Here is a 111,757-nt window from a genome sequence, read left to right as displayed (position 1 = left end):
ACGTCCAGGGCGTCGTGCAGGTGCGCCTTGGTGTTGCGATGGTGCAGCGTGGCTTCGCGGCCTTCCAGGGCGAGCTGGCGGAACGGGTTGGTGGGGTCGGCGCCCAGCTTGGTCAGGCCTGCGGCAAAGTCTTCGCTGTGCCAGAAATCTTCAGAGGCGCGGGCGATCTTTTTGTACTTGATGAGGTCCAGCGTTTTGATGATGATGACCATCCATGACGCGAGCGACATGACCAGTAGCAGCACGGCCACCGATTTGGTAACGATATCGCCCTGGCTCCAGACGTTGGCAAGGCCGAATTGGGAATTCATGAATCAATACTCCACGGGTTTCAAAAAGATTACTCCAGGACGAAGTTGATGGGTACGTTGAACCACATCTCTTCGGCCACGCCGCCACGCTTGCCGGGCACGTAGCGCCAGCGCATGACGGTGGTGACCGCTGCCTGGTCAAGCCGGTCAAAACCGCTTGACTGGCGGATTTCGGTTTTCTTCGCCTGGCCGTCTGCGCCGATCAGCACACGCACGATCACTTTGCCCTGCTCGCCAAGGCGCCGGCTGATGGGCGGATAGGCGGGCTTGGGGTTTTGCAGGTAGTCGGCATCGCTCGACGGCAGCTGTACTGCCGGTGGCGCGGGCGGCGTAACGGGTGCCACGGCCACAGGTGCGGGCGGCAGCGGCGGCGTGACAACGCCTGTCGGGGCATTGGGCGAAGGTGTCGGATCCGGGATGGCCAGCGGCTGGGGCGCGGGTTTGTCGGGTGCCTTGGCAACCGCTTTTTTCTGCACGGTCGGCGTGGGTGGGGTAGGGGGGACGGGCTCCACCTTGGGGGCGGGCGGGTCCACGAATTGCGTGAGGATTTCTGCAGGAATCACGATTTCGGCGGCGCGCATCAACAAGCCGCTTTGCAGCGCCCAGATGAACCCCACGTGCAGGCCCACTACCACGAGCGCGATAACAGCATTGCGGCTGAGGGGCTGGCGCGGCGGGGCGGGGCGTGGTGCGGTGGAGAAAGTGGCGTTCATCGAGAGGGAGATAGGTGGGCGAATGGCCACATGAGGCGCGGTTTCGGTCAAAAGGGCAACCAGGAAACTAGCGGCGGAAGATCCACCACGCGGAACCTATCACCAGCACAAGGCTGACAGGAAGGGCCGAAATCAGTATTGGGGAGAAGGTTGCAAGGTGTTCCATGGGCTGCCTTCCAGCGTGTGGGCGGCGAGCTTGATGTTGGCCGTCGGGCAGCTGGCGCTGCACTGCGCCACCACGTCGCGGGCGCAGCCTTCACACTGGCCGCACTGGGTGGCCACGCCGAGTTCGAACTGGATCTCGTCAAAGCCCAAGCCTGCTCGGGCATGGCGGGCAATTTCGCGGTCGGAGATTCGGCGGCAGACGCAAACGATCATGGATGGGCTTGGCTGGTGATTGATTCAATCGGTGCGTTGATTATAAATGCGAATCTATCGCATTTGCAATCATGAGATGCGGATTTCAGGAAGTGCGAGCTATTTGCAGAGGATTTTTGGCCTTGTTTTCGAAGCCAAATTCAGCAGTAAGCCTTTCTGGGCGGGCGCAAGCAGCTATGAATTAGATAGCGAAAAGGCTGTTTCTGGGGGTGAGCGAGGCACCATCGGGGTGATGGGTTGCTAAAACCCTTCACGATGCAGGACAAACGCGCTCCAACCGCCTAAACCTCAGCCCACATCCGCAGCAGGTTGTGATAGCAGCCTGTAAGCCGTACCACCTCGGCACCTTCGGCCGCACCTGGGGTTGAGCGTTCCAGGTCCTTTTGGCGCAGCGAGGTAATGGCCATATCCATTTCATACAAAAGCCGGCGCTGGGCATCGGAACGCACCATGCTTTCGATCCAGAAGAAGCAGGCCAGCCGTTCACCGCGCGTGACAGGCTCCACGCGGTGCACCGATGTGCCCGGGTACATGACCAGGTCGCCCGCCTCGAACTTGATGCGTTGCTCGCCGTAGGTGTCTTGCACGACCAGTTCGCCGCCGTCATAGCTGGCCGGATCGCTCAGGAACAGTGTGCAGGAAATATCGGTGCGCACGTGCCGTGCTGTGGCGGCATGCGTGCGTACCGCGTTGTCAATGTGGTTGCCGAAGTTGTTGGCGTCGCCGCCGTAGCGGTTAAAGAGGGGCGGATAGACCGATTTGGGCAGCGCCCCGGTCACGAACATCGGATTACGGGCCAGCGCCACCGACACGATGTGGCGCGCCTGCTGGGCGGCGGGCAGCTCTTCTGGCAGCTGCAGGTTGTTCTTGACGGTGCCGCTCTGGCTGCCGGCGGTGATGCGGCCGTCGGCCCAATCGGCGCCCAGGATCAGCTGGCGGACCTGCGCGAGTTCGTCCGGCTTGAGGGCTTGTTGAATGCGAAGCAGCATGGTGGGGCTTCCCGAAAGGCGACTGAAAAAAAATGGGCACCCGGAGTATCCCCCAGGTGCCCAACCTTGAAAACGTTCTTTTGAATCAGAACTTGCTGGTGAGCGTTACGCGCACGCTGCGTGCGTCGCCGGGCGCCACAAAGCCGCGGTACAACGTGTTGTAGTACACCTTGTCAAACAGGTTGTCGATGTTCAGCTTGACGGTGTTTTTTTCATTGATGCGGTATTCCACCAGCGCGTCGGCCTTCACGTAGCCCGGCACCCGGTTGGTGGCCGTGACGGCATTGGCCGGCTTGTTGGTGCTGACGGCGGTGAAGCCGCCGCCGATACGCCACTTGTCGCCGATGCGGTAGGTGGTGAACAGGTTGGCCTGGCGGCTTGGGCTCAGCCCCGGGTTTTGTCCGATCTCGGCGGTGGCGCCGGTCTTGTCGATTCTCGCCGTCAGGAAACCGATGCCTGCAAAGACATCCCACTGGGGCGTGATGCGGCCGGCGACCTCAAATTCCAGCGCATCGGTGTGCCGCTTGCCGGACAACAGGTAAGAGTTGGTGCTCGTGTCGATGTCGGTGTTGCGCTCGTTGTACTTCTCTGTGCGGGCCAGGGCTGCGCGCAGTGACAGGTCACCGCCGTAGAGCTCCCACTTGGCGCCAATTTCCATGTTGCGGCTGCTCTCGGGCGGCGTGTTGGCAGAGTTCGGGTCGAACTGATACAGGTCGCCGGAGGTATTGAACGACGTGCCATAGGCGGCGTAGTAGCTGACCTCATCGGTCGGCTGATATATCACGCCCAGCCGTTTGCTCAGCAGGCTGTCGGATCTGGCGAGCGTCCCGTTGTTGGGTGGTATGCCGGTGGGCCGTTGGTAGTCGGCCTTGAAGTTGTCCACGCGCAGGCCGGCAACCAGTTTCCAGTACTGCGTGAGGTCAATCGTGTCCTGCATGTACAGGCCCAGCGTAGTGGCCTTGAATGCCGTTTCCAGCCTCTGCGTGTAATTGCCCCCGATGCCGGTGCTGATGGGATTGCCCACAGTGGTGGTCGGCTTGGCCCCCGTCAGGAGGGGGTAGCTGAGGCGGTCAGAATTTTCCACGGCGTACTCGGCGCCGATCAGCAGGCTGTTCTTGCGGCCAAACCACTGAGTGGTCGTGAGGTAGTCGGTTTGCAGGAATGTGTGGTGTTCGTTGCCCGCCTTGGCATTGCCGGCGCTGGTGGCGCCGCGGCTCACCACCGTGTTGGCGTTCAGGTTGGCCAGGGTTGTGCCGGCGGCAAAGCTGGCCTGCGTGGCGCGAAGCGTGCGTGAGTAGTAGCCGTCGCGCACCGTGGTTTTCAGGCTGCTGCCGTCGGTCCATCGGTGGGTATGGCTCAGTGTGACAGCGTCGGCCTTGTCGTTCTGGAAGTCGGTGTTGAGGCCATACCAATATTTGTCGGTGCCTGGTGCAGGGCGGCTGTTAAACCACGCAAAGCCCCAGTCGGGCTTGTCGTTGTAGTGCAGGTGGTAGTAGCTGATTTCAAATTCGTTCGCTGTGCCGATGCCGAAGCGGTAGTCCAGGGCCAGGCCGCGGCGATGGGTGGAGGCGCTGGCATTTTCGCCGCGGCCATCGCCATCGGTGGCCATGGCGTTGATGCGCAAAGCTGCGTCGTCGTCGAGTTTGAAATTGAAGTCGCCCTGGTAGCGCTGATAGCCTTTGGTGCCGACGGTGGCGTTCACTTCGTGCTCGGTGATCAGGCGGGCTTGCTTGCTGACCTGGTTGATCACGCCGCCGGTGGAACCGCGGCCAAACAGCATGGAGGCCGCGCCGCGAAGCACTTCCACGCGCTCGGTGTTGAAGTTGTCGCGGTTGTACTGCGCAATGTCGCGCATGCCGTCGGTGTAGATGTCGCCCGCCGCGCTGAAGCCGCGAATGCGGATGTTGTCGCCGACCCGGCCGCCTTCGCCGGCTTCAAAGGTGATGCCGACGACGTTTTCGAGTGCGCTCTTGAAGCTGTCCTTGCCCTGGTCATGCATCAGCTTTTCGTTGACGACCGTCAGCGACTGGGGAACGTCCTTGGCCGGCACGGGCATCTTGCCGACACTGGTAATGCCGCTCTGGTAGGTCTGGCTGGCGCGATCGCGTGTGCCTGTCACCGTGACGGGGGCCAGGCTTCTGCCTTCAACAGGTGTTGCAGAGGTGGACGACGTAGCGGTCGTGGTGCCGGTGCTGGGCGTCGGGGTGATGCTCTGGGCCCAGCCCGACACCGAAACAGCCAGCATGAGCGCGCCAAGCGGGAGCAGTGTTTTGTCGGAAGATGCGGCAGGATTGGCAACCGGGCCGGCAAACGGCGTGAAGTTGTCGGCGCCCATGGTGCGGTTTTTTTTGTTGCGCGCAGGGCGTGCGGCGCGAGCGGAAGGGTATGCCAAGATGGCCTCCAAGCAGGGTCCTGCCTTGCAGGCGGTGGACCGGGTTCAGGAAAAAGCTTGGCTGGCTCGGAATGCCCAGGGGCGCGAGTTGGCTGGCTCGTAAAGTTCGCTCGAAGTGTATATCAAATGATAATGATTCGTAATCTGATGTGTCTGAATGTTGCGGGAATAGGGACGAAAACGGTGGTTGTGTGGCAAAAAGGCCAAATTTAGGGGGCGACAAAAAGGGCTTTGAAAACCAGGAGCGGTCAGCGTTGGCGCAAACAAAAAAACGGGGCCTGTGCCCCGTCTGTTTTGTGCCAGGTATGTCACCGGGCTATTTCAAGACCACATTCAGCTCAGCTCGCCCATCTGGCTTTGCAGGTAGTTTTGCAGGCCAACCTTGCCAAGCAGTTCAATCTGTGTTTCCAGGAAGTCGATGTGCTCTTCGGTGTCATCGAGGATCTCCTGCAGCAGGTCGCGCGAGACATAGTCGCGTACGCTTTCGCAGTGGGCAATGCCATCCTTGATCGTGGCCTGTGCACCGGTTTCGGCTTTCAGGTCGCAGTTCAGGGCTTCTGGAACATCCTCGCCGATCATCAGCTTGCCCAGGTCCTGCAGGTTGGGCAGGCCATCGAGCATGAAGATGCGGTCCATCAACTTGTCGGCGTGCTTCATTTCGCCGATGGACTCTTCGTATTCCTTCTTGGCCAGCTTGTCCAGGCCCCAGTGCTTGTACATGCGGTAGTGCAAAAAGTACTGGTTGATGGCCGTCAGCTCGTTCTTCAGCTGCGCCTGCAGGTGAGCGATGACTTTTGCGTCGCCTTTCATGGGAATTCCTTATCGTTGTGTAGTGCGGATCGCCCATTGTCACTGGCCGCACGCCGTAACTCAAGCATTCCCCTGCGCGGGCGGTCTGGTTGCGTTTGATTGTGAGAAACGTTCGCATTGCAAACGTTTCCCGTTGTCAGTCAGCGCTCGGCAAATGCGCGTTCCACCACGAAGTGGCCGGCTCGCTGCATGTTGCCTTCCTCAAAGCCGCGCTCTTCCAGCATGGCCTTGATGTCGCGCAGCATGTCGGGGCTGCCGCACAGCATCAGGCGGTCGTTCCCGATAGAGATCGCGGGCAAGCCCAGGTCGCTGTACAGCTTGCCCGACTGCATGAGCTCGGTGATGCGGCCTTCGTTGCGAAAGCGCTCGCGCGTCACGGTGGGGTAATACATCAGGCGTCCGCGCACCAGCTCGCCGAGGAACTCATGCTCGTGCAGCTCGTGCTCGATCAGCTCACGGTAGGCCAGCTCGGCGCTGGTACGGCAACCGTGCACCACCACCACGCGCTCAAACCGCTCGTAAGTGTCGGGATCCTTGATCAGAGAGAGAAAGGGCGCCAGACCGGTGCCGGTGGCCAACAGCCACAGCGTGCCGCCGGGCAGCAGGTTTTGCAACAACAGCGTGCCGGTGGGCTTGCGGCCGACCAGAATGTCGTCGCCCGGCTTCAAGTGCTGCAGCCGCGAAGTCAGCGGGCCGTCCGGCACCTTGATGCTGAAAAACTCCAGCTGATCTTCATGGTTGGCGCTGGCCACGCTGTAGGCGCGCAGCAGCGGTTTGCCGTCCACGGGCAGGCCGATCATGGTGAACTGGCCGTTGACGAAGCGAAAGCCCGAATCGCGCGTGGCGGTGAAGCTAAATAGTGAGTCGGTCCAGTGGTGGACGGAAATAATGCGTTCTGTGTTGAAGGCGCTCATGAGAGAAAAAGAAGAGAAGAGGAAAGAAATGGGCGACGAGAAAGGGCTTTGGGTGATGCAAGGGACTCACTACGCATCCCTTCAGGTCGCGCCCTCAGATCGTGCGTGAGCAAGGCTGAATTTTATAGCCTGGGCGCGCCCGCCGCCGGTGATGGCTATAGACGCCACACCGGCGCCAAGGTCAGGCACACCACCATCGCACTTCGAGCGGCGACAGAACTCAAGCGCCAGGCAGCCACACCTGGGCAAGCGTGGCCAGTGAGGGTTCTTTTGGGTTGCTATTAAATCAGGAGCTGCTTGCGCCCGTTTTATAAGGGTTTCTGGCACTTTTAGCATGAAATTTTGGTGTTCTTGTGCTTCGCTTCAAAGTGCTGCCAGATTAACTGTACATATCGCGCCAGAACAAAAAAACCAATCACCCGCCCATTCAGCGTTTGCGCGGCCCTCCGGGCACCCACGAGAACCAGGCCATCACAGCCACGGGCACGCCCAACCCCAGCCAGCACCACCAGTCGCCCCAGCCGTCAGACACCAGCGCGGTCAGCAGGCCGGTGGTGCTGAGCATGCCCAGCACGAGGGGCCAGCGCCACAGGCGCCAGAAAGCGGAGCCCTTCGCGGGATCGGCCTTTGCGCTCACGCGGCACCGCCAGTCGTTTCATGGCGTGCGGCATGCGGCGCTGGTGCTTGCCCTGCCGGTGCTGTTTTTTCCGGCTTCGCGGCTTTGGCCGGATTGCGCCGTCCAAGCCACAGGTAAAGGCCGCTGCCCAGCACGATGATGGTCGCGATGTCCAGCAGGGCCCAGAGGATTTGCATCGGCATGCCGCCGTAGTCGCCGAAGTGCAGCGGCTGCGATACGAGCAGCGCGGTCAGGTACCAGGGAAGCGGCGGGCTGGCTGTGAGTTTGTTGGTGCCTGCGTCCACCAGCACGGGCTTGAGCAGCCGCGAGTTGAAGGGCTCATTGCCGCGCAGGAACACCGTGTAGTGGTGCGGGCTTGAAAACGACGTACCCGGAAAAGCGATAAAGGCCATCTTCATTTCAGGCGCCAGCGCGGTCGCTGATGAAGCTGCCTGCTGCACCGAGGCCAGGCGTGCCGGCGGTTTTTGCCCTTGGTAAGGCGCCAGCAGCGAACTCAACTGGTCGTACTGCCAGTACTTGATCAACAGGTCGGCCCAGGTGTTGATCATGCCCGTGGCGCCCACGGTGAAGGCCCACACCAGCGTCACGATGCCCAGCAGGTTGTGCAGGTCCAGCCAGCGGGCGCGTGGGCGGGTTTGCCGCACCGTGCCGAAGTCCAGCTTGCGCATGAAGGGCGCATACAGCACCACACCCGAGACAATCGCCACCAGCAGCAAGAGCCCCATAAAGCCCAGAAAGAGCTTGCCCGCGAGTCCGGCAAAGAGGTCAACGTGCAGCTTGAGCATCACGTACATAAAGCCTTCGTCGAACCTGGGCTGGGCCAGCACAGCTGCGGTGCGTGCATCGACAGCGACGGTCTTGTTACCCACCTCGGACAGTGGCGTGTCGCCCAGCGTGACGTACCAGAAGCGGTCGTCGTCGATCTCGTGTGAGGCGAACATCGGCACCTTGCCCGGGTGCAGTGCCTGCGCCACTTCCATGACCTTGTCCAGGCTGGCGCGCGGCGTGCCCTTCGGCAAATCGGGCGCTTCAACTTCAGTGCCCAGCAGGTGGCCGATTTCGTGGTGAAAGATCAGCGGCAGCCCGGTCAGGCACAGCAGCAGCATGAAGACCGTGCAAACCAGGCTGCTCCATTTGTGCACCCAGGTCCAGGTCTTGATGCGCCGGCTGTCCATCGCCGTCTTCTTGCCCGTGGGGCTGGTCGTGGTCATCGTGGCTCTCCTTCTTGTCGTCTAGAAGCGGTAGGTAGCGCTGGCCACCACCGTGCGCCGCGCGCCATACCAGCAGTCGCCGCGGGCCAGGCAGGTGCTGAAGTAGGTCTTGTCGGTCGCGTTGTTGATGTTGACGGCGTAGCGCCAGTTCGCGGTGTCGTAGGCGAACATCAAATCCAGCAGCGCGGCTGCGGGGATTTCGGGGCCGCTGCCGCCGCCTTGCTGGTCCCGGAAAGCGCCCATCCAGCGCACACCGGCGCCCGCCGAAAAGCCATTCATGCCGGCGATGGAGAAGCGGTACCTGGCCCAGGCGCTGGCCTGGTGCTGGGGCAAGCCTTCGAGCTGCTTGTCCAGCTCGGTGTAGTTGTAGTGCGCGACCAGCTCCAGATTGGACGTGACGGAGCCCTTGACTTCCAGCTCCAGCCCTTTGGTGCGCGTGGCGCCAACCTGGGTGTAGACATTGGGCAGCGGCGAGGCAATCTGGTTTTTCTCGCGCAGGTCGTAGAGCGCGGCACTATAAGCCAGTGCGCGGCCCGCCGGCTCGTATTTCAGGCCCAGTTCCCATTGCTCACCGCGCAGCGGCGTGAAGAGTTGACCCTTGATGGCGGCCTGCGGGGTGAAGGATTCGCTGTAGCTCACATAGGGCGACCAGCCCGAGGGGTGGGCATACATCAGGCCCAGGCGCCTGGTGGTGGCCGAGGTTTCTTCATCAGGGCGGCCTTCGGCGCCCGACACGGACTTGTCATGGCGAAGGCCCGTCGTCACGATCCAGTTGTCCAGCTTCATCTGGTCCTGCAGATACAGGCCTGTTTGCCGTTGCGTGGTGCCCGGCAGGGCCGCGCGTACGGGGATGAGCAGGTTGCCGTAGATGGGCGCGTAGGCGTCGATATCACTGACCGTGGCGCCCGCCCAGGTGTTCTCGCTGTGGCGCGCAAAGTCCGCGCCCACCAGCAGCGTGTGCTTGAGCGCGCCGGTGGTGAAATGGCCCTCGGCGTGGTTGTCCAGCGCGGTGATGCGGTTGCGTGTGAGCGAGCTGTCGTTGATGCGGCCCAAGCGCCGCTTGGTCACCGGGTCAGACCCCCAACTGCCGGGGCTGGTGAAGAAGTCGCCGTAGTGGTAGCGGTTGTCGTTCTCGTTGGTGGCGTGGCGAAAGTTCTGGCGCACCGTCCAGGTGTCGTTGAACTTGTGCTCAAACAGCCAGCCGATGGATTTGCGCTCGGAGTCGTAGTAGTCGCCCGGTTCACCGATGAAGCGGTTGGTCGGCAACTGGCCGTTCGGGTTGGGCAGCAGCGTGCCTTCCCAGGGAAAGAACTGCGAGGTTGAGCCGCTCTTGTCTTTTTGCCACAGTGCCTGCAACGTGAGCGAGGTGGCAGCATTGGGCCGCCAGGTGAGCGACGGCGCGATCAGGCTGCGGTCGTCGGGTACGAAGTCAACCTGCGTGTTGGAGCTGCGTTTGAGTGCGACCAGCCGGTACAGCCATTCACCATCTTCCGTCAGCGGGCCGGTCAGGTCAAGCTGGAGCTGCTTGCGGCCGTTGCTGCCGAACTGCACGCCCACTTCGCGCTGGGTTTCGGTTTGCGGCCTTTTGCTGACCATGTTGATGACGCCGGCCGCCGTGCCCGCGCCGAACAGCATGCCCGACGGGCCGCGCAGTACCTCCAGGCGCTCCAGGGTGTAAGGGTCTGCGCGTGTGCGGCTGGTGTAGTAGCCGTAGGCTTCACGCAGGCCGTCCAGGTAGTTGTCCGGGCTGGCGCCGCGCACACGCACCGAGTCGGTTCGTGAATCCAGTCCATAGGCATCGGAGCGCACGCCGGCGGCGTAGCCCAGGGCGTCCTGCAGGTTGTTGGCACCCTGGTCGGTAATCTGCTGGCTGGTGATGACGGTCACGGCCTGCGGCGTTTCGGACAGCAGCGTGTCGGTCTTGGTCGCGGTAGAAGCCCTTTTGGCGCGGTAGCCGATCACCGGGCCGGTGGCGGTCTCTTTCTCCTGGTCGGAGCGCACCTGCACTTCGCGAAGGGTTGTCTCGGCCGCTGTCTGGGCATATGCGCCTTGAAGCGCGGCGATCAGAGAAAGGATGGCGAACGGTGCAAGGTGGCGCGCGGCGTGCGGCGGATGCGAGGTGAGCAAGTCAAAACTCCTGGGGAGGATCGCCAGGGAACTGGCGTGCGCACAGCAGCCCCTGACGCCACGATAGGTGACGAAATTTCAGGGGGCCTGTGGGCGGGTTGTTGGCTTGCTACGCCTGGCAGCACGAGAAGGCTGCCGGGTTGTTTGGCTAGCGAGTAGGGCGCTGCGAACTATACCACTAGATGAGAGTAATTCTCATCTTGGTCCCTGCAAGCCCCAGGGGAATTCCGGTGAAAAACCGCGCAAAAAAAGGCCGCCCGGAGAGGACGGCCTTTTCGGGTATCCCATCACTGCATCACTGCACAGTGATGGGGCTGCGGATCAGGTAGTCAAACGCACTGAGCGCCGCCTTCGCGCCTTCACCGGCCGCGATGATGATCTGCTTGAAGGGCACGGTCGTCACGTCACCCGCCGCGAACACGCCCGGCACAGAGGTCTGGCCCTTGGCGTCGACGATGATCTCGCCGTGTTTGGACAGGTCCACCACGCCCTTGAGCCAGTCGGTGTTGGGCACCAGGCCGATCTGGATGAACACACCTTCAAGCTCAACGGTTTTCAGCTCGCCGCTGGCGCGGTCTTTGTAGACCAGGCCATTGACCTTCTGGTCGCCGGTGATTTCGGTCGTTTGCGCGTTGGTGAACACCGTCACGTTCTGCAGGCTGTTCAGCTTGCGCTGCAGCACGGCGTCGGCGCGCAGCGCAGTGTCGAACTCGATCAGCGTCACGTGGCCAACGATGCCGGCCAGGTCAATCGCCGCCTCGACGCCCGAGTTGCCGCCGCCGATCACCGCCACGCGCTTGCCCTTGAAGAGCGGGCCGTCGCAGTGCGGGCAGTAGGCCACGCCCTTGTTCTTGAACTCATGCTCGCCGGGAACATTGATGTTGCGCCAGCGTGCACCGGTCGAGATCACGATGGACTTGCTCCTGAGCGAGGCGCCGCTTTCGAGCTGCACTTCGATCAGGTTTTTGTCCGGCCCGCTGTTCGGTACCAGCGCCTTGGCGCGCTGCAGGTTCATGATGTCCACGTCGTAGTTGCGCACGTGCTCTTCCAGCGCGTGGGCAAATTTGGGGCCTTCGGTTTCCTTGATGGAGATGAAATTCTCGATGCCCAGGGTGTCCAGTACCTGGCCGCCGAAACGCTCGGACGCCACACCGGTGCGGATGCCCTTGCGCGCGGCATACACGGCCGCTGCCGCGCCGGCCGGGCCGCCGCCGACGATCAGCACGTCGAAGGCTTCCTTTTTGTCGATGATCTTGGCTTCACGTTCGACGCCGCTGGTGTCGATCTTGGCCAGGATTTCCTCCAGGCTCATGCGGCCGTTTCCGAACATGGTTCCGTTGAGGAAGACCGTGGGCACGCCCATGATCTCGCGCTCTTTCACTTCGTCCTGGAAGGTGCCGCCTTCGATCATCGTGGTCTTGATGCGGGGGTTCTGCACCGTCATCAGGTTCAGCGCCTGGACCACGTCGGGGCAGTTGTGGCAGGTCAGCGAGACATAGACCTCGAAGTCGAAATCGCCGTCGAGCGCGCGGACCTGCTCGAGCACGGGTTGCTCTACTTTGGGCGGGTAGCCGCCAATCTGCAGCAGCGCCAGGATCAGCGAGGTGAATTCATGACCCATGGGCAGGCCGGCAAAACGCGGGCCGTGGTTTTCACCGGGGCGGTTGATCGAAAACGAGGGCTTGCGGTGCGGGTCGTCGCGGCTTTCGGTCAGTTTGACCAGGGGCGAAGACTCGGCCACATCTTTCAGCAGCGACAGTACTTCACCCGAAGCCTCGCTGCCGTCGAGCGAAGCGACGATTTCGATGGGCGCAGTGGCGCGTTCGAGATAGCTTTTCAGTTGGGCTTTGGTGGCGTCGTCGAGCATGGCAGTGTCACTTTCAATTTCAATGAGGAACAAAAAAGCCCGGGACGGCACACACGCGTGTGCCGGGGCCCGGGCCTTCGTCAGGAAGGCTGCAGGGCGTTAGACCTGTTCTTAGATCTTGCCGACGAGGTCGATGGACGGGGCGATCGTCTTGGCGCCTTCGTTCCACTTGGCAGGGCAGACCTGGCCGGGGTGAGCGGCGGTGTACTGGGCTGCCTTCAGCTTGCGCAGGGTTTCCTTGACGTCACGTGCGATCTCGTTGGAGTGCACTTCAGCAGTCTTGATGACGCCTTCGGGGTTGATCACAAAGGTGCCGCGCAGCGCCAGGCCTTCTTCAGGGATGAACACGTCAAAGGCTTTGGTCAGCGTGTGGGTCGGGTCGCCCACCAGCGGGAACCTGGCCTTGCCGACAGCAGGGGAGGTTTCGTGCCACACCTTGTGCGAGAAATGCGTGTCGGTGGTCACGATGTAGACCTCAGCACCGGCTTTCTGGAATTCGGCGTAGTTGTCGGCAGCATCTTCGACCTCGGTAGGGCAGTTGAAGGTGAACGCAGCCGGCATGAAGATCAGGACCGACCATTTGCCCTTCAGCGATTCGTCTGAAACGTCGATGAACTTGCCATTGAGGAAGGCTTGGGTTTTGAAAGGCTGGACTTGGGTATTGATCAGGGACATCTGGATGGCTTCCTATGCTGGGTTAAAGAACGGGTAAAAATGCTTTTGAGACGATAGTATAACTCTTTTAAATATAGTATATCGATAGATATTAACTATTTATCGAATAGGCGCGATGCGGCGGATTTTGACTGTCCATTCTTGTTATTCGCCGCTACGACCGACGTGCTGACGCCTTTGTGCATCCGGAACGTGTGGGGTGTGACGGCTCACGCGGTAGAGCAGCAGGACGGTATGGCATTGCAGCGCCAATACCTTTTTGAAGCGCCGGCCTGACGATCAGGCCGAAAGGGCAATTACGAGGGCTGATTCGTCGACTAGGGCCTGTACCGGGGAGCGAACTTTGAGGCTGCTGCCGGCAGGCGCAAAGCCGACCAGCTGCAGGCCTCCGTCTAGTTGCATCGACACTTCGTCGCCCGTGGCGCCGCGGCTGATCCGAACCGCACGGCCGCTCAATACGCAAACCTCTGGTCGTGCGGGAACCGCCGGCTCACGCACGGCCACCGCCGTAGCCTTGCACAGGGCCAGTACCGTTTGCCCTTTCTGCAAGCCCAGCAGTTCCGCGCTGGCTTTGGTGATGCGCGAAACCAGCAGTGCCTCACCAGCCAGCCTCAGGTGCACACGCGCCATCTGGCCGTGCACCTCGATCTTCTCAACCTGGCAGGGCAACTGGTTGCGCATGCTGGTGCGTACGCTCATGTTGGACAGTACCGGTAGCGCGCGTGGCAGCAGCAGTTCATCGGACTTGAAGGCGGACAGCACCTTGCTGCGGGAGTCGTTCAAAAGACCTGCCACTGCCAGCAGCTTATGGCCCGCCGGCGTCAGGGTGGCGCCGCCGCCGCCCGACCCGCCCACAGCGCGCTCCACCAGCGCCACACCGGCCAGGTTGGTCAAGGTGTCGATGGCTTGCCAGGCGGCCTTGTAGCTGACCTTGGCTTGCCGCGCTGCCTGCGAGATCGAGCCGCTTTCGCCGACCAGGCGCAGGATCTCGATGCGCTTGTCGGCCGGTTCATGGCTGAAGGCGCTTGCGAAGGAGGATGCGGCGGGCGAGGAATTGGCGGCTTTTTTCATGGGAGCCTCGAGACAGATACCGCTATTCTAAAATAGAATAGCGAATCGACAGGAGTGACTTTCTTTCAAAACGCATCTTCGCCTTCGTCCCTGTCATCTCCCCAGCTTTCATCACCAGAGTTTCATCATGTTCAAAACTGCGTTGCGCTGGCTGCCGGCTCTGTGCCTCGTGCTGGCATCGGCTGCTGCATTGGCGGAGGAAGTCCAGGTCGCTGTGGCAGCCAATTTCACCGCGCCCATGAAACTGATCGCCGCGGACTTTGAAAAAGATACGGGCCACAAAGCGGTGCTGACCTTTGGCGCCACCGGCAAGTTTTATGCGCAGATCACCCATGGCGCGCCGTTTGAGGTCTTCCTCGCGGCCGACGACGAGACTCCCGCAAAGCTGGAGAAGGAGGGCGCGGCCGTGAACGGTAGCCGCTTTACCTATGCCACGGGCAAGCTGGTGCTTTGGTCGGCCCAGCCTGGCGTGGTTGATGCGCAGGGCGAGGTCCTGAAAAAGGGCGACTTCAAAAAGATCGCCATCGCTGCGCCCAAGCTCGCGCCCTACGGTGCTGCCGCCGTCGAGACCATGAATAAGCTGGGCCTGCAAGCCGCCCTGGAGCCCAAACTGGTGCAAGGCGAAAGCATCGGCCAGGCCTTCAGCTTTGTCTCGACCGGCAATGCGGAGCTGGGTTTTATCGCGCTCTCGCAGGTCTACGAAGGCGGCAAGATCAGGTCGGGCTCGGCGTGGATTGTTCCCGGTAGCTTGCACAGCCCGATTCGCCAGGATGCGGTGCTGCTGGCCAAGGCCAAAGACAGCAAGGCCGCGGTGCAGCTGATGGCTTTTTTGAAAACAGAGAAGGCCAGGGCGGTGATCCGCTCCTTCGGCTACGAGCCCTGAACGCGGCACAGAAGCGGCATAGAGGCGACACTGAATCATGCTCGACGATGCAAGCCTTCAGGCACTGGTGCTGACCTTTCGGCTGGCGGCCACCACCACCGTGGTGTTGCTGCTGGCCGGCACGCCGCTGGCGTGGTGGCTGGCGCGTACGCGTTCATGGCTCAAAGGGCCGGTGGGTGCGCTGGTGGCCTTGCCGCTGGTTTTGCCTCCAGTGGTGCTGGGTTTTTATCTGCTGGTACTGATGGGGCCGAACGGCCCGGTGGGCCAGCTCACGCAGTCGCTGGGTTGGGGCGTGCTGCCGTTTACCTTTGCCGGGCTCGTGGTGGGATCGGTGCTGTATTCCATGCCTTTCGTGGTGCAGCCGCTGCAAAACGCCTTTGAGGCAATTGGCGAACGGCCGCTGGAAGCCGCTGCCACCTTGCGAGCCTCGCCGCTGGATACCTTTTTCAGCGTGGTGCTGCCGCTGGCCCGGCCCGCCTACCTGACCGCCACCGTCATGGGCTTTGCGCACACAGTGGGCGAGTTCGGCATTGTGCTCATGATGGGGGGCAACATTCCCGGCAAGACACGCGTGATGTCTGTGCAGATCTACGACCATGTGGAAGCGCTCGAATACAGCCAGGCGCACTGGCTGGCCGGCGGCCTGCTGGCGTTTTCCTTTCTGGTGCTGCTGGCGCTCTATACCTTCAATGCCTTGCAGCCGGGCCGGCGCAAAGGGCAGGGCGCATGAGGCCGGCCAGCGTTCTCGGAGGCGGCATCTCCGCCTCGTTTCATCGTGTCTTCACCGATTTCTCGCTCGACGTGTCGCTGGACTTGCCTGGGCGCGGCGTCACGGCCGTCTTTGGTCCTTCGGGGTCGGGCAAAACCAGCCTGCTGCGCAGCATTGCCGGTCTGGAGCGTGCAGCAACCGGCCATCTCTCGGTCAATGGCGAGGTCTGGCAAGACGACAAGGCCGGTGTCTTCTTGCCGGTGCATCAGCGGCCGCTGGGCTATGTATTCCAGGAAGCAAGTCTGTTCGCCCACCTGGACGTGCACAGCAACCTCGATTTCGGCCAGCGCCGCGTGCCGGCTGCCCAGCGCCGCATCTCGCTGGAACACGCCATTGAATTGCTGGGCTTGCAAAAACTGATGCGGCGCATGCCCGGCACGCTTTCGGGCGGCGAGCGCCAGCGCGTGGCCATCGCGCGGGCGCTGGCCACCAGTCCGCAGCTTTTGTTGATGGACGAGCCCCTGGCCTCGCTGGACATCGCCCGCAAGGCCGAAATCCTGCCTTACCTGGAGCGCCTGCATGACGAACTCGACATGCCCGTGCTCTACGTCAGCCACGCGCCGGATGAGGTCGCCCGGCTGGCCGACCACCTGGTGCTGCTGGACGCCGGCCGCGTCACGGCCTCAGGCCCGACGCGCGAGCTGATGACGCGGCTGGACCTGCCGCTGGCGCACGGCGACGCCGCAGCCGCGGTGATAGATGCCGTGATCAGCGCCGTTGAACCCGAATGGCACATGAGCCATGCCGAGTTTCCCGGCGGACGCATCAGCCTGCTCAACCCTTCGCTGCAGGTCGGCCAGCGCGTGCGCGTGCGCATCCAGGCGCGTGACGTGAGCCTGACGCTTGAGCGCCAGGAGGGCACCAGTGTGCAGAACATCTTTGCGGTTACCGTCACCGGCCTTTCCGCCGACAGCCCGGGACAGGTGATGGTCGGCCTGGACGCCGGCGGCAGCACACTGCTGGCGCGGCTCACCCAGAAGTCGGCGGAAGCCTTGCAATTGCAGCCCGGCAGCCGTGTGTACGCGCAGGTCAAGGGGGTGGCGGTGCTGGGCTGACCTGGCGTTGCTATAAAAAAGATAGCTGCTCGCGCATGTCGGGATTGGGTCAACGGCTGATTTCATGCGAAATTTTTAGCCAGGCCCAAGGCTCTATTTTTCGCTAAAAAATGCTTTCTGGCCAATAGGGACGGGCGCAAGCAGCTATCAAATCAGTAGCAACTCACCCGATCCCCGGGAAAAAACGGCTTCAGCCGCCATGCATCGGGAAATCTGTGTCGACGCTGACCCCTGCTTCGATGAATGCTCACCTTGTGCATCCGTGCGGAGGCATGGGATGTGCATGGCCCCGCCTCAGTACTCCAGCCGCTCCGGCCGGATTTCCTGCAGGATGGTGGTGGCGATCTCTTCAATCGACTTGGTGGTGGTTGACAGCCAACGTATGCCTTCGCGCCGCATCATGGCTTCGGCCTCGTGGATTTCGTCGCGGCAGTTCTCCAGGCTGGCGTATTTGGAGTTGGGCCGGCGCTCATTGCGGATCTGCGCCAGTCGCTCGGGCGCGATGGTCAGCCCGAAGATCTTCTTGCGGTGTGGCACCAGCGCCGGCGGCAGCTGGCGGCGCTCGAAATCTTCGGGGATCAATGGGTAGTTGGAAGCCTTCAGGCCGTACTGCATGGCCAGGTAAAGCGAGGTCGGCGTCTTGCCGCTGCGGCTCACGCCCACCAGAATGACGTCCGAACCGGCCAGGTCGCGGTTGCTCTGGCCGTCGTCATGCGCCAGCGAGAAATTGATCGCCTCGATGCGGTCGTCGTATTCCTTGCTTTTGGACGCGTCTGAAAACCGGCCTACCCGGTGGTTGGACTTGATGCCCAGCTCACCCTCCAGCGGCGCCACAAACATGCCGAACATGTCCAGCAGCATGCCGTTGCAGTGGGCCTTGATGACCGCGAGGATCTCCATGTTCACCAGCGTCGTGAAGACGATGGGGCGTTTGCCCTCGACTTCGGCCGTGTGATTGATCTGCCGGATCGCCTGGTGGGCCTTGTCCACGCTGTCGATAAAAGGCAGGCGCACGTGGCGCGGCTTGAATTCAAACTGCGCCAGGATGGCGTTACCAAAGGTTTCAGCGGTGATGCCGGTACCGTCAGAGATGAAAAATACGGTGCGTTGGGACATGGGAAGGGGATAAATGAGGGACAGGGAGGGGAAATAAGGGTTTCGCTGGTTGAAAGCCGGGTGAAAGCCTGACACGGCACGCCGGGCCCGAGGCCCCTACAATCGTGGCAATTATCCAGTTTGTCACATCATGCCCCGCCACAACCCCTTCCAACAACAACAAGGTTGCTTGCCGCGCATGGTGAATTCCCCGGTTTTTAAACCTCCCGGAGTATTTTCATGTCCAAGCTGTTTGAGGCGACCGCCCTGGTCGTACCGTTTGAAAACCTGAGGATGACAGACGTCGAGTCTGTCGGCGGCAAGAACGCCAGCCTCGGCGAAATGATTTCGCAACTGCCGACCGGCCCGAACGGGGTTCGTGTTCCCACCGGATTTGCCACTACGGCCCACGCCTTTCGCGTGTTCCTGGCGCATGACGGCCTCGACAAAAAAATCAACGGCGTGCTGGACACGCTCAACACCGATGACGTGCGTGCGCTGGCCGAAGCCGGCGCCAAAATCCGCAAGCTGGTGGAAGCCCAGCCTTTCCCGGCCGATCTGGAAAAAGCCGTTCGCGACAGTTTTGCCGCCCTCAGCGCCGGCAATGCCCAGGCCAGCTTTGCGGTGCGCTCATCCGCCACGGCAGAGGACTTGCCGGACGCGTCGTTTGCCGGCCAGCAGGAAACCTTCCTGAACGTCGTCGGCATCGAGGACGTGCTGCACAAGATGAAAGAGGTGTTCGCCTCGCTGTACAACGACCGCGCCATCAGCTACCGGGTTCACCAGGGCTTTGCCCATTCCGACGTGGCGCTTTCAGCCGGTATCCAGCGCATGGTGCGCAGCGACAAGGGTGCTGCCGGCGTGATGTTCACCATCGACACCGAAAGCGGCTTTGAAGACGTGGTGTTCATCACCTCCAGCTACGGCCTGGGCGAGACGGTGGTGCAGGGCGCCGTCAACCCTGACGAGTTTTACGTGCATAAACCCATGCTCAAAGCGGGCAAACGCGCCGTCATTCGCCGCAACCTGGGCAGCAAGTTGCTGCAGATGGAGTTCACCAGCGCCGACGAGAAAAAAGCCGGCGGCAAGCTGGTCAAGACCACTGATGTGCCGACCGAGCTGCGCAACCGCTATTCGCTGAACGACACCGACGTCGAGCAACTCGCCCGCTATGCATTGATCATCGAGGCCCACTATGGCCGCCCGATGGACATCGAGTGGGGCAAAGACGGCATCGACGGCGAACTCTACATCCTGCAGGCGCGCCCCGAGACTGTGAAGAGCCAGTCCAAGGGCAAGGCAGAGCAGCGCTACAAGCTCAAGGGCACCGGCACCGTGCTGGCAGAAGGCCGCGCGATCGGCCAGAAGATCGGCACGGGCGCGGTCCGCATCGTGCACGACATCAAGGACATGGACCAGGTGCAGGCCGGCGACATCCTGGTGACCGACATGACCGACCCGAACTGGGAACCGGTGATGAAGCGCGCCAGCGCCATCGTGACCAACCGCGGCGGGCGCACCTGCCACGCCGCCATCATCGCGCGCGAGCTGGGTATCCCGGCCGTGGTCGGCTGCGGCGACGCCACCGAAACGCTGAAAGATGGCATGCTCGTCACCGTGAGCTGCGCTGAGGGCGATACCGGTAACATTTATGACGGTCTGCTGGAAACCGAAGTGACGGAAGTGCAGCGTGGTGAGATGCCGCCTATCGACCTGAAGATCACGATGAATGTCGGCAACCCGCAGCTGGCGTTTGATTTCTGCCAGATCCCCAATCACGGCGTTGGCCTGGCACGGCTGGAATTTGTCATCAACAACAACATCGGTGTGCACCCCAAGGCGATTCTTGATTACCCCAATGTGGATGCCGACCTGAAAAAAGCAGTGGAAAGCGTGGCGCGCGGCCATGCCTCGCCACGTGCCTTTTATGTCGACAAGGTGACCGAAGGCGTGGCCACGATCGCGGCAGCCTTTTGGCCCAAGCCGGTGATCGTGCGTCTGTCGGACTTCAAGTCCAACGAATACCGCAAGCTGATCGGCGGCTCACGCTACGAGCCCGAGGAAGAAAACCCGATGCTGGGCTTTCGCGGCGCATCGCGCTACCTTAGCCCCGATTTTGGCGAGGCCTTTGCCATGGAGTGCGAGGCGCTCAAACGCGTGCGCAACGACATGGGTCTGGTCAACGTCGAGGTCATGGTGCCATTTGTACGCACCCTGGGCCAGGCCAAAAAGGTCACGGACCTGCTGGCCCAGCACGGCCTCAAGCGCGGCGAGCAGGGCCTGCGCGTGATCATGATGTGCGAGGTGCCCAGCAACGCCATACTGGCCGACGAGTTCCTCGAGTTCTTCGACGGTTTCTCGATTGGTTCGAACGATTTGACCCAGCTCACGCTGGGCCTGGACCGCGACTCCGGTCTGGACATCCTGGCCCAGGATTTTGACGAACGCGACCCCGCCGTCAAGGCCATGCTGAGCCGGGCTATCCAGGCCTGCCGGCGCGCGGGGAAATACGTCGGCATCTGCGGCCAGGGCCCCAGCGACCACCCGGACTTTGCGCAGTGGCTGAAGGACGAAGGCATCGGCTCCATCTCGCTGAATCCCGACACGGTGATCGCCACCTGGAAGCAACTGGCCAACTGAAGACGGTTGACATGAATTGAAACGGTGCGCTGCGGAGAGATTCGCAGCGCATTTTTTTTGCGTCGGAACCGCGCGACCGAGGGAAAACCCGCGATGGCAGGAGGTTTCCCGGTAAACAATTGGCAATACCTCCGATGACAATCGGAATCGTTGCCTTCATCCCTTCATCTGTTTGTCGTGAGCCATGCTTGCCGTCACCACTACCATCAAACTGCTCACTGAAATTGCTCTGCTTGCGTTGGCCGGGCAATGGGCAGTAGGCCTGCTGGCAGGCGCGGCGAAGGACAGCAATCCGTTTTATCGCGTGCTTCAGCTGGTGGGCTTGCCTTGGGTCAAGGCAGCACGCTGGATATCTCCGCAGGTCGTGATGGACCGTCACTTGCCGCTGGTGGCCTTTTTGGTGCTGCTGCTGGTGTGGGCCATTGCGGCCATCGCCAAAATCCGCATCTGCCTGGAGATCGGGGTGGCACTGTGCAAATAGACGCTGCCCTTCAATACGGTTTTCTGAAAATACGCGCACTGCTTTTGCTCGCCTGCGCCAAACGGCCTGCCGCGCTGGCCGTCTTTGACCAGATGCTGCAACTGCGCCCGGCAGACCCTTATGCGCTAGCCAGCCGCGGCCATGTGGCGGCGCAGCTCCAGCTCACACAAGAGTCCGTTGCCAGCCTGCAGCAATTGACCGCCGTCAGGCCCGGCCATGCCGCGGGCTGGTTCAACCTGGGTTATGTGTTGCAGCAGGCGGGACGCCATGATGAGGCCGGGCCGGCCTTTGAGCGCGCGGTGGCACTGGACGCGCGCCTGGACCAGGCCTGGTATGGCCTGGCGCTGGTGCACATTCAGGCGCACCGGTTTGAGGAAGCCGCCGAGGCCCTGCAAAAGAACACAGTCCTGCAGCCCTTGAGCCCTTACGGCTGGTACCGGCTCGCGCAGGTGTGGCTGGCGCTGGGCCAGCCCGCCAAGGCGCGCAAGGTGATTGCGCACTTGAGTCGCTTTGAGCCGCGTGTGGCGGCCCAGTTCGAGCGCGAAAACGAGGCCCTTTTTGCGGCCACCGGCCAGGCAGCCCATGCAGCCCACTGACAGCCACCGTCGTTACTGGCGCAAGAACCTCGCCGTAACGGCGGTGCTCCTCATGATCTGGTTCAGCGTTACGTTCGGCGTGAGTTACTTTGCGCGCGCGCTGAGCTTCACTTTTTTTGGCTGGCCTTTCAGCTTCTGGATGGGTGCGCAGGGCGCCCTGGTGGTGTATTGCCTCATCGTCGGCTTTTATGCCTGGTACATGAACCGGCTCGACATCGAGCATGACGTGGCGGACGAGGACTGAATGGGCGGCTTTTTTGGTTCGCGCGACGGCGTCATGCTCTCGAGCCAGCAGTTCAAAAAGCAGCTGGACCGCGTCTACCGCTGGTACACGCTGGGCCTGGTGGTGTTTGTGGTCGTCCTGGCGCTTCTGGAACGTGCGGGCCTGCCGCGCCTCTGGATAGGTACGGCCTTTTTGCTGGCCACCATCGGCCTCTATGCGGGCATAGGCGTCATGAGCCGCACCACCGACGCCTCCGAATACTATGTGGCAGGCAGGCGCGTGCCGGCGGTCTACAACGGCATGGCCACCGGCGCCGACTGGATGTCGGCCGCCTCCTTCATTGGCCTGGCGGGAACGCTTTACCTCACGGGCTACAGCGGGCTGGCTTTCATCATGGGCTGGACAGGCGGCTACTGCCTGGTGGCGCTGGTGCTGGCGCCTTACCTGCGCAAGTTCGGCCAGTTCACCATTCCGGATTTTCTGGGAGAGCGCTACGGTGGGCGACTGCCGCGGCTCATCGGCGTGGCGGCGGCCATTTTGTGCTCCTTCACCTATCTGGTTGCGCAGATTTACGGCGTCGGCCTGATCACCTCCTACCTCACCGGCATCGCGTTCGAGCTGGGTATCTTCCTGGGGCTGGGTGGCATCCTGGTATGTTCTTTCCTGGGTGGCATGCGCGCGGTGACCTGGACGCAGGTGGCCCAGTACATCATCCTGGTGGTGGCCTACCTCATTCCGGTGGTCTGGCTGTCGGTCAAGCAGACGGGGATTCCGGTACCGCAGCTGGTTTATGGCTTTCAACTTGAAAAGGTCACGGCCAAGGAGAAAGAGCTGACGGCCGACCCCAAAGAGCTGCAGGTGCGTGAGCTGTTCAAGCAGCGCTCGGCAGCGCTGTCGGGCAGGCTGGAGCACCCCGCCGAGTCGCTGGCCGCCGACAAGCTGGCCGCCGCCAAACGAATGGAGCAGCTCAAAAGCGGCAATGCATCCGTGGCTGAAATTTCATCGGCCGCCAGGGCGATGGCCGCCATGCCCCGGGACGAGGCCGCCGCCGTCAAGGCCTGGACGGCGGCCAGGGCCGCTGCGGACGTCAAAACCCAGCCGCTTAACGGCATGCCCGCCCACGCGGCCCAGTTCTCGGGCAACCCGGACGGAACCCCGAAAGAGCAGGAGACCTACGACACTTCGCGCCGCAATTTCCTGGCGCTGGTTTTTTGCCTCATGGTGGGCACCGCGGCCTTGCCGCACATCCTCATGCGCTATTACACCGTGCCCAGTGTGCGGGAAGCGCGGCAGTCGGTCACCTGGTCGCTGGTGTGTATCTTCCTGCTTTATTTCACCGCACCGGCACTGGCTGTGCTGGTGAAGTACGAGATATTCACCGTGCTGGTGGGCATGCCGTTTGACCAGCTGCCCGCCTGGGTGCATTCCTGGACGCGGGTGGACCCTTCGCTGCTGTCGGTCACAGACATCAACAAGGACAACATCCTGCAGCTCAATGAGATGAACATAGGCGGCGACATCATCGTGCTGCTGACGCCCGAGCTGGCAGGCTTGCCCTACGTGATTTCAGGCCTGGTGGCGGCGGGTGGGCTGGCTGCAGCGCTTTCCACCGCCGACGGCCTGCTGCTGACGATTGCCAATGCGCTGGGCCACGACCTTTATTACAAGATGATCGATCCCAATGCATCAACGGTGAGCCGGGTGACGGTGTCCAAGATATTGCTGCTGATCGTGGCCTTGCTGGCGGCCTATGTGGCGGCGCAAAAGCCGGCGGACATCCTGTTTCTGGTGTCGGCCGCGTTCTCGTTTGCCGCCGCCTCGTTCTTCCCGGCGCTCAGCCTGGGGATCTTCTGGAAACGCGCCAACGGCATCGGGGCCGTGCTGGGCATGGTGTCGGGCCTGGGCGTAACCTCGTATTACATGTTCACCAACCAGGCCTGGCTGCGCACCACCTTCGGCATTACCTCGCCGGTGCAGCTGTGGTGGGGCATAGACCCGATTTCGGCCGGGCTTTTCGGTGTTCCGGTCGGTTTTGCGGTGATTGTGCTGGTGAGCCTGCTCACCCCGCCGCCCAGCCAGAAAGTCCAGGAACTGGTGGAATACATTCGCTATCCGGACCTGAAACGTCTCTGAAAAAGCTCAAGCCACGTGGTTTGGCTGCCTGGATTGTCGGGGCGCCGTGCGCCAACGCCAAAGCGTGGCAGCCAGCCAGCCCAGCATGAGCAGCCCAAACGAGACCCAGGCGATATACGACAGCCGGTTGGCCATTTCCTGGCGTGCCGAGAAATTGAAAGCAAATGGCTTGTAGCTTGCGAATTTCTGGGCTTCCTCGCGTTGATCTGCACGGAAAAGATCGCCTGGTTTGCAGTTGTTTTCTTTTGGGTAAACGTAGCAGGCCGGGTTTTTCAGGTTCAGGAACCCGTTGTGCTCGGCAAGAACTGGCCCGGGACTTAATCCGTCGGCTGAAAAATACTCTCTGCGGTATCCAAACGCCGGGTTGTAGCACTCCAGTTGCGACATGCCGGCAACCAGTGTGTTATTGATAATGGCCCTCAACAGCCGCGGTCCAGACTGTATCTTTGAGACGGTTCCCAGTTCCCTGATCTCAGGCGTAAAGCTCTTTTCTTTCAATTGCTGGTGAGCTATGGCGATGGCGCCGGAATAGTAAATCGGCTGGAAATAGAACTTTCTCGGATCGGATGATGACTGAATGACTAGACCTGTGAGGCATGCGATAACTGCGACGACTTTCAGGTGTGGCCACCCGGAACGCTCGAACAGCAAGCCTGTGCCGACGGCGATCATTGGGATGTACACAATGATCCAACGCAGTGGCGTACTGGTTGAGTTGATGACGGGAATGCTTTTAAGGATGGCATTCCAGTGCGGCTCAAAGTAGTTGAATGCAATGGGCCATACCAAGCCAACGACTAAGGCCAGCAGCATGAACAGTTTTTGTGGCGCGGGCCATTTAAGTGCCCGGGATGTCAGCGTCCATCGCATCATGCGCTCGGAAAGTAGAAGGACAAGCAGTACTGCGCATGCAGTGCCAAAGCTGTACGCCCATTCCTCCGGGTTAAGCCCCCACTGCTGGTTGACGAGCAACTTCACCCCGATGTCGTGTGCCTGCTGCGAATCCATGAACAGGGCGGCCATGATCATGGTCACCGTGTCTGTCAAAGTACCTGCGCCTGGAAGCAGGTAGGCAGTGCGCGGAAAAAAGGCCATGAAGGAAAACGTGGCGACCAGTTTGGAAGCTGAAAGCGCTGCACCAATGGTGGCCGCCAGCACGCCCCGGATCATGAACTGGCGGAAGGCCCCCCCCAGCAAGCCATGAAGCAAACCCAGCAGCAGCACGGACAGCGCTGCTGGCAGGAGCAGTGTGCTGAAGCCTGAATGAACCCAGTACGCAGGGATGAGGCCTGCCAGTGCTATCGCGACAGCCGTGTCGGCTCGGGACCGAAGCGGCAGGAGCAGCAGCAGCGCCAGCCACGGGACCAGCGCATAACCGTGAAAGACCACATGCCCGATGATCATCCGCTGAGGCAGAAATCCGTTGAGCATCAGCATTCCGCCTACAAGCAGGCCCGTTAGCGGCCCTGCCATGAAGCCTCTGCGCATCAGAAGATAACCCCCCCAAAACAGCAAGCTGGCTGCGATGCAGAGCGTCACCCAGGCGGCTTTGACGGGCTCCATGGCAATGGCCAAGAACTGGGGCAGCGAGTAGTACGCCGATACCGGGTCTGGAAAAAAAGGCTGCCCGGCGCAAAACGACGGGGTGAACCAGGGCACGCTCAGGCCGTTTTGGGTGAACCAGATATAACCATCCAGCCAGCCTGGCAGTGCAAGTTTGAAGTCGGGGCCCAGCCAGCCATCCTGAATCGGAAAAAATGGTTCAAACGTCTGAGCTGTAATAGCCAGTAATACCAAAAAAATCAGCCAAATCCATGCTGATTGCTGGCGCGGTGAGGGGGCGTTCCATTTTGAAAAAAGCTGCATGTATGCCTGGGGAGTATTGGGTGTGTCAGGGCGCCTTGCGCCGGCGCCAAAGCGTGGCAGCCAGCCAGCCCAGCATGAGCAGCCCAAACGAGACCCAGGCGATATACGACAGCCGGTTGGCCATTTCCTGGCGTGCCGAGAAATTGAAAGCAAATGGCTTGTAGTTTGCGAATTTCTGGGCTTCCTCGCGTTGATCTGCACGGAAAAGATCGCCTGGTTTGCAGTTGTTTTCTTTTGGGTAAACGTAGCAGGCCGGGTTTTTCAGGTTCAGGAACCCGTTGTGCTCGGCAAGAACTGGCCCTGTTGTCAGGCCTTCTGCTGAGAATCTCTCCAGGCTGTAACCGAAAACGGGGTTATAGCAAAAGAGCGCCGATTTGCCTGCAGCCAGAAGGTTGTTGGATGTCACTCGCAGAATGCCCGTCTCGGTCTGCATGTCTGCACGGCTTCCGAGTTCCCGGATTCCTGCGGCAAATGTACCGTCCCGTAATTTTTTTTCAGCGATTACCACGCTGCGGGGGTCATATCCCTGCCACGAATAGAACTCCCGGCCTTCAAGCGCTGACTGCGCCACTGTTGCTGTGAGGCAGACCGCCACGGCCAGGCCTTTCCAGCGTTTCCAGGTCGCGCGTTGCAGCAGCAAGCCCATACCGACGGCAAAAATGGTGATGTACACCACCAGCCAGCGTACCAGCGTGCTGGCTGAGTTGACGATGGGCAGCGTTTTCAGGAAGGCATTCCACCGCGGATCAAAGTAGTTAAGTGCCAGCGGCACGGCCAGGCTCAGCAGCAAGGCAGAGCCCAACAGAAATTGACGCCAGCCCGGAAGCCGAAATGCCGTTGTTGCTCGGCGAATCCTGTCAACCATAAGGCAAACCAGCAAAACGGCGCTCGCCATCCCGAAGTTGAAGGCCCACTCGTGCGGCGATTGCGTGGCCTGCAGGTTGGTCATGGAAGCCTTGCCGATCTGGTAGGCCTGCTGGGACTCCAGAAAAAGTGCTGCGACGGTCATTCCTGCCGCTTCATGCCATGAAGGTGCGCCCGGCAGCGGATAAAAAGTACGAGGAAAAAGGGCAAGAAAGGAAAAGGTTGCCATCAGCTTGGACGCCGAAAGCGCCAAGCCGACGATGCAGGCGATCAATCCCCTCGCCATGAACTGCCGGAGGTCGCCGCCGGCCATGCAATGCAGCAGACCGATCACGAAAACAGCGAGGCCCCCTGCGAGCATCAGAGTGCTGAGGCCGGAATGCACCCAATAGGCAAGCACAACCCCCGCCAGCACTGATATCCCGGCCTGATCGAGTCGCGAGCGGATAGGCAGCAGGAGCAGTAAAGCCAGCCAGGGCACCAGGGCAAGCCCATGGAAGCCGACATGCCCGATGATGATCCGATGTGGAAGAAACCCGTTGAACATCAGCAAGCCGCCCACCAATACTGCCGCCAGGGGGCCGGTTAAAAAGACCTTGCGCGCCAGCAGATAACCGCCCCAGAACATCAGGCTCGCGCTCAGGCACAGCAACAGATATGCGGCGTTGATCGGCCCGGCCAATATGGCCAGTAACTGTGGAAACGAATAAAAAGCGGACTGTGGATCAGGAAAAAAGGGCTGACCGGCACAGAATGACGGTGTAAACCATGGGGTGCTCAATCCGTTCGTGGAAAACCAGATGTGCCCATCCAGCCAGTTGGGCAACATCAGCGAGTAGTCATGACCCAGCCATCCTCTTTCCAGAGGGAAAAAGGGCTTGAAAATCAGGCCAAGGCAGAGCAGCAGGAGGCCGTATACCAGCCAGACCGCATAGGTCGCATGCCGCCCTGAAAGGCTTGCTGGCGCGTGAAGCAGTTGCATGTCGACGGCGTAGGTAGGCGGGTGCGGGAGGGTTGTAGTCCAGCGCATCCGGATCTGGCGGGAGATTAACACGCAGTAACAATCAGCCAAAGAGCTTCATTGCATGGATCATCGCGTGGGTTCTACCCGGCTGTGTCCGGCGCTGGTGCCAGCGCTTTGAAGCAGGGGGAAACTACCCCAAAAGCTGCGATTTCCTGGGTTTCTAGATGGATGGCCAGGCCAAACTGGCATCCGAACAAGTCTTCAGGCTATAATCATGGGCTTCGCCTTGCTGCACCCTTAACGACGCTGGGGCAGCTTCAATCAACCACAAGGAGAGTTTATGCGTCACTATGAGATCGTCTTGCTGATCCACCCGGATCAAAGCGAGCAAGTCCCAGCCATGCTGGAACGTTACAAGGGCATGATCACCGCCGGCGGTGGCAAAGTGCACCGTGTCGAAGATTGGGGCCGCCGCCAGCTGGTGTACCTGATCCAGAAACTGGCCAAAGCCCACTACCTCTGCATCAACATCGAAGCCAGCCAGGCCGTGATGGAAGAAATCGAACACGCGTTCAAGTTCAACGATGCCGTGCTGCGCCACCTGACCGTGGTGAAGAAGAAAGCCGAAACCGGCCCGTCCCTCATGATGCGCAACGTCGAGAGGGAAGAAGCCCGTAAGGCCCAACAGCAGGAGTATGCGGCTTAATAGCCACCATGCTGTTGAACGCCTCGCTGCTGCGCATCTGCTTTTGAGCAAGAGCCCGCAGTGAACCACGTTGAACTGACCGCCTGTATCGCCGAGGCAAGTCCTCTTCGCTACACGCCCGCTGGAATCCCCGCCGCCAATTTCGTCCTCGAACACGAGTCCGAAATCGTCGAAGCCGGAGTCACCAGACAGGTCAAGTTGACGGTAAGGGCGGTTGCTTTCGGAGCGCTGGCTGAGCAATCAGCCAAATCCCCGCTAGGCAAACCCTTCAGGTTCACCGGTTTTCTGATCAATGCGCGCACCAGCAAAGGTGTTGTTTTTCATATCCAGGCTCTGCACAAGGTAGAGCAAGTACCGAACCCCATTTAAGGAGTCCATCATGCCCGGACCAAAACGTTTCAACAAAGACAAGCGCCCCAAGCGCAATACCCAATCCCTGCTGTTCAAGCGCAAGCGTTTTTGCCGCTTCACAGCCGCTGGCGTTGAAGAAATCGACTACAAAGACATCGACACCCTGCGCGATTTCGTAGCCGAAAACGGAAAAATCATCCCCGCACGCCTGACCGGCACGCGCGCGATTTTCCAGCGCCAGATCAACACCGCCGTCAAGCGCGCTCGCTTCCTCGCGATGCTGCCTTACAGCGACCAGCACCGTAGCCTGTAAGGAGCACGACCATGCAAATTATTCTGCTCGACAAAGTCGTGAACCTCGGTAACCTCGGCGAAATCGTCAAGGTCAAAGACGGCTATGCACGCAACTTCCTGATCCCTTCGGGCCGCGCACGCCGCGCCACGGAAGCCAACAAGGCCGAATTCGAAGCCAAGCGCGCCGAACTCGAAAAAGCTGCAGCTGCCAAGCTGGCCGAAATGCAGGCCCAGGGCGCAAAGCTCGGCGGCACCACCGTCAAGCTCACGCAAAAAGCCGGTGTTGACGGCCGCCTGTTCGGCTCCGTCACCAACCATGACATCTCGGCCGAGCTGACCAAGCAGGGCTTCCCTGTGCTGAAGTCGCAAATCCGCATGCCTAACGGTCCGCTGAAGATTGTTGGCGACCACGCCGTGACCGTTGCCCTGCACACCGACGTGGCAGTGGACATCACCGTCACCGTGTACGGCGAAACCGCTTAAGCGTTTTCTCCCTTCCCGAAAAAAAGCCGCTCGCCGAGCGGCTTTTTTCATGGCCGGCCGGATCAAGCGGCTGTACACAAGCTCACGGTGTATTTCCACCCGATTTCCCCCGGTTATCCACAACCTTATCCCGTGAGGTTTTACGCTCCCGGCGTACCATTCACCCTCTCCCAAGGAAACCCATGTCCGCCGTACTTTCCACCTATGACGATCCCGGCTACAGCCCTGACCGCCAGATCGCCCAGCTGCGCATTCCGCCGCACTCCATCGAGGGTGAATCCAGCGTGCTGGGCGGCCTGCTGCTCGACAACGGCGCGTGGGACCGTGTGGGCGACCTGCTGACCGACCAGGACTTCTACCGCTCCGAACACAAGCTGATCTATGCCGCCGTAGGCGCCCTGATCAACGCCTCCAAACCGGCCGACATCATCACGGTCTACGAGCACCTGCAGAACCAGGGCAAGGCCGACGAAGTAGGGGGCCTGAGCTACCTCAATTCCCTTGCGCAATACGTTCCCAGCGCGTCCAACATCCGCCGCTACGCGGAGATCGTGCGCGAGCGCTCCATCCTGCGCAAACTGGTGTCCGCCTCGGACGAGATTTCCACCAATGCCTTCAACCCGCAGGGGAAAGACGTCGCCACCATCCTCGACGAGGCCGAACAGAAGATCTTCAAGATCGGCGAGCAGGGCTCGCGCATGAAAGAAGGCTTCCAGAGCATGGACACGCTGGTCGTGAGCCTGCTCGATCGCGTCACCGAGATGGCCGAGAATCCGCAGGACGTCACCGGCGTGCCCACGGGCTTCTACGACCTGGACCGCATGACGTCCGGCTTCCAGGCCGGTGACCTGGTGATCCTGGCGGCGCGCCCCTCCATGGGCAAAACCGCACTGGCCATCAACATTGCCGAAAACGTCGCCTTGCTCGAAGGTCTGCCCGTTGCCGTGTTCTCCATGGAAATGGGCGCCTCGCAGCTTGCCGTGCGTATCGTGGGCTCCATTGGCCGCATCGACCAGACCCATCTGCGCACCGGCGCCCTGACGGACGAAGAATGGCCGCGCCTGACCGAAGCCATTGAAAAGCTGCGCACGGTTTCGTTGCACATCGACGAAACCCCCGGCCTCACTGTGAGTGAGCTGCGTGCCAACGCCCGCCGCCTGGCACGCCAGTGCGGCAAGCTCGGCCTGATTGTGGTCGACTATTTGCAGCTCATGAGCGTATCCGGCGGCATGGCAGACGAGAACCGCGCCACCGCCGTCGGCGAAATCTCACGCGGCCTGAAGATGCTGGCCAAAGAGCTGCAGTGCCCCGTGATCGCGCTGTCGCAGCTCAGCCGCGGCGTGGAATCCCGCACCGACAAACGCCCCATGATGAGCGACCTGCGCGAGTCCGGCGCCATCGAGCAGGACGCCGACATCATCATGTTCATCTACCGTGACGAGTACTACACCAAAGAGGCCTGCAAGGAGCCGGGCGTCGCCGAGGTCATCATCAGCAAGCAGCGTAACGGCCCCACCGGCACAGTCAAACTGGCGTTCCTGAACCGCATCACCAAGTTCGAAAGCCTGGCCAGCGGCGGCAGCGGGGACTTTTGAGGCCTGAAGAAGCTCGCAGGTCTTCCTGTCGTATCGAGTGGCCACGGCGCAGTGGCCTCCTAGGGTTTTCCGGCGGCCGTTTTCGGGAAAACGGTGATTTAATGGCAGAAAACAGCTGCAGGCCAATCAAGCCGGGCGCAAGCAGCTATCAATACAATAGCTAAAGGAGGAGGTTCCATGCCGACGCCCCTGCGGATTCTTACCGTCACCTCACTGTAGGTCCGGGAATCCATGCCTGTTTCCTCCGTCATTCCTGGTGTCATCCCCGACGCCGACATCCTGGCGCTTTTGCGTGGCGACGCGCTTTTCACCGACCTTTCCGGTAGCCAGCTTGCACGCCTGCTCGGCAGCCTGCACACGCTGGAATTCGCCGCCGGCGACACGCTGTACGAAAAAGGCGCGCCGGCCGAATTTCTGTACGTGATCGAAACCGGTGAGCTGCAGCTGACCACGCCTGGCGGCCGTACCGTCGCGCTGCCGGGCATGCGCTGCGGTGAAGAGGCCGCCTGCGATACGGCCAGCTACCTGTGCAGCGTCACGGCAGCCACGCCGGTCAGGGCGGTGCAGGTCCCCCGCGACGCCCTGGCCGAGCTGGCTGCGAAATCGCCCGCCTTGCGCAACAAGGCCTGGCTGACGCTGATGGGTTATGTGGGCGGCGAATCCTTTCTTGCGCCGGCCCCCGGCAAGCCTGCCGCCAAAAAACCGGCCAAACCCATTTCCCGGCGCGAGCTGGTGGGCTGGCTGGGCGTGGTGCTGGTGCCGCCCGCGATTTATTTCCTCTCCGGCTCGGCTGGGCTGGTGGTGGAGGCCTCGTTGTTCCTGGCCATCCTGTCGGCCACGGTGCTGATGTGGCTGTTCAACCTGGCCGACGAGTTCGTGCCGCCACTGGTGGCCATCGCCGCGGTGCTGATCGTCGGTCTTGTGCCCTACGAAGTCGCGCTGGCCGGTTTCTCGTCAAGAACGCTCACCACGCTAGTGGGCGTGTATGCGCTGGCCGCGGTGATTTCCGCTTCGGGCCTGAGCTACCGCTTCATGTTGTGGTTGCTGATACGCCTGCCCGACACGCCGTTCTGGCACCAGGCGGCGCTGCTGCTGTCGGGTTACCTGCTGTCGCCCATCATGCCCTCGGGCAATGCGCGGTTGTCGCTGGTGCTTCCGTTTTACCGCGACATGATCGAAGGCCTCAACCTGCCGGCGCACAGCAAGTCCGCCACGGCCCTGATGGCCGCCACGTTTTCCGGTGCCATGCTGTTCTCGCCGATGCTGCTGACCAGCAAGTCGTCCAACCTGACGGCTTTCGGCATGCTGCCCGTGCAACTGCAGGACCAGTTCCAGGGCCTGTTCTGGTTTGTCGCGGCCGGCGTGGCTGCGCTCACCGTCACGGCCGCGCACCTGGTGGTGGTGCGCCTGTGTTTTGGGCGCACGGCCCAGGCCGCTTTGCCCAAGGAAAGGCTCGAGCGACAGCTGGCCCTGCTGGGCGACGTCACCCGGCCCGAAAAAGCCGCACTCACCGGTTTCCTGTTCTTCCTGGTGGGCGCCGGCACCGCCGGCTGGCACCAGATTTCTCCCGCCTGGCTGGCGGCCTTTTTGCTGGTGGGCCTGCTGCTCATGGGCTTGCTGAGCAAGAAAGACTTCCAGCAGAAGATCGACTGGCCGATGATTTTCTTTCTGCTCAGCCTCGACGGCCTGAGCCGCGCCATCAGCTACCTGGGGCTGGACACCGCACTGGCCCATTCCGCGGGCAACATGTTTGATTTCGTCGGCGGAAAAATGGTCTGGTTCATCCCGGTCGCGCTGGTGGTCACGCTGCTGCTGCGCCTGGTGCTGCCCATCACCGCCGGCATGATCGTGGCTGCGGTCATCCTTCTGCCGATCGGGCAGGCGCAGTTCATCAACCCCTGGGTCGTGGTCTTCCTGACCGCCATGTTCAGCGACATCTGGTTCATACCCTACCAAAGCTCACAGTACCTGCAGGTCATGGGAAGCGGGCTGGACCGCTACTACAAACACACCGATTTCCTGCGCTATAACCACTGGATGAACCTGGCGCGCCTGCTGGCGGCCTATCTCTCGATCCCTTACTGGGAATGGCTGGGCCTGGTATGAAAAACGGAACCCTCGCTGTCCTGACGGGCGCGGCCCTTCTCGTCGCGCTGCTGCTGCTGGGCATGTTCAACCTGTCCAAGCCGCGGGTGCTGGTGCTGCACAGCTCGGACCGCAACTCCACCACCGTCGGCAAGATGGACGAAGGCATACGCCATGTCCTGGACAAAAACAGGCAGCCCTTGACTGTTCGCTGGCATTACCTGGGCATAGACCGCCTTCCCGATGAAGACCACCGCCAGGACGCCGCAAAGGAAGGCCTGCGCGCCATTGAGCAGTTCAACCCCGACCTGGTGATTGCGGTAGACGACGAAGCCCAGCAATACGTGATGCGCCGCTTCGCCGGGCAGGGCCGTCCCAGGGTGGTGTTCGCCGCCATAGACCATGAGCCCGCAGAGTACGGGTACGTGGGCGCAGCCAACGTCACCGGTGTCGCCGAGCGCCTGCCGCTCGCCGCCATGCGAGACTTGCTGCAGCACGTCAAAAAGGGCCAGCCCGTACGCGTGGCGGTGCTGGGCGATGCCGGCCCCACCAGCCAGGGTCAACTCAGGCAGGTCGAGGCTTTCAACTGGGCGCCGCACAGTGTGGCGGTCACCCACACGCTGGGCGATTTCCCCGCCTGGCAGGCCGCCATCAAGGTCATGGACGGCAAGGCCGATGTGGTGTTGGTGCTCTCGCACGGCAGTTTGCGTGCCGGGCCCGCGGCGGCCGGCGTGGTGCCCGATGCCGAGGTGATCAAGTGGCTCGAAGCCAATGCCGCGCCCTTGCCGCTGGGGGTCGACATTGAATACGTTCAGCAGGGCGGGGGGCTCAGTGTGGCGCCGTCCGCCAAGTCGATGGGGGAAATCGCCGCCGCCGACGCGCTGGCCTGGCTGAAGGCAAAACCCGCCAGTGCGCCGCCGCTTCCGGGCCAGGACGCGCGCTACAGCGTGGGTTTGCGCGCTGCCGCCCTGGTTGCCCGCAACATCACGCTGCCGTCGATCTACACCGAAGCCGCGCGGCTGGAGCAACTCTACTACCCCTGATGCCCGCAGGGCCCGCCATCATGGGGCGGTGACAGGTTCCAGCCCGGTTTTCCGGATGACGGGCGCGGCCGCCGCAGTGGTAAAGAAACGAATCAATGCACGTGCGGCATCCTGCTCGACAGCATCGGCGGCAATGCCTGCTGAAAACACGGTGACGCGCTGCACTTCATCCGGCAGCGGCCCCACATAGTCGATGCCCGGAACCGGAAGCAGTTCGCTGACCTGCTGGAAGCCCAGTTCGGCATCGCCGCGGGCCACCACGCTGCCCACCCGCTCGCTGAGTATTTTGGTGCTTTTGCCTGCCACCTGCGCGGAAATTCCCAGGCGCTGGAACAGCTCGGTCGAAATATAGACACCGCTCGCGCTGGCCGAGTAGGCAATGGACCGCGCGTCCAGCAGCGTGCGCCTGAGCGCGTCGACCGTGCTGATGTCCGGCTTGGGCGCACCTGCGCGTACCACCATGCCGATCAGTGAGCGCACCAGGTCCACCCGGCTGCCGGCTTGCACCTTGCCCTGGCTCACGAGCGCATCCAGCGCCGGCGCCGCCAGGATCACGATGTCGGCCCGCTCCTTGCGCGCCAGCCTGTTCGGGATGGCGTCCGGCGCGTCGCCCATGGACGCGCCATAAGCGGCAATGACCTTGTGCCCGGTTGCACGCTCAAAGGCCGGCACCAGTTCGTTGTAGGCGGCGGTAAAACCACCCGAGGTCATCACATGTATATCGGCCGCCCAAGCGCCGCCGCCGGGCCACACCAGCACGGGCAGCAGCAGCCAGAAGATCCTGCAGAACTTCAGAAGTTGTTGCATGCCATCTCCTCGCTTTCTTCGACTTCTTCGACTTCTTCGACTTCTTCGACTTCTTCGACTTGCTGCGTGGATGCGTGACTCAGCGCACGCACTCAAACCCGTACTGCTCGGGGGTCGGCTTTGTCACCAGCCGGGCATGCAGGCCGCGCTTCTGGCATTCCATTTCAGCGATGTCGGTGGCTTCGCCCAATTTCGACGGGCGGGCTTTGACCACAATCTGCTTTTCATTGACGCTGACCAGTTCGGCGGCGCAACCGGAGATCAGGACGCAGGCGAGCAGGGGGAACAGTGTTTTCATGGTTGTTTCCTTCTAAAGATAAAGATAAAAATCAAGATAATTTTTGCCGTCAGGATTTTTAAGTAAAAATCGGTTGAAACCCTTTGTGGATAAGCGCGACCAGCTATCAATTTGGTAGCGTATTGCGGCCGCGCCTACCCCAGCCCCAGCGCTTTGTACACCCGCAGCGCGCCATAGGCATCGTTGGCCGCGTAAATGATCTGCGCTTCCGTCAGCCGTTCATTGGCCCAGTTGGAGGTGGCGGCTTTCTTGGATTTGAGGAAGCGCTTGTTGAACATCACGGCCACGGCGCCGCGCACGCCCATGTCCTTGCGGTAGCCGCGCTCGCGGAACACCACGTTCAGGTCCAGCACGCCCTGCAGGTCTGTGCCCAGCTTGCGGATGATGCGGCGCTGGTCGTCCCCCAGGCCGAAGCCGGCCTTGATGATGGCAGGCGAGCTCAGCAGCAACCCGACCACGCGGCGGCATTCGGCATCTTCGAGCTGGAAGATCCAGGCCTTGTCGAGCGTCGAAAGCTGCACGATGTGCGGCCCTTCAGACGCCTCGTTTTTGGCAAAGGTCGGTTTCGACTCGGTGTCAAAGCCCAGCACCGTGGCGCCGGCCAGGGCCTGCAGCGCTGCGGCGGCCTGGGCCGGTGTCGCCACCACCTGGATCTGTCCCAGGCTCAGCCGGTCGAACGGCTCCAGCAGGGCAATTTCTTCTTTTCCGGGGGTCGGGTGACGCTCTGTCATGGGTATTGGGGCATAAGTGGGCAAAAAACAGGGCTGCGGCAAGGTCTGTGCAAGGCTAGAGCTTACAGTCAGGGTTGGCGCATTACATCGGACGCCCCCGACCGCCCTCACTCACCCACATCATGGCAGCAGCACAAAGCATCACCACCGAGCAATACAAGCTCTTTCCGTCGCCGCGCAACCGGCACCGCACGATTTTTCTGCACCAGGTGTTTGTGCCGCACTCCTTCATGCTGATCGACATGGAAAGCTACGGGCTCAAGGGCAAATACAGCCTGTTCGGCGCCTGCCGCCTCGCCGACATGCGCATGGGGCAACTGGTGACGATGGAGCTGCCCGAGGACGAAGCGACCTTCAATGCGAAGTTTGTGCCGGACTGACACGAGCCGCGCATTCAGCCCGATTTACCGCATGCCGCTGACGCCGCGCAGCATTTCATGCACATCGTGTGTCATCACCGCCAGAAACGCCGCCAGGGCCAGGTAATAAAAGCCGTACTCAAACCGCGTGGCGGCGCTGGTGGCGTAATAGGTTTTCGCTTCTTCGCTGTCTGATTTGTAGCGTATGGCCTTCAGCAGCTGCGGCCCGGCCAGCAGCGCCATCAGGATCAGCATGGGGCTGGGCCGCCAGAAGAACAGGCCCACCAGCACCGGCACCCCCAGAAACCAGATGCGCGGCGACAGCACCGCGGTGATGCGGCCTCCGTCAAACGGAGACAGCGGAATCAGGTTGAAGAGGTTCAGGAAAAAGCCGGAATAGGCAATCGCCAGCAGCAGGTTGCTGTCCTGGTCGCGCGCCAGAAAATAGCAGGCCAGCGCGCCTATCGTGCCCAGCAGCGGGCCGCCCAGGCCCACATAGGCTTCGGTTTCGGCGTCATGCGGCATGTCCTTGAGCTCTACCCACGCGCCCACAAACGGAATGAAGGTGGGCGCGCCCACGTTGAGGCCGCGCTGCCGCGCGGCGATGTAGTGGCCCATTTCATGCACAAACAGCAGGGCCACAAAACCCACTGCGTAGCGCCAGCCGAACAGCAGCGCGTAGGCAAACACCGAAATCAGCATGCTGCCGCCCGTGAGCAGCAGCTTGCCGAACTTGGCGCCGGTGAAAAGCAGCAGCAGGAGTTTCGTCACGCGAAGGTGCTTTTCAGGCGGTAGGCGGCGCTGGGGGTTTTGCCGGGGTGGTTGACGCGTTTGCTGCACTGCCGAATGCGGCAGGAACCGTCTCCTGCTCGGCGGCCGCGACCGGCATGGGCGCTGCAGCCGGTTTGCGCTTGAAGTATTTCAGGAACACCGCGCCAAACCCCGCCACGGCCAGAAAGATCACCTTGGCAAACTTGGCAAAAAAGAGTGCGGCGACGGCGAAGAAGCCGAGTTTTTTCGCGGCCACGCCCAGCACCAGCGCGGCCAGGCCGTATTCGGCCACCTTGTCGGTTTTGGAATTGAAATCGGCATAACGTTTGCCGTCGTTGTATTGCAGGGCCGACAGCAGCTCCGCGGCGACGGGTTTGTCCTTCGGCAAATCATTCAGCGCCGTCACCAGGTTCAGGCTGAAGTAGCCCTCACGCCCCAGCGCGTAAGTGTTGTAGTTCACGCCCTGTGCGGCATCGGGCGCTGCGCCGCGGTCCTTGCTGGACATGGCCCACACCAGCCGGTGGGTGGCGGCGTTATAGGCCGGCTTTTCGGCCCAGCCGACAATTTCCATTTCAGGAAAACCCATCTTCTTGCGTTCGCTGTTCGAGGCTTCCGTGCCTTCGCGGTAGCTTTTGAGAAGGTCGTCGGCGTTCCAGTCCTTGGCGTCGTCGTCTTTCACGTAGCCTGCGGACTCAAAGCGCACCGTGACAAACCAGGAATCGTTGGCCGCGGGAAACACCAGGCCCTGCAGCCGCGAATCCTTGCCGGGGTTGCCCATGGCATTGAGAAGCCTGGCGGCCTGCGGCTGCGGCACAAAAATGCGGCCGGCCGGCAGCTTCAGCACGGCCTGGTCGGCCAGGGGAATATCCTGCGGGCCTTCCTTGGCTGCGGCGCGGGCTTCCGCCCAGATTTTTTCGGCTTCGTCTTTTGACATCGGCTGCGCCAGGGCAGCACCGCAAGACAGTACAACCGCCAGCGCACAGATGCGCGTCCACAAATGGTTCATCAAGTCCTCCCTGTTGGAATAAATTTCCGGATATTCTGACACGGGCTTTGGTGGAACCGGCGGCTTGTTTGATCTGGATCAACAGCGCCCCTGATCGCCTCCCTATAGTCAAACTGGCTGCACGGTGTCCGGTTGGCTGTTGCCGGGTTGGCTGGCCGGCAGGGTGCATCCGTTAACCAGGGGAATATCCATGAGCATCCATCACGTCAGCTACCACAGTGGGGAATTGCCCGCGCCTCCCGCCGCTGCGGGCATGGTTGACTTCACCATGCCGTTGGCCGGCTTCTCGCAATGCCACTTCGGTATCGTGTCCCAGCTGCAGGCTTTCGCTGAACTGCCGGCCTTGCTGGCCGCGGCGGCGCAAGCGCGCAACGTCGCTTCGCACACGCTCAGCCTCTTCAAGTACGCGGTGGCAGGCCACCATGCCGACGAAGAAAATGAATTGTTCCCGGCGGTGCTGCGCAGCGCCGCCAAGGGGGAAGAGGCCGAGAAGGTCAGCGCGATGATCAAGCGCCTGGTGGCCGAGCACCGCAAGATCGAATCGATCTGGAAAGACCTCGAACCCGCAGTGAAAGCGGCGGCAAAAAACCAGCCGGCAGAGCTGGACCTGCAAGCGGCGGAGGCTCTGGTGCAGGCCTACCTGAAACACGCGCGCTTTGAAGAGGAAGAATTCCTTCCGCTGGCCGAAACCATTCTCGGGCGCAACGGCAACCACATGGCTGCCCTTGGCCTGTCGCTTCACCTCAGGCATGCGCCCATGGTGGTGGGGCATGTCTAGGCGCTTGCGTGGCTGATGTGCGTTGCACCGGAATATTCAAGCAAAAACAGGCTGTAGCCCAATAAGGGAAAGCGCAAGCAGCTATTAAAAGTATAGCGTTCGGGCTCTGAAAACATGCCGCGTGGCGGCCGCCCTCAGCCCCGCAGCTGCTGCGCCAGCAGTACCGCGACGTGAATCGCCTCGCGCTGCGCGCCGTCCCTGATCTGGTGGCGGCAGCTGGTGCCGTCGGCCACCACAATGGCGTCGGGCTGCTTGCGCACCGCTGGCAGCAGGCTGAGTTCGGCCATCTGCATCGACACCTCGTAGTGGTTGGCCTCATAGCCAAAGCTGCCTGCCATGCCGCAGCAGCTTGACTCGATCAGCTCAGGTTTTGCGCCGGGAATCAGCTTGAGCACATCCATGATGGGGCTCACCGCCCCAAAGGCCTTCTGGTGGCAGTGGCCGTGCAGCAAGATGGGTTGGGCTGTCGCTTTCAGCCGGCCCTTGAGCTTGTCGAGTTTGCCGTCGGCCGCTTCTCGCGCCAGGAATTCTTCCAGCAGCAATGCGTGGCGGCTGATGGTGTGCGCCGCTTCGCCCAGGCCCATCACCAGCATCTCGTCGCGCAGTGTCAGCAGGCAGGAGGGCTCCAGGCCGACGATGGCGATGCCCTTTTCGGCAAAGGGCAGCAGGGCTTCCACCACCTCGCGTGCCTTGGCCCTGGCCCTGGATACCATGCCGCTGGCCAGGTAAGTGCGGCCGCAGCACAGGCTTTTGCCGTCCGCCACGGTTTTCGCGGCCACATGTACCGTGTAGCCGGCGGCCTGCAGCACCTTGAGCGCGGCCAGTGCGTTTTCTGACTCAAAGTAGCCGTTGAAGGTGTCCACAAACAGCACGACCGGCCGTGCGGCGGCCAGCACCTCTTCGCGGCTGGCGGTCGTGATGCTTCCTTTCGACGCCGCGCCGGGCTTGTTCAGGCGCTTCCAGAAGGTCTGGCGCGTCCATTGCGGCAGTGTGCGGCGGGCCGACAGGCCCATCAGTTTTTCGCTCCAGGCCGCCAGCACCGGCACCTTGTCGCGCAGGTTCAGCAGCGGCGCCAGGCGGCTGGCCCATTGGGCATAGTCGGGCAGGTACGCGACCATCTTGTCTTTGAGCGTGTAGCCGTGCTTGTGCTTGTAGTGGTGCAAAAACTCCACCTTCATTTTGGCCATGTCCACACCCGTGGGGCAGTCGCGCTTGCAACCCTTGCAGCCCACGCACAGGTCCATGGCCTCCTTCACAGCTTCGCTGGTGAAGGCGTCTTCGGCCTTCATCCCGTCCAGCTGCCCGCTCAATGCCAGGCGCAGTGTGTTGGCGCGTCCGCGCGTGAGGTGCTGCTCGTCGCGTGTCACGCGGTAGCTCGGGCACATGGTGCCGGCGTCAAACTTGCGGCAGTGGCCGTTGTTGTTGCACATCTCCACGGCCTTGGCAAAGCCACGGGCCGGGTCGCCGCCGCTGCCGGGTGCGCTGGTCCTTTCGGTGGCCGGGTCGTTCTGCACATCCCAGGCGCGCCAGTCCAGCGCGGTCTTCAGGGGAATGACACGGTAGCCCGGCGGAAACCGCATCAGCCGCGTGTCGTCCATCTTGGGCGGGTTGATCATGCGTCCGGGGCTCAGCAAGCCCGCCGGGTCCATGTATTGCTTGATGTCGGCGAAGGCCTGGCTGATCTCCGGGCCGAACTGCCACTTGATCCATTCACCGCGGCACAGGCCGTCGCCGTGTTCGCCGCTGTAGGCACCCTTGAACTTGCGCACCAGCACGGAGGCTTCTTCGGCAATCGCGCGCATCTTGGGCGCGCCTTCGCGCCGCATGTCCAGGATGGGCCGCACATGCAGCGTGCCGACGGAGGCATGGGCATACCAGGTGCCCTTGCTGCCGTATTTCCTGAAGATCTCGGTCAAGGCGTCGGTGTAGGCGGCCAGATGCTCCAGCGGCACGGCGCAGTCTTCGATAAAACTCACCGGCTTGCCGTCGCCCTTGAGGCTCATCATGATGTTGAGGCCGGCCTTGCGCACCTCCCACAGGTTTTTTTGCGGTGCGTCCTCGGTCATCTCCACCACCGAATCGGGCAGCAGCAGGTCGCCCATCAACTCGCCCAGGCGCTTGAGCTTGGGCAACAGCTCGGCCTTGCTGGCACCCGAAAACTCCACCAGCAAAATGGCCGCCGGATCGCCGATCAGCGCGCTGCGGATCGTCGGCGCAAAGGCCGGGTTTTGCAGCGACAGGTCGATCATCGTGCGGTCGACCAGCTCTACCGCAGTGAGCGTGCCTTCGCCGATCTTGACGATGAATTGCGCCGCATCCATGGCGCGGTAAAAGGTCGGGAAATTCACCACACCCAGCACCTTGGCCCGGGGCAGCTCGCTCAGTTGCAGCGTCAGCGACCGGGTCAGCGCCAGCGTGCCTTCGCTGCCTATCAGCAGGTGCGCCAGGTTGACCGAGCCGTCGCTGGTGTAGGGCCGCTCGCTCTGCGGGTCAAAGATGTCCAGGTTGTAGCCGCCCACGCGCCGCATGACTTTCGGCCAGCGCCGCTTGATGAGGGGGTGCAGCTCCTCGGCCAGCGCACGCACGTGGCTGCCCAGCTCGCGTGCCTTGCCGCTGCTGCCGGCGTAAGCGCCCAGCTGTAGCAGGCTGCCGTCGGATGTCCAGGCTTTGGCACCCAGCACGTTGTGCACCATGTTGCCGTAGGCAATGCTGCGGCTGCCGCAAGAGTTGTTGCCCGCCATGCCGCCCAGCGTGGCCTGCGCACTGGTCGAAACATCCACCGGGTACCACAGGCCGTGTTTTTTCAGCGCGGCGTTCAGGTGGTCCAGCACAATGCCGGGCTCTACCTCCGCCGTGCGTTCTTCCGGGTTCACCGCCAGGATGTTGCGCACATGCTTGGCGTAGTCGATGACAAGGCCGGTGCCCACGGTTTGCCCGCACTGGCTGGTGCCGCCGCCGCGCGGCACGATGGGCACCTGCATGTCGCGGCAGATGTCCAGCGCGGCCTTCACATCGTCTGCCGTGCGCGGCACAAACACGCCCACAGGCATGACCTGGTAGATCGAGGCGTCGGTAGCGTAGCGGCCCCGGTCGGCCGGTGAAAACAGCACTTCGCCCTGTGTTTCGGCGGCCAGCCGCGCCGCCAGCCGGCCGGCAACTTCATTGCTGATGCGGGCCACGTTGTCGTAGGCGTGGGCCGCGGCCTGCCGGGAGATCTTGAGTGGAAGAGGGGCGTTCATCGCGGGCGATCCGGGTTTTGTGTGGGTGTTGAGGCCCGGCCCTGAAGCCAGGCAAAGGTCACGTTGCAGGTCACGCCCTGGAAGGCGTGCTGGAGGGCGCCGCTGCGGCGCGCAGTTGCTGGACCACGACTTCGCGCTTGCTGGCCAGGTGGCCCAGCAGCACCTTGCGCATGGCGGCGGTGTCGCGCGCAGCCAGTGCGTCAATCATCAGCTCGTGTTCATTCACGGCTGACTTCCATTTTTCTTCGTCCTGGTTGGAGCGAAAGCGCAGCGCCTGCAGGCGCGCATTGACCTGCCGGTAGGTGGTGGTGAGCACCGGGTTCTTCGCGGCCGCGTTGATGGCGCTGTGAATGGCGGAGTTGAGCCGGTAGTAGTTGGGCAGGTCGCGGCGTGTGTAGGCGGCCAGCATTTCAAAGTGCATGGCCTTGATTTCGGCCAGCTCGTCGTCGGTGATGCGCTGCGCGGCCAGTTCGCCCGATTGCGCCTCCAGCCCGGCCATGACCTCAAAGGTATTCAGCACGTCGGCTTCGGTGAGTTCCACCGCTATCGCACCGCGGTTGGGCAAGAGCTCGACCAGGCCTTCAGCGGCCAGCATCTTGATGGCCTCGCGCAGCGGCGTGCGCGAGACATTCAAAACTTCGCTGAGTTCGCGTTCATTGAGCTTGGCGCCCGGCTGGATGCGGTTTTCAACCAGCATCTGGCGCAGGCGGTGCGCCACCTGTTCGTGAAGGGCAGCGCGGGGGATGGGAATGATTTCGGCAGCCATGAGCAAATTTTGTATGCAAAAAACAGGGGTGTCAAATCAATTTGTAACCCTTTGCTCTATTGACAAATGAATTTTGTATGCAAAAAATAGCGTCCTACTTCTGGAGTTTTTCGCCATGTTGACGCTTGACTTTCACCCCACCGGACGTCATTTTCTACAAATTCCCGGCCCTTCGCCGGTGCCTGACCGTGTCCTGCGGGCCATGAGCCTGCCCACCATCGACCACCGCGGCCCTGAATTCGCGGCGCTGGGCCTCAAGGTGCTGGCCGACATCAAGAAGATCTTCCAGACCCAACAACCCGTCATCATTTACCCGGCCTCCGGTACCGGCGCCTGGGAAGCTGCACTTTCCAATACGCTGAATGCGGGTGACCATGTGCTGATGTACGAAACCGGCCACTTTGCTGCGCTGTGGCAAAAGCTGGCCGCGCGCCTGGGCCTCAAAACCGAAGTCATCGGCTATCCCGGCGCCGACGTCTGGCGCCACGGCGTGCAGGCCCACCTGATTGAAGAGCGCCTGAAGGCCGACACCCAGCACAGCATCAAGGCCGTCTGCGTGGTGCACAACGAAACTTCCACCGGCGTGACCAGCAACATTGCCGCCGTGCGCAAGGCGATTGACGCCGCCAGGCATCCGGCCCTGCTGCTGGTCGACACCATTTCGGGCCTGGCCTCGGCCGACTACCGCCACGACGAGTGGGGCGTCGACGTCAGCATCAGCGGCTCGCAAAAAGGCCTGATGCTGCCGCCCGGCATCAGCTTTAACGCCGTGTCGGCCAAAGCCATCGAAGCCAGCAAAAAGGCCACGCTTCCCAAAGCCTTCTGGGCCTGGGACGAAATCATCGAAATGAACAAGACCGGTTACTGGCCGTCTACCCCCAACACCAACCTGCTGTACGCCCTCAGCGAAGCCTGCGACATGCTGCTCGAGCACGGCCTGGAAACCGTGTTTGCGCGCCACCAGCGCTGGGCTGTCGGCGTGCGCGCTGCGGTCAAGGCCTGGGGCCTGCAAATCCAGTGCGCCGACGCGGCCGTGTATTCGCCGGTGCTGACCGGCGTGATGACACCGGAGGGCATCGATGCCGATGCGGTGCGCAAGATCATTTACGAACGCTTTGACTGCTCGCTCGGCACCGGCCTGGGCAAGGTCAAAGGCAAGATGTTCCGCATCGGCCACCTGGGCGACTGCAACGACCTCACACTGATGGCGGCGCTGAGCGGCTGTGAAATGGGCCTCAAACTTGCAGGCGTCAAGCTCGCGGGCTCGGGCGTGCAGGCCGCCATGGATCATTTCTCCAGCCATGCGGCTGTGGTGCCGCAGCGCAAGGCAGCCTGATCACCCGCTGCGCACGAGCGCAGGGGGTGTTACGTCAAACGGTCATCAAAATTCCATAAATTACTGAATCAAAAAGGGAAACCATGCAACGCAGAACCTTTATCAGCGCGGCGGCGGCCACAGCCGCCATGGTGGCGTCACCCATGCTCAGGGCGCAAACGCTGCCCAGCGGGCCGGTGCGCATTGTGGTGGGTTTCCCGCCCGGCGGCGGCACCGACGCGCTGGCGCGCGTGGTCGGCCAGAAGCTGTCCACCATGTGGAACACCTCGGTCATCATTGAAAACAAGGGCGGCGCCGCCGGTGTGATTGCGGCCGATTACGTGGCCAAGCAGGCCGGTGACGGCAACACCTTGCTGATGGCCCACATCAACAGCCACGCGCTGGCACCGGCGCTCGGCATCAAGCTCGGCTACGACGCAGACCGCGACTTCGTGCCCATCAGCATGGTCGGCGTCACGCCTAACATGCTCATCTGCAATGCCGACCAGCCCGCCAAAACCGTGAAGGACCTGGTGGCCTTGTGCAAGGCCAAGCCCGGCCAGATCAGCTTTGCTTCCGCGGGCGGTGGTTCGGCCCAGCACTTTGCACTGGAAATGTTCAAGCTCCAGGCAAAGATTTTTGCGCTGCACATTCCTTACCGTGGCTCAGGCCCGGCGCTGGTCGATCTGATCGGCGGGCAGGTCAACTACTGCTTTGAAACCATGACCTCGGCCACGCCGCATGTCAAAAGCGGCAAGGCCATCGCGCTGGCGCAAACGCGTCTCAAGCGCGCCAAAGGCCATTCCAATGTGCCCACCATGGCCGAGTCCGGTTTCCCGGGCTTCGAAGCCACCGTGTGGTACGGCCTCATGGGCCCTTCCAAAATGCCGCGGGCCATGGTTCAGCGCATGAATGAAGACGTCAACAAGGTGCTGGCCATGCCGGACGTGCAGGAAAAGATGGACCAGTACGGCGCCGAAGACGGCGGCGGCAGCACCGAAAAATTTGCGGCCTTCATCAAGATGGAGCAAAAGAAGTGGGCGCAGGTGGCCCAGCAGGCCAAGGTCAGGGTCGACGCCTGACATACACCGCGCACCGGAAGCACAAGCCGGCCTTGGGCCGGCTTTTTTATTGACACCAATTTTTTCACAAGAGGGTAGGGATTCGTTTCATGAAAGTTGTTAATTTTCCAAAGGGCGGCAGTTTGCTGGCCGCTCTTTTTCTGGGCCTGGCCTGCTCGGCCGCTTCGGCCGACATCGTGCTCGGCCACTCGGGTGACCTCTCTGGCAACAGCGCCGCACTGACGACCGACTATGTGCGCGGCATGAACGCCTACTTTGACGACATCAACAAAAAAGGCGGCGTTCGCGGCGAGAAAATCAAACTCGTCAGCCTGGACGACGGCTTCAACCCCGACAAGACGGCCGAGAACACCAAGGCCCTGATCGAAACCCAAAACGCCGTGGCGCTGGTGGGCTATCGCGGCACGGCCAACATGCTGAAGATCGTGCCCCTGGTGCAGGCGGCCGGCATTGCGGAGATCGGCAACACCAGCGGCGCAAAGTCGCTGCGCGACCCGTATGTGTCCAACCTGTTCCATGTGCGCGCAAGCACCACCGACGAGATCGAAGCGGCGGTCAACCACGCGTGGACCATCGGCATCAAAAAAATCGGCGTGATGTACCAGGATGACGCTTTCGGCAAGGAAGGCCTGGAAGCCCTGAACGCCGCCATGCAAAAGCGCGGCGCAACGGCTGCTGCCGTGGCCCCGGTGCCGCGCGGCACGGTAGACGTGGCCAAGGCCGCCGAGGTGATTGCCGCGGCGCAGCCGCAGGCCGTGATCCTGATCGGGCAGGCCAAGCCCAATGCGGCGTTCATCCAGGCTTTTCGCGCCAAGGGCGTGACCGCCCAGTTCATGGTGCTCAGTGTGTCGTCCGGCCTGCATGCCGAACTCAAGGATGCGGCAGCCGGCGTGATTGCCTCGCAGGTCGTGCCTTACCCGTTTACCGAACTGGGCAATGCCGTCGTGCGTGAATACCAGACCATCATCTCGGCCAACGGCGACAAGAAGTTCAGCTACAACAGCATGGAAGGTTTCCTGAACGCCAAGCTGGTGGTGCGCGCGCTGCAAAAAACGCCGGCGCCGGTTACGCGCGCCAAACTCATCAGCACGCTGGAAACATTTACCAATGAAGACCTGGGCGGCTTTGCGTTGACTTACAGCAAGCAAAGCAATCTGGGTTCGCGCTTCGTGAATCTGACGATGATTCGCGCCGACGGCACCTTCGCCCGCTAAGCGCTTCTTTACGCCGCCGGCGGCGGCGCTTGCGTTTGACCCCGCGCTATTAAATCAGTAGCTGCTGGCGCTTAAGCGGCAAAGGCTGAGAGGCCATTTTCTTGCAGCATTTTCGAGGCTGCAGAGGCCACAGCAGCGGCGCGCCTCAATTGCGCAGCTTGCCGTCGCGCGTCACCATGCCCAGCTCCACGTACTTGCTGCCGTGGTTCTGGCCTGGTGAATAGGACACGACGAAGCCGCCGGTGTCATAACTGCCCATCGCGCTCATCGCAGCCAGCAGGGCTTTGGCATCGCCTGGCTTTTTGCTGCGGCGCATGGCTTCGGTCAGCACCTTTGCGCCAATACAAGCTTCCAGATGGGCGCTGTTCATGGCCTGCTTGACGCCGGCGTCCTGCAGCGCCTTGGCGCATTCCTTGACCACCGGCAACGGGGATGCGGCATTGGGCACGACCTGAGAGATGGACACTCCGGCGCCGGCTTCGCCAGCTGCGTCGATGTATTGCTGCGCGCCCACAAAAGACAGGCTGGACATCGGAATGAATTTGCCCTGTGCTACCACCTGCTTGCTGATGTCAGCCGCGGCGCCGGACAGCACGGTGTTGATGAGGACGTCGGGCTTGAGCGCGAGCAGCTGCGCGACCTGGGCCTCACTCACCTTGGCATTGCGCTGCAGGGAGAAAGCCTCGGGTTTCTTGCCCTGTTTGGCCAGATAGGCAACCACCACGGCCAGATTCTGCTTGCCGACCTCGTCGTCGTAATGCACCACCACCACCTGCTTGAGGCCCAGGCCCGTCCAGAAGGACAGCATTTTTTCAAGCTCGTCGCCGTAGGATGCGCGCAGCGTGTACACCACCGGGCTGGGCTTGCGCACCGGGTTGGCACCGGAAAACGGTGCAAAAAACAGCACACCGGCTTTTTCCGCCTGGGGCATGGCGTCCAGGCTCAGCGTGGCCGACGCATAACCAAACAGGGCCACCGCGTCATTTTCGGCCAGCAGTTTCGTGGTGTTGGCGCCGGCCAGCTTGCGGTCGTTTTTATCGTCGAGCGTCACCAGCTGGATTGGCAGGCCGGCCACCCCGCCTTTGGCGTTGACTGACTTGAAGTAGGCCTGAGCGCCGTCCTGAATGTCGCGTCCGAAACTGGCGTTGCTGCCACTCAGGGGGGCGGACTGGCCGATGACCCAGGCTTTTTGCGCGTGGCTGGCACCCGCAAAAAATACGAGATACAGGCTCAGGGCGCGAAGAACGGTACGTGAAGCCGAAATGTTAAACATGACTCATCCATCAAAAAAATCTGGCTGAGCCAGCGGGAGCTTTCAATGATAGGTTGCCCGAAGAGGAAAAATCCCCCAAGTTCGCACGCTTCGCGAGATGGATACCCACCATGCGCGACGGGGCGGCACTGCGGCGTTGACCGTGCGCAACACAGGGCAACTTCCCGTAAGCTGCAAGTACTACACCCCTGTTCGGACGGGGCTTCTTTTTCAACCCGGGCCGACACGCTGCATGGTGACGCGCGACGGCAAGCTGCGCAATTGAGGCGCGCCGCTACTGTAGCCTCTGCAGGCTCGCCAGCAGCTACTGATTTCATAGCGTGGGGTCAAACGCAAGCGCGGCTGCCTGTGGCCTACGCAGGCACCGGCGTCTTTGGCTTGAAGTCGCACCACGGCGCCACCGCGCACTGCCAGCACTGGGGCTTGCGCGCAATGCACACATAGCGCCCGTGCAATATCAGCCAGTGGTGCGCGTCCACCAGGTATTCGGCGGGCACGCGCTTGAGCAGGCCCAGCTCGACTTCCAGCGGGTTCTTGCCGGGCGCCAGGCCCGTGCGGTTGCTCACGCGAAAGATGTGCGTGTCCACCGCCATCGTCGCCTCGCCAAATGCCGAGTTCAGCACCACGTTGGCTGTCTTGCGGCCTACGCCGGGCAGGGCCTGCAGTGCCTCGCGGCTGCGCGGCACTTTGCCGCCATGCTGCTCCACCAGAATCTGGCACGCCGCCAGCAGGTTTTTGGCCTTGGTGCGGTACAGCCCGATGGTGCGGATGTAAGACTCCAGGCGCTCCAGCCCTAGGTCGATGATGGCCTGCGGCGTGTTGGCCACCGGAAAAAGCTTGCGCGTCGCCTTGTTCACGCCCACGTCGGTGGCCTGCGCACTCAGCAGCACGGCGGCCAGCAGCTCAAATACGCTGGTGTATTCCAGCTCGGTCACCGGCATTGGGTTGGCCGCCTTCAGCGTGGCAAAGAATGGGGCGATGTCTTCTTTTTTCATGCCTCGCAGTGTATCGGCGTGCGCAGGCCGGCGCGCGAAGACCCGTCGGCGTAGCTAGATGCCGACAAACAAAAACGGGGACGCAGGGAAGCGGGGAAGCAGGGAAATGGGGCAGGGCGCTCAGGCCGCCATGCGCGGCACGTCCCATACCGAGCTGGACGGCGCACCGGCCCGATCCAGCTGGTCGCGCATCGTCTGCCATATGGCGCTGCAGTTGTCGGGCGTGGCAACGCCCCCGACGACATACTCCAGCTGCGCCGCCTGTGCCATGTCCTGCATGCGCTGGTGGGTCGTGGTGTCGCGGGCAACCCCCACCAGCACCGGCTTCGCAGGCAGGCCGTCGCAAGCGGCGATCATGCGGGCCATCAGCGCGTCGTCAAATTTGGCCGAGCCGCAAAAAAGCATCACAAAATGCGGCCACTCCGGAAGGAAAGCCCGGCGCAGCCCGTGCGTGAGGCCGTTGCGCGCCACGGCAATCAGCCGGCATGGGTAGCCGCCTTCCATGAAGTCGACATACTCGCTGCTGCCGTCAAAGTCTGTCTCGCCGGCAAAGCGCCGTTTGGCGACCACCCCGCCGGTTTTTTGGGCCAGCCAGCCCACCATGTCGAAAGCCTCGGTGCCGCTGGCCGAGCAGATACCCATGCGGTGAAAGGCTTCGGGGTCTGCCAGTGCCTGCGCCTGGGCAAGCTGCATGGGCGCCGATAGGCGGCGAAGCACCGAGGAGGGCGAATACTGTTTGCCCTTTTCAAGTTGCTCCCGCAGTGCCATGACCCGGCGGCCGAAATAAACCGCCGACTCGGTGGCCTGCGACATCGCCATGGACCACGGTGTCGGCAAAAGCCGCCGCCCCTTGCTGGTGTGCAGGGTATGGGGTGAATGGTGGCGCGGGTCGTGTTGCACAACATGCTGCAGCAAGTCCCGCACGGCCGCCGAAGGCCCTTCGACCCAATGCACAAACCAGCCGCTTTGGTAATGCAGCACAACGTGCAGACCGAGGGGCGTGTTGTGGCGCAGCGACTCCGTGCGGATGTTTTCCATCTGCGCGAAGATGCCTTCCCGCATGTTGCACATGCTCGCCGTCACCACGCGTTCAACCTCCGTCTCCCCTGGAGCGGCGACATATGGCGCTACGTTGGGCGCCGTGTCCGGCGCTGCGTTGTTGGTCATGAATGCATCCTGCCTTACAACCGAAACGCACGTCAATCCTTTGGCATTGAAACCAAATGTGAACGAGACAGAAGTAGCAGTCCGGAGAGCCATGGTCCTACACAGGGGGACCCAAATGGGTACGTGGTGACGCAGTTACCATGCAAGCCTTCCCGGCAACAGGCCGTGACAGCCAGGGCTGCTACGGGTGACTACTGTTGCCCGCAAACCATGAAGTCACCTAGCATCACCCGCATGATCCCCATGAAACTTCACACACCTTTGCGTATTCTGGTTGCCGCGTTCACGGCAGTATTGCTGGCCAGTTGTGCCGCAGCGCCCGGCGCTACCGCGCTATCGCAGGCCGCTGCACCGCGGCCCAAACTCGTTGTCTTCCTGGTAGTAGACGGGCTGCCGCAGCGCCAGGTGCTGGACTACCGCGACCAGCTCACGCCCGATGGCCTGGCACGCTTCCTTGACCGCGGCGCCTGGTTTGCCAACGCGCATTACGGCCATGCCTTCACCGTCACCGCGGCCGGCCACGCCACCATGCTCACCGGCGCTTATCCGCATCGCACCGGCATCATCGGCAACGACTGGCGCGACCCTATCACCGCAGAGCCGGTGTACTGCACGGGCGACACCACGGCCACTTACATCGGCCACCAGACCAATGCACTCGACGGCACCAGCCCGAAGAACCTCAAGGCGGAAACGGTGGGCGACGTGCTGCGGCGGGTAGACAGCCGCTCTAAAGTGATCGGCATCTCCGGCAAAGACCGCGGCGCCATTCTGCCCGCCGGCAAAACCGGCACGGCCTATATGTATATGGGCGCCACAGGGCAGTTTGCGTCCAGCACGCATTACATGGCCGCGCACCCGGGCTGGGTCAATGCCTTTAACGGCCAGAAGCTGGCCGACCGCTATTTCAAGACTGAATGGAAAGCCCTGCTGCCTGAGGCCGCCTATGCGCGCTCGGTGCCCGACCAGCAAAAATGGTTTGGCCCCGCCGGTGGCGGTTTGCCTGCCATGTACGGAGCGCCCGACGACACGGCGCCCGGCCCGCGGTTTTACAGCTCGTTGCTGCGTGGTCCTTTTGTCGATGCCATGTCGCTGGAGTTTGCCCGCGCGGCCATTGCCGGCGAGCAGCTGGGGCAGGACGACATTCCCGACATCCTGTCGGTCAGCCTGTCGGGCCACGACTATGTCAACCACGCCTACAGCGCCGAGTCGCGTCTGTCACACGACCACCTGCTGCAACTCGACCGCATGCTGCAGGCCTTCTTCCAGGACCTGGATGCCCGCGTCGGCAAAGACAACTACCTCGTCATGCTGACGGCCGACCACGGCTTTATGCCGTCACCTGACTACCTCGCCAGCCAGGGCCGTGAGGCCGGTCGCGTCAACAGCAGCCAGGTGCTGTGGCGCGTCAACACCGGCCTGGAAAAACGCTTTGGCGAAGGCAAATGGACAGCAGGGTTCTCCGGCTCCAGCTTGCTGTTCGACAAAAAACTCATCGCGCAAAAGCAGGCAGACCCGAATGCCCTGGCAGAAGAAGCCCGCACCCTGCTGCTGGCAGAGCCCGGCTTTGCTGCGGCCTATACCCGCCGCGAACTGGCAAGCGCAAGCCGTGCCGGTGCGCCATTTTTCGACCAGATCCGAAAATCCTGGCACGCCGATGTATCGGGCGACGTGCAGTATTCACTCAAGCCCGGCTGGATGTTCGGCAACACGGTCGCCACCCACGGTTCTCCGCATCCGTATGACACGCAAGTGCCCATCCTGATGTACGGCCCCGCCTGGATAAAGCCCGGCCGCATCGATGCGCGCGTGGAAGTGGTGGACATCGCGCCCACGCTGTCACGCCTGCTGCGCATTGCGCCGCCTTCCGCGGCCGAAGGCAAGCTGTTGCCTCTACAGGGGCTATAGCGCCTTGACCGGTACACACAGCCAGCAACTGAAGGTGCCGGTCTTCGGATCCATTACAAAGTCTTCTTCATACAGCTCCAGCGCCGGCTTGTTCTCCGGCTGGTAGCCGCTTTGCGGAAGCCACTCGGCAAACATGTGCGTCCAGGCTTCGTGCACTTCATTGCCCGGCTTGCCGGTAAAACGGCCGCAGGCGTAGCGCCCGCCGCCAAAGTTCTGCACGCCTGTCTCGCCTTGCGGTTTGAAGGCCTCGTTCACTTCAATGCAGGCGTCGTAGCGGCATTTGTCGGCCGGCGTGATCTCGGGGTTGTCCTGGCTGATGCCGTACATCCTGGGGCGCGGGCTCATGTGGCCGTGCTGGCCGCACCAGGCGACAAAGCGTTGCCATAGCTGCGCCACCTGGTCGCCATAAGGGCCGGTATTGCGCATGTAAGCCAGGCGCATGGCAGGAATGGTCTTCAGTTCAATGTGCATGTTCAAGCCTCTTTCAGATAAAACCGGCCCCACGGGCCAGAGGGTTCTATCTTTAAACAGCGCCATGATGGAGTCTTGATTCGGCTTGTGATGGGCTTGATGATTCTTGCCATGTTCAAGCACGTGGCGCGTTGCCCACTCACGCCAGTCGCCACGCCGCCAGGCCGTAGGCGTTGTGCCGAAGTGGGCGCGAAAGGCCCGGCTGAAGACCTCGGCTGACGCAAAACCTGTGTCAAGCGCCACCTGCAATGCGGTCTGCTGCGTAAATATCAGGCGCTGCGCCGCCGACTCCAGCCGCAGGCGGCGCACACAGTCGGCCAGGGTTTCGCCCGTGACCGCCTGGAACACGCGGTGAAAGTGCCAAGGTGAAAAGTGCGCCACATCGGCCAGCGTTTGCAGGTCCAGCGTGCCGTCCAGGTTGGCGCTGACGTGGTCTACCACCCGGTTGATGCGGGCGATGTAGGTATGCTGGTGCGGGTTGGGCGCGAGCTCTTGCGTCTGGGTCAAAGGCATGCCGGCAAGTCTAGCGCCAGCGGCCCCGTGTTGCTGTGGCTAGCCCGCTTTGCGTATCGTGCCCTGCGCTGCTGCGCACAAGATGCGCTCCTTCCCGCGTAGCACAAAAATATCGCATCGGCACACCGCCTGCGTCTTGCCGCTGCCTACCACCGTGGCCACGGCCAGCAGGCGCTCGGCATCTTTGGCCGGGCGCAGGTAGTTGATCTTGAACTCTGACGTGACAGAGTCGCCCAGCACCGAGCCCCCCGCAAACGTGAGCGCGTTGTCTGCCAAGTAAGACAACACACCGCCGTGCACAAAGCCGTGCTGCTGCAAGAGGCCAGGCACCACAGGCACCGACAGCTCCGCGCCGCCGGGCGCAAAGGCATCCAGCTGCGCGTTCAGCATCGCGCTGAAGGGCTGTTGCCCCAGCACCTGACGGCCCCAGGCCAGCAAGTCAGCGGGCATGTTGCCTGCGTGAAAACGGCGGGGTCAACCGCCTGCCGCCCGACACCAGCCAGCGCAGCAGGCGTATGTAGGCCGGCCAGGGCACCTGCCGTGGCTCGTTGCCCAGCGAGAGCTGCGCCTGCGACAGCACGTCTTCCACGCAGACGTCGTGCAGGGGGCCAATCACCAGCGGCCACAAGAGCAGGCCAGTGCCGTGTGTGTTCATCTCAATGCGGTGCTCCAGCACGCAATGCGCAGGCGTGGCCTCAAGCACCTCAAAACCGTGCCAGCCGTCAAAACCCACCGGCGCGGTAAGGCGAAACCGCACCGACTGGCCCGGCGTATAGGCTTCCACCACATAGCGGATAGGCCCATGCCCACCGATGGCACCCACCGCCAGCGGCCTGTCGAACTTCAGGCGCGGCCATGCCTTCCCGGGCCACAGCGTATCGGCCTGCGAACCCAGCGCATCAATCAGCGCGCCTACCTGCTGCGGGCTCGCGTGCAGCAAACGTTGATGAACATTGACAACTTTCATGCAAGTACTCCTGGTTGAATCGGGAACGTGTTCAGGGCGCCACGGCCATCCAGGCCGCGTGTTCCAGTGCGGCCCTCACTTTGGGTGTGACGGCCGGGGTGGGCTGGCTGACCCAGCCCTGCGTAAGCGACATCGCCGGTGAAAACATCAGCGCCATCCACAGGTGAAAAGGCATGGCCCGCATCTCGCCGGCCTCCACCTGCTGCGCTACCCAGGCCTTCAGCGTGGCAAAGGCCTGCTCATTGGCCGCGTCGATCTCGGCGCCGCCTGCCATGTCACCGCCGCGCCGCAGCGTGTGCAGCAGCCGTGCCTGGTCAGGGTGTTGCAGCACCCACTGGATGTACGCGCGCATCAGGCCCTTGACGCCGGCCTGGGCCGAGGCCTTGCCGCTGATGGGCTGCATCAGCGCCGCATGGAAATCGCGCAGCGTGTGCGCATACAGCGCATCGGCCAGCTGTGCCTTGGTGGGAAAGTGGTGGTACAGGCTGCCGTTGCTCACGCCCGCCTCCTGGCGCACCATGTCCATCGACGCGGCCGTGAAGCCATGCGCCAGGAACACCTTGGTGGCGGCGTCCAGCAGGCGGTCCCGGGTAGAGAGGGCGGCAGCGGCAGGGGGTGTGGCAGAACTCATGACTAGAGTATTACTCTAGATTAATACTCTGTCAACTTCCCGGCGGCCGCAAGGCAACCGGCGGCCCAAGCCGCAGGAAACCTGCGCGCAAATTGGCGACAATACAAAACAGAAAGCGAGACCCCCATGCCATTGCAATTTGCCGACCGCCTCAACAACGTTGAAACCTCCGCCATCCGCGAACTTTTCAAACTGCTGGGCAAGCCCGGCATCGTCAGCTTTGCCGGCGGTTTTCCGGACCCCGCCATGTTCGACGTGGCCGGCATCCAGGAGGCCAGCAACAAGGCCCTGAACGAAGAACCCGGCGGCACGCTGCAATACGGCGCCACCGAAGGCTACGGCCCGCTGCGCGAACAGCTCAGCGCCTTCATGGCCACCAAGGGCGCCAAAGACGTCGCCCCCGAAAACCTCATCGTCACCACCGGCAGCCAGCAGGCGCTTGATTTGCTGGGCAAAACCATGATCTCCCCCGGCGACAAGGTCATCGTCGAAGGCCCCACCTTCCTGGCCACCATCCAGTGTTTTCGCCTGTACGGCGCAGAACTCATCAGCGCGCCGATTGACGCCCATGGCGTCAAGACCGACGAGCTCGAACAACTCATCGCCCAGCACAAACCCAAGTTTGTGTATTTGATTCCCACCTTCGGCAACCCCAGCGGCGCGCTGCTCAGCCTGGAGCGCCGCAAGAAGGTGCTCGAGATGGCCGTCAAATACCAGACGCTGATCGTCGAAGACGACCCCTACGGTGACCTCTACTTTGGTGAGGCGCCGCCACCCTCACTGCTGGCCTTGAGCGCCGGCGTGCCTGGCAGCCGCGAGCTGCTGGCGCATTGCGGTTCACTCAGCAAGGTGCTGAGCCCCGGCCTGCGCGTGGGCTGGATGATCGCCCCCGCCGAACTGCTGGCCAAAGCCACCATGTGCAAACAGTTCAGCGACGCCCACACCAGCACCTTCGCCCAGGCCACCGCTGCCCAATACCTCAAGGCCGGCCGCATGCCCGCCACGCTGACCCATGTGCGCAAGGTGTACGGCGAGCGCGCCAATGCCATGGGCGCAGCGCTCAAGCGCGAGCTCGGTGACGCGATTGAATTCACCCAGCCGCAGGGCGGCTTGTTCTTCTGGGCACGCCTGACGGGCGCGGGCGGCAAAAGCAAAGACGCCGGCGAGTTCGCCAAAAAAGCCATTGAGCAGCTCGTGGCCTTTGTGCCCGGCGCGCCGTTCTACGCCAGCAACCCGGACCTGGCCACGCTGCGGCTGAGCTTTGCCACCGCGGATGTGGCGAAGATTGAAGAGGGTGTGGCCCGGCTGGGCAAGGCGTTGTAAGGCGACCGGCCAGCTTTGCTGCCTATCGCGGGCGGTCGCCGATGGCCTCGCGCGATTGATCGATTAAAAAAAGAAAAAAGACGCTTATGAGTGACTACCAACCGGATCCTTTCACCAACCCCGGGCCACAAGGCGGCGGTATGAACGCAGACGCTTACCCGGCGCCACCCCAATTGCATTGGGCTTTGGTGCTGCTGTTTACGCTCCTCACGCTTGGGGTCTTCATGATCGTCTGGATGTTCGTCCAATCCACCTGGGTGCGAAAAATCAATCCGGCGTCGAATGCGACGACCCAATTCGTCATTTATGTTCCGCTGGCCATTTTTGCCCAGATACTGTTTGAAGGCTCAGACAACCTCAAGGGGGTTGGTTTTGTCTTGATGCTCGTGTCGTATGTGATCTTCTATTTCGGGGCTTATTCCATCCGCAGGTCCATGCTGAACCACTACAACAGCGTTGAACCCATGCAGCTTGAGCTTTCAGCGGCCATGACTTTCCTCTTCAGCACCTTCTATTTGCAGTACCACATGACCCGTATTGCGCAATGGAAAGCCGCTTCGAAATTGGCCATATAGCAGCTGCCGGGCCTGTTTACCTTCATGACTCCTGCCGCCGCGCACAGCGCTCCCCACGCCAGCATTTCCCCCGCCGTTCGGCGCTCCATCCTTCTTCTTTCATTTGGCACCTTTGCCAGCATGATGGCCCAGCGCATTTGCGACGCCATGCTGCCCGAGCTGTCGCGTGTGTTTGCCGTCAGCCTGGCCCAGGCTGCACAGGTCGTGTCGATATTTGCCATGACGTATGGCGCGTCGCAGCTTTTTTACGGCCCATTGGGCGACAGGCTGGGCAAGTTTCGGGTGGTCACTTTTGCCACGCTGGGCTGCAGCGTCGGCAGCCTGCTGGCCGTGTTTGCGCACAGCCTTGACGCGCTGGTGTTTGCCCGCCTGCTGATGGCGCTGGGCGCCGCGGCGCTGATTCCGCTGGGCATGGCCTGGGTAGGCGACAACGTGCCCGCCGATCAGCTGCAGGAAATGCTCACGCGCACCGGCCTGGGCAGCACGCTGGGCATTGTGTGCGGCCAGCTGATTGGCGGCCTGCTGACCGATGCGCTGGGCTGGCGCTGGTCCTTTGTGTTCATGACCGTGCTGTTTGCCGTGGTCGGCACGCTGATGTACCTTGACCTGCGCCGCCAGAATGCCGCGCAGCGCGCCGAGGGCAAAGCCCCGGCAGCCACACCCCGTCAACCCGTGCAGCGCACCCATTTCGTCACGCAGGCGCTGGAAATTATTACCGGCCGCTGGTCACGCGTCGTGCTGATCATGGCGGTGATAGAGGGCGCCGCCGGCTTTGGCGTGCTGGCCATCTGGGCTTCGCACCTGCACCATGCCCTGGGCTTGTCGCTTTCGGTGTCAGGCGCCATCGTGGCGCTGTTCGGCCTGGGCGGCGTTGGGTACATGGCCGCAGGCCGCCCGCTGATACGCCGCTTCGGCCAGCACGGCCTGGTGATTCTGGGCGGCACGATGGTCGGCATCAGCGCCCTGGTGCTGGCCTACACCCCGCACTGGGCCCCGGCCATTCCGGCCAGCCTCGTGGGCGGGTTTGGTTTTTTCATGTTCCACAATGTCATGCAGGCCAACGCAACGCAGATGGCACCTCATGCTCGCGGCACGGCCGTCTCGATGTTTGCTTCTTTCCTGTTTCTGGGCCAGTCCATCGGCGTGGTGCTGGCTGCCAGTTTGATCGACCGTATCGGGAGCAGTGCGGTGGTGGCACTGGGTGGGGCGGTGATGGCGGTGGAGGGGGTTTACTTTGCCTGGGTGTTGAGGCGGCGGGATAACTTTCATAAAGGCGTTGAATCAATTGAACCTTAAACTTAAGAATGTGGCCAGCAAAGTTCATCAAAAGTCTCATGCCATAAATCGACGTTGTATGCTTCGAGGCTTATATGGGTCGAAGAGAGAAATATCCTCATCGGAAGTTTGAAATATATGGCGATTCACAAAGTTCAAGAAGAGGTTGCAGATTACCTGAGTGGTTTGCGCCAGGCGAACAGCGAAGAGGCTAAGAAGCTCCGTTTTCAAAATTTGTTGAGTCGACTGTTTCAAGATAGCCAGGCTGCAAAAGACGTTGTAAATGAGCTAGCGCAGGGCGGCGAAAAAACTATTTTCAACATTCCCCGCCCAGGCGTTCCCAAGACTGGATATGCGGACATCGCTTACAGCAACGTAATTATTGAGTGGGAGAAAGATCTCGCCAAAACCGGTAAGCATGCAGAAGATCAACTGGCTGAGTATCTTGCTGGAAGCTGGCACAGTGGTGAGCGGTATGACTACATCCTGATCGCAACCGATGGACGTATCTGGCGCACTTATGCACCCAATCTTGAGGTATTGCTAGGACAGGAAACGCCCAATCGCACTGCATTGCGCAAGGTTGAAGACTTTGAGGTTAAAAAAGACAACGAAGATAAGTTTTTCTTCTTCCTTGACCGCATTCTCTTCCGTTCGACCAAGCAACGTGCCACTCTTGACGCTATTCGGCTCGATTTCGGAGACACCTCGCGCATTTTTATCAATGCCGTACAAGCCATGCAACGCGTTATGCCTGAGCAAAAAGTGTCATCGGCGGTGCATGTTGCGTTTGAACAGTGGCAACGCTTTCTGCAACTGGCTTATGGCAAGTTTGACCTGGGTAATTCGGTCTACCTAGTTCACACCTACTTGAGCATATTTGCAAAACTGCTGGCCTATTCCGTTCTGAAACCAGCAGCGAACCCCACCGACAATGATCTCAGACGCATCTTGTCTGGCGAGGCGTTTACAGCACTGAATGTAGCTAACTTTGTTGAAGGCGACTTTTTCTACTGGGTCAGTACGCCAGAGTTCTTTCAGCAACTGGCACCCACGTTGCGCGAGCTTTACAACCAGATTTCAGAGTACGACTTCACCGATGTTGAAGAAGATATCTTGAAAGGTGTCTATCAGGAACTGATAGACATCGACACCCGCCATGCTTTAGGCGAGTACTACACCCCCGATTGGCTGTGTGAGCGGGTCGTAGAAGACCTGCATCTTGAACGTTCGTTTTATGCGCTCGACCCTGCCTGTGGCTCGGGTTCTTTTTTGCGCGCACTTGTTGCACGCTACCGCCGCGAATGGCCAGACATGCCACCACAACAGATCGCGAGGCAAATTAAAGGCGTAGATGTTCACCCGCTGTCAGTCCAAATCGCCAAGACTACTCTTTTGCTGGCATTGGGTGAAGGCGTGGCCAGGGCCAAGGCTCCAGTCGTGTTGAATGTGTACCTTGCGAACACGCTGTTTTTGTCGTCGGACGAAGCAAAAAAGTCACTCTTTACGACAGGGCACCATTTTTCAGTGCGTGTTGACGGAAAACTTCTACCGCTCGACATGGGCCCCTTCATTGGTCAGCCTGACAGTTTTTCGCGTGCGATCGACCTTGCCCAGCATTTCATTGATGACCAGCTTAATGTGGAGCAAAGTCCGCAGGCCTTTGAAAAAGCACTGCGCAACCGCGTTCCCGATACCGACCTTACGGAGACGAACGCCCGCGAGCTTTACGCCGTGTATCAGGCCATGCGCAATGCCAAGCTCAACAACCGTGACAGCATTTGGCGTTTTGTGCTGCAAAACCTATACCAACCTATCTTCATGCACCGCATGTTTGATGTGGTAGTTGCCAATCCACCATGGCTTACTTATGCAGATATCAGTAGTGGCGACTACCAGGCCGATGTGCGGTCGCTGGCCGCTTACTACGGCTTGATGCCCGGGTCCAAAGCTAACAACCCTCACATTGATTTGTCGGCGGTTTTTTTGTCGCACTGCGGCAAGTATCTTGCCAAAGACGGTGGCCAGCTTGCTTTTGTATTGCCTCGTGCTTTTTTAAGTGCAGATCAGCATCAGAACACTCGCAACGGGGAGGCCCGCGGCTTTAAGCTTACCGAGGTGTGGGACCTCAAAGGTGTTTCGCCTTTGTTCAATGTACCCGCCTGCGTTTTGATGGCGACCGCCGCGCACGCCGAGGGGGTCGATACCCAGCGCCAGCGTGCTTTGCCGCGTAACGGTCTGGTTGGTCGCGTGCTGCACGGCAAGCTGCCCCGACCGCATATGCATTGGAGCGATGCGCAGACCTTTATCAAGGAAGACAACACGCGCTGGTATTTTCAGGAACTGGGTAATGCGCAAAGCAAAAGGAAGCGTTCTGCTCTGGTTGAAACCCGGCTGCAAGGTGGCAGCGGCGGTAACGTCTATGCGCCGCGCTTTAAGCAAGGGGCAACTATCGTGCCACGCGCTTTTTACTTTGTCCAGTCTCAGGGCGTTTTGCTTGACGGCCTTACCGATCTGGTTGATCGGGTAGTTAACTTGCGCACTCATCCGCTAGCCGTTGAGGGGGCCAAGAAGCCCTGGGACGGCATTGCCTTGTCGGGTGCCATGCAAGGTAAATACCTGTTTCGTACTGCGTTGGCGCGCAATGTCTTACCCTTTGCCTTGGTTAATCCGCCATTGGTAGCTATGCCTCTTATTAAAGAGGGCGACCTTGACTCAAATGGACTGCCGTTGCCAGGCAAGCAACACTGGCGTTTGTTGGATGCGGCTGAGCTAACCGTGCGTGGTGATTTGGAGGCTGCGCGGTGGTTCGGGCAGTGTGAACGTCTGTGGGATGAGCGACGCAGCGATAGTGCGAAAAAGCAAAAATCAAGTATGACGGATTGGCTCGATTGGCAGCACAAGCTGACGGGGCAGCCCGTTGACGGAAAGTGGGCTGTTCTTTATACCGCCTCAGGCGCAGATGCCTCGGCCGCGATGTTGGATGTACAACAAGATGGCGTTCGACTAATTGCGGATCACAAAACGTACGTTATTTTTGTAAAAACCTCAGATGAGGCGAATTTTCTCGTTGGCTATTTAAATAGCCAATATGTGAACCACGCAATTAAGCAATTTCAGACGAGAGGACTTTTTGGGCCACGTGATATCCATAAAAAAATCCTTGAACTCCCGTGGCCTGAGTTTTCACTTAATCGCCCATCACATCGGCGACTTTCGGCACTAGGTAGAAGCGCTGCGCAGGCTGTGCAAGGCATTCTGGGGGGGCAGCAAAATCTCGAGCTTGACCCGCGTACTCTGGGTCGCCTGCGCAGCAGTATCCGCAGAGAGCTGGCTGTTGTGATGGGGGAAATTGATGCGCTGGTTGAGGCCATCTCAACTGGCCGCGACTTGCTGGAGCTCGAGGCTGGATGGGACAGTCTTTTGAATGCTGAGAGACCATCTCTAGAGGGGGCTGACTCTACAGCGCTCAATGAGTTTTTACGACACGAGCGCGAATCATGGAGTGCACGCGATATCCCTCCGTCTAGAGGCAAAGCATGAGCCATGTTTTGCTTTTTGACACCAATGTCTGGAGTCATCTCGTTTTAGGGGATGCCGCTAAATCCGGAAAAGTAAGGGCACAACTTGCGGCGCTGCGCATGAAGTATCCGGGGGCGGCAATGGCAACCAGCGGTATCTGCATTGCCGAATGCATGGTCGCTGCGCGTCGCTTGCCTGACCTCAATGTCCGAATGGCGGCTGAAGCAGCATTTCAGCTGGAATTCGATAGGGAAAATCTGATGGTGGTGGACGTGACTCCGCAGATACTGGACAAAGCTGCGAGCCTTAGAGCAGAAGCTTTGCGCAGGGCTGCTGCTCTTGGGGGAGCACCTGCGGGCCCCAATGGCGGAAAACTAAAATTACCTGATGCCGTCATAGCCGCCACCTGCGTCGACTTTGATCCTGTTGCTATTTTGGTCACTGAGAATGTGGGGGATTTTCAATACATCGAGAACGGTTTGGTGCAGACGGTGTTTAGCTTGACTGTAGAGGTAGTGGGATAAAACACACCTCAGGCTTCTGGCCCGACATTGACCACCATCCAGTTCTTTGTATTTAGTTGGACGTTCTAAGCCCTCTTCCTTCCGTAGCTCGCCGCGTGGGTTGATATGGCGAAGGGAGGCGGTCTTGCTGATCCTACCGATGGCCAACGGATCTTTCCCTTACCCGACATACGTTGATATGGCTCTCACCCCGTCTTCACCACCGTCACAAACTCCGTCCCACTCTCAGGCAACCAAACCTCCCCGGGCCGACCCAATATCTGCCGCACGCTCGCCGCAGAACGCGGCATGGTGATCACCTCAAACTTCTCCGTGGCCGGGTCAAAGCGCAAGAGGGCGTTGCTGCTCCACTCTGAGGCCCAGACGATGTCTTTGTGGTCAACGTACACGGCATAAATATGTGGCTCGGTGCCGGGGGCTTTCCAGGCGCGCCAGCTGCTGGGGCCTGTGCCCAATGCGGGGTCGTGCATTGAGAGGTTGCCGCTGTTCCATTCCGATACCCAGATGCGGCCCCTGCTGTCTGACCAGACGCGGCGGGCGCCCTGGCGGGGTGTGGGTGGCTCGACGATGCGTGATTCGCCGGTCTTGCGGTCCAGTTGGGCGATGAAGGAGCCGGCCAGTGAACACCACCACACGTCACCCTTGGGCGTGGCGCAGATGCCGTAGGGGCCGCGGCCGCGGGGGGACTCTTTCACGGTGACGGTGCCACTGCGTACCTCTACCTTGCCGACGTAGCCGCTTTGCCCGGTGAACCAGAGGTTGCCTTCGCCGTCGAAGGCGCAGGTGTTGAGGTTGGCGTACGGTGTGCCTGCGGGCAGGGGGAAGACCTTGACTTCGCGCGAAGGCCAGGCCACGCGGGCAATGGCGTTTTGCCCGCCGTCGGTCAGCCAGGCTGCGCCGTCGGGCCCGGCAATCACGCCGTGGGGTGATGAGCCATTGCCCAACGCCACCAGGTCTGACTTGCCGGTGCGTGGGTCAAACCAGCCGAGGTGGCCGCTGCGCTGGGCCGAGAACCACACGCCGCCATCAGGCGCGGGTGCGATGTCGTGAATGCCGGTGAAGGTGCGGGCGTTGAGCGGCCACGATTGCAGGCGGACGGTACCGGGTGTTTGCGCATGTGTGGCGGCCGGCAAACTCAAACCAGCCAGGCCCGCCAAACCGGGCAGGGCCACCAACGCGGTGCGCCGGTTGATCTGGGTTGCGTCTGATTGCTGGGGAGCGTGGGATGGAGCGCGTGTCTGCAATGCCATGGCAAAACCTCCTGCGCATCTTGCTGCATGCGCTGAACACGGTGAACGGCGGTGAAGGGTGGTGTCTCTGGCATTTTGGCGGCAATGCGCGCCGCCATCAAGCTCACCTATCTGTACTCAACTCGCGCACGCGGTCTGCATTGGTGGTGCTGCGCGCGCCCTTGAGGTGCATTTCCACATTGGTGGCCTTGTCGCCCACGGCGGCTACGGCTTCACGAAGCTGCTCCTGGGTCACGTCCAGCTTCTTGAGCCATTCCGCAGTGGTGGCTTTGTCATTCAGGTTGATGCGCTCAGGCTGTTCGCCTGCATGTGATTGGGGTCTATCGGTATTGGTCATGGTCTTTTACTCCTTGCCTGCTAAGGTAAAAGACCACATTAGCGCGCCTGGCCCACCATGTTTGTAGGCCATTGCCGACTTGATGGGTTTCAGCGAAGGAATAGCGCGCATTGGCGCAAGTCGGGGGTATGGCCTACGCCCTGCGCGCCCTATGTTCCCGCCGAACCGGGCCTCCGCCTTACTTGCCGGCCTGTGACACCAGCACGGGCTTTTCGCGGTAGACCTCGGGCATCACGGTCTTCAGGTTGGCAATCTTGGGCAGGTCAAACCTGGCGATGTAAGGCTGGCTGGGGTGCAGGGTGGCGTAGTCCTGGTGGTAGGCCTCGGCAGGGTAGAAGGCGGCCAGCGGCGCCAGCTGCGTCACGATCTTGTTCGGGAAGGCCTTGGCGGCGTCGAGCTGGGCGATGTAGCTTTCGGTCACCTTCTTTTGCTCGGCGTCTTTGTAGAACACGGCTGAGCGGTATTGCGTGCCGCTGTCGGGGCCCTGGCGGTTGAGTGTGGTGGGGTCGTGCGCCACCGAAAAGTAAATCTGCAGCAGCTTGCCGTAGCTGATCTTTTTCGGGTCGTAGGTGATTTGCACGGCCTCGGCGTGGCCGGTGCGGCCTGAGCCGATCTGCTCGTAGGTGGCGGTGGCTTTCTCACCACCTGAATAGCCCGAGACGGCGTTGAGCACGCCTTCGGTGTGCTGAAACACGGCCTGCACGCCCCAGAAGCAACCGCCGGCAAACACGGCGGTGGCTGGCTGTGCGGCGGCCGTGGCGTCAACCGTGGGGGCGGGCAGCTTCACGGCTTTTTCTTCTTGTGCGGCGCTGGTGCCCATGCCGCCGCCCACCAATATCCACGTGGCCAGTGCTACTGCGCCCAAGGCGAAAAGGTATTTGTTCATTTTTAGGCTGCCTTGAAGTTAAGGGCCACGCCGTTCATGCAGTAGCGCAGGCCGGTGGGTTTGGGGCCGTCATCAAACACATGGCCGAGGTGCCCGCCGCAGCGGCGGCACAGCACTTCGGTGCGTTTCATGAAAAGGGTGGTGTCGGTTTCTTCGACCACGGCGTTGTTCATGGCCTGCCAGAAGCTGGGCCAGCCGGTGCCGCTGTCGAACTTGGTGGCTGAAGAGAAAAGGGGCAGGTCGCAACCGGCGCAGCTGAAAACGCCGGCGCGCTTTTCTTTATTCAGCGGGCTGGTGAAGGGCGTTTCAGTGCCTGCCTTGCGCAGCACGCGGTACTGGTCGGGCCGCAGCAGCTTTTGCCATTCGGCTTCGGTACGGGTGACTTCATAGGCGCGCGCGGCCGCGTGGGCGGGTGCAGACGCCAGCAGCCCGCGCAGGCCGGCGGCCATGGCGGCGGAGAGGGCGCCCAGTTGGAGCAGGGAGTTTCTGCGGGTCATCATGCTTTGGCCTCTTTCGGTGGGTTGTTGTATTGCTTGCCGTGAACAGGCGGCATGAAGGTTGGTCGGCGTGGCGAGGTGTTTCTTACGGATGACGACGCCCCTGGTGCGAAAGATTGGATGACGCTGTACCGGTTCAGTTCCGTGCGGCGAAATAGCGGGCACGCTGAAACTGCTATCAATACAGTAGCTGCTCGCGCAGACTCCTATTGGGCTGGAGGCCGATTTGATGCTTGAAAATGGCATTGCAAACGGCGAAATGGCCCCAAAAAGCGGCCCCAGGGCCAGCAGCGGCTGAAAACGGGCAAAAAGAGGCAAAAAAGAGGCACAACAGACCCAAAATTCCACCAAAACTGCCCCGCAGGCCGCTATTAAAACAGTAGCTGCTTGCGCCCGTTCCCATTGGTCTTGAGGCCAATTCGGCGCTAAAAAATGGCCTCCTGCAAGCCGCCGAAGCGGTGTTTTCCCATGGCGTGCATTTCCCGCATCGCCGCAGTCCTACAGGCCCGTTTACGCCTCCCCTTTAGACTTGCAGGCAATGATGAAACAGCTCCTGACCCAACTTCGCGACTTTGCGGCCACCATTCCTGGCCGCTTGCGCCACCCCACCAAACGCGGCGTGCTGCTGACACTGGCGGCCATTCCGGTGCTGGTGTTGCTGTATGTGCTGATCCTGATTCCGTTCACGCCCAGCATCAACGACCTGCTGAAAGCCAAAACCGCCAAGCCCTCGGTGGTGATGTCGTCTGACGGCCAGGTGCTGGCGGTGTTCAAGCGCGCCAACCGCGACTGGGTGAAGCTGGAAGACATTTCGCCCAGCGTGGTCGATGCGCTCATCGCCACGGAAGACCACCGGTTTTACGACCACCACGGCCTGGACATCAAGCGCACGGTGTCGGCCGTGCTGCACACGGCCGCCGGCAAGACGCAGGGCGGCTCGACCATCACGCAGCAGCTGGCGCGCAACCTCTACCCGGAAGAAATCGGCCGTTCCCTGTCGATCACGCGCAAGCTCAAGGAAGCCATCACGGCTTTCAAGATAGAGGCGGTTTATTCCAAGGACGAAATCCTGGAGAGCTACCTCAACACCGTGCCCTTTTTGTACAACGCCTACGGCATTGAAATGGCGGCGCGCACCTACTTCGACAAATCCGCCAACGAACTGGACGTGCTGCAAAGCGCCACGCTGGTGGGCATGCTCAAAGGCACGGCCTACTACAACCCGGTGACCAACCCCGAGCGCGCCATGCAGCGCCGCAACACGGTGCTGGCGCAGATGGTCAAGCACGAGAAGCTGCCCGTAGCCCAGCTGGAGGCACTGAAAAAGAAGCCGCTGCGTATCGACTTTGAGCGCCAGGACGAAGAGCTGGGCTCGGCGCCGCACCTGGCGCAGCAGCTGCGCCGCTGGCTGATTGAATGGGCCGACCGCAACGACTACAACATTTATGCCGACGGCCTGGTGCTGCGCAGCACCATTGATTCACGCCTGCAGGACATGGCCAACAGGGCCCTGGCGGTGCAGGTAGACCGCTTGCAAAAGACGGTGGCCGGTGACTGGCGCTTTAACTCGGGCTGGAAGGCCAAGAGCGGCGCGCCGCGTGAACTGGCCCTGGCCTTCATACGCGACACCGCCGAATACAAGGCCCTGCGCACCAAGGGGCAGACCGACGACCAGGCCACCAAGGCGCTGCTGGCGGACGCCGAGTTCATGCAAAACCTGAAGGACGACAAGACGCGCCTGCAGGCCGGCTTCATGGCGCTGGACCCAACCAACGGCCAGGTCCGGGCATGGGTGGGCAGCCGTGACTTTGCGCGCGACCAGTTCGACCACGTGCAGCAGGCGCGCCGCCAGCCGGGCTCGACCTTCAAGCCCTTTGTGTATGGCGCGGCATTTGAAAACGGCGCCAGGCCGTCCGATGTGTACCTGGACGGCGAGGTGGAGATTCCGCTGGGCAACGGTGCCTTCTGGCGGCCGACCGACGGCGGCGGCCCCAGCGGCGAGATGATGACGCTGCGCCAGGGCCTGATGTTTTCCAAGAACACGATCACCGCGCAGGTCATGCACGCGGTGGGCCCGGCCAATGTGGCCAAACTGGCCAAGGCCATGGGCGTGCGCCAGAGCAAGCTGGAAGAAGTGCCGTCGCTCGCGCTGGGCACCAGCCCTGTCACGCTGAGGGAAATGGTGGCGGCCTACGGCACGCTGGCCAATGACGGCCGTTATATAGAGCCCGTGCTCGTTACCCGGGTAGAAGACCGCAACGGCAAGGTGCTGGAAGCGTTTGAGCCCAAGCTGGCCGAAACCGTGATGCCGGCCACCGTGGCGCAGACGCTGCTGGACGTGATGCGCGGCGTGATCGACCAGGGCACGGGCGCAGCCATCCGCAGCCGTTACGGCATCCAGGCCGACGTGGCCGGCAAGACCGGCACGACGCAGGGCAACACCGACGGCTGGTTCATCATGATGCACCCGCAGCTGGTGGCCGGCGCGTGGGTGGGCTTTAACGACAACCGCGTGACCATGGCTGACAGCTATGGGCAGGGCGCCCGCAGCGCGCTGCCGATGGTGGGTGAGTTTTTCCAGGGTGCGATCAAGGCGAAAGTGGTGGACGTGGCCCTGCGCTTCCCCGCGCCAGAGGGTGCAGGCGTGACGGACCAGGAGCGCCAGCGCATTGAAGCGCTGCTCAATGGCGCCGAGCCGCCGCAGGAAAGCCAGCCGGCGCAGTCGGGTGGTGACTCCGGCATGCCCCAGCCTTTGGGCGCACAAAACGTGTCAGGCGCTGTGGGAGGGCAGGCGACCGAGGGCGGCCCGCCGCGCGTGTGGCAGCCGGCGCCGGTGATCAAGTACATCACCGTGAATGGCCCTGCCGCAGACGGCACACCCGCGCCCAACGTACCGGGTGGTGCGCCGGGCGTGGTGTTGCCACCCGAGCAGCCGCGGCGTGTGCAGCCTGAAGGTACGGTGGAAAACACCGCCGTGCCGGGCGTGGTGGTGGGTGCGCCCATCTCACCGCGCTAGCGCTGTGCGCGGTGCGTTAGATTGCTATTAAATAGATAGCTGCTTGCGCTTGTCCTGATTGGGTTTTAGGGCTTTTTCTCTTGAATTATTGCAACGCGGCATGCGGCGTCAGCGTTTCGTTTTGCGCACCGCCTGTGGGCCCGTGTTGACAAAGCTGGCATTGCCCAGCCCGGTGCCCACCGTCAGCACGGCCCAGCGCTTCACGCCCTGCATGAAGGGCAGCTCAGACAAGCCCTGCACCACCGCATCGTTGTGCAGCCGCACCTGGGTGGTCTGGCCGTCCTGGCGCGGCAGCAGTTCGCTGAGGTCATGCGCCAGGTTAAAGCGCGGGCTTTCCCAGTTACCGGGCAGGTTCTGCGCGCCGGCGGCGATGGAGCCGTCGTCGCAGATCATGCCGGGGCAGGCCACGCCGACAAACGGCGCCAGGGTGATGCCTTTTTTGTCGGCCAGACGCTTGAGCTTTTTCAGCATGGCGGCAATGCCGCTTACCAGGTGTTCGCGGCGGGTCACATCGTCGTCGCCGCGGTGGCCCCACTTTTCCAGGCCCGCCACGCGCACGTCCGACAGGTCGGGCGACTTGTTCAGGCGTGGCCGCACAATGCCGCAGCGCACGTTGGTGCCGCCAATGTCTACCGCCAGGAAGCCGCCGTATTGCGACAACAGCTCGGGCGGCGCCAGGTGCACCCAGCCGATCAGCCCGCCTTCGTCGGGGTGGTGGCGCAGCGTCATCAAATGCACGCGGGCATTTTGCTGGTAGAGCAGTTCGGCCGCGCGGTCGATGGCCAGCTCTCCCACCAGGCTTTGCTGGAAGCCGCCGCCCACCACGATGCGCTGCACGCCGTGCCATGAGGGGTGCGCCAGAAAACGCCGCACCACACGCACCAGCTGCCAGGCGTAGTCTTCCGATGCCGCGGAAATCACGGCGGCGGCCTTGCCGTCGCGTTGAAGGAGCAGGTCTAACCGCTTTTTGCTGATGGCCGGCGTGGGCTTGGTGCCCAGCACGTCTTCACCGCTGATGCGGCGAAACACCCGGCGCCATACGTCCAGCATTTCGCTGTAGGCGACGCGGCTGACGGTGTCGCCCAGAAAGCGCTCGCCGTCGTGCAGCGCCAGGCTGTAGCCGTTGATCGTCACGGCAGGCAGCTTCAGCTGACCATGCAAAAGGTCGTCGGGCAGGGAAGCGGAGGCTTTGCGTGGCATGGGTGCGTGTGCTGTGGTGGAAGGTTTCATGATGCGGGCACTGCGTGCCGCCGGCTATCAGCCAACGCGCCTGAACGCGTCAGCCAATGGCTGGTGTACGCGGCGATTTGCGCGCAAAAAAACGGCCGGGAAGAGCCGGCCGATGGTGGGTGTGCAGCGTTTTAGTGCTGCTTAGCGACCCAGGGGGTCGCGGTCTTTGTCAAGATCCTTCTGGATGTCTTCTGCGTTCTCACGCGCGTCGCCGGCGGCCTTTTGTGCCTTGCCCTGGAATTCACGGGCATGGCCCTTGGCCTGCTGTTCGGCATTGCCGACCAGCTTGCCGGTGTGTTCCTGCACTTCACCGGCAACTTCCTTGATCTTGCCTTTGACCTGGTCCTTGTTCATGGGATGTACCTTTCAGAGAGTTGCGTCATGGAAAATTCCATGCAGTTCAAGATAGCCCGCCGGCCCAGACCGCGCCGAAGGCATCGGGCCCATAGCCGTGTGGGTGTGTGCCTACAGGGCCTTTCGACGCGCGCCTGCTACGGGTCGGGAAACAGTTGCAACAGAACGTTCGTTGCGTCAGGATTAAACTGGCATTGCAGACAATGGACTGTGCTTTGAAGTGACCGTGCAGTGGAGGAAGGAAGAAAAAAGTCATATGAAGAAATTAGCCATCGTTTTAGGGGCCCTGGTGTCCGGGGCTTCCCTGTGGGGCGCGCCAGCCGCCCCCACCACATGGTTTACCGTGATGGGTGACCCGGCTGACCCGGCCGTCAATACCATTGAGGTAGACCCGACCCCCATTGCCGCCAACGGCGACATGCGGGCCATGCAGGTACGCGTAAGCCGCGCGCTGCAACGCACCAGCTGGGACGGCGTGCCTTACCGCTCGTATGTTTCCACCGTGCTGTTTGACTGCGCCGATAAAAGCGCCAAGTACGTCACGCTGGCGTTTTACGTGCAGCCCCTGTGGAAGGGCGAGCCGTACAAAACAGTGACTTACCCCAACGAAGTGGTGCGTCCCATGGAGTTTCGCGACGTGACGCCCAACCCGACCCAGCGCATCATTCGCGCTGCATGCGAAACCGGCAAAATTACCACCAATTAGCGACCATGTTGCGGCGGTGGCGGGTTGTGCCCCGCTTGTGCCTTTAGGGCGCTCGGGCTACGATGGTTTGTCGCTTACGCATGGGGCTCCGGCGACTATCTTGAAGAAGGGTCTTGCATGCCGCAACTCATTGCAACGGTCGAAGGCGTCGAAATCAAGCACGTGTACCTGACGAACGACCGCACCACGCTGGGCCGCAGGCCCTACAACGACATCATCTTCGACAACCTGGTGGTCAGCGGCGAGCACTGCGTGTTCCTGCTGAAAGGCCTTGCGGACGTGTACCTTGAAGACCTGGGCAGCACCAACGGCACCTACCTCAACGGCCACATGGTCAAGTCGCGTGAGCTGCTGCACGACAACGACATCATCAATATCGGCAACTTCCGCATCCAGTACCTGGCCACCTCGCGGCATGAAGAAGAGGCTCCGCGCGAACATCAAACCACCGCCATGGCGCTGGACGCGATGGGCCTGCCCGGCACCAGCGGCACGATGCACGCGAGCCTGAAGGTGCTGTCGGGTTCGTCAGCGGGGCTGGAGGTGCCGGTGGTCAAGGCCGTTACCACCTTCGGGCAGCCCGGTGTGGCCGTGGTGTCGATATCGCACCGGCGCGACGGCTACTACGTGGCGCACATGGACGGCGAAAAGCCGCCGACCTGCAACGGCAAACCGATCGGCATGAAAGCGATTCCGCTGGCCCACCACGACATACTGAACCTGGCCGGAACCGAGATGGAGTTTTTGCTCAAGAGCGCCGAAGCCTGAGCGGGCCGGGGGGCGTGCAGGCTCGCTCAGATGGTCGAGCTGCTGATGCTGGTGGTGGGAAAGCCCATGGGCCTGCGGGAACTCCGTGGCCTGTAAGAAGGCGGCTCGCCGGCCAGGCGCCAGGCAAAGGCCCGTGCCAGTGCCTTCAGCTTGAGCGTGGACTTCAGATGCAGCGGCGTCATGCCGGTGCGGGTCAGGTCCGATGCGTTGTTGGACACGCGTGACAGGCGGCGCTGCTCCAGCGCGGTGACGGGTTTGCGGGGCATGGCTGAGCGTGGCGTCTTTTTGATCGCCGTCTGCGTGGCGGCAGCACCGGTGAACTTTTCACGCAGCAGCGTGGCCTCGGGCCGCCGCTGGCTGTCCACAATCCAGTAGGGAATGCCGGCGCGGCCCAGCAGCTCGCGCTTGAAAGCATGCTTGCGGTCAGCCAGCTCGCCGCGCCCCAGCACATCGACGCAACCCAGCACAGCGCCTTTGCGGTCGGCCACGGCGCAGGCAAAGCTCACGGTGCTCAGCAGCGCCTGCCAGTGCGCGTCGCCGCCGCGGCTGTTGGGTTCAATAAAGCCGGTAAAGGGCACCTTGATCAATACATGGTGGTCCGGAAAAATGTCTGCCAGCCAGCGCCACACCGCGAGCTCGTCGCGACTGGTGAGCGGCTTGCGGCGCAGCGCGTGGTTGCGCGCCACCTTCTTGCGGGCCGACACCACATGCGACAGCCAGCGTTCATAGCCCAGCGCCCCCAGGGCCACGCTGCCCACAAAGATAAAGAAGCCGATCAAAAAAGAGGTGCCGGTCATGGTGCTGTCCTGGTGCTGGTACTGCGTTGATGTGCCGGGCCGATGCGCTGCCTGTTTTGATATGGGTATATGACCCTGAGTGGCTGCGCGGCGCTGGCTGAAAATCCCAGCCGTGTTTATAAGGTACATTTTTCATTTTTCGGCAATATGGCCCAGAACATTTGTGAACGTTCGTATTAGGCCGTGCTGACCCGGCCGTGGTGACCACACTTCGGTGTTACCCGGCCAGAGCCGCTTTCCACGCATCCCCTCCTTAAACTCCATGAAGAAACTCCCCACCAGCGGCGGCCTCGTGTATTCCACCGACGCGGGACGCATGTGCCCTGGATGCCGCCAGCCGGTGTCCGCGTGCACGTGCAAGCAGCAGGCCGCGCCCAAGGGTGATGGTGTGGTGCGCGTCATGCGTGAAAGCAAAGGCCGCGGCGGAAAAACTGTCACCGTCATCAAGGGCCTGCCGCTGGACGCCCTGGGCCTGGCGCAATTGGGCAAACAGCTCAAAGCCGCCTGTGGTTCGGGGGGCACGGCCAAAGACGGCATCATTGAAGTGCAGGGCGACCATTGCGACACCGTCATGCAGGCCCTGCAAAAACAGGGCTACGCGCCCAAGCGGGCAGGCGGTTAGGCATGAACCCCGAAGACCTCCAGCTGCTGGTGACCCGCGAAATGCCTTTCGGCAAACACAAGGGCACCCTGATCGCCGACCTGCCCGGCAACTACCTCAACTGGTTCGCCCGCGAAGGTTTTCCCAAAGGCGAAATCGGCCGCCTGCTGCAGCTGATGCAGGAGATCGACCACAACGGGCTGAAGCCGCTGCTGGATCCGTTACGGCGGTAGTCAAGTCACTCAATCACCGCGAAACTCTGGAAGCTTGGCAATCACCTTGATCTCAAACTGAAAGCCATAGAGCCAGGTCACGCCGACACCCGTCAGCGTAGGGTGCGGTGCGTTGCCCCAGTAGTCGGGCACCACTTTCCAGGCTGTCTCGAACACCGATTCCGGATCCACCATGAAGACGGTCACGTCGACCACGTCGTCGAAGGTGCAGCCTGCGGCCTTGAGGATGGCGTTCAGGTTGTCGAAGGCGAGCCGGACCTGCGCCTCCAGGTCGGGCTCGGGGGATCCATCTTCGCGGCTGCCAACCTGCCCTGAAACGAACAGGAATCCGTTGGACTTCACCGCCGGCGAATAGCGGTTGCGTTCATAGAGGGCCTGGCGCCCGGGTGGAAAAACGACGTCACGCTTGGTCATAAAAATGTCCTTTTTCATATGGGCCGTCGCCGGCCCGTGGTTAACGATGAAAGAACTTTAGAAGACTGTGCCTTTCGGATAAACAGGCAAGGCTAACCATCACTGTTCGTAGAATCCAAACAATCATCAACGTCAACATATCTGGAGCAGAGATGGACCGTTTCGATGCAATGCAGGCATTCGCCCGCGTGGTGGAAGCAGGCAGCTTCACCAAGGCGGCCGAGACACTCCATATGAGCAAGACCAGCGTGACGCAGCTGGTGCAGCAACTGGAAGCGCGGCTGCGGGTCAAGCTGCTCAACCGGACCACACGGAAGGTCAATGTCACTGCCGATGGCGCTGCCTACTATGACCGGGTGGTGCGCGTCCTGGCCGAGGTTGATGATGCCGAGACCAGCCTGTCCAGCGCGTCGGCGTCGCCCAGGGGCCGGCTGCGGGTCGATGTGCCCAGCCCCCTGGCCCGCATGATCCTGGTGCCGGCCTTGCCGGAATTTCATGCGCGCTACCCTGAGATTCAGCTCGACATGGGTGTCAGCGACCGCATGGTGGACCTGATCGGCGACAACGTGGATTGCGTCGTGCGCGGCGGCGAGCTAACCGATCAGTCGCTGATGGCCCGCAAGGTGGGTGACCTGCAGTTGGGGGTATACGCCGCCCCGGCCTATCTGGAGCGCTCGGGCACACCGTTGCACCCACGAGAGCTGGAAGACACACATCACCGCATCGTGGGTTTTCTGTGGGCGCGCACCGGCAAGGCTTTTCCGTACGCCATGCACTGCAAGGGCGAGAGCATCAAGGTGCAAGGCCGGCACCTGTTCGCATTCGATGACGGCAATGCCTACCTCGCGGCCGGGCTGGCGGGATTGGGAGTCCTCTGGCTGCCGGACTACATGGCGAAGGCGCACCTGGCTGGCGGCGAACTGGTGCGCCTGTTCAAGGGCTGGCGCCTTGACCCGATGCCTTTGTACGTAGCCTTTGCGCCGAACCGGCATGTCAGCGCCAAACTGCGCGTGTTCATCGAGTGGATTGCCGGGCTGATGGCGCAGCATGCGCCTGTTGCTGGCCCGCGTGACGGAAAAACATGACCCCGCCATGGAAATTCCATCGGCGATATATTCATTTCATTCAAGGAGTTTTCGATGGCCAATCTTCGCCAAGCCCTGGTTCACATGCGCTCGGGGCGCTGGACCGAGGCACACACGATTGTGCAGAGTGATGAGTCGCAACTGGCCGCCTGGCTGCACGGCATCCTGCATGTACAGGAGGGCGACCTGGGGAATGCCGAGTACTGGTATGGCCAGGCCAAGCGGGATTTCAACGGCCGCGGAACGCTGGATGAAGAGATGGACCGCTTTGAGGCAGGGCTGCCCAAATAAGCGTGGTCACACCATCGCAGCCAGACGCGTCCCCTGGTCAATAGCGCGTTTCGCATCGAGTTCGCTGGCTTCGTCTGCGCCGCCAATCAGATGCGTCTTGACGCCGGCCGCGCGCAGTGGCTCCAGCAGTTCGCGCAGGGGTTCCTGTCCGGCGCACAGCACGATGTTGTCGACCGCCAGCACGGTGCCGTCCTGCCGTTTTTCGCCGAAGGTGATGAAGAGGCTGAGGCCTGAGCCTTCTTCGTTTTCACCAATGCGTTCATAGTTGACGCCTGAAAGCATTTCGACGTTTTTCATCTTCAGCGCGGCACGGTGGATCCAGCCGGTGGTCTTGCCCAGGCCCGCGCCCAGCTTGCCGGGCTTGCGCTGCAGCAGGGTGACATGGCGCGCCGGCGGCGTGACCAGCGGGCGTACCACGCCGCCGCGCACTTCACCGGGGTCGGCCACACCCCATTCGGCGAGCCAGGCGGGCAGGTCGAGTGCGGTGGAATGGCCGGTGGGTGTGACGAGGAACTCGGCGACGTCAAAGCCGATGCCGCCTGCGCCTATGAGTGCCACACGTTCGCCAACGGGCTGGCGGCCCAGCAGCACATCGATGTAGCTCAGCACCTTGGGATGGTCTTGCCCGGGAATACGCGGGTTGCGCGGCGTGACGCCGGTGGCCAGCACGACTTCGTCAAACTTCTGCGCAATGAGGTCGGCCGCCGAGACGCGGGTGTTCAGGTGCAGCTTCACGCCGGTGCCGGTGATGCGCTGGCCGAAGTAGCGCAGGGTTTCCTCGAACTCTTCCTTGCCGGGCACGCGCTTGGCCAGGTTGAACTGGCCGCCGATTTTGTCGGCCGCGTCATACAGGTCAACGCTGTGGCCGCGCAGGGCCAAAGTGGTGGCGGCGGCCAGACCCGCGGGGCCTGCGCCTATGACGGCAACGCGTTTTTTGGCGGGGGCGATGCGAATGACGAGTTCGGTTTCATGCCCGGCGCGGGGGTTGACCAGGCAGCTTGCCAGCTTGGCCTGGAAGGCGTGGTCCAGGCAGGCCTGGTTGCAGGCGATGCAGGTGTTGATCTCGTCGCGGCGCCCCTGCGCGGCCTTGTTGACAAACTCGGGGTCGGCCAGGAAAGGGCGGGCCATGCTGACCATGTCAGCCGAGCCGTCGGCCAGCACCTGTTCGGCCACCTCGGGCATGTTCAGGCGGTTGCTGGTGATGACAGGAATCGTGAGGCCGGCGGCACGCAGGTCGGTGCGCAGCTTTTTGGTGACCCAGGTGAAGGCACCACGTGGTACTGACGTCGCGATTGTCGGCACACGCGCCTCATGCCAGCCGATGCCGCTGTTGATGAGCGTGGCACCGGCGGCTTCCACCGCTTGGGCCAGCAGCACGACTTCCTCCCAGCTGCTGCCGCCGGGGATCAGGTCGATCATCGAGAGGCGGTAGATGATGATGAAGTCGCGCCCGACGGCTTCGCGCGTGCGGCGCACGATCTCGACGGCCAGGCGCATGCGGTTGGCGTAGCTGCCGCCCCACTCGTCGGTGCGCTGGTTGGTGTGGGTGACAAGGAACTGGTTGATGAAGTAGCCTTCGCTGCCCATGATCTCGACGCCGTCGTAGCCGGCATCGCGGGCGAGCATGGCGCAGCGGATGAAGGCGCGGATCTGCCGCTCAATGCCGCCGGCGCTGAGCTCGCGCGGGGTGAAGGGCGAGATGGGGCTCTGGATGCGCGAAGGTGCGACGCACAGCGGGTGGTAGCCATAGCGGCCGGTGTGCAAAATTTGCAGCGCAATCTTGCCGCCTTCTGCATGTACTGCGTCAGTGACCTGCTTGTGGCGGCGCGCAGCGCCTGAGCTGGCGAGCATGCCGGCAAACGGTTTGGTCCAGCCGGCGATGTTGGGCGCGAAGCCGCCGGTAACCATCAGGCCCACACCGCCGCGCGCGCGCTCGGCAAAGTAGGCGGCCATGGCGGGGAAGTGTTTGCGGCCGTCTTCGAGGCCGGTGTGCATGCTGCCCATGAGCACGCGGTTCTTCAGCGTGGTGAAGCCCAGGTCCAGCGGCGCGAGCAGGTGGGGGTAGGGGGAGGCGGGGTCCAGGGAAAAAGAAGAAGACGCAAGGGAAGGGGGCGTCGTCGCCGAAGTGGGGGTCGCGGCCAAGGCAGGTCTCCTGTCAAAACTGCCTGCATGGTAGTCGTAACAAGGGGCGCTACAAAGCCTGCCGGGTACTCTAGGGGACAGGCTCTACCCCGTCTTGGGGCTAACCCTGAGCGGCGGCACCCCTACGCCGCCTGCCGTGATGTGCTATTGATTTAATAGCTGCTTGCGCCCATCCTGATTGGCTTACCGGCTGTTTTTCTTGAAGCAGGGGCCTTGGATGCCGGATGCCTGCCGATGTGGGTATACCGGAGTACGACCTTGCGGTGTTGTCTGACACCCGCCCTTAGCCGGTGCTGGTACTTTGAAGCTTCGATTTCTGGAGCACCCATGGCAAAAAGCAACACCAGCCCGACACGCGCCAAGACCGGCGAAGGCGCGACGGTGCCGCATCCTCCGCACAGCGAGCCGGACGATGAAGCAGATGGCAACGATGCCAGTACCTTGATTGAAAACCCGGTGAAGCCCGGAAAGGCCGGCAAGCTCAAGCAGCACAGCTTTCCCGACGGTGGCGGCAGCGGCGGCGCCGAGGCTTTCCGGCGCGGGCCGGGCCGGGGGAAGCCTTCGCCCGGGGTTTGATTGGGGTTGGCCGGCGTTTGATCGGGGCCTGATGAAACTCGCGACCTTTAACGTCAACGGCATCAAGACGCGGTTGCCGCAGTTGCTGGACTGGCTGGCCAAAGAATCGCCGGACGTGGTGTGCCTGCAGGAATTAAAAGCGCTGGACGGTGTGTTTCCCCAGGCCGAGCTGCGGGAAGCGGGTTACGGCGCTTTATGGAAAGGCCAGCGGTCATGGAACGGCGTGGCGATTCTGGCGAAGGGTGAGGCGCCGGTTGAAATACGGCGTGAGCTGCCCGGCGATGCGTCAGATGACCAAAGCCGCTACCTGGAGGCCGCAGTAGACGGAATCATTGTGGCCTGCCTGTACCTGCCCAACGGCAACCCGCAGCCAGGCCCCAAGTTTGACTACAAGCTGGCCTGGTTTGAGCGCCTGCACCGGCATGCGCTGGCGCTCTGCGGTTCGGGCCACCCGGTTGCGCTGGCCGGTGACTTCAACGTGGTGCCGACCGACTTTGATATCTACAACCCCAAGTCCTGGCGCAAGGACGCCTTGTTGCAGCCCGAAAGCCGGGCGGCCTATGAAAAGCTGTTGGGGCAAGGGTGGGTAGACAGCCTGCGGCATTTGCACCCGCAAGAGCGCATCTACACCTTCTGGGATTATTTCCGCCAGCACTGGCAGCGCAACGCGGGCTTGCGCATCGACCATATCCTGTTGAATGCAGAACTGGCGCCGCGCCTGAAGGCCGCCGGGGTAGACAGTTGGGTGCGCGGGCAGGAACATGCCAGCGACCATGCGCCGGTGTGGGTGGAGCTGGGGGTGGCGCGTAAAGCTGTGGGCGCGGTGAAGAAGAAGGTGGCCAAAGTGGCCAGGCCGCGAGCGGCAGCGGTGCCGCGCAAAAAAGCTCCGTAAGCCAATGCCGTACCTTACGGATTCGTTGCTATTAATTCAATAGCTGCTTGCGCAAGTCCCTATTGGTCTAGCGGCTGTTTTTGATCGCAGTCGCGGCGTCGGTGACCAGTTCGGGGCCTTTGTAGATGAGGCCGGTGTAGATCTGCACGACATCGGCGCCAGCCTTGATCTTGGAGACGGCGTCCGCACCGCTCATGATGCCGCCCACGCCGATGATGGGAAAGCCTTTGCCGAGTGCCGCGCGCAGCTGGCCGATGACGCGGTTGCTGGCTTCCAGCACCGGCGCGCCGCTCAGGCCGCCGGCTTCTTCGGCATGGCGCATGCCTTTCACGGCGTCGCGGCTCAGCGTAGTGTTGGTGGCGACGACGCCGTCCATGGCGTGGCGCTTGAGCGTGGCGGCAATCACATCGACCTGGGCATCATCGAGGTCGGGCGCGATCTTCACAAAAATCGGCACGCGCTTGCCGTGCTGTTTGGCCAGGGTCTCGCGGCGTTCGGCGATGCGGCCGAGCAGGGCGTCCAGGGCTTCGTCGCTTTGCAGGGCGCGCAGGTTTTTGGTGTTGGGGCTGGAGATGTTGACGGTGACGTAGTCGGCGTGCGGGTAGACACCGTCCAGGCAGGTCAGGTAGTCGTCGACGGCGTTTTCAATCGGCGTAGCAGCGTTTTTGCCGATGTTCAGGCCCAGCAGCAGGGTGTTTTGCGCGCCTTGCTTGCGCACGCTGGATCGCTGCACATTGGCCAGAAAAGCGGCCAGCCCTTCATTGTTAAAGCCCAGGCGGTTGATGAGCGCGTTGGCTTCGGTGAGGCGGAACATGCGCGGCTTGGGGTTGCCCGGTTGGCCCAGAGGGGTGACGGTGCCCACTTCGACAAAGCCGAAACCCATGGCGGCCAGGCCGTCGATGCAGCGGGCGTTTTTATCGAGCCCGGCGGCCAGACCCACGCGGTTGGCGAATTTCAGGCCGGCCAGCTCGACGGGATCGCTCACGCGGTTGCCGCAGTAGGCCAGCGACAGCGGCGTGCCCTGGGTGCGCGCCAGCGAAGCCATGGTCAGCTCGTGGGCGGTTTCGGGGTCAAGCCCAAATAAAAAAGGGCGGGCCAGGGCGTAGGGAAGCAGGGACATTGGATAATTCGGCTGTTGGCGATGAGGCGATGAACCACCCGGGCAGGCCGGGCATGAGGCCTGATTGTCGCAAAACCCGTTTCGCCCCGGCCCGCCCGCCCCAAACACTCTTTAATACTTCCATGACCCAAGCCATGACCCAAGACGAACTCAAAACCCTGGTTGGCCAGGCGGCCCTGCACTATGTCGAGGAAGGCAGCATTGTGGGGGTGGGCACCGGCTCGACTGTCAACAAATTCATTGACGCGCTGGCCACCATGAAGGGGCGCATTGCCGGTGCCGTGTCGAGCTCGGTTGCCTCGACGGAACGCCTGCAGGCGCTGGGCATCAAGGTGTTTGACGCGACGGAGGTGGACGAGCTGGCGGTGTACATCGACGGCGCGGACGAAATCGACAACGCGGGTTATATGGTCAAGGGCGGTGGCGCAGCATTGACGCGCGAAAAGATCGTGGCGGCCCAGTCGCGCAAGTTTGTCTGCATTGCCGATGAGTCCAAGCTGGTGCAGGTGCTGGGCAACTTTCCGCTGCCCGTTGAGGTGATTCCGATGGCGGCCAGACGTATTGCGCGGCAGTTTGCGGCCATGGGCGGTACAGCCAACCTGCGGCTCAAGGACGGCAAGCCGCTGGTCACCGACAACGGCCAGCACATCCTGGACGTGACCGGCCTGAAGATCGCCGATCCGCTGGGTTTTGAGTCGCAGGTCAACCAGTGGCCGGGCGTGGTGACGGTGGGGGTGTTTGCCCACCAGAAGGCGCATGTCTGCTTGCTGGGTGCGCCGGGCGGGGTGAAGACACTGGTGTTTTAGGCTGCTCTGGCTCCAGAAAGCAAAACGCCGGGCTGGTACCCGGCGTTTTGCATTTTTCAGAGCCCGCTCAGAATTTGATGCCGGCAGGGTTGTTGGCCGTGGCGGCGGGTGGTGCCGCCGGAGCAGCCTGCTGGGATGGTGCGGCAGGCGCGGCTGGGGCGGTGCCCGCTGCTGGAGATTTGCTCACCGCGACCAGGGGTGTAGGCGCGGGGCGCTGGTAGGTGGCCGGCAATATAGACGCAGCGGGGTAGCCCGCTGCATTCAGGAACTGCGTCCACTCTGCATCCGAATAGCCTTTGAGTTGCTGGGCGGCTATGGTCAGAAGGGGCAGCGATGCATCACCGCTCAGCCGCTGCAGGGCCGCAATATCTTCGTTGGTGTTGACGGTTTTCTCGCTGAAGGGAATGCCACGGCTTATCAGCATGGCACGAGCGGAACCGCAGGGAATACATTTTTCGTTGGTGTACAAGGTGACCGGGTATTTGCTGACAACCTGTCGCAATTCGAAAGGAAGACCTCCGGATGCTGCTCCACCACCACTTGACGCTGCGTTGGCAGCGCTAACTTTGCCGCTACTTGCCGCCGGCGGTGGCTGGTCGGAAAAGGTTACCTTGCCGTCGGGTCCCACGATGCGGTAGACCTGCGCGTGCGACGGCAGCACCATAAAAATTAAGCTTCCCCCAAACAGCAGCATGGCCAGCAGGGCGTTGGGAGAGAAGGACCTAACAGCGTTTGATTTCATGGTTTCCCCAGTCAGTCTTGAATTTGAATTGAAGTGGCTTGGCTCAGGTGTTTCAAGCCATACCCTGGTGGCGCATCAGTGCGTCCAGCGTTGGCTCGCGGCCCCGGAAGGCCTTGAATGATTCCATGGCCGGACGGCTGCCCCCTGCTTCCAGGATGGCTTGCCGGTATTTTCGGCCTGTTTCTACATTAACGGTACCCGATCCTGTGCCGGCGTCAGTGTTTGTACCCGGGTCGGCTGCAGGATGGGCGGACTCTTCAAACGCGGCATAAGCGTCGGCAGACAGGACTTCGGCCCATTTGTAGCTGTAATACCCGGCTGCATAACCACCGGAAAAAATGTGACTGAATGTATGTGCAGTACGGCTGTAGGCCGGGGCGACAATCACGGCAACTTCCCGGCGCACCTCGTTCAGGAGATCCATCAGGTCGTCGGCCGGGTTGTGAGAGGTGTGCAGCAGCATGTCGAACAGTGAAAACTCGACCTGGCGCAGCGTCTGCATGCCGCTCTGGAAGTTTTTGGCGGCCAGCATCTTGTCGAACAGCTCACGCGGCAGGGCGGCGCCGGTATCCACGTGGGCGGTCATGTGCTTGAGCACGTCCCACTCCCAGCAAAAGTTTTCCATGAACTGGCTGGGCAGCTCGACGGCGTCCCATTCGACGCCGCTGATGCCGGAAACGTCCCGTTCGTTGACCTGGGTGAGCATGTGGTGCAGCCCGTGGCCGAATTCATGGAACAGCGTGGTCACGTCGTCGTGCGTGAGCAGGGCTGGCTTGCCGCCCACGCCCTCGGCGAAGTTGCAGACGAGGTGCGCCACCGGGGTTTGTAGCTTGCCGTTGTCGGGGCGCAGCCAGCGGGTGCGCACATCATCCATCCAGGCGCCGCCGCGTTTGCCGGTGCGGGCGGGCTGGTCCAGATAGAACTGGCCCACCAGCTGGCCGTTGCGCTCGATACGGAAAAACTCTACGCCAGGCTTCCACACGGGTGCCGAGTCCTTGCGGATGGCAACTTCAAACAGTGTTTCCACGATCCTGAAGAGGCCTGCCAGCACCTTGGGGGCAGTGAAGTACTGTTTGACTTCCTGTTCACTGAAGGCGTAGCGCGCTTCCTTGAGTTTTTCGCCGATGTAGGCGTAGTCCCAGGCTTGCGGGTCGGGCAGGCCCAACTGGGTGGCGGCAAAGGCGCGCAGGTCGGCAACATCCTTTTCGGCATAGGGTCGGGCGCGCCGGGCAAGGTCACGCAAAAACGTGATGACCTCGTCGGGGGACTTGGCCATCTTGGCGACCACCGAGACCTCGCCGAAATTACGGTAGCCCAGCAGCTTTGCCTCTTCGAGGCGCAGCGCAAGGATTTCCTTCATGATGGCGCTGTTGTCGAATTTGCTGAACTCGGGTGCGGCCTGGTCGCTGGCGCGGGTGGTGTAGGCCTTGTAAAAGGTTTCGCGCAGTTTGCTGCTTTTGGCAAACTGCATGACAGGCAGGTAGCTTGGCATTTTCAGGCTGAGGCGGTAGCCGGTCTTGCCTTCGGACTGGGCCTGGTTGCGCGCTGTTTCAAGCACGTCGGCAGGAATGCCCTCAACCTCGGCTTCTGTCGCGTAATAGGCAAATGCGTCGGTGGCATCCAGGGCGTTCTCGCTGAATTTCTGGTTCAGCTCGGCCTGGCGTTCCTGGATCTCGGCAAAACGGTCGCGGTCGGTGCCCTTCAGTTCCGCACCCGACAGCACAAAGTTGCGAATGGCGTTTTTATGGGCCTGGCGCTGCTCGGTGTTCAGGGTGGCCACGTCGATGGCTTTGTATTTGTCGTAAAGGCGCTCATCGGCGCCCAGGCGGGTCCAGAACTCGGTCACGCGCGGCAGGGCGGCGTTGTAGGCCGCGCGCAGCTCCGGCGTGTCGGCCACGCTGTTGAGGTGGCTCACGGCGCCCCAGGCGCGGCCCAGGTTCTCGGTGGCCACGTCCAGCACGCCGGCGATGCCGCTCCAGGAGGCCGGAAAATCCGCTGCCGTGACTTGCTCAAGGGCACTTTCGGCCCTGGCCAGCAGCTCGTCGAGGGCTGGCGCCACATGCTCGGGCTGAATCCGGTCAAACAGGGGAAGGTCGGAGAAGTCGAGAAGGGGATTGGTCATGACGTACAGCTGTGGGCGAAAGTCTCGAATCTAAGGGCCTGGGGCTACCGGGCCAGGAAGAATGTGCCTGTCGGGGCGCTATCGGGGCAATTGCCCCGTGCCTTGCGGGCGGGGAACTCAGCCCTGTGCACTCTTCTTGACACTTTTCAGTTGGGGTTTTTTGGCGCGTTTGACGGTGCCGCCGGGCGTGAGGCGCTGGTTGCCGAGCACGCGCAGGGTTTTGACTTCGGGACGCTGGCCGTAGCGGGAGCTGTTTTTCAGTACCTTGACATCACGGGGGCCGGGCATGCGGTCTTCATTGACCTTCTTTTCCTTTTCCGGCATTGGGCGCCACAGCACCAGCAGCTTGCCGATATGCTGGATGGGGGCGGCATTGAGTTCATCTGCCAGGGTCTGGAAAATCGCTTCTCGGCCGGCGCGGTCGTCTGATTGAACCCGCACCTTGATGAGGCCGTGCGCGTTCAGGGCCGCGTCGGTTTCTTTCTTGACGGCAGCGGTCAGGCCATCGGAGCCGATCATCACCACTGCGTTCAGGTGATGGGCATCGGCGCGGTGATCCTTGCGCTGGGCGGGGGTAAGTTGTATTTGAGCCATGACCCAATTATCGGGGGAGTCGGGAAGAGGACAATAGACCCCATGAAAGTAAATGCCAAGACCGACTTCAAACCCGGCACCCAGACCGACGCGAAGGCCGCTGCCAAAGCCGTATCGAAAGCCAGTGCGAAAGGGAAAAAGGTCAACAAGGCGTGGTTGCACGACCACATCAACGACCCCTACGTCAAATTGGCCCAGAAAGAGGGCTACCGGGCCAGGGCAGCTTACAAATTGAAGGAAATTGACGAAACCTTCGGCCTGATCCGGCCGGGGGACTGTGTGGTCGACCTGGGTAGCACGCCCGGGGCCTGGAGCCAGTACGTGAGGCGCAAGCTGTCACCCACCGGCGCGGCGGCGGGGGAGCTCAACGGCCGCATCATCGGGCTGGACCTGCTGCCCATGGAGCCGATCGAGGGGGTGACCTTTATCCAGGGCGACTTCCGGGAGGCGGAGGTGCTGGAGAAGCTGGAGCAGGCGCTGGCCTCGTCCGAAGGGCAGATCCGGGTCGATCTTGTGATCTCGGACATGGCGCCCAACCTGTCGGGTATTGAATCGGCCGATGCCGCCCGCATTGCCCATCTCATAGAGCTGGCCGTGGAGTTTGCCCAGAACCGGATGAAACCGGACGGCACCCTGGTGGTGAAGCTTTTTCACGGCAGCGGATACGATCAGCTCGTGAAGCTTTTCAAGGACACCTTCAAGACGGTCAAGCCCCTCAAACCCAAGGCATCGCGACCGGGATCGTCCGAGATTTTCCTGATTGGCCGGGGGCTTAAGAGGCGTGCCGAAGCTGCACAATGAGTGTGATACGGTGGCAAAAATCACCTAAACCCGCTTCAAACATGGGGCTGGCAGGGGATTACGCGGTTTTTGCCCTTGAAACGCCTAAAATCAGGCGCATGTGACTTTTGTTCTTATACCGGAGTAGTCCTTGAACAATCAGTGGTTTTCCAAAATTGCAATCTGGCTGGTTATCGCCATGGTGCTGTTTACCGTATTCAAGCAATTTGATCCACGCGGTAGTGCCGGCTCAAACTACCTGGGTTACTCCGAGTTCCTGGAAGAGGTGCGTGGCAAGCGCATCAAGCAGGCCACCATCGCCGAAGGCCAGGGCGGCACCGAGATTTCCGCCACCACGGTGGATGATCGCAAGGTTCGCACCACCGCAACCTACCTTGACCGCGGCCTCGTCGGCGACCTGATCGCCAACGACGTGAAGTTTGACGTCAAGCCCCGCGAAGAAACCTCCCTGCTCACGTCCCTGCTGATCAGCTGGGGTCCCATGCTGCTGCTGATCGGCGTGTGGATTTATTTCATGCGGCAGATGCAGGGCGGCGGCAAGGGCGGGGCTTTCAGCTTCGGTAAATCCAAGGCGCGCCTGCTCGATGAATCCACCAATCCAGTGACTTTTGCCGACGTGGCGGGCTGCGACGAAGCCAAGGAAGAAGTCAAGGAAGTGGTCGACTTCCTGAAAGACCCTGCCAAATTCCAGAAACTGGGTGGCCGCATTCCGCGTGGTTTGCTGCTGGTCGGCCCTCCGGGCACCGGTAAAACCCTGCTGGCCAAGAGTATTGCCGGCGAAGCCAAGGTTCCGTTTTTCTCGATTTCCGGCTCTGACTTCGTTGAAATGTTCGTCGGTGTAGGCGCGTCGCGTGTGCGCGACATGTTCGACAACGCCAAGAAAAATGCGCCTTGCATCATCTTCATCGATGAAATCGACGCAGTCGGCCGCCAGCGCGGTGCGGGCCTGGGCGGCGGCAATGACGAACGCGAGCAGACCCTGAACCAGATGCTGGTCGAGATGGACGGCTTTGAAACCAATGTCGGCGTGATCGTGGTGGCTGCCACCAACCGTCCCGACATCCTGGACGCCGCCTTGCTTCGTCCCGGCCGTTTTGACCGCCAGGTCTATGTGACGCTGCCCGATATCCGCGGCCGCGAGCAGATCCTGAATGTGCACATGCGCAAGGTTCCGCTCGGCCAGGATGTGAGCCCCGGGGTTATTGCCCGCGGCACGCCCGGCATGTCGGGCGCTGACCTGGCCAACCTGTGCAACGAAGCTGCCCTGATGGCTGCACGCCGCAACGCGCGCACCGTCGAGATGCAGGACTTCGAAAAAGCCAAAGACAAGATACTGATGGGCCCCGAGCGCAAGAGCATGGTCATGCCCGAAGAAGAGCGCCGCAACACGGCCTACCATGAGTCCGGTCACGCGCTGCTCGGCAAGATGCTGCCGAAGTGCGATCCGGTTCACAAGGTCACCATCATTCCGCGCGGCCGTGCCCTGGGCGTGACCATGAGCCTGCCGGCGCAAGACCGCTACAGCTATGACCGCGAGTACATGCTCAGCCAGATCAGCATGCTGTTTGGCGGCCGTATTGCCGAAGAAGTCTTCATGAACCAGATGACCACAGGCGCCAGCAACGACTTTGAACGTGCCACAGCGCTGGCCCGCGACATGGTGACCCGTTACGGCATGACCGAGGCCCTGGGCCCCATGGTGTACGCGGAAAATGAAGGCGAAGTGTTTTTGGGCCGTTCGGTCACCAAGACCAACAACATGAGCGAGTCGACCCTGCAAAAGGTGGACGGTGAAGTACGCCGAATCATCGACCAGCAGTACGCCCAGGCGCGCAAGCTGATCGAGGACAACCAGGACAAGATGCATGCCATGGCCAAGGCCCTGCTCGAATGGGAAACCATTGACGGCGACCAGCTGGACGACATCATGGCCGGCAAGGAACCCCGGCCGCCCAAGGACTGGACGCCGCGCAATTCGTCGGTAGGCGGCGGTAGCGGTCCCAGCGGCGGCACGCCGGCTGTCAGTACCGATCCGGCGCCGACGGTAGCCTGATGCCTCCACAAGCATGAAGACGACTGCCAGGCAGTCATCACAACCGGGGCCAGTCCCCGGTTTTTTCATGGTGGAGAACATGGCTCGTGTGCTTGCCACTTTGTGTGGCTTCGGCAATGCACCGTTCCTTGCGCGATATTGCATTGCGTACCGGCCTGTGGTTTAACCCTTCATTCGTTTTGGGACATCCATCCATGATCTGGCAAACCTCCCGCTTTCAGATTGACCTGTCAAAGCCGCGCGTCATGGGTATCGTCAATGTCACGCCCGACTCATTTTCGGATGGGGGCAGGTATTTCACCCTCGGTGGTGGTTTTTCAGGTGTCTTTGCTCATTGCGAGAAATTGATCCGGGATGGCGCCGACATGCTGGACATTGGCGGTGAATCAAGCCGGCCTGGCGCGCCGCCCGTGTCACTGGAGGAAGAGCTTGAACGGGTGCTGCCGGTGGTTCGCCATGCGGTCAGCCTGGGGGTGCCGCTGTCGGTCGACACATACAAACCTGAGGTGATGCAGGCTGTGCTTGACCTGGGCGCCGATGTCATCAACGACATCTGGGCCCTGCGCAAGCCGGGTGCGGTGCAGGTGGTGGCGCAGCACCCGAATTGCGGTGTCTGCCTGATGCACATGCACCGCGAACCGCAGACCATGCAGGTTGCCCCCATGGAGGGCGACGTGGTGCCGCAGGTGAGGGCTTTTCTGGAAAGCGCCGCATCTGGCCTGCAGGCCGCTGGCGTTGATAAAACCCGCATCGTGCTGGATGTGGGTGTGGGCTTTGGCAAAACCGTGGCGCAGAATTTCGCGTTGCTCGCGCGCCAGCAGGAATTCCTCGCTGCCGGCTATCCGTTGCTGGCCGCCTGGTCGCGCAAATCGTCTTTGGCCGCCGTGACCAGCACTTCCCTCGCAACTGTCGCCCAGCTCGACGTGACCGACCGCATGGTGCCCAGTGTGGCGGCCGCCGTGCTGGCGGTGGACCGCGGCGCCCGTATCGTGCGTGCGCATGATGTGCGCGAGACCGTGCAGGCCCTGAAGGTATGGATGGCAGCGCATTAGCAGTTTTATCGCTATCCGGCAAAGATGGCGGCTTTGACTGACAAAGGGCTGTACGGGGCCACCTAAAATAGACCCCTGTTTCAATAACAACAAGCTCCACAGGGACAAAATTCCATGACCAGAAAATACTTCGGCACCGACGGCATTCGCGGAACGGTGGGCCAGCCCCCGATCACGCCCGATTTCGTCTTGCGGCTTGCGCACGCTGTCGGCCGGGTCCTTCGCAAAACCGAATCCCGCCCCACGGTGCTGATCGGCAAGGACACCCGCATTTCGGGCTACATGCTGGAAAGCGCGCTGGAGTCCGGTTTCAACTCCGCCGGCGTCGATGTGGTGCTGCTCGGCCCCTTGCCTACACCGGGTGTGGCCTACCTCACGCGAGCCCAGCGCGCCAGCCTGGGAGTCGTCATCAGCGCGAGCCACAACGCCTACCCCGACAACGGCATCAAGTTTTTCAGCGCGCAGGGCACGAAGCTCGATGATGCGTGGGAACTGGCCGTGGAAGCTGCGCTCGACGAGCCACCCGTCTGGGCTGATTCTGCGACTTTGGGCAAAGCCCGCCGTCTCGATGATGCGGCAGGGCGTTATACCGAATTTTGCAAAAGCACCTTTGCCAATGACCTGACGCTTCGCGGCCTGAAGATCGTGGTCGACGGTGCCCACGGTGCGGCCTATCACATCGCCCCCATGGTGTTCCATGAGCTGGGCGCTGAAGTCATTGCCATCGGCTGCGCACCCGACGGCCTGAACATCAACCACGAAGTCGGTGCGACGCACCCCGAGGCGCTGATCGCCAAGGTCAAGGCCAGCAAGGCGGACTACGGCATTGCGCTGGACGGCGACGCCGACCGGCTACAGATCGTGGACGCCGAAGGCCGGCTCTTCAACGGCGACGAGGTGCTGTACCTGATGGTCAACGAACGCCTGGCGCGCGGCGAGAAAGTACCCGGCACCGTGGGCACCCTGATGACCAATATGGCCGTGGAAGTGGCGTTGAAGGCCAAAGGCGTGGAATTTGTACGCGCCAAGGTCGGCGACCGCTACGTGCTCGAGGAGCTTGAAAAACGCGGCTGGCTGCTGGGCGGCGAGGGTTCGGGCCACCTGCTGGCACTCGACAAGCACACCACCGGTGACGGCCTCATCAGCGCGCTGCAGGTGTTGCAGGCCTGTGTGCGCAGCAAGAAAACTCTGGCCCAGCTGCTGAGCGATGTGGTGTTGTTTCCGCAGACGCTGGTCAATGTGCGCCTCAAGCCCGACCAGGACTGGAAGAGCAGCAAACCCCTGGCCGACATGACCAAAACGGTGGAAGCCGAGTTGGGCAACACGGGCCGCCTGTTGATTCGTGCCAGTGGCACCGAGCCGCTGCTGCGTGTGATGGTCGAAGCGCGTGATGCAGCCCAGGCCAAAAGCTGCGCCGAGCGGGTGGCGGACACGGTACGGTCCTGAGCGATTTATTCAAGAGAATAGTGGCTGTAACCCTTTAAGGGCGGGCGCAAGCAGCTATTAAATCGATAGCTACCGTAAACAGGCTAGGAAGCCTTGACGGTCTCCACCAAGGCAGCTCGCTCATCCGGTGTGAGTACCTTGGGCGATACGCGTGGCACCCCATCATCCGGGTTAAAGAAGGGAGTGACCTTGTAGCCGCCATTGAGCCTCGTGCGTATCAGCGTCGCCATGAACCGGAGAATGGACAGGGTGGTGCTGACCGGCATGGCTTTTGGCCTGCCTTTGGCGCTCTTCATGCCGACTTTCATGCGCACGGGGCCGAAAGCGCTGTCCAGACTGGTTGACAGATCTTTCAGGCAGTTGTGCAGCAGACCGACATGCGAGACCTTGAAGTCGCGTGCCGTGTTGCCGATCGGCGTATTGCAGCAGCTGGCATACCAGCGCAACATGCCCCTGTCACTGAGCGACATGCAGGTGAGTGCCTCCTGGCCATGGGTGAAGGTGACGTGCTGGGGAAGCGTGGCGATCACATCCGATCCACCCATCTCATCCAGAATCTCGTCGGCCTTGCCCAGGAAGTGCGCGTAAACCTGACAGTCTTTGCAGTAGCAGACGCCGCGGCATACCGATTCGGTGTGACTGACATGGCCGCGGAGTGTGCCGCATTGGCAGCGCAAGGGGTGATTCATGTGAGAGCCCTGTTTGATGGGTGAGCCATTTAACATTCAGACGCGTGGAACCCCGAGTTCTTGTCTGGCAGGGCAGTCCGGTCATTGCGCGTACGGTGTTTCCTGATGCCGACGAGTGCAATAGCTCCCGCGGTCTGCGTCGTAACCATGACCAGTGGGTAAAGCAGTCCGATACCGAGTGTCGCCACGATAAAACCGGTGCTGGCGTAAAGCGTGGATTCACGTTTGTATTCTGAGCAAAGCGCCAGGACAAGGCCAAGCCCGGCAAGAATGAACGTAAGGCAGGTCAACCAGATAACAGCGTTGGCGTCATTCAGCGCAAAGACGCTGCTTGGCCGAAGTTCGGCAATATAGCTGCGTTCTTGCCGCACCATGCCCAGCCGGTTCAGCGCGTTCAATAGCTTGCCCCCGAAGAGCACACCGCCGGCGCGATGAACGCACCACAACGCAAGAAACAATGAGAAGGCGACGAGGGCCGAGGCAAACGACAGTTTCCCCAAAGACACTCTTTCGCCGGCACCGAGCAATCGCTTAAGCATTCTCAGCGTGCGAAGGGTAGAGATGTTTGCAGAATCGCCACTCATGCACCGGCTGGTCATCAATGTAGGCTGTAGGCTTTGGCAGATAAGCTTCAAAACACTCGCTGATCCCTAGTTCGATGGCTGTGGTTCGGCAGTATTCAGCGCCTCCCGAGCTCCAGAGAAACAAGGTTGCGCCTTCGGATTTCAGCCGCCTGACCTGGGTAATTACCGCAGGCATGGGAATACGCTTCGCACCAACGGACCTGACCATGGTGTCGTCGACATCGATAAAAACGACTTGTGGGGTCATGGGTGTTGAACCTTTGTTTGACCCCGGAATATGTGTGACGCCAGGAGCCACAAGGCTACCGGCAGCAAAAGTGCGGCGGCAAGCACCTCCGAAAGAATTGTGACGTTGGCGATCAGAGGATGAAACTCGATGGGGGCCAACGCATAGTGGCCCAGGCCGTCAAAACCTAACGCCGCGTAAACAGCCATCAGCAGCAGGCCCATAGCCAAGAATTTTTTGCGCATGAGCAGCAAGCCAACGGCACCCACCGAAGTGATGGCAGCCCACACCCCATAAACCTGCGCACGTGTTAGCCAGGCCGGCAGGTTCGGATATTCGCAGATGAACTCGGCGTTGTGGCTGAAATGGCCGAGACTGGCGAGGAAGTAGGCTGCTGTCAGGGCGAGCAGCAGTTTGGGAAAGTCGTTGAAGCTGCGAAAGAAACGCATCGTTCAGGCCTGTGGTTAGAGGGGTGAAGCCCGCAGGCATCTGGCCTGTGGGTTACCAGTCTAACCAACCGGGCAGCCGCGCCGCTCGACGGCCTATTGTTCGCTAACTCAAGCCAGCGTATACGCCGTCTTCACCGTCGTGAAGAACTCCTGCGCATACTTGCCTTGCTCACGCGGGCCGTAGCTGGATCCTTTGCGGCCGCCAAACGGTACGTGGTAGTCCACGCCTGCCGTCGGCAGGTTGACCATGACCATGCCGGCCTGGCTGTGGCGCTTGAAGTGGGTCGCGTATTTGAGGCTGGTGGTGGCGATGCCGGCTGACAGGCCGAATGGCGTGTCATTGGCGGTGGCCAGCGCGGCTTCGTAGTCTTTTACCCGGATGATGCTGGCCACCGGGCCAAAAATTTCTTCACGGTTGATGCGCATGCCGGCGGTGCTTTCGCTGAAAAGCGCTGGTGTCATGAAGTAGCCTTCGGCGCCGCTGCCGGTATGGCAGCGCACGCGGTCACCGCCAAACGACAGCGTTGCGCCCTCCTGCTGGCCGATGGCGATGTAGCTTAAGTCCTGCTCCAGCTGGGCTTGTGAAGAAACCGGGCCGATGTCGGTTCCGGCGGTCAGGGCGTCGCCCACCTTGATGCGGGCCATGCGTTCGTGCAGCGCCTTGACAAAAGCAGGGTAGATGCCTTCGGTCACGATGAGGCGGCTTGATGCCGTGCAGCGCTGTCCGGTGGAATAAAAAGCGCTCTGCGCGCTGAGTTCCACGGCCTGGGTCAGGTCGGCGTCATCCAGGATGACCTGCGGGTTCTTGCCGCCCATTTCGAGCTGCACCTTCTTGAGGTTTTTTGCGCAAACCTCTGCAATGCGGCTGCCCACGCCGACCGAGCCCGTAAAGCTGATGGCATTGACGCCCGGATGGTTGACCAGCGCATCGCCGATGACGCGGCCGGGGCCCATCACCAGGTTGAACACGCCCGCCGGAATACCCGAACGCGAAATGATTTCGGCCAGGGCCCAGGCACTGCCCGGAACCAGGTCTGCCGGCTTGAGCACCACGCAGTTGCCGAAGGCCAGCGCCGGCGCAATCTTCCAGGCCGGGATGGCGATGGGGAAATTCCACGGCGTGATCAGACCGACCACGCCCACAGGTTCACGCGTGATTTCCACGCCGATGCCGGGGCGAACCGACGGCATGGTTTCGCCACCCAGGCGCAGGCATTCGCCGGCAAAAAATTTGAAGATATGACCCGCGCGGGTGGCTTCGCCAATGCCTTCTGGCTTGGTTTTTCCTTCTTCGCGTGAGAGCAGAGTGCCCAGCTCTTCGCGGCGTGCCAGGATTTCGGTGCCGATCTTGTCGAGCGCATCCGAGCGGGCCTGGATGCCCGAGGTGGACCATGCCGGGAAGGCGGCCTGCGCAGCCTGCACGGCAGCATCGAGCCCTGCGGCGTCGGCTTGCGTGTACTCGCCGATCACGTCAGCAAGATTGCTGGGGTTCAGGTTGGGGCTGTAGCTGGTGCCGGCCAGCCATTGGCCGGCGATGAGGTTGTCGTGTTTGGTGGTCATGAGGTGGCTCCAGAAGAAATCAGGGTTGATCAGGGGCGAGAGGGCGCGCAGGTTGCGGGGGTACCACGGGCGGCGCCACATCAATCGCATAGAAACGCAAGGCGTTATCGCACATCATCGCATGTTGCTGGTTTGCCGGCAGGTGGCCAAGCATGCCGGCCACATTGCCAACCAGGTCCGGATAGTTTATGCGCAGGCCAGATACAGGGAAGTTGCTGGCGAACATGCAGCGCTGCCAGCCGAAAATGGCAAGCGTCTCGCGCACAATGCGCGCGTTTTCGTGCCAGTCCCAAGGCTGGCCGCGCAGGCCGAACTCGGAAAGCTTGACGTGTACGTTTTCTTGCCGAGCCAGCGTTTCCATCCAGCCGCGCCAGCGCGTTAGGCCTTCTTCGCTGCGGTCCCAGGCAAAGCCGTGGTGGTTCAGGGCGATGGGTACCTTCGGAAACATCGCTGCCACGGTGGCCGCTTCAGGCAAGTGCCAGGCCGGTACGCGCAGGTCCCACCGCAGGCCGAATTTCTCCAGCAACGAAAAGCCGCGCAGCCAGTTTTCGTGTTGCATGGTGCCTGCCTGCCCTTTGACGCTTTGGTCCGCTGCGGCCGATGTGACAGGTTTGCTGCGGATGCCGCGCACCAGCGGAAACTGCGACTGCGCAAGGAGGCATTCCCCGCTATCAGGCCGGTCAAACCAGGCGTGCGCCACGATGGCGTTCGGAAACCCGTGCCTGGCGTTGACCTCATGCAGCCATGCAGTTTCTGCAACCTGCTCAAGGCGGCTGCGCTCGGCTTCCACATGCACGGTTGCGACCACGTCGCCGGGCCCTACAGCCGCCCGGTAGTCGGTTGCCAGGAAGTCCCGGCAAATCGGCCGGTAGTCGCCGAGGAAGAAGGCACCTGGATCGTACGCTTCCTGCAACCAGGGGTAGTGGCCTTTCGACAGGTCCCACAGGTGGTGATGTGCGTCGACGACGGGCCCTGTAAACGCCTTCACAGGTGCGGGCAGTGAGGTGGGCGATGTGCCTGTGCTCTTCATGAACCGGGAGTGGATACAGACCTTGCTGAATCAATGCCGCCAGACGCAGGACGAATCCGGCTCACGCAGCGTCCTGATTTCCTGCTCGAACGCAAAGCTGTCCAGATTGAGGCGGCGCACCGTCTCGTCCTGAAATGAGATGTAGACCGCCCGGTCCACCGGGTGAAACGACAAGGCCAGCGGGTTGCTGGGCAAGGCAAAGCAGCGCTGCTCCTGCAGGTCCAGGCCGAATATCGACAGCGAATGCTCGCCCGAGTTGGTGGTGAGCAGCAAGTCCTGGCCATGCGCACCCTGGAAGCGGTAGACCCGGTTGGGGTCGCGCCGTGTCTTGCCCGACGCCACGACTTTCATGCTGGCCGTGTCGACCGCGACGATGGTGTCGTCGCCCCGGTTGGCCACGTACAGCAGCGACTCGTCAGCCGACAGCACATTGCCTTCGGGCACGGGCCCCGGCATCATCGCGACCGGTGCGAAGGTCGGATCGTTCGGCTTGATTTTGGTGACGGTGTTCGACAGCAGGTTCAGTGCATAAGCTGTCTGTGCATCTTCCGTCAGCGCAAACAGGTGCGTCTTGTAGCCGCCCGAAGACACAGCCAGGTCCGGTACATGCACCTTTGCCGGGTCTGAAAAGCGCAGCAACACGTTGTGGGCTTCAGACATCACGAACAGGCGTCCCTGGCCGTCCACTGTCAGGCCGTGCGGCCGGTAATACGGCCAGAGGTTCAGCGTGGCCACATGCTCGCGTTTGTCCAGGTCAATCACAAAGACCGAATGCCCGCCTGCGTCTCCCAGATGACTGGCGGTTTCGATGCCATAGTGGCCCACGTAAGCAAGCCGGCGCACTGGATCTACTGTGAACTCATGCGGAAAGTTGGGCAAGACGATGTGTTCTTCCGCCCGGCCGGTGGCCAGGTCGTAAAAGCTGAAGGTATGGGCGCATTTCTGCACCAGCAAGAGTGTTTCCCGAAGGGGCATGGGTGTCCTGAAGATGGGGGAGCCTGAAAGGAAACAGAGAGAAAGAGGGAGAACGCGTGAAGAGGCCGGCCAAAGCCGTTTACCTGTCCCAGCGTAGCACCAGCGGGTCCAGCCGCTGCGCGGTGGCGATCAACCCCTTGCGAACCTCAGGATGCATGGCGGGAAACGGATGGCGCGGCGCCTCGCAGGCGATCACGCCGCCTTCCTTCATCAAGACCTTGGCCGTCAAGATACCGCCCTGGCGGTTTTCATAGTTGATCAGCGGCAACCAGCGGGTGTACTCGGCAATGGCTTCATCCCGCTTGTCGGCGACCCATGCATCCATGATCTTGCGAATGCCGTCCGGGTAGCCGCCACCCGTCATCGCACCGGTGGCGCCGGCTTCCAGGTCGGGTAGCAGGGTAATGGCTTCTTCGCCGTCCCACGGGCCTTCAATCGCGTCGCCGCCCAGCCGGATCAACTCGCGCAGCTTGGAGGCCGCACCCGGCGTTTCGATCTTGAAGTAGGCCACATTGCGGATCTCTTTGGCCATGCGAGCCAGGAAGGTTGCCGACAGCGTCGTGCCGCTGACAGGTGCGTCCTGGACCATGATGGGAATATCAATGGCGGCTGATAGCGTGGCGAAGAACTCATAAGTCTTTTCTTCCGTCACGCGGATGGTGGCGCCGTGGTACGGCGGCATCACCATGACCATGGCCGCGCCCAAGTCCTGCGCGCGGCGGCTGCGCTCGGCGCACACCCGGGTGCCGAAATGCGTGGTCGTCACAATCACCGGCACGCGACCCGCCACGTGCTTGAGGATGGTGGCGGTGAGGACTTCCCGCTCATCATCGGACAGCACAAACTGTTCCGAGAAATTGGCCAGGATGCACAGGCCCGTCGAGCCCGCATCGATCATGAAATCGACGCAGCGCTTCTGGCTTTCCAGATCAAGCTCGCCCGCATCAGTGAAAGTGGTGGGAACCACCGGGAACACGCCCGTGTATCTTGCTTTCATTCCGATCATTCGACGATGTTGAAGTCTTTGAGGAACTCGGTCTTCATCGCCAGGCCCAGGCCGGGCTTGTTGTCGTCGAGTTGCAGGAAGCCGTTCTCCGCGACAGGCTCGCCGTCAAAGATGTAATAGAACAGCTCGTTGCCGACTTCCACGTCGAACATCGGGAAGTACTCGCTCATGGGCGAGGCGAGTGTGCTCATGGTCAGGTGGTAGTTGTGCATCTGCCCGGCGTGTGGAATTACCGGCACGCTATAGGCCTCGCACAACGCATTGATCTTGTGCGCCGCCGTGATGCCGCCTACGCGGTTGGTGTCGTACTGCACGACCGACACGGCTTTTCTATCCAGCAGCTGTTTGAAGCCGTAGAGGCTGAACTCATGCTCGCCGCCCGAGATCGGGATGCTGGTGAGCTGGTTGAGTTCGGCATAGCCGTCGATGTCGTCGGCAATGACAGGTTCTTCCACCCAGCGCGGTTGAAATTTTTCCAGCTTGGGCAGCATGCGTTTGGCGTACTCCAGGTTCCAGCCCATGTAGCACTCCATCATCAGGTCGTTGTCGTAGCCGATGACTTCGCGGATCGCTTCCACGGCTTTCAGGTTTTCAGAAACGCCCTTGGTGCCGTGCGCCGGGCCGTAGCCAAAGCGCGACTTGAACATGGTGAAACCCTGGTCCAGGTATTTCTGCGCTTCGTCCTGCATCGCCTTGAGGTCGGTGCGGTAGAGTTTGGAGTAGTAGCAGGGGATTTTTTCCTTGGTGCGGCCGCCCAGCAGCTTGAACACCGGCTTGTTGACCGACTTGCCCAAGATGTCCCAGATCGCCAGATCCACCGCCGAGATGGCGGCCATGGTCACGCCCTTGCGGCCCCAGGCGTGGGTGCTGCGGTACATGCGCTGCCACAGGTATTCGTAGTCCCACGGGTCCTGGCCCAGCACCAGCGGTGTGAGGTACTGGTCGATGATGGCTTTGGCGATGTGCGGCGCCAGCGCCACGTTGCCCAGGCCGACGATGCCGTCGTCGGTTTCGATCTCGACCACCGTCCACGAATGGAAGCGGAAGGTGCTCATGGATTCTGTCTTTGAGTAGACCAGGTCCATGGCGTTGGAGCAGAAATTGCCTTGGGGTGGAACGGTCTTGCCTTTCCACTCGAACACACGTGCGCGCACTGATTTGATCTTCATTTAAAGGTCCTGTGTGAGATGAATCTTTCGAGCCCTCCCCTGGAAGGGGAGGGTTGGGGTGGGGTGAGCCGTATTACTCCCTTTGGGGAGGCGCCGCCAGGCGTCCTCCCATGCGGCAGGCGATGCGGAAAGCGTTGAGCGTGGCGTTGACATCGGCCACGCCCTGGCCGGCGATGTCATACGCGGTGCCATGCGCCGGCGTGGTGATGGGCACCGGCAGGCCGCCTTGCACAGTGACGCCCTTGCTGAAGCCCATGAGCTTGATGGCGATCTGGCCCTGGTCGTGGTACATGGTGACGATGGCCTGGTACTGGCCGGCCTGCGCTTTCAGGAAGATGGTGTCGGCCGGAAAGGGGCCGTCTACCGGAACGCCGCTGGCGCGCAGCGCTGCCACGGCCGGCTCGATGATGTCGATCTCTTCGCGTCCGCAAACACCGCCGTCGCCGCCATGCGGGTTGAAGGCTGCCACCGCTACTTTGGGGCTGTTGTTGCCGCTGGCCTTGAGTGATGCGTAGATCAACCGGGTGGCGTCCATGATGCGTTCCTTGCTGAGCATGGCTGCGGCGTCTTTCAGCGGAATGTGCGAGGACACACGTGCCGTCCACAAGTCACCCAGCGTGTTGAACTCGCAGAAGTAGCCGGTCACGCCCAGGTATTCGGCAAAGTGGTGCAGCTCGTCTTCATGCTTCAGGCCGCCCAGCTTCATGGCCTGCTTGTTCAGGGGGGCGAAGCAGATGGCATCGACCTCGCCGCGTTTGGCGCCGTCCATGCAGAGGTTGAGCACCTGCAGCACCGCCGCGCCGCAGGCGGCCTGCGCCTGGCTGCGCTGTACTTGCGCTGGCTGAATCGTGTCTGTGGCCAGGAAGGCGGGCAGGCGTGTGTCGGCGCGGCCGCGCACCTCGGCCAGGCTGGCCACGGCTTGCGTTGCGACCTTCTGTTGGGCAATGTCCTGGCCTTGCTGCCAGAGCCAGGCATCACCCACCAGCACGATGTTGGCGCCTGCCGTGATGCCGGGCTGGCTCAGCAGCCGGGCAATCAGCTCGGGGCCTATGCCGGCCGCGTCACCCAGTGTCAGGGCGACGACAGGCACCGGTTCTGTTGTCTGCTGTTTGCTCATGGCGTCTTTTCCTTGTTCTGCATCATCCGGATCAGTCCAGTTTGATGTTTTTCTTGGCGATCAGGTCACCATAGCGCTTGTTCTCGTCATTGTGGAACTGCGCGAACTGCGCCTGCGTCATCGGTGTCAGGTCCGCGCCGATCGCGCCCAGCCGGGCTTGTGTTTCCGGCATCGCCAGGACCTTGGTGACCTCGGCGTAGACACGTTCCTGCACCGCCTTGGGCGTGGCTGCCGGCATGTAGATGCCGTACCAGGCACTCATCTCGACATCCTTCACGCCGGCTTCGGCCATTGTGGGCACGTTGGGAAGCTGCGGGTTGCGTTTGGCGCTGGCCACCGCCAAAGGTTTGATGCGGCCGTTCTTGATCTGGCCGATCACCGAGGGCATGGTGTCAAAGCTCAGCTGCACCTGGCCGCCGACGAGGTCGATCAGCGCCGGGCCGCTGCCGCGGTAGGGGATGTGCGTGATGAAAACGCCGGCCTGGTCCTTGAAGAGCTCCGCCGCGATGTGTTGCGTGCTGCCCGAGCCGCTGGTGGCGTAGTTGAGCTGGCCGGGTTTTGATTTGGCCAGCTTGATGAGCGACTGCACCGAATCGACTGGCAGGGCATTGTTGACCACCAGCACATTGGGCACCGCGCCGACAAACACCACGGGCACCAGGTCCTTGTTGTTGTCGTAGCCGAGTTTCAGCAGGTGCGGGGCAATCGCATGCGCGGTCGAGACGCCCATTAGCAGGGTGTGGCCGTCGGTGGCCTTGGCCGTCAGGTCGGCTGCCAGCGTGTTGGAGGCGCCGGGGCGGTTTTCCACCACCACAGGCTGCTTGAGTAGGGGGCCGAGCCGGTCCGCTACTGCGCGGGCCATCGCGTCGGTGCCGCCGCCCGGGGCGGAGCCCACCAGAATGCGCACGGGCTTGGTCGGCCAGTCTTGTGCAAATAGCGGGGCGTGGGCGGCCACTGTGCAGGCTGCTGCCAGCAAGGCAGGCAAATATTTCATGGTTGTCTCCGTCATCGTTATGAATCAATGCGGTGATAGTAGGCAAGACAACAGTTAACGTAAATTGAAAATTCCTGATTATTTGATAATCTATAGTTATCAATTGAATTGGCCACCCAACATGCTCAACGCCTCACTGATTCCCCAGCTTCTCAACCGCCTGCGCATGCGGCAGGTGGCCCTTATCCTGGCTGTAGGCGAACACGGTACCTTGCGCAAAGCCTCCGCGGAACTGGGCATGACACAGCCGGCCGCCACCAAGATGATCCAGGAGCTGGAGTCTGCGCTGGGCCAGCGCCTGTTCGAGCGGGTGGGGCGCGGGCAGAAGCTCACGCCGGCCGGCGCCAGCGTGCTGCGTTATTTCCGCGGCATGCGCGGTTCGGTCGAGTCCATGACGCGTGAACTGGCCGAACTGCAACTGGGCAGCTCGGGTCGGGTGTCGATCGGCAGCATCATGGCACCTTCTCCGAATTTGCTGACGCACGCGATCATCACGCTCAAGAAAGCCTATCCGCTGCTGTCGGTCGACGTCATGCTGGACACCAGCGACCGGCTGTTCGAGCTGCTGCGCGAAGGCGTTCTCGACGTTGCCATCGGGCGCATTCGCGACGAGCACCGGGCGGACTACGCTTTCACCCCGCTTGAAAACGAGGCGCTGGTGGTGGTGGCGGGTGTGCACCATCCGCTGGGGCAAAAAAAGGCGGTGAAGTTTGCCAGCCTGCTGGACTACCCGTGGATATTGCAGCCCAAGGGCAGCCCGATGCGTGAGGTGCTGGAGCAGGAGTTCCGCATGCTGCAGGCGCCCACGCCCAAGGGCCTGATCGAAACCGCGTCCATCCTCACGACGACCAACCTGATTGCCGAAACCGACATGGTGGGCGTCATGCCGCAGTCGATTGCCGACCACTACGCCCGGCACGGTCTGCTCAAGATATTGCCCTGCTTTATCCAGCACAAGATGGAAGCGTTTGGCTCCATCACCCGCAAGGACAGGCCGCTCAGCGACGCCGCGGGGTTTTTCCTGGCGGCGCTGCACCAGAAATAGCTGCCGGAGGCCGATGGCAAGCCACCGCAGAGAAATTTTCTGAAAATTTCGGGCCTTGGTCCATGGGATGAGTGCCGGCCGCTGCTAAATATGGCGTCAATGCCGGCGAAGAACAGAAATTGAAGTTGGCGTGTGTAGCGGCGGATGAACGCTCCATGACCTGGATCAAGCTGTTGCCCCGTGCCATTGCTTACGCTTGGCGTATTGCCAACATTGGAAGCACACATGCCGAATCTTCAATGGTCTGACGCCCTCGTGCTCGGACTACCCCTGATGGATGACACTCACCGGGAGTTTGTCGAGTTGCTTGCGCAGGCAGAAAACGCGGCGGATGATGCGTTGCCGGGCCACTGGCGAGCGCTGGTGGACCACACCGATGAGCACTTCAGCCGCGAAGACCGGTGGATGCTGGACACGCGGTTTTCATCCTCCAATTGCCACACTGTGCAGCACAAGGTGGTGCTGCAGGTCATGCGAGAAGGCTTGCTCATGGCCCAGGCCGGGGATTTCACGTCTTTGCGCCATATGGCAAGGGAGCTCGCTCTGTGGTTTCCGCAGCATGCGCAGACCATGGATGCCGCGCTGGCCCTGCATCTACGCGGTATTGGCTACGACCCGCTCACGGGGGTGGTGAGCATGCCGCAAGCTTTGCCCAAGGACACCATACACGGTTGCGGGGGCCTGAGCTGTTCCGATGGCCAGGCGCTTGAACACACCGCATAAACGCGGCACGCTGTTGGGTCCGCTGGGTGATGCAATTTATTGCCCCGTTTGCCAACCCCCGCCCAGCGACTGGATCAACGCCACCGCGGTGGTCTGGCGGTCGGCCATGGCTTGCACCAGTGCACGGCGCGCGCTCAGCGCGGTGGCCTGGGCGGTGATGACTTCGGTGTAGCTCACCTGGCCGCTGCGGTAGCGGTTGAGTACCTGCTGCTCGACCTGGTCGGCTGCCTGCGACGCCTGGCGGCGCAGCTCCTGCTGGGTCAGCAGTACACGGGTTGCCGACAACTGATCTTCCACGTCCTGAAAGGCCGCCAGCACGGCCTGGCGGTAACGCGCCACTGCCTGCTGGTGAGAGGCCTCGGCGCCCTCCACGCGGGCGCCGGTAGCCCCGGCGTTGAAGAGCACTTGCGCGGCCGAGATGCCGATGGACCAGACGCTGCTGGAAGCCTTGAAGAGGTCCGCCACCCGGCTGGCGCCCTGGCCGGCCGAGGCGCTCAGCGACAGGCTGGGGTAATAAGCGCTCTTGGCGATGCCGATCTGTTCATTGGCAGAGGCCACGCGGCGTTCGGCGGCGGCAATGTCGGGGCGGCGCTGCAGCAGCTCGGACGGTATGCCGACCGGCACGTCAGGCACTGAAGGATTCCAGGCCACAGGGGCAATCGAGAAATTGCCGGGCGCTTCACCGACCAGCACCGCAATGGCGTGCTCCAGCTGGGCGCGCTGGCGCACCAGGCCGGCGTCGTCGGCCTGCGCGTTGGCCAGCTGTGTTTGCGCCTGCAGCACATCGGTTTTGGCCGCGATGCCGGCGTTGTAGCGGTTCTGCGTGATGTCCAGCGCGCGCTTGTAGCCGTCAATCGTGTCCTTGAGTAGCACTTTTTGTGCGTCTGTCTGGCGCAAGGACAAATAATTGGTCGCCAGTTCACCCTGCGCCGACAGTTTGGCCGAAGCCAGGTCGGCGGCGCTGGCCTGTTCGCTGGCTTTCGCGCCGTCCACGGTGCGGCCCAGACGGCCCCATACATCGGGTTCCCAACTGCCACCAATGCTGAGCTGGTAGTTGTTGCCCACGCGGCCACCGACATTGTTGCCCGCCGTGCTGCTGCTGCTACTGCTGCCCGAGCGGCTGGCGCTGCCATCCAGCGAAACCGTCGGGAACAGCGATGCCCGCTGCTCGCGCACCAGGGCGCGTGCCTGCGCGTAGGCTGCAACGGCCACTGCCACGTTCTGGTTGGACACCTCCACACGCGATGCCAGCTGGTCCAGTACCGGGTCCTTGAAGAGCGACCACCACGGGCCGCGCTCAAGCGTATCGGCGGGCGCGGCCGGAACCCAGCCTTGCGCTTCCTTGTAGGTGCTCACGTCGACCGTGGCCGGGCGCTGGTAGTCGGGGCCGACTGCGCAGCCGCCAACGGCAAGCACCAGCGCAGCGCACAGCAGGCGAAGCTGAAAACGTGAACGGTGTGCGGGGTGAGTGTCGGAAAAGTGGTTCATGGCGTCGTCAGTCATTGCAGTTGGAGCGGGGCGCCGGGCGGCGGCGCGTCGGTCTCGTCAGGGTGGCGGCTGAGCTGACGCTCGGAAGGGCTGCGCCGGCGGAGCTTGTCCATCAGCACATAGACCACCGGGGTGGTGAGCAATGTCAGCACCTGGCTGGCAATCAGCCCGCCGATGATGGCGATGCCCAGCGGGCGGCGCAGCTCGGCGCCTTCGCCGAAACCAATGGCCAGCGGCAACGCACCCAGAATGGCCGCCAGTGTGGTCATCAGGATGGGGCGAAAGCGCAGCAGACAGGCTTCGCGCACAGCCTCAATCGCGGATAGGCCACGCGCCCGCTCGGCTTCCAGCGCGAAGTCGATGATCAGGATGGCGTTTTTCTTGACGATGCCGATCAGCAGGAACAGCCCGATCAGCGCGATGATGGAAAAATCCAGCTTGAACAGCAGCAAGGCCAGCACAGCGCCCACACCGGCCGAGGGCAAGGTGGACAGCACCGTGATGGGATGCACCAGGCTTTCGTACAGGATGCCCAGCACAATGTAGATCACCACCAGCGCCGCCAGGATCAGCAACGGTTGCTCGTTTTGCGATTGCTGCGCATTGAGCGCTGTGCCGGAAAAGCTGCCGCGCACGTTGTTGGGCAGCCGGATGTCGGCTTCCGCCTGGTGCACCGCGGCCTGGCCGTCGCTCAGCGTGCTGCCATCGGCGAGGTTGTAGGAAACCGTGGTGGAAAGCTCGCCGTCTTCGTGGCTGACCGAAGCGGCGGTGGGGTTTTCGCTGAAGGTGGCAATGGCCGACAGGGGCACCATGGTGCTGGCCGAGGCGCTCAGGACCTGGCCCGACGAAGAATCACGCAGGGATGGATTGGCCACAGAGGTGCCGGTGGCCACCGTGGTTGCAGCCGGGGTGCCGGTGCTTCCGGTATTGTTGGTTGTGTTGCTTGTGTTGCCTCCAGCCCCCTTGGCCGGTACGTAAATATCTTTCAGCGACTCGGGGCTGCGGGTGTAGCGCGGCGCCACTTCCATGATTACGTGGTACTGGTTGAGTTCGGCGTATATCGTGGCCACCTGGCGCTGGCCGAAGCCGTCATAGAGCGCGTTGTCCACGTCGCGTGAGCTGATGCCCATGCGTGCCGCGCTTTCCTTGTCCACCGTGACCATGGTCTCCACACCGTTTTCCTGCTGGTCGGTGTCCACGTCGGTCAGGGCGGGCTGCAGTTTCATCTGGTCCGCCAGGCGTGTGGCCCATACACGCAAGTCGGCCGCGTTGTCGCTTTTGAGCGTGTACTGGTAAGTCGAATTGGTCTGGCGGCCGCCGCCGCGCAGGTCCTGCACGGGGTTCAGGAAAAGGCTGACCCCGGTCACCCGTGCCAGCTGCGGGCGCAGCCTCGCAATCACGGCCTGGCCGGCCACGTCGCGTTGCCCCACTGGTTTGAGGTTGATGAACATGAAACCCCCGCCCGCTCGGGAACCACCGGTAAAACCCACCACGGTGTCCACGGCCGGGTCGGCGCGGATGATGTCGACCAGCTGCTTGAGCTTGGCCTGGAGGGCCTGAAATGAGATGCTGCGGTCGGCACGCAGGCCGCCGTTGATCTGCCCGGTGTCCTGTTGCGGAAAGAAGCCCTTGGGCGCCTTCACGAAGAGAAAACCGTTGAGCCCGATCACGGCCACCAAAATCAGCATCACCAGCAACTTGCTGTGCAGGGCCCAGTCCAGGCTCACTTCGTAGCTGCGGTGCACGCGGTTGAAGGCACGCTCGAACCAGCGCCCCACAAAAGCAAAACGCCCGGGCTTCTTCTCGTGCGCGTCAGGCCTCAGAAGCCAGGCGCACATCATGGGCGTGGTGGTCAGCGAGATGACCAGCGAGATCATCACCGCAGCAGACAGCGTGACCGCGAATTCGCGGAACAGCCGGCCCACCTGTCCGCCCATGAAGAGTAGCGGTATAAACACGGCCACGAGCGACAGGCTGATCGACAGCACCGTGAAGCCGACCTCCCGCGCCCCCAGCAGCGCGGCCTTGAAACGGTCCATGCCGGCCTCGATGTGCCGGCTGGTGTTTTCCAGCACCACGATGGCGTCGTCCACCACAAAACCGGTAGCCACGGTGAGCGCCATCAGGCTCAGGTTGTTCAGTGAAAAGCCCAGCAGGTACATCACGCCGAAGGTGCCCAGCAAGGAGACGACGGTGGCCACGGCCGGGATGATGGTGGCACGGGCGCTGCGCAGGAAGGCGCTTACCACCAGCACCACCAGCACGATGGAAATCAGCAGCGTGACTTCGATCTCGTGCAGCGAGGCACGGATGGAGTTGGTGCTGTCGGATGCCACCTGCAACTGCACGTCCTGCGGCAAGGCGGCCTGCAGCTCGGGAATCAGGGCGCGCACGCCGTCGACAGTGGCAATCACATTGGCATCGGGCTGGCGCGTGACCAGCACGATCACCGCCGGCTCGCCGTTGAAAAGACCGAGCGTGTTGATGTTCTCCACACCGTCCTGCACCTCGGCCACGTCCTGCAGCCGGATGGCGGCATTGTTGCGCCAGGCCACCACCAGGTTGCGGTAGTCGATGGCCTTGAGCCCGCCGCTGGCGGTGTTGGAGCCTGAGTAAATCTGGAAGCGCTGGCCGTTGCCTTCGATCGCGCCCTTGGGCCGGTTGGCGTTCGACGCCTGCAGGGCCGCACGCACATCTTCCATGGCAACGCCATAGCGGTTGAGTGCAAACGGCAGCAGTTCCACGCGCACCGCCGGCAACGAACCGCCGCCAAGCTCCACGTCGCCGACCCCGGGCACCTGGGCGATTTTTTGCTGCACGAGGTTGGAGACTTCGTCGTAAATCTGGCCCGGTGAGCGCGTCCTGGACGTGAGCGCCAGGATGATGACCGGCGCCGAAGCCGGGTTGGCTTTGCGGTAGGTCGGGTTGCTGCGCAGTGTGGCAGGGAGGTCGGCGCGCGAGGCGTTGATGGCTGCCTGCACCTCGCGCGCTGCCGCGTCGATCTTCCGGTTCAGGTCAAACTGCAGGCTGACACGGGTTGAGCCGTTGCTGCTGTTGGACGTCATCTCATTGACGCCCGCGATCACGCCGAGGCGCCGCTCCAGCGGCGTCGCCACACTGCTGGCCATGGTGGAGGGACTGGCCCCCGGCAACGAGGCGCTGACCGAGATCACCGGGAAATCCACTTGCGGCAGCGGTGAGACCGGCAGCACGAAGAATGCGGCGATGCCTGCGAGGGCCAAGCCTATGGTGAGGAGGACGGTGGCTACCGGGCGGCGGACGAAGGGTTCGGAGAGGTTCATGGCGTGGCTCCCACGCTGGCCGTGACGAAGGTGACTTTTGTTCGAACGGCGGGAGTTTTTGCTGAGGGTAGCTGGCCGGGGGTTGCCCGGCGGCAACTCACTTTTCTTTTGCTTCGCCAAAAGCAAAGTAAGCAAAAGAAAAGGCGACCCTGCTGTCTGCGTCCCTCCGCTTCGCTACGGGCAACCTGCGGTGCTCGGTCCAGGCGGGGTCTCGCTCGAACTCGCCTTCGGCTCAGACAATCGCGATCCCTGATCCGCCTGAACCTGCGCTCCTCGGCGCATACAGAAGGGGCGATCGGGAACGGGGACCGAAGACAAATACCAACAAGGACACGCCATGGCGTGTCCTTGTTTCTTCTGGTGTTCGGGTTCCGGCATTCGGCAGTTGGCTGTTCGGTATTTCTGTTTCCACCCCCTTGTGGATGCGCCGAGGAGCGCAGGGCCAGACGGATCAGGGCAAAAACTTGTTTGAGCCGAAGGCGAGTTGTTTTTGACCCCGGCTGGACAGAGTACCGCAGGTTGCCCCGGAGCGAAGCGCAGGGGACGCAGGAACCAGGGTCGCCTTTTCTTTGCTTACTTTCTTTTGGCGAAGCAAAAGAAAGTGAGTTGCCGCCGGCAACCCCGGCCCCGGGACAAAGCACACCCCGAAAGAACGAAAGAGCAACAGGCCTCACGCGGAAACCTCCTCAACTTTCCCTTTCCCCCGAAACCTCCGCCCCAACCGATCAAACGCCAGATAAATCACCGGCGTCGTAAACAGCGTCAACACCTGGCTGACAATCAACCCGCCAAAAATCGCCAACCCCAGAGGCCTCCGCAATTCAGCACCTTCGCCAAAGCCCAGCATCAGGGGCACAGCAGCAAACAGCGCCGCCAGCGTGGTCATCAGGATGGGCCGAAAGCGCAGCAGCGCGGCCTGGTGAATGGCCTCCTGCGGGGATTTGCCCTGGCTGCGTTCGGCGTCGATCGCGAAGTCGATCATCATGATGGCGTTCTTCTTCACGATGCCGATCAGCAGGATGATGCCGATGATGCCTATCACCCCGAGGCCTGACCCGCTGATCATCAGCGCCAGCAGCGCGCCCACGCCGGCGGAGGGCAGGGTCGAGAGGATCGTCAGCGGGTGGATGTAGCTTTCATACAGCACACCCAGCACGATGTAGACGCAGATCACAGCCGCCAGGATGAGCCAGAGCTGGTTGGACAGCGAGGCCTGGTAGGCGCCCGCCGCACCCAGAAAGGTCATGGTCACGCTGGCGGGCATGGCGATGTCCTTGGCCGCTTCCCGGATCTCGTCGACCGCCTTGCCCAGCGAGACGCCGGGCGCCGTGTCAAAACCCAGCGTGGTGGCCGGGTACTGGGCCACGCGGGTAACCTGCAGCGGGGCCGCTTGCTCCGTGATGGTGGCGATGGCCGACAGCGGTGTTGGCGTGCCGGAGCCGGTTTTGAGTTGCAGGCTGCCCAGCGATGCCGGCGTGCGCAAGGAGTCGGGCATGGCTTCGAGGATCACGCGGTACTGGTTGGTTTCGGTGAAGATGGTCGAGACAATGCGCTGGCCGAATGCGCTGTAAAGCGCGTCGTCAATGGACGAGGTCGTGACGGCCAGGCGCGACGCGGTGTCGCGGTCTACCGTGATGTAGGCTCCGGCGCCGCTGGAGCCCGCATCGGACGACACGTTGCGCAGGCTTTCGAGCTGCCGCATGCGCTGCGTAAGCTTGTTGGCCCATTCCACCACGGTGGCGTTGTTCGAGCCTTCGAGCGATACGCGGAATTGCGTGGGCCCGGTTTCGGCGTCAATGGTCAGGTCTTGCGTGGGTTGAAGGTACAGAGTAACCCCGGCTACCGCGGCGGCCCTGCGCTGCAGCCGGTCCATGGTTTCCTGCTGGCTGCCTATGCGCTCTTTTTTCAGGTTGATCAGCATGCGGCCGGTATGCAGCATGGTGTTGTTGGCTGCGTCCACGCCAATGAAGGAGCTCAGCGTTTCGACGTCGGGGTCTTCCAGGATGGCCTTGGCCGTGGCTTGCTGCAGCGCGGCCATGCGGTCATAGGACACCGATTGCGCGGTTTCCACGCGAGCCTGCAGCTGGCCGGTGTCCTGCGTCGGGAACAGGCCCTTGGGGATCAGCACATACAGCAACACCGTGAGCAGCAGGGTGGCCAGCGCCACCAGCAGCGTGGCGCCCTGACGTTTGAGCACCCAGGTGAGCCACACGTCGTAGCGTGCGATCACGTCGTCAAAAAAACGCTGGAGCCGCGCGCCCGCCTGGGCCAGCCGGCCTTCGCCCGCCGTTTCCGGCACGTGCTTGAGCCATCTCGCCGACATCATGGGCACGAGGGTGAGCGACACCACGGCCGAGATCAGGATGGTGATGGCCAGCGTGACGGCAAACTCGCGGAACAGCCGGCCGACCACATCGCCCATGAACAGCAGCGGAATCAGCACCGCGATCAGCGACACTGTCAGCGAGATGATGGTGAACCCGATCTGCGTCGCACCCTTGAGGGCTGCGGCCATCGGTTCTTCGCCTTCCTCGATGTAGCGCGAGATGTTTTCGATCATCACGATTGCGTCGTCCACCACAAAGCCGGTGGCGATCGTGAGTGCCATCAGGCTCAGGTTGTTGAGGCTGTAGCCCAGCAGGTACATCAAGCCGCAGGTGCCGACGAGTGAAATCGGCACGGCCAGGCTGGCGATGACTGTGGCGCGCAAGCTGTGCAGGAAAGCAAAGATCACCAGCACGACCAGCAGCACGGCCAGCAGCAGTTCAATCTCGACGTGCATCACCGAGGCGCGTATGCCGGTCGTACGGTCGCTCAGCACATCGACCCTGAGGGAGGTGGGCAGGCCGGCCTGCAGTTCGGGCAGGCGTGCCTTGATAGCGTCCACCGTGGCAATGACGTTGGCGCCGGGCTGGCGCTGCACATTGAGGATGATGGCTGGTTTCAGACCAGACCATGCGCCCAGTTTGATGTTCTCGGCGCTGTCCACCACCTGTGCCACGTCTGACACTCGCACCGCCGCACCGTTGCGAAAGGCGATGATGAGGTTTTTGTAGTCAGCAGCGGCGACCAGCTGGTCGTTGGAGTTGATCGAATAGGACCGTGTAGGGCCATCGATGCTGCCTTTGGCGCCGTTGGCATTGGCCGCGGAGATCGCAGTGCGCAGTGAATCAAGCCCGAGGCCGTAGGAAGCCAGCGCCCGTGTGTCGGCCTGGATGCGCACCGCGGGGCGCTGCCCGCCACTGAGCGACACCAGCCCCACGCCATTGACCTGGCTGATCTTCAGGGCCAGCCGGGTGTTGACGATGTTCTGCACCTCCGTCAGCGGCATGGTGTCGGACGTGATGGCCAGTGTCAGCACCGGGGCATCCGCCGGGTTGACCTTGGCATAGACGGGCGGGGCGGGCAGGTCGGCCGGCAGTAGCGAGCCGCCCGCGTTGATGGCCGCCTGCACCTGCTGTTCGGCCACGTCCAGTGCCAGGCCCAGGCCGAACTGCAGCGTGACGATGGAGACACCGGCGGCACTGGTGGAGCTCATGCGAGAGAGACCGGCCATCTGGCCGAACTGGCGTTCCAGCGGCGCTGTCACGGTCTGCGCCATCACTTCCGGGCTCGCGCCGGGATACAGCGTCTGCACCTGGATGGTGGGGTAGTCGACCTGCGGCAGGGCCGACAGCGGTAAAAATTTGAAACCCACGAGGCCAGCCAACACAATGGCCACCATCAGCAGCGAAGTGGCTACCGGGCGCAGGATGAAGGGGCGTGAGGGGCTCATTCAATAACCTTCGTGCTTCGCACTGCGATGCTATTTGCCTTGGGAACGGCCCGGCGGCTCATGCGCGGAAATACCTTCGTGCTTCGCACTGCGGTGCTATTCACCTTGGGAACGGCCCGGCGGCTCATTGGTACGAGTCCCGGATCATTGCGCCGGCCGTTCGCCCTGGCGGCGGTCCTTCATGCCTTGCCAGCGTGCCAGGGCTTCCGGGTCGCCCTTGTCGATCTGCTCCAGGAAGCGCTTGCGGCGTTCCAGCGCGGCCGGGTCGTCCTTGACCTGGTCGAGCATGCGCTGGCGCTGCTCGGCCGTGGGGCCGGCCATGGAAGGCGGCGCGGCGCCGGGCTGCAGTGCCGCTGCCGGGGGCGTGGAAGGTGCCGCCACCGGTGCACTGCCGGCGGTGTCGGATGCGGGGCGCTGGCGCCCGGCCGCCGAAGCGCCGCCGCCCGGTGCGCTGGCGCCGCGGCGCTTGCCGCCCATGCCGGCGCCGGGCGCGTCGCCCGGCAGCACCACGCTGGCGCCGTCCTTCAGGCGGTCGGCGCCTTCGGTGATCACGCGCTCACCGGCCTTCAGCCCGGAGGTGATCACGATTTTTTCGGCTGTGGCCTGGCCGCGCTGCACTGGCCGCAGGGACACCGTACGGTCGGCGGCGTTCAGCACATAAACGTAGTCCCCGGTGCTGCCCAGGCGTACGGCGGTGACGGGCACCACCACCGCGTCTTCCAGTGTTTTGACCTGCAGCTGCACGTTCACGAACTGGCTGGGGAACAGCGTGAGCTTGCTGTTGGCAAAGCGCGCCTTGGCCCGGACGGTGCCGGTGGTGGTGTCCACCTGGTTGTCGAGCGAGGCAAAAACGCCGGTATCGAGGGTGGCGGTGCGCGTGCGGTCCAGCGCAACGACTTTCATGGCAGTGCTTCCAGCGGCGTTTTGCTGCAGCTCGCCCGCCCGGTCCTGCGGGACGGAGAAGACCACGTCAATCGGGCTGACCTGGGTAATCAGCGCAATGCCGTTGGCGTCGCTGTTGCTCACCACATTGCCGATGTCCACAGTGCGCAGGCCCACGCGCCCGCTGACGGGCGCCACCACGCGGGTGTAGCCCAGGTTGAGTCGCGCTGTGCCTTCATTGGCCTTGTCGATGACGACTGTGCCTTCCAGCTGCTTGACCAGTGCAGCCTGCGTGTCGACTTCCTGCCGTGCAATCGAGTCCTGCTCGAGCAGGGTCTTGAAGCGCTGCAGGGTGACGCGGGCGCTGTCAAGTTGCGCCTCGTCGCGCTGGCGCTGGCCCACGGCCTGCATCAGCGCCATTTCAAACTGGCGCGGGTCGATGGTGGCCAGAAGTTCACCGGCCTTGACCATCTGGCCTTCCTTGAACAAAACCTTTTCCATCACGCCGGAAACCTGTGGCCGCACCCTGACCGTGGCCTGGGGAGTGACGGTGCCCAAGGCTTCCAGGACGATCGGGATGCTGGCCTTCTCGGCCGTGGCGACGCCTACCGTGGTGGCTGGTGCACCGCGCCTGAAGGCTCCGCCAGGACCGCCCGGGCCGCCGCCCGTCTGGGTGTCTGTGGAAGGGTGGGTCAGGTGCCAGGCCAGCCAGCCGGTGCCGGCCAGTGCCAGCACGGCGATCACGCTGCCGATGATGGACGCGCGGCGGCTTAGTCTTCTACGGGATGGGGTAGGGGCGCCGCTTTCCGGCGTCTCGGCTTTCGGGTCCATCAGCTGTCCTTGGTGCCCGCTGCGCCAGACGGGCCGGCACAGCATTTTTTTGTGTTTGATGGTGATTCATGCGCCGGCAGCCAAAGCCCTCGGGTCCACCTGACGGCGCTCAATAATTATCACTGCAAGCCTCGGCGGCGCAGATAAAGCGCCTGAAAGAGGCGCGTAAATATCCGGTAAAGCGGCGATTGGCCTACACGACTTCGGGCAATAACAGGTGCGGGGCTTGAGTTTGCCGATTGCTATCGTTTTAATAGCTGCTTGCGCCTGTTGCTATTGGGCTGCAGCCATTCTTTCCAGATTCCGGTATTTAGCCCAGCAGCGCCGCCGCTTCGGCGAAGGACGGCATGCCATCGATGGCGCCGTGCCGCGTGACCGACAGTGCGGCAGCCGCATTGGCCCACTGCATGGCAGCAGGCAGCATTTCTCCGCGTGCCAGCGCGGCGGCCAGCGCGCCGGTGAAGGTGTCGCCCGCGCCTATGGTGTCGCGCACGGCCATGCGGCGGCCCGGCAGTGAAACGGGCGGCTTGCCGGCCTGGAAGAGCCGGCAGCCGGAAGCGCCCAGCGTGACGAGCACGGCGCGTGTACCACGGTTGAGCAACTGCAGGGCAGCGTCGTCCACCGAACCGGCATGCGCTGCACCGGCCAGCAGGTAGAGTTCGTTTTCATTGGGAGTCAGCACATCGACCAGCGCCAGAAGTTCGTCAGGCAGCGGTCGCGCAGGTGCGGGGTTCAGGATGGTGATGGCCCCTGCGCCGCGGGCCAGACGAAAGGCTTCCAGCGTGGCGTCTGCAGGCACTTCGCACGAAGCCATCACGACGCGGCAAGCGCCCAGTACCTCATGCGCTGCCTGCGCATGGCGCGCAGCCAGGCCGGTGCCGGCACCGGGATACACCGCAATGCTGTTGTCGCCGTCCTCGTAGACGAGGATTTGCGCAACACCGCTGCGCTCATCGGCTACCTGTTCGACGTGCGTGGTGACGACGCCTTCCTCATGCCAAAGCTTCATCCCCATGCGTCCGAAGTCGTCGTCCCCGATACGTGCGATCAGTGCCACGCGCGCACCCTGTCGGGCAGCAGCCACTGCCGCATTGCTGCCCTTGCCGCCCGGGCTGATGCTGAAATCGCTGGCCATCAGCGTTTCCCCGCGCGCGATGGGCCGCTCGACGCGGGAGATCAGGTCGGCGTTCCAGCTGGCAACGCAAACGACACTGGCGTCTTCGTTGGCCCTGGCGCTCATTTATTTGGCTCCATAGCCCATGGTTTGCGGCAGCCACAGCACAATTTGGGGAAAACACGTCATGGCCAGCAACAGCAGCAGCAGCATGACGAGGAAAGGCCAGCCTTCCTTCATCATTTCGCCGATGGGA

102 protein-coding genes (2 of these 102 running past the window's edge) are annotated in these 111,757 nt (G+C 62.0%); 42 read left to right on the top strand and 60 right to left on the bottom strand.

The features are described 5' to 3' along the window. From AC1DWQ_RS18980 to AC1DWQ_RS18920, 13 genes are all read right to left on the bottom strand, one after another. A protein-coding gene (locus AC1DWQ_RS18980) for a MotA/TolQ/ExbB proton channel family protein (protein ID WP_477671011.1) crosses the window boundary here: on the bottom strand, window positions 1-311 show its 5' portion. It extends 406 nt beyond the left edge of the window; 311 of the gene's 717 nt are visible here — the first part of the coding sequence; its start codon is at window positions 309-311; the stop codon falls past the left edge of the window. Between the two features lie 29 nt (window positions 312-340). Beyond that, window positions 341-1,024: an energy transducer TonB gene (locus AC1DWQ_RS18975; protein WP_477671010.1), complete on the bottom strand. Its 684-nt coding sequence runs from the start codon at window positions 1,022-1,024 to the stop codon at window positions 341-343. A gap of 132 nt (window positions 1,025-1,156) precedes the next feature. Beyond that, on the bottom strand, window positions 1,157-1,402 hold the full coding sequence (locus AC1DWQ_RS18970; protein WP_457278810.1) for a (2Fe-2S)-binding protein: 246 nt from the start codon (window positions 1,400-1,402) through the stop codon (window positions 1,157-1,159). 281 nt (window positions 1,403-1,683) lie between these two features. Continuing rightward, on the bottom strand, window positions 1,684-2,391 hold the full coding sequence (locus AC1DWQ_RS18965) for a Fe2+-dependent dioxygenase (RefSeq protein ID WP_477671009.1): 708 nt from the start codon (window positions 2,389-2,391) through the stop codon (window positions 1,684-1,686). Between the two features lie 85 nt (window positions 2,392-2,476). Then, the gene (locus AC1DWQ_RS18960; protein WP_477671008.1) at window positions 2,477-4,783 is read right to left on the bottom strand and encodes a TonB-dependent receptor; all 2,307 of its coding nucleotides are present in this window, start codon (window positions 4,781-4,783) and stop codon (window positions 2,477-2,479) included. 333 nt (window positions 4,784-5,116) lie between these two features. Further along, the gene (gene bfr, locus AC1DWQ_RS18955) at window positions 5,117-5,593 is read right to left on the bottom strand and encodes a bacterioferritin (RefSeq protein ID WP_457278807.1); all 477 of its coding nucleotides are present in this window, start codon (window positions 5,591-5,593) and stop codon (window positions 5,117-5,119) included. Window positions 5,594-5,733: 140 nt separating this feature from the next. Next, window positions 5,734-6,507, bottom strand: a complete 774-nt coding sequence (locus AC1DWQ_RS18950) for a ferredoxin--NADP reductase (protein ID WP_477671007.1) — start codon at window positions 6,505-6,507, stop codon at window positions 5,734-5,736. Between the two features lie 427 nt (window positions 6,508-6,934). Beyond that, window positions 6,935-7,144, bottom strand: a complete 210-nt coding sequence (locus tag AC1DWQ_RS18945; RefSeq protein WP_477671006.1) for a hypothetical protein — start codon at window positions 7,142-7,144, stop codon at window positions 6,935-6,937. Beyond that, complete coding sequence (locus AC1DWQ_RS18940; protein ID WP_477671223.1) at window positions 7,141-8,319, bottom strand: PepSY-associated TM helix domain-containing protein; 1,179 nt, start codon at window positions 8,317-8,319, stop codon at window positions 7,141-7,143. The genes AC1DWQ_RS18945 and AC1DWQ_RS18940 overlap by 4 nt, the downstream gene beginning before the upstream one ends. A gap of 57 nt (window positions 8,320-8,376) precedes the next feature. Further along, complete coding sequence (locus AC1DWQ_RS18935; protein WP_477671005.1) at window positions 8,377-10,482, bottom strand: TonB-dependent siderophore receptor; 2,106 nt, start codon at window positions 10,480-10,482, stop codon at window positions 8,377-8,379. 295 nt (window positions 10,483-10,777) lie between these two features. Next, window positions 10,778-12,349: an alkyl hydroperoxide reductase subunit F gene (gene ahpF / locus AC1DWQ_RS18930; RefSeq protein WP_477671004.1), complete on the bottom strand. Its 1,572-nt coding sequence runs from the start codon at window positions 12,347-12,349 to the stop codon at window positions 10,778-10,780. Window positions 12,350-12,460: 111 nt separating this feature from the next. Then, the gene (gene ahpC / locus AC1DWQ_RS18925) at window positions 12,461-13,024 is read right to left on the bottom strand and encodes an alkyl hydroperoxide reductase subunit C (protein ID WP_477671003.1); all 564 of its coding nucleotides are present in this window, start codon (window positions 13,022-13,024) and stop codon (window positions 12,461-12,463) included. A gap of 279 nt (window positions 13,025-13,303) precedes the next feature. Further along, entirely contained in the window at window positions 13,304-14,095 is a 792-nt protein-coding gene (locus tag AC1DWQ_RS18920) for a TOBE domain-containing protein (RefSeq protein ID WP_477671002.1), read from the bottom strand. Between the two features lie 127 nt (window positions 14,096-14,222). Between AC1DWQ_RS18920 and modA the strand changes: the two genes are divergently transcribed. The 3 genes from modA to modC are packed head-to-tail and all read left to right on the top strand — an operon-like array spanning window position 14,223 to window position 16,802. After that, window positions 14,223-14,978, top strand: coding sequence for a molybdate ABC transporter substrate-binding protein (modA, locus tag AC1DWQ_RS18915; protein ID WP_477671001.1), 756 nt, complete (start codon window positions 14,223-14,225; stop codon window positions 14,976-14,978). A gap of 37 nt (window positions 14,979-15,015) precedes the next feature. Next, window positions 15,016-15,708 carry a molybdate ABC transporter permease subunit gene (gene modB, locus AC1DWQ_RS18910; RefSeq protein ID WP_477671000.1) on the top strand — a complete coding sequence of 231 codons (693 nt, stop codon included), beginning with the start codon at window positions 15,016-15,018 and terminating at the stop codon, window positions 15,706-15,708. After that, window positions 15,705-16,802 (top strand): molybdenum ABC transporter ATP-binding protein, encoded by a 1,098-nt coding sequence (gene modC, locus AC1DWQ_RS18905; RefSeq protein WP_477670999.1) that lies wholly within the window; start codon window positions 15,705-15,707, stop codon window positions 16,800-16,802. The genes modB and modC overlap by 4 nt, the downstream gene beginning before the upstream one ends. 294 nt (window positions 16,803-17,096) lie before the next feature. On the opposite strand, the gene ppsR is transcribed toward modC, so the two are convergent. Beyond that, complete coding sequence (gene ppsR, locus AC1DWQ_RS18900; RefSeq protein WP_457278791.1) at window positions 17,097-17,918, bottom strand: posphoenolpyruvate synthetase regulatory kinase/phosphorylase PpsR; 822 nt, start codon at window positions 17,916-17,918, stop codon at window positions 17,097-17,099. Window positions 17,919-18,137: 219 nt separating this feature from the next. Between ppsR and ppsA the strand changes: the two genes are divergently transcribed. The 5 genes from ppsA to AC1DWQ_RS18875 all read left to right on the top strand — a co-directional run bounded on the left by ppsA (window position 18,138) and on the right by AC1DWQ_RS18875 (window position 23,970). After that, on the top strand, window positions 18,138-20,537 hold the full coding sequence (ppsA, locus tag AC1DWQ_RS18895; protein ID WP_477670998.1) for a phosphoenolpyruvate synthase: 2,400 nt from the start codon (window positions 18,138-18,140) through the stop codon (window positions 20,535-20,537). A 184-nt stretch (window positions 20,538-20,721) separates the two neighbouring features. Beyond that, window positions 20,722-21,018 (top strand): hypothetical protein, encoded by a 297-nt coding sequence (locus AC1DWQ_RS18890; RefSeq protein WP_477670997.1) that lies wholly within the window; start codon window positions 20,722-20,724, stop codon window positions 21,016-21,018. Next, window positions 21,009-21,614 carry a tetratricopeptide repeat protein gene (locus AC1DWQ_RS18885; protein ID WP_477670996.1) on the top strand — a complete coding sequence of 202 codons (606 nt, stop codon included), beginning with the start codon at window positions 21,009-21,011 and terminating at the stop codon, window positions 21,612-21,614. The genes AC1DWQ_RS18890 and AC1DWQ_RS18885 overlap by 10 nt, the downstream gene beginning before the upstream one ends. Continuing rightward, window positions 21,601-21,858 (top strand): DUF4212 domain-containing protein, encoded by a 258-nt coding sequence (locus AC1DWQ_RS18880; protein ID WP_477670995.1) that lies wholly within the window; start codon window positions 21,601-21,603, stop codon window positions 21,856-21,858. The genes AC1DWQ_RS18885 and AC1DWQ_RS18880 overlap by 14 nt, the downstream gene beginning before the upstream one ends. Beyond that, a complete protein-coding gene (locus tag AC1DWQ_RS18875; protein WP_477670994.1) occupies window positions 21,859-23,970 on the top strand; it encodes a sodium:solute symporter family protein in 2,112 nt (703 codons plus the stop codon). Window positions 23,971-23,976: 6 nt separating this feature from the next. Here the strand turns inward: AC1DWQ_RS18875 and AC1DWQ_RS18870 are convergent, their stop codons facing one another. Together AC1DWQ_RS18870 and AC1DWQ_RS18865 are read right to left on the bottom strand one after the other, a co-directional pair. Then, window positions 23,977-25,836: a hypothetical protein gene (locus tag AC1DWQ_RS18870; RefSeq protein WP_477670993.1), complete on the bottom strand. Its 1,860-nt coding sequence runs from the start codon at window positions 25,834-25,836 to the stop codon at window positions 23,977-23,979. Between the two features lie 25 nt (window positions 25,837-25,861). After that, a complete protein-coding gene (locus tag AC1DWQ_RS18865) occupies window positions 25,862-27,682 on the bottom strand; it encodes a hypothetical protein (RefSeq protein ID WP_477670992.1) in 1,821 nt (606 codons plus the stop codon). 322 nt (window positions 27,683-28,004) lie between these two features. Between AC1DWQ_RS18865 and rpsF the strand changes: the two genes are divergently transcribed. The 7 genes from rpsF to AC1DWQ_RS18830 all read left to right on the top strand — a co-directional run bounded on the left by rpsF (window position 28,005) and on the right by AC1DWQ_RS18830 (window position 34,221). After that, on the top strand, window positions 28,005-28,370 hold the full coding sequence (gene rpsF / locus AC1DWQ_RS18860; RefSeq protein WP_007871089.1) for a 30S ribosomal protein S6: 366 nt from the start codon (window positions 28,005-28,007) through the stop codon (window positions 28,368-28,370). A 60-nt stretch (window positions 28,371-28,430) separates the two neighbouring features. After that, complete coding sequence (gene priB / locus AC1DWQ_RS18855; RefSeq protein ID WP_477649539.1) at window positions 28,431-28,739, top strand: primosomal replication protein N; 309 nt, start codon at window positions 28,431-28,433, stop codon at window positions 28,737-28,739. A gap of 10 nt (window positions 28,740-28,749) precedes the next feature. Beyond that, complete coding sequence (rpsR, locus tag AC1DWQ_RS18850) at window positions 28,750-29,034, top strand: 30S ribosomal protein S18 (RefSeq protein ID WP_077592883.1); 285 nt, start codon at window positions 28,750-28,752, stop codon at window positions 29,032-29,034. Window positions 29,035-29,045: 11 nt separating this feature from the next. Beyond that, entirely contained in the window at window positions 29,046-29,498 is a 453-nt protein-coding gene (gene rplI / locus AC1DWQ_RS18845) for a 50S ribosomal protein L9 (protein ID WP_457278783.1), read from the top strand. A 182-nt stretch (window positions 29,499-29,680) separates the two neighbouring features. After that, on the top strand, window positions 29,681-31,093 hold the full coding sequence (gene dnaB, locus AC1DWQ_RS18840) for a replicative DNA helicase (protein WP_457278782.1): 1,413 nt from the start codon (window positions 29,681-29,683) through the stop codon (window positions 31,091-31,093). 231 nt (window positions 31,094-31,324) lie between these two features. Then, window positions 31,325-33,199 (top strand): SLC13 family permease, encoded by a 1,875-nt coding sequence (locus tag AC1DWQ_RS18835; protein ID WP_477670991.1) that lies wholly within the window; start codon window positions 31,325-31,327, stop codon window positions 33,197-33,199. After that, window positions 33,196-34,221, top strand: a complete 1,026-nt coding sequence (locus tag AC1DWQ_RS18830) for an ABC transporter substrate-binding protein (RefSeq protein WP_477670990.1) — start codon at window positions 33,196-33,198, stop codon at window positions 34,219-34,221. The genes AC1DWQ_RS18835 and AC1DWQ_RS18830 overlap by 4 nt, the downstream gene beginning before the upstream one ends. Window positions 34,222-34,239: 18 nt before the next feature. On the opposite strand, the gene AC1DWQ_RS18825 is transcribed toward AC1DWQ_RS18830, so the two are convergent. The 3 genes from AC1DWQ_RS18825 to AC1DWQ_RS18815 all read right to left on the bottom strand — a co-directional run bounded on the left by AC1DWQ_RS18825 (window position 34,240) and on the right by AC1DWQ_RS18815 (window position 36,057). Beyond that, window positions 34,240-35,028, bottom strand: a complete 789-nt coding sequence (locus AC1DWQ_RS18825; RefSeq protein WP_477670989.1) for a substrate-binding domain-containing protein — start codon at window positions 35,026-35,028, stop codon at window positions 34,240-34,242. Between the two features lie 79 nt (window positions 35,029-35,107). Then, a complete protein-coding gene (locus AC1DWQ_RS18820) occupies window positions 35,108-35,326 on the bottom strand; it encodes a hypothetical protein (protein ID WP_477670988.1) in 219 nt (72 codons plus the stop codon). A gap of 134 nt (window positions 35,327-35,460) precedes the next feature. After that, the gene (locus AC1DWQ_RS18815) at window positions 35,461-36,057 is read right to left on the bottom strand and encodes a 3'-5' exonuclease (protein ID WP_477670987.1); all 597 of its coding nucleotides are present in this window, start codon (window positions 36,055-36,057) and stop codon (window positions 35,461-35,463) included. A 122-nt stretch (window positions 36,058-36,179) separates the two neighbouring features. Here AC1DWQ_RS18815 and AC1DWQ_RS18810 point away from each other — a divergent pair, with 122 nt between their 5' ends. After that, a complete protein-coding gene (locus AC1DWQ_RS18810; protein WP_477670986.1) occupies window positions 36,180-36,437 on the top strand; it encodes a hypothetical protein in 258 nt (85 codons plus the stop codon). A 24-nt stretch (window positions 36,438-36,461) separates the two neighbouring features. On the opposite strand, the gene AC1DWQ_RS18805 is transcribed toward AC1DWQ_RS18810, so the two are convergent. After that, window positions 36,462-37,187 (bottom strand): site-2 protease family protein, encoded by a 726-nt coding sequence (locus tag AC1DWQ_RS18805; RefSeq protein WP_477670985.1) that lies wholly within the window; start codon window positions 37,185-37,187, stop codon window positions 36,462-36,464. Between the two features lie 13 nt (window positions 37,188-37,200). Next, entirely contained in the window at window positions 37,201-38,193 is a 993-nt protein-coding gene (locus AC1DWQ_RS18800) for a DUF2167 domain-containing protein (protein WP_477670984.1), read from the bottom strand. 190 nt (window positions 38,194-38,383) lie between these two features. Here AC1DWQ_RS18800 and AC1DWQ_RS18795 point away from each other — a divergent pair, with 190 nt between their 5' ends. Then, window positions 38,384-38,971, top strand: a complete 588-nt coding sequence (locus tag AC1DWQ_RS18795; protein WP_477670983.1) for a hemerythrin domain-containing protein — start codon at window positions 38,384-38,386, stop codon at window positions 38,969-38,971. Between the two features lie 134 nt (window positions 38,972-39,105). Here the strand turns inward: AC1DWQ_RS18795 and AC1DWQ_RS18790 are convergent, their stop codons facing one another. Together AC1DWQ_RS18790 and AC1DWQ_RS18785 are read right to left on the bottom strand one after the other, a co-directional pair. Then, entirely contained in the window at window positions 39,106-42,210 is a 3,105-nt protein-coding gene (locus AC1DWQ_RS18790) for an FAD-binding and (Fe-S)-binding domain-containing protein (protein WP_477670982.1), read from the bottom strand. A 70-nt stretch (window positions 42,211-42,280) separates the two neighbouring features. Beyond that, window positions 42,281-42,976: a GntR family transcriptional regulator gene (locus AC1DWQ_RS18785; protein WP_477670981.1), complete on the bottom strand. Its 696-nt coding sequence runs from the start codon at window positions 42,974-42,976 to the stop codon at window positions 42,281-42,283. A 115-nt stretch (window positions 42,977-43,091) separates the two neighbouring features. Here AC1DWQ_RS18785 and AC1DWQ_RS18780 point away from each other — a divergent pair, with 115 nt between their 5' ends. The 3 genes from AC1DWQ_RS18780 to AC1DWQ_RS18770 all read left to right on the top strand — a co-directional run bounded on the left by AC1DWQ_RS18780 (window position 43,092) and on the right by AC1DWQ_RS18770 (window position 46,587). After that, window positions 43,092-44,312, top strand: a complete 1,221-nt coding sequence (locus AC1DWQ_RS18780) for a pyridoxal-phosphate-dependent aminotransferase family protein (protein WP_477670980.1) — start codon at window positions 43,092-43,094, stop codon at window positions 44,310-44,312. Window positions 44,313-44,395: 83 nt separating this feature from the next. Continuing rightward, complete coding sequence (locus AC1DWQ_RS18775) at window positions 44,396-45,373, top strand: Bug family tripartite tricarboxylate transporter substrate binding protein (protein ID WP_477670979.1); 978 nt, start codon at window positions 44,396-44,398, stop codon at window positions 45,371-45,373. 89 nt (window positions 45,374-45,462) lie between these two features. Beyond that, entirely contained in the window at window positions 45,463-46,587 is a 1,125-nt protein-coding gene (locus AC1DWQ_RS18770) for an ABC transporter substrate-binding protein (RefSeq protein WP_477670978.1), read from the top strand. Window positions 46,588-46,732: 145 nt separating this feature from the next. Here the strand turns inward: AC1DWQ_RS18770 and AC1DWQ_RS18765 are convergent, their stop codons facing one another. The 3 genes from AC1DWQ_RS18765 to AC1DWQ_RS18755 all read right to left on the bottom strand — a co-directional run bounded on the left by AC1DWQ_RS18765 (window position 46,733) and on the right by AC1DWQ_RS18755 (window position 50,022). After that, window positions 46,733-47,860, bottom strand: coding sequence for an ABC transporter substrate-binding protein (locus tag AC1DWQ_RS18765; protein WP_477670977.1), 1,128 nt, complete (start codon window positions 47,858-47,860; stop codon window positions 46,733-46,735). Between the two features lie 353 nt (window positions 47,861-48,213). Beyond that, entirely contained in the window at window positions 48,214-48,855 is a 642-nt protein-coding gene (gene nth / locus AC1DWQ_RS18760; RefSeq protein WP_477670976.1) for an endonuclease III, read from the bottom strand. A gap of 120 nt (window positions 48,856-48,975) precedes the next feature. Beyond that, a complete protein-coding gene (locus AC1DWQ_RS18755) occupies window positions 48,976-50,022 on the bottom strand; it encodes a BLUF domain-containing protein (RefSeq protein WP_477670975.1) in 1,047 nt (348 codons plus the stop codon). Window positions 50,023-50,265: 243 nt separating this feature from the next. Here AC1DWQ_RS18755 and AC1DWQ_RS18750 point away from each other — a divergent pair, with 243 nt between their 5' ends. Then, window positions 50,266-51,930, top strand: a complete 1,665-nt coding sequence (locus AC1DWQ_RS18750; protein ID WP_477670974.1) for an alkaline phosphatase family protein — start codon at window positions 50,266-50,268, stop codon at window positions 51,928-51,930. Here AC1DWQ_RS18750 and AC1DWQ_RS18745 read toward each other — a convergent pair. From AC1DWQ_RS18745 to AC1DWQ_RS18730, 4 genes are read right to left on the bottom strand one after another with little or no spacing between them, the layout of a single operon-like run. After that, on the bottom strand, window positions 51,925-52,914 hold the full coding sequence (locus AC1DWQ_RS18745; protein ID WP_477670973.1) for an AraC family transcriptional regulator: 990 nt from the start codon (window positions 52,912-52,914) through the stop codon (window positions 51,925-51,927). The genes AC1DWQ_RS18750 and AC1DWQ_RS18745 overlap by 6 nt on opposite strands. A gap of 39 nt (window positions 52,915-52,953) precedes the next feature. Next, window positions 52,954-53,364 (bottom strand): PaaI family thioesterase, encoded by a 411-nt coding sequence (locus tag AC1DWQ_RS18740; protein ID WP_477670972.1) that lies wholly within the window; start codon window positions 53,362-53,364, stop codon window positions 52,954-52,956. Next, window positions 53,354-53,881, bottom strand: a complete 528-nt coding sequence (locus AC1DWQ_RS18735; protein ID WP_477670971.1) for an SRPBCC family protein — start codon at window positions 53,879-53,881, stop codon at window positions 53,354-53,356. Before AC1DWQ_RS18735 ends, AC1DWQ_RS18740 begins: the two co-directional genes overlap by 11 nt. A gap of 31 nt (window positions 53,882-53,912) precedes the next feature. Next, window positions 53,913-54,512 (bottom strand): TetR/AcrR family transcriptional regulator, encoded by a 600-nt coding sequence (locus tag AC1DWQ_RS18730; RefSeq protein ID WP_477670970.1) that lies wholly within the window; start codon window positions 54,510-54,512, stop codon window positions 53,913-53,915. 132 nt (window positions 54,513-54,644) lie between these two features. Between AC1DWQ_RS18730 and AC1DWQ_RS18725 the strand changes: the two genes are divergently transcribed. The 5 genes from AC1DWQ_RS18725 (at window position 54,645) to AC1DWQ_RS18705 (ending at window position 61,731) form a co-directional block, all read left to right on the top strand. Further along, the gene (locus AC1DWQ_RS18725; RefSeq protein ID WP_477649566.1) at window positions 54,645-55,835 is read left to right on the top strand and encodes an aminotransferase-like domain-containing protein; all 1,191 of its coding nucleotides are present in this window, start codon (window positions 54,645-54,647) and stop codon (window positions 55,833-55,835) included. A gap of 86 nt (window positions 55,836-55,921) precedes the next feature. Further along, window positions 55,922-56,410, top strand: coding sequence for a hypothetical protein (locus AC1DWQ_RS18720; protein ID WP_477670969.1), 489 nt, complete (start codon window positions 55,922-55,924; stop codon window positions 56,408-56,410). Window positions 56,411-56,434: 24 nt separating this feature from the next. After that, window positions 56,435-57,706 (top strand): MFS transporter, encoded by a 1,272-nt coding sequence (locus AC1DWQ_RS18715; RefSeq protein WP_477670968.1) that lies wholly within the window; start codon window positions 56,435-56,437, stop codon window positions 57,704-57,706. Window positions 57,707-57,823: 117 nt separating this feature from the next. Then, window positions 57,824-61,228, top strand: a complete 3,405-nt coding sequence (locus tag AC1DWQ_RS18710; RefSeq protein ID WP_477670967.1) for an Eco57I restriction-modification methylase domain-containing protein — start codon at window positions 57,824-57,826, stop codon at window positions 61,226-61,228. Further along, entirely contained in the window at window positions 61,225-61,731 is a 507-nt protein-coding gene (locus AC1DWQ_RS18705) for a type II toxin-antitoxin system VapC family toxin (protein ID WP_477670966.1), read from the top strand. Before AC1DWQ_RS18710 ends, AC1DWQ_RS18705 begins: the two co-directional genes overlap by 4 nt. Window positions 61,732-61,916: 185 nt before the next feature. Here the strand turns inward: AC1DWQ_RS18705 and AC1DWQ_RS18700 are convergent, their stop codons facing one another. The 4 genes from AC1DWQ_RS18700 to msrB form a co-directional block, all read right to left on the bottom strand. Beyond that, window positions 61,917-62,981, bottom strand: coding sequence for a Vgb family protein (locus AC1DWQ_RS18700; RefSeq protein WP_477670965.1), 1,065 nt, complete (start codon window positions 62,979-62,981; stop codon window positions 61,917-61,919). A gap of 103 nt (window positions 62,982-63,084) precedes the next feature. Further along, window positions 63,085-63,318, bottom strand: a complete 234-nt coding sequence (locus AC1DWQ_RS18695; RefSeq protein WP_477670964.1) for a DUF3606 domain-containing protein — start codon at window positions 63,316-63,318, stop codon at window positions 63,085-63,087. Between the two features lie 178 nt (window positions 63,319-63,496). Next, window positions 63,497-64,204: a peptide-methionine (S)-S-oxide reductase MsrA gene (gene msrA, locus AC1DWQ_RS18690; RefSeq protein WP_477670963.1), complete on the bottom strand. Its 708-nt coding sequence runs from the start codon at window positions 64,202-64,204 to the stop codon at window positions 63,497-63,499. A gap of 2 nt (window positions 64,205-64,206) precedes the next feature. Next, on the bottom strand, window positions 64,207-64,704 hold the full coding sequence (msrB, locus tag AC1DWQ_RS18685) for a peptide-methionine (R)-S-oxide reductase MsrB (RefSeq protein ID WP_477670962.1): 498 nt from the start codon (window positions 64,702-64,704) through the stop codon (window positions 64,207-64,209). A 538-nt stretch (window positions 64,705-65,242) separates the two neighbouring features. On the opposite strand from msrB, the gene AC1DWQ_RS18680 reads away from it, so the two are divergent. Beyond that, window positions 65,243-67,717, top strand: a complete 2,475-nt coding sequence (locus AC1DWQ_RS18680) for a penicillin-binding protein 1A (protein ID WP_477671222.1) — start codon at window positions 65,243-65,245, stop codon at window positions 67,715-67,717. A gap of 108 nt (window positions 67,718-67,825) precedes the next feature. Here AC1DWQ_RS18680 and AC1DWQ_RS18675 read toward each other — a convergent pair whose 3' ends face one another. Continuing rightward, window positions 67,826-68,917, bottom strand: a complete 1,092-nt coding sequence (locus AC1DWQ_RS18675; protein WP_477670961.1) for an ROK family protein — start codon at window positions 68,915-68,917, stop codon at window positions 67,826-67,828. A 171-nt stretch (window positions 68,918-69,088) separates the two neighbouring features. Further along, window positions 69,089-69,301 carry a CsbD family protein gene (locus AC1DWQ_RS18670; RefSeq protein ID WP_457278743.1) on the bottom strand — a complete coding sequence of 71 codons (213 nt, stop codon included), beginning with the start codon at window positions 69,299-69,301 and terminating at the stop codon, window positions 69,089-69,091. 256 nt (window positions 69,302-69,557) lie between these two features. Between AC1DWQ_RS18670 and AC1DWQ_RS18665 the strand changes: the two genes are divergently transcribed. Continuing rightward, complete coding sequence (locus AC1DWQ_RS18665) at window positions 69,558-70,007, top strand: surface-adhesin E family protein (RefSeq protein ID WP_457278742.1); 450 nt, start codon at window positions 69,558-69,560, stop codon at window positions 70,005-70,007. A 117-nt stretch (window positions 70,008-70,124) separates the two neighbouring features. Next, window positions 70,125-70,775, top strand: a complete 651-nt coding sequence (locus AC1DWQ_RS18660; RefSeq protein WP_457278741.1) for an FHA domain-containing protein — start codon at window positions 70,125-70,127, stop codon at window positions 70,773-70,775. A 26-nt stretch (window positions 70,776-70,801) separates the two neighbouring features. Here the strand turns inward: AC1DWQ_RS18660 and AC1DWQ_RS18655 are convergent, their stop codons facing one another. Next, complete coding sequence (locus tag AC1DWQ_RS18655) at window positions 70,802-71,572, bottom strand: PDDEXK family nuclease (protein ID WP_477670960.1); 771 nt, start codon at window positions 71,570-71,572, stop codon at window positions 70,802-70,804. Window positions 71,573-71,834: 262 nt separating this feature from the next. Between AC1DWQ_RS18655 and AC1DWQ_RS18650 the strand changes: the two genes are divergently transcribed. Both AC1DWQ_RS18650 and AC1DWQ_RS18645 read left to right on the top strand, forming a co-directional pair. After that, window positions 71,835-72,194: a translation initiation factor Sui1 gene (locus AC1DWQ_RS18650; protein ID WP_477670959.1), complete on the top strand. Its 360-nt coding sequence runs from the start codon at window positions 71,835-71,837 to the stop codon at window positions 72,192-72,194. Window positions 72,195-72,196: 2 nt separating this feature from the next. Next, window positions 72,197-72,406 (top strand): DUF3820 family protein, encoded by a 210-nt coding sequence (locus tag AC1DWQ_RS18645; RefSeq protein ID WP_477667170.1) that lies wholly within the window; start codon window positions 72,197-72,199, stop codon window positions 72,404-72,406. Window positions 72,407-72,415: 9 nt separating this feature from the next. On the opposite strand, the gene AC1DWQ_RS18640 is transcribed toward AC1DWQ_RS18645, so the two are convergent. Beyond that, a complete protein-coding gene (locus AC1DWQ_RS18640; RefSeq protein WP_477670958.1) occupies window positions 72,416-72,820 on the bottom strand; it encodes a RidA family protein in 405 nt (134 codons plus the stop codon). A 152-nt stretch (window positions 72,821-72,972) separates the two neighbouring features. Here AC1DWQ_RS18640 and AC1DWQ_RS18635 point away from each other — a divergent pair, with 152 nt between their 5' ends. Next, window positions 72,973-73,905: a LysR family transcriptional regulator gene (locus AC1DWQ_RS18635; protein WP_477670957.1), complete on the top strand. Its 933-nt coding sequence runs from the start codon at window positions 72,973-72,975 to the stop codon at window positions 73,903-73,905. Window positions 73,906-73,959: 54 nt separating this feature from the next. Continuing rightward, complete coding sequence (locus AC1DWQ_RS18630; RefSeq protein ID WP_477670956.1) at window positions 73,960-74,196, top strand: hypothetical protein; 237 nt, start codon at window positions 73,960-73,962, stop codon at window positions 74,194-74,196. A 6-nt stretch (window positions 74,197-74,202) separates the two neighbouring features. Here AC1DWQ_RS18630 and AC1DWQ_RS18625 read toward each other — a convergent pair whose 3' ends face one another. After that, complete coding sequence (locus AC1DWQ_RS18625) at window positions 74,203-76,278, bottom strand: oxidoreductase (protein WP_477671221.1); 2,076 nt, start codon at window positions 76,276-76,278, stop codon at window positions 74,203-74,205. A gap of 387 nt (window positions 76,279-76,665) precedes the next feature. Between AC1DWQ_RS18625 and AC1DWQ_RS18620 the strand changes: the two genes are divergently transcribed. Both AC1DWQ_RS18620 and xth read left to right on the top strand, forming a co-directional pair. Next, window positions 76,666-76,914 carry a hypothetical protein gene (locus tag AC1DWQ_RS18620; RefSeq protein ID WP_477670955.1) on the top strand — a complete coding sequence of 83 codons (249 nt, stop codon included), beginning with the start codon at window positions 76,666-76,668 and terminating at the stop codon, window positions 76,912-76,914. A 31-nt stretch (window positions 76,915-76,945) separates the two neighbouring features. After that, complete coding sequence (xth, locus tag AC1DWQ_RS18615; RefSeq protein ID WP_477670954.1) at window positions 76,946-77,806, top strand: exodeoxyribonuclease III; 861 nt, start codon at window positions 76,946-76,948, stop codon at window positions 77,804-77,806. Window positions 77,807-77,873: 67 nt separating this feature from the next. Here xth and AC1DWQ_RS18610 read toward each other — a convergent pair whose 3' ends face one another. Continuing rightward, a complete protein-coding gene (locus tag AC1DWQ_RS18610) occupies window positions 77,874-78,926 on the bottom strand; it encodes a quinone-dependent dihydroorotate dehydrogenase (protein WP_477670953.1) in 1,053 nt (350 codons plus the stop codon). Window positions 78,927-79,060: 134 nt separating this feature from the next. Here AC1DWQ_RS18610 and rpiA point away from each other — a divergent pair, with 134 nt between their 5' ends. Next, window positions 79,061-79,732, top strand: a complete 672-nt coding sequence (rpiA, locus tag AC1DWQ_RS18605; protein ID WP_477671220.1) for a ribose-5-phosphate isomerase RpiA — start codon at window positions 79,061-79,063, stop codon at window positions 79,730-79,732. Between the two features lie 67 nt (window positions 79,733-79,799). Here rpiA and AC1DWQ_RS18600 read toward each other — a convergent pair whose 3' ends face one another. The 3 genes from AC1DWQ_RS18600 to AC1DWQ_RS18590 all read right to left on the bottom strand — a co-directional run bounded on the left by AC1DWQ_RS18600 (window position 79,800) and on the right by AC1DWQ_RS18590 (window position 83,190). Next, on the bottom strand, window positions 79,800-80,474 hold the full coding sequence (locus AC1DWQ_RS18600) for a glutaredoxin family protein (RefSeq protein ID WP_477670952.1): 675 nt from the start codon (window positions 80,472-80,474) through the stop codon (window positions 79,800-79,802). Window positions 80,475-80,526: 52 nt separating this feature from the next. Next, window positions 80,527-82,596: a M3 family metallopeptidase gene (locus AC1DWQ_RS18595; RefSeq protein ID WP_477670951.1), complete on the bottom strand. Its 2,070-nt coding sequence runs from the start codon at window positions 82,594-82,596 to the stop codon at window positions 80,527-80,529. Between the two features lie 117 nt (window positions 82,597-82,713). After that, window positions 82,714-83,190: a YhbY family RNA-binding protein gene (locus AC1DWQ_RS18590; protein WP_477670950.1), complete on the bottom strand. Its 477-nt coding sequence runs from the start codon at window positions 83,188-83,190 to the stop codon at window positions 82,714-82,716. Window positions 83,191-83,232: 42 nt separating this feature from the next. Between AC1DWQ_RS18590 and AC1DWQ_RS18585 the strand changes: the two genes are divergently transcribed. From AC1DWQ_RS18585 to glmM, 4 genes are all read left to right on the top strand, one after another. Next, the gene (locus tag AC1DWQ_RS18585; protein WP_477670949.1) at window positions 83,233-83,991 is read left to right on the top strand and encodes an RlmE family RNA methyltransferase; all 759 of its coding nucleotides are present in this window, start codon (window positions 83,233-83,235) and stop codon (window positions 83,989-83,991) included. A 130-nt stretch (window positions 83,992-84,121) separates the two neighbouring features. Beyond that, a complete protein-coding gene (gene ftsH, locus AC1DWQ_RS18580) occupies window positions 84,122-86,044 on the top strand; it encodes an ATP-dependent zinc metalloprotease FtsH (protein ID WP_457278727.1) in 1,923 nt (640 codons plus the stop codon). A gap of 194 nt (window positions 86,045-86,238) precedes the next feature. Further along, the gene (gene folP / locus AC1DWQ_RS18575; RefSeq protein ID WP_477670948.1) at window positions 86,239-87,096 is read left to right on the top strand and encodes a dihydropteroate synthase; all 858 of its coding nucleotides are present in this window, start codon (window positions 86,239-86,241) and stop codon (window positions 87,094-87,096) included. Window positions 87,097-87,210: 114 nt separating this feature from the next. Further along, window positions 87,211-88,542, top strand: a complete 1,332-nt coding sequence (gene glmM, locus AC1DWQ_RS18570; RefSeq protein ID WP_477649256.1) for a phosphoglucosamine mutase — start codon at window positions 87,211-87,213, stop codon at window positions 88,540-88,542. A gap of 83 nt (window positions 88,543-88,625) precedes the next feature. Here glmM and AC1DWQ_RS18565 read toward each other — a convergent pair whose 3' ends face one another. From AC1DWQ_RS18565 to AC1DWQ_RS18515, 11 genes are all read right to left on the bottom strand, one after another. Then, a complete protein-coding gene (locus AC1DWQ_RS18565; RefSeq protein WP_477670947.1) occupies window positions 88,626-89,231 on the bottom strand; it encodes a DUF6151 family protein in 606 nt (201 codons plus the stop codon). Between the two features lie 29 nt (window positions 89,232-89,260). Then, complete coding sequence (locus tag AC1DWQ_RS18560) at window positions 89,261-89,815, bottom strand: hypothetical protein (RefSeq protein WP_477670946.1); 555 nt, start codon at window positions 89,813-89,815, stop codon at window positions 89,261-89,263. Then, a complete protein-coding gene (locus tag AC1DWQ_RS18555) occupies window positions 89,763-90,062 on the bottom strand; it encodes a DUF705 domain-containing protein (RefSeq protein WP_477670945.1) in 300 nt (99 codons plus the stop codon). Before AC1DWQ_RS18555 ends, AC1DWQ_RS18560 begins: the two co-directional genes overlap by 53 nt. Further along, entirely contained in the window at window positions 90,059-90,490 is a 432-nt protein-coding gene (locus AC1DWQ_RS18550) for a hypothetical protein (protein WP_477670944.1), read from the bottom strand. The genes AC1DWQ_RS18555 and AC1DWQ_RS18550 overlap by 4 nt, the downstream gene beginning before the upstream one ends. Window positions 90,491-90,598: 108 nt before the next feature. Next, complete coding sequence (locus AC1DWQ_RS18545) at window positions 90,599-92,050, bottom strand: aldehyde dehydrogenase family protein (RefSeq protein ID WP_477670943.1); 1,452 nt, start codon at window positions 92,048-92,050, stop codon at window positions 90,599-90,601. Between the two features lie 19 nt (window positions 92,051-92,069). Further along, the gene (locus AC1DWQ_RS18540; protein WP_477670942.1) at window positions 92,070-93,080 is read right to left on the bottom strand and encodes an amidohydrolase family protein; all 1,011 of its coding nucleotides are present in this window, start codon (window positions 93,078-93,080) and stop codon (window positions 92,070-92,072) included. A 30-nt stretch (window positions 93,081-93,110) separates the two neighbouring features. Next, on the bottom strand, window positions 93,111-94,055 hold the full coding sequence (locus AC1DWQ_RS18535) for a YncE family protein (protein WP_477670941.1): 945 nt from the start codon (window positions 94,053-94,055) through the stop codon (window positions 93,111-93,113). Between the two features lie 79 nt (window positions 94,056-94,134). Then, a complete protein-coding gene (locus tag AC1DWQ_RS18530) occupies window positions 94,135-95,052 on the bottom strand; it encodes a dihydrodipicolinate synthase family protein (RefSeq protein WP_477670940.1) in 918 nt (305 codons plus the stop codon). Between the two features lie 5 nt (window positions 95,053-95,057). Further along, a complete protein-coding gene (locus AC1DWQ_RS18525; protein ID WP_477670939.1) occupies window positions 95,058-96,230 on the bottom strand; it encodes an L-rhamnonate dehydratase in 1,173 nt (390 codons plus the stop codon). Between the two features lie 73 nt (window positions 96,231-96,303). Beyond that, window positions 96,304-97,347 (bottom strand): 4-hydroxythreonine-4-phosphate dehydrogenase PdxA, encoded by a 1,044-nt coding sequence (locus AC1DWQ_RS18520; protein WP_477670938.1) that lies wholly within the window; start codon window positions 97,345-97,347, stop codon window positions 96,304-96,306. Window positions 97,348-97,378: 31 nt separating this feature from the next. Continuing rightward, entirely contained in the window at window positions 97,379-98,341 is a 963-nt protein-coding gene (locus AC1DWQ_RS18515) for a Bug family tripartite tricarboxylate transporter substrate binding protein (RefSeq protein WP_477670937.1), read from the bottom strand. 121 nt (window positions 98,342-98,462) lie between these two features. On the opposite strand from AC1DWQ_RS18515, the gene AC1DWQ_RS18510 reads away from it, so the two are divergent. Together AC1DWQ_RS18510 and AC1DWQ_RS18505 are read left to right on the top strand one after the other, a co-directional pair. Further along, window positions 98,463-99,386: a LysR family transcriptional regulator gene (locus tag AC1DWQ_RS18510; protein WP_477670936.1), complete on the top strand. Its 924-nt coding sequence runs from the start codon at window positions 98,463-98,465 to the stop codon at window positions 99,384-99,386. 225 nt (window positions 99,387-99,611) lie between these two features. Beyond that, window positions 99,612-100,109: a hemerythrin domain-containing protein gene (locus AC1DWQ_RS18505; RefSeq protein WP_477670935.1), complete on the top strand. Its 498-nt coding sequence runs from the start codon at window positions 99,612-99,614 to the stop codon at window positions 100,107-100,109. Between the two features lie 36 nt (window positions 100,110-100,145). On the opposite strand, the gene AC1DWQ_RS18500 is transcribed toward AC1DWQ_RS18505, so the two are convergent. From AC1DWQ_RS18500 to AC1DWQ_RS18475, 6 genes are all read right to left on the bottom strand, one after another. Further along, window positions 100,146-101,597: an efflux transporter outer membrane subunit gene (locus tag AC1DWQ_RS18500; RefSeq protein WP_477670934.1), complete on the bottom strand. Its 1,452-nt coding sequence runs from the start codon at window positions 101,595-101,597 to the stop codon at window positions 100,146-100,148. An 11-nt stretch (window positions 101,598-101,608) separates the two neighbouring features. Continuing rightward, window positions 101,609-104,899 carry an efflux RND transporter permease subunit gene (locus tag AC1DWQ_RS18495; RefSeq protein WP_477670933.1) on the bottom strand — a complete coding sequence of 1,097 codons (3,291 nt, stop codon included), beginning with the start codon at window positions 104,897-104,899 and terminating at the stop codon, window positions 101,609-101,611. A gap of 670 nt (window positions 104,900-105,569) precedes the next feature. After that, window positions 105,570-108,674: an efflux RND transporter permease subunit gene (locus tag AC1DWQ_RS18490; protein WP_477670932.1), complete on the bottom strand. Its 3,105-nt coding sequence runs from the start codon at window positions 108,672-108,674 to the stop codon at window positions 105,570-105,572. Between the two features lie 144 nt (window positions 108,675-108,818). Continuing rightward, window positions 108,819-110,387 (bottom strand): efflux RND transporter periplasmic adaptor subunit, encoded by a 1,569-nt coding sequence (locus tag AC1DWQ_RS18485; RefSeq protein ID WP_477670931.1) that lies wholly within the window; start codon window positions 110,385-110,387, stop codon window positions 108,819-108,821. Between the two features lie 310 nt (window positions 110,388-110,697). Next, window positions 110,698-111,627 carry a ribokinase gene (locus AC1DWQ_RS18480; protein ID WP_477670930.1) on the bottom strand — a complete coding sequence of 310 codons (930 nt, stop codon included), beginning with the start codon at window positions 111,625-111,627 and terminating at the stop codon, window positions 110,698-110,700. Beyond that, window positions 111,628-111,757 carry the 3' portion of a TRAP transporter large permease gene (locus AC1DWQ_RS18475; protein ID WP_477670929.1) on the bottom strand. Its footprint extends 1,169 nt past the window's final position, so the window shows 130 of its 1,299 coding nt (coding positions 1,170-1,299); the start codon falls outside the window, past its right edge; the stop codon is at window positions 111,628-111,630. It abuts the gene before it with no gap.

The sequence above is a fragment of the Polaromonas sp. P2_G11 genome (assembly GCF_056403595.1).
Note: the sequence above shows the minus strand (reverse complement) of the source record. Positions and strands in the feature narration are given on the sequence as shown.

Bases quoted from the DNA above. Each gene is read 5' to 3' on its own strand.
- AC1DWQ_RS18975 (WP_477671010.1), bottom strand. From the start codon at position 1,024: ATGAACGCCACTTTCTCCACCGCACCACGCCCCGCCCCGCCGCGCCAG.
- AC1DWQ_RS18970 (WP_457278810.1), bottom strand. From the start codon at position 1,402: ATGATCGTTTGCGTCTGCCGCCGAATCTCCGACCGCGAAATTGCCCGC.
- AC1DWQ_RS18965 (WP_477671009.1), bottom strand. From the start codon at position 2,391: ATGCTGCTTCGCATTCAACAAGCCCTCAAGCCGGACGAACTCGCGCAG.
- bfr (WP_457278807.1), bottom strand. From the start codon at position 5,593: ATGAAAGGCGACGCAAAAGTCATCGCTCACCTGCAGGCGCAGCTGAAG.
- AC1DWQ_RS18950 (WP_477671007.1), bottom strand. From the start codon at position 6,507: ATGAGCGCCTTCAACACAGAACGCATTATTTCCGTCCACCACTGGACC.
- AC1DWQ_RS18940 (WP_477671223.1), bottom strand. From the start codon at position 8,319: ATGGACAGCCGGCGCATCAAGACCTGGACCTGGGTGCACAAATGGAGC.
- ahpF (WP_477671004.1), bottom strand. From the start codon at position 12,349: ATGCTCGACGACGCCACCAAAGCCCAACTGAAAAGCTATCTCGAACGC.
- ahpC (WP_477671003.1), bottom strand. From the start codon at position 13,024: ATGTCCCTGATCAATACCCAAGTCCAGCCTTTCAAAACCCAAGCCTTC.
- AC1DWQ_RS18920 (WP_477671002.1), bottom strand. From the start codon at position 14,095: ATGAAAAAAGCCGCCAATTCCTCGCCCGCCGCATCCTCCTTCGCAAGC.
- modA (WP_477671001.1), top strand. From the start codon at position 14,223: ATGTTCAAAACTGCGTTGCGCTGGCTGCCGGCTCTGTGCCTCGTGCTG.
- modB (WP_477671000.1), top strand. From the start codon at position 15,016: ATGCTCGACGATGCAAGCCTTCAGGCACTGGTGCTGACCTTTCGGCTG.
- modC (WP_477670999.1), top strand. From the start codon at position 15,705: ATGAGGCCGGCCAGCGTTCTCGGAGGCGGCATCTCCGCCTCGTTTCAT.
- ppsR (WP_457278791.1), bottom strand. From the start codon at position 17,918: ATGTCCCAACGCACCGTATTTTTCATCTCTGACGGTACCGGCATCACC.
- ppsA (WP_477670998.1), top strand. From the start codon at position 18,138: ATGTCCAAGCTGTTTGAGGCGACCGCCCTGGTCGTACCGTTTGAAAAC.
- AC1DWQ_RS18890 (WP_477670997.1), top strand. From the start codon at position 20,722: ATGCTTGCCGTCACCACTACCATCAAACTGCTCACTGAAATTGCTCTG.
- AC1DWQ_RS18880 (WP_477670995.1), top strand. From the start codon at position 21,601: ATGCAGCCCACTGACAGCCACCGTCGTTACTGGCGCAAGAACCTCGCC.
- AC1DWQ_RS18875 (WP_477670994.1), top strand. From the start codon at position 21,859: ATGGGCGGCTTTTTTGGTTCGCGCGACGGCGTCATGCTCTCGAGCCAG.
- AC1DWQ_RS18870 (WP_477670993.1), bottom strand. From the start codon at position 25,836: ATGCAGCTTTTTTCAAAATGGAACGCCCCCTCACCGCGCCAGCAATCA.
- AC1DWQ_RS18865 (WP_477670992.1), bottom strand. From the start codon at position 27,682: ATGCAACTGCTTCACGCGCCAGCAAGCCTTTCAGGGCGGCATGCGACC.
- rpsF (WP_007871089.1), top strand. From the start codon at position 28,005: ATGCGTCACTATGAGATCGTCTTGCTGATCCACCCGGATCAAAGCGAG.
- rpsR (WP_077592883.1), top strand. From the start codon at position 28,750: ATGCCCGGACCAAAACGTTTCAACAAAGACAAGCGCCCCAAGCGCAAT.
- rplI (WP_457278783.1), top strand. From the start codon at position 29,046: ATGCAAATTATTCTGCTCGACAAAGTCGTGAACCTCGGTAACCTCGGC.
- dnaB (WP_457278782.1), top strand. From the start codon at position 29,681: ATGTCCGCCGTACTTTCCACCTATGACGATCCCGGCTACAGCCCTGAC.
- AC1DWQ_RS18835 (WP_477670991.1), top strand. From the start codon at position 31,325: ATGCCTGTTTCCTCCGTCATTCCTGGTGTCATCCCCGACGCCGACATC.
- AC1DWQ_RS18830 (WP_477670990.1), top strand. From the start codon at position 33,196: ATGAAAAACGGAACCCTCGCTGTCCTGACGGGCGCGGCCCTTCTCGTC.
- AC1DWQ_RS18825 (WP_477670989.1), bottom strand. From the start codon at position 35,028: ATGCAACAACTTCTGAAGTTCTGCAGGATCTTCTGGCTGCTGCTGCCC.
- AC1DWQ_RS18820 (WP_477670988.1), bottom strand. From the start codon at position 35,326: ATGAAAACACTGTTCCCCCTGCTCGCCTGCGTCCTGATCTCCGGTTGC.
- AC1DWQ_RS18815 (WP_477670987.1), bottom strand. From the start codon at position 36,057: ATGACAGAGCGTCACCCGACCCCCGGAAAAGAAGAAATTGCCCTGCTG.
- AC1DWQ_RS18810 (WP_477670986.1), top strand. From the start codon at position 36,180: ATGGCAGCAGCACAAAGCATCACCACCGAGCAATACAAGCTCTTTCCG.
- AC1DWQ_RS18800 (WP_477670984.1), bottom strand. From the start codon at position 38,193: ATGAACCATTTGTGGACGCGCATCTGTGCGCTGGCGGTTGTACTGTCT.
- AC1DWQ_RS18795 (WP_477670983.1), top strand. From the start codon at position 38,384: ATGAGCATCCATCACGTCAGCTACCACAGTGGGGAATTGCCCGCGCCT.
- AC1DWQ_RS18790 (WP_477670982.1), bottom strand. From the start codon at position 42,210: ATGAACGCCCCTCTTCCACTCAAGATCTCCCGGCAGGCCGCGGCCCAC.
- AC1DWQ_RS18785 (WP_477670981.1), bottom strand. From the start codon at position 42,976: ATGGCTGCCGAAATCATTCCCATCCCCCGCGCTGCCCTTCACGAACAG.
- AC1DWQ_RS18780 (WP_477670980.1), top strand. From the start codon at position 43,092: ATGTTGACGCTTGACTTTCACCCCACCGGACGTCATTTTCTACAAATT.
- AC1DWQ_RS18775 (WP_477670979.1), top strand. From the start codon at position 44,396: ATGCAACGCAGAACCTTTATCAGCGCGGCGGCGGCCACAGCCGCCATG.
- AC1DWQ_RS18770 (WP_477670978.1), top strand. From the start codon at position 45,463: ATGAAAGTTGTTAATTTTCCAAAGGGCGGCAGTTTGCTGGCCGCTCTT.
- AC1DWQ_RS18765 (WP_477670977.1), bottom strand. From the start codon at position 47,860: ATGTTTAACATTTCGGCTTCACGTACCGTTCTTCGCGCCCTGAGCCTG.
- nth (WP_477670976.1), bottom strand. From the start codon at position 48,855: ATGAAAAAAGAAGACATCGCCCCATTCTTTGCCACGCTGAAGGCGGCC.
- AC1DWQ_RS18755 (WP_477670975.1), bottom strand. From the start codon at position 50,022: ATGACCAACAACGCAGCGCCGGACACGGCGCCCAACGTAGCGCCATAT.
- AC1DWQ_RS18750 (WP_477670974.1), top strand. From the start codon at position 50,266: ATGAAACTTCACACACCTTTGCGTATTCTGGTTGCCGCGTTCACGGCA.
- AC1DWQ_RS18745 (WP_477670973.1), bottom strand. From the start codon at position 52,914: ATGCCTTTGACCCAGACGCAAGAGCTCGCGCCCAACCCGCACCAGCAT.
- AC1DWQ_RS18740 (WP_477670972.1), bottom strand. From the start codon at position 53,364: ATGCCCGCTGACTTGCTGGCCTGGGGCCGTCAGGTGCTGGGGCAACAG.
- AC1DWQ_RS18735 (WP_477670971.1), bottom strand. From the start codon at position 53,881: ATGAAAGTTGTCAATGTTCATCAACGTTTGCTGCACGCGAGCCCGCAG.
- AC1DWQ_RS18730 (WP_477670970.1), bottom strand. From the start codon at position 54,512: ATGAGTTCTGCCACACCCCCTGCCGCTGCCGCCCTCTCTACCCGGGAC.
- AC1DWQ_RS18720 (WP_477670969.1), top strand. From the start codon at position 55,922: ATGAGTGACTACCAACCGGATCCTTTCACCAACCCCGGGCCACAAGGC.
- AC1DWQ_RS18715 (WP_477670968.1), top strand. From the start codon at position 56,435: ATGACTCCTGCCGCCGCGCACAGCGCTCCCCACGCCAGCATTTCCCCC.
- AC1DWQ_RS18710 (WP_477670967.1), top strand. From the start codon at position 57,824: ATGGCGATTCACAAAGTTCAAGAAGAGGTTGCAGATTACCTGAGTGGT.
- AC1DWQ_RS18705 (WP_477670966.1), top strand. From the start codon at position 61,225: ATGAGCCATGTTTTGCTTTTTGACACCAATGTCTGGAGTCATCTCGTT.
- AC1DWQ_RS18700 (WP_477670965.1), bottom strand. From the start codon at position 62,981: ATGGCATTGCAGACACGCGCTCCATCCCACGCTCCCCAGCAATCAGAC.
- AC1DWQ_RS18695 (WP_477670964.1), bottom strand. From the start codon at position 63,318: ATGACCAATACCGATAGACCCCAATCACATGCAGGCGAACAGCCTGAG.
- msrA (WP_477670963.1), bottom strand. From the start codon at position 64,204: ATGAACAAATACCTTTTCGCCTTGGGCGCAGTAGCACTGGCCACGTGG.
- msrB (WP_477670962.1), bottom strand. From the start codon at position 64,704: ATGATGACCCGCAGAAACTCCCTGCTCCAACTGGGCGCCCTCTCCGCC.
- AC1DWQ_RS18680 (WP_477671222.1), top strand. From the start codon at position 65,243: ATGAAACAGCTCCTGACCCAACTTCGCGACTTTGCGGCCACCATTCCT.
- AC1DWQ_RS18675 (WP_477670961.1), bottom strand. From the start codon at position 68,917: ATGCCACGCAAAGCCTCCGCTTCCCTGCCCGACGACCTTTTGCATGGT.
- AC1DWQ_RS18670 (WP_457278743.1), bottom strand. From the start codon at position 69,301: ATGAACAAGGACCAGGTCAAAGGCAAGATCAAGGAAGTTGCCGGTGAA.
- AC1DWQ_RS18665 (WP_457278742.1), top strand. From the start codon at position 69,558: ATGAAGAAATTAGCCATCGTTTTAGGGGCCCTGGTGTCCGGGGCTTCC.
- AC1DWQ_RS18660 (WP_457278741.1), top strand. From the start codon at position 70,125: ATGCCGCAACTCATTGCAACGGTCGAAGGCGTCGAAATCAAGCACGTG.
- AC1DWQ_RS18655 (WP_477670960.1), bottom strand. From the start codon at position 71,572: ATGACCGGCACCTCTTTTTTGATCGGCTTCTTTATCTTTGTGGGCAGC.
- AC1DWQ_RS18650 (WP_477670959.1), top strand. From the start codon at position 71,835: ATGAAGAAACTCCCCACCAGCGGCGGCCTCGTGTATTCCACCGACGCG.
- AC1DWQ_RS18645 (WP_477667170.1), top strand. From the start codon at position 72,197: ATGAACCCCGAAGACCTCCAGCTGCTGGTGACCCGCGAAATGCCTTTC.
- AC1DWQ_RS18640 (WP_477670958.1), bottom strand. From the start codon at position 72,820: ATGACCAAGCGTGACGTCGTTTTTCCACCCGGGCGCCAGGCCCTCTAT.
- AC1DWQ_RS18635 (WP_477670957.1), top strand. From the start codon at position 72,973: ATGGACCGTTTCGATGCAATGCAGGCATTCGCCCGCGTGGTGGAAGCA.
- AC1DWQ_RS18630 (WP_477670956.1), top strand. From the start codon at position 73,960: ATGGCCAATCTTCGCCAAGCCCTGGTTCACATGCGCTCGGGGCGCTGG.
- AC1DWQ_RS18620 (WP_477670955.1), top strand. From the start codon at position 76,666: ATGGCAAAAAGCAACACCAGCCCGACACGCGCCAAGACCGGCGAAGGC.
- xth (WP_477670954.1), top strand. From the start codon at position 76,946: ATGAAACTCGCGACCTTTAACGTCAACGGCATCAAGACGCGGTTGCCG.
- AC1DWQ_RS18610 (WP_477670953.1), bottom strand. From the start codon at position 78,926: ATGTCCCTGCTTCCCTACGCCCTGGCCCGCCCTTTTTTATTTGGGCTT.
- rpiA (WP_477671220.1), top strand. From the start codon at position 79,061: ATGACCCAAGACGAACTCAAAACCCTGGTTGGCCAGGCGGCCCTGCAC.
- AC1DWQ_RS18600 (WP_477670952.1), bottom strand. From the start codon at position 80,474: ATGAAATCAAACGCTGTTAGGTCCTTCTCTCCCAACGCCCTGCTGGCC.
- AC1DWQ_RS18595 (WP_477670951.1), bottom strand. From the start codon at position 82,596: ATGACCAATCCCCTTCTCGACTTCTCCGACCTTCCCCTGTTTGACCGG.
- AC1DWQ_RS18590 (WP_477670950.1), bottom strand. From the start codon at position 83,190: ATGGCTCAAATACAACTTACCCCCGCCCAGCGCAAGGATCACCGCGCC.
- AC1DWQ_RS18585 (WP_477670949.1), top strand. From the start codon at position 83,233: ATGAAAGTAAATGCCAAGACCGACTTCAAACCCGGCACCCAGACCGAC.
- folP (WP_477670948.1), top strand. From the start codon at position 86,239: ATGATCTGGCAAACCTCCCGCTTTCAGATTGACCTGTCAAAGCCGCGC.
- glmM (WP_477649256.1), top strand. From the start codon at position 87,211: ATGACCAGAAAATACTTCGGCACCGACGGCATTCGCGGAACGGTGGGC.
- AC1DWQ_RS18565 (WP_477670947.1), bottom strand. From the start codon at position 89,231: ATGAATCACCCCTTGCGCTGCCAATGCGGCACACTCCGCGGCCATGTC.
- AC1DWQ_RS18560 (WP_477670946.1), bottom strand. From the start codon at position 89,815: ATGAGTGGCGATTCTGCAAACATCTCTACCCTTCGCACGCTGAGAATG.
- AC1DWQ_RS18555 (WP_477670945.1), bottom strand. From the start codon at position 90,062: ATGACCCCACAAGTCGTTTTTATCGATGTCGACGACACCATGGTCAGG.
- AC1DWQ_RS18550 (WP_477670944.1), bottom strand. From the start codon at position 90,490: ATGCGTTTCTTTCGCAGCTTCAACGACTTTCCCAAACTGCTGCTCGCC.
- AC1DWQ_RS18545 (WP_477670943.1), bottom strand. From the start codon at position 92,050: ATGACCACCAAACACGACAACCTCATCGCCGGCCAATGGCTGGCCGGC.
- AC1DWQ_RS18540 (WP_477670942.1), bottom strand. From the start codon at position 93,080: ATGAAGAGCACAGGCACATCGCCCACCTCACTGCCCGCACCTGTGAAG.
- AC1DWQ_RS18535 (WP_477670941.1), bottom strand. From the start codon at position 94,055: ATGCCCCTTCGGGAAACACTCTTGCTGGTGCAGAAATGCGCCCATACC.
- AC1DWQ_RS18530 (WP_477670940.1), bottom strand. From the start codon at position 95,052: ATGAAAGCAAGATACACGGGCGTGTTCCCGGTGGTTCCCACCACTTTC.
- AC1DWQ_RS18525 (WP_477670939.1), bottom strand. From the start codon at position 96,230: ATGAAGATCAAATCAGTGCGCGCACGTGTGTTCGAGTGGAAAGGCAAG.
- AC1DWQ_RS18520 (WP_477670938.1), bottom strand. From the start codon at position 97,347: ATGAGCAAACAGCAGACAACAGAACCGGTGCCTGTCGTCGCCCTGACA.
- AC1DWQ_RS18515 (WP_477670937.1), bottom strand. From the start codon at position 98,341: ATGAAATATTTGCCTGCCTTGCTGGCAGCAGCCTGCACAGTGGCCGCC.
- AC1DWQ_RS18510 (WP_477670936.1), top strand. From the start codon at position 98,463: ATGCTCAACGCCTCACTGATTCCCCAGCTTCTCAACCGCCTGCGCATG.
- AC1DWQ_RS18505 (WP_477670935.1), top strand. From the start codon at position 99,612: ATGCCGAATCTTCAATGGTCTGACGCCCTCGTGCTCGGACTACCCCTG.
- AC1DWQ_RS18500 (WP_477670934.1), bottom strand. From the start codon at position 101,597: ATGAACCACTTTTCCGACACTCACCCCGCACACCGTTCACGTTTTCAG.
- AC1DWQ_RS18495 (WP_477670933.1), bottom strand. From the start codon at position 104,899: ATGAACCTCTCCGAACCCTTCGTCCGCCGCCCGGTAGCCACCGTCCTC.
- AC1DWQ_RS18490 (WP_477670932.1), bottom strand. From the start codon at position 108,674: ATGAGCCCCTCACGCCCCTTCATCCTGCGCCCGGTAGCCACTTCGCTG.
- AC1DWQ_RS18485 (WP_477670931.1), bottom strand. From the start codon at position 110,387: ATGGACCCGAAAGCCGAGACGCCGGAAAGCGGCGCCCCTACCCCATCC.
- AC1DWQ_RS18480 (WP_477670930.1), bottom strand. From the start codon at position 111,627: ATGAGCGCCAGGGCCAACGAAGACGCCAGTGTCGTTTGCGTTGCCAGC.